The following is a 115,343-nucleotide window of genomic DNA, read 5'->3' as shown; positions in this document are numbered from 1 at the left end:
CCGTCAGCGATCCCAACGGCGACCCGTTGACCCGAACCATCACCGACGGCCCCGACCATGGCGTCGCCGTGATCAACCCCGACGGCACCCTGACCTACACCCCCGCTGATGGGTTCACGGGGACGGACACCATCACGATCCGCTTCGACGACGGCGACGGTGGTGTCTTGGACTGGACGATCACCGTGACGGTTGACAACGTCCCACCTGCCCCGGCCGATGACACGGCCAGCCTCGACGGGTACGGCGTCGGCCAGAGCCCGACGGAGGTCCGCATCCCGGTCCTGGCCAACGATCGGGACCCGGCCGGCAACGGTCTGAGCCTGACCTCGATCGCCACCGACTCGACCAGCGGCACCGCGGTCGTCGACGGGTCCGAGGTCGTGTACAGCCCCGCGGCTGGCTTCAAGGGCACCGACACGCTGACCTACACCGTCACCGACGGCAGTGGCGACACCGCCACGGCCTCGGTGCGCGTGACCGTGTTCAACCTGGCGCCCATCGCCCGGGACGACGCGGCGACGACCACGCCCGGGACCGAGGTCGCCATCGACGTGGTGGCGAACGACACCGACTCCAACAGTGACACCATCGCCGTGTCCTCGGTGGGCACGCCGTCCAATGGCTCCGCCATCGCCGGTCTGGGCGGGATCACCTACACCCCGGCCGCCGGGTTCAAGGGTGTCGACACCTTCACCTACGACGTCAGGGACTTCGACACCGGCACCGACACCGCCACCGTGACGGTCACCGTGTCGAACGCACCACCCGTGGTCGACGGCCCCAACCCCTGGGAACGGACGACGACTGAGAACACGGACCTGCCGATCGACCTCACCGACGGGGTCACCGACCCCAACGGCGACCCGCTGAGCTTCTCGATCGACGCCCAGCCCTCCAACGGAACGCTGTCAATCGTCGGCGGCGTGGCCACCTACTCCCCCGACCCTGGCTACAGCGGACCGGACTCGTTCGTCTACGAGGTGAGCGACGGGGACGGCGGCACGGTCACCCGCCGGGTTGACATCACCGTGGACAACGTCCCGCCAGGTGCGAACCCGGACGCCGCGACCGTGGCCAGCTTCGGCGCCAGCGACATACCGACCTCGGTGCGCATCGCCGTCCTGGACAACGACGACGATCCAGCCGGCAACGGCCTCGCCCTGACCTCGGTCGACACGGCCGACACGGCCGGCACGGTGGTGACCGACGGCGACGAGGTCGTCTACACACCAGCGGCTGGGTTCGCGGGCACCGACACCTTCAGCTACACCACGACCGACGGCAGCGGCGACACCGCAACGGCCACCGTGACCGTCACGGTCACCAATGCGGCGCCGATCGCTCGGGATGACGACGAGGCAACCACACCCGGAGCCTCGGTCGTCATCGACGTCCTTGCCAACGACACCGACTCCAACAGCGACACGCTGGCCATCGTCGGCGTGAGCGACCCCGCCGGCGGCAGCACCGTCATCACCGGGGGCGGCGAGGTGCGATACACACCGGACCCGACCTTCAAGGGCACCGACACCTTCACCTACGAGGTGAGCGACGGAGAGGACACGGCAACCGCGCAGGTCACCGTGACCGTGCCGAACGCGGCGCCGGTGGCCGGGAACGACTCCGCATCGACGGACGAGAACACGGCCGCGGTCGTGGACCTGGCCGCCAACGACACCGACTCCAACACCGACACGCTGACGTTCAGCGTCGTGACCCAGCCCAGCAACGGCACCGTCACGATCGACTCGGGCGGCGTCGCAACCTACAGCCCCGACCCCGGGTTCGACGGTGTCGACACCTTCACCTACCAGGTCGACGACGGTGACGGCGGCACCGACACCGCAACCGTCACCATCAGCGTCGGCGATGTCCCCCTGGTCGCCGTCGACGACAGTGCAGCAGTGGCCGGCTACGCAGCGGGCCAGCCCCCGACGACCGTGTCGATCCCCGTACTCGGCAATGACCTCGACGCCGCCGGCAACGGCCTGGCCGTCACCGCGACGAACACGAGCAGCACGACCGGCTCGGTCCAGATCGTCGGCGACCGGGTCGTCTACACCCCAGCTGCAGGCTTCTCGGGCGAGGACACGTTCACCTACACGGTCACCGACGGCAGCGGCAACACCGACACGGCCACGGTCACCGTCACCGTTGCGAACGTCGCGCCCACGGCGGGCGATGACCAGGTGACGATCGCGGTCGGCGAGTCCGTGACCGTACCGGTGCTCGACAACGACGCCGACCCGAACGGCGATGCGCTATCGGTCACCAGCATCCAGGTGATCGGCGGCGGCGCCGCCACCGTCAACCCCGACGGGAGCATCAGCTACTCCCCCGGACCACTCGAGGGGACCGTCCGCGTGCGCTATCGCATCAGCGACGGCCACGGCGGCACCGACACGGCGAACCTGATCATCACGATCCCGAACGTCGCACCGGTCGGCGATGACGACGCCGCCACCGTCGAGGCCGGCCGGTCGGTGGGGATCGACGTCCTCGCCAACGACCGTGACGACAACGGCGACGTGCTCACCATCGACCCGGCGTCGATCAGCAGTCCGGCTGGCGCAACGGTCCGGGTGGTCAACGGTCGGCTGGTGTACACCGCCGATGCGGACGCAGAGGGCACCGACACCTTCACCTACGACGTCGTGGACGACAACGGTGCTCGTGACACGGTCACCGTGACCGTCACGGTCACTCCGGGCCCGACCGACCCGACCGACCCCACCGACCCGACCGACCCCACCGACCCCACCGACCCCACCGACCCCACCGACCCCACCGACCCCACCGACCCGTCCGACCCAACCGACCCGACTGACCCGACCGACCCCACCGACCCGACCGACCCCACTGACCCGACCGATCCAACGGATCCCCAGAACCCGACGGGCCCGACCAACCCCACCGACCCGACGGGTCCGACCAACCCGGGTGACCCCGGCTTCGACATCGAGCGAATCGCTGGCCCGACCCGGATCACGACGGCCATCCTGATCTCCCAGCGTGGGTACCCGGAGGAAACGCCCTGGGTGGTCCTGGCGCGCGCCGACAACTACGCCGACGCCCTTGCGGGCGCCACCATCGCCCGTCAGCTCGAGGCTCCGATCCTGCTGACGGCCACGGCTGAGCTGACGGCCGACACGGCCGCGGAGATCCAGCGCCTGGGGGCAACCAACGCGCTGATCCTCGGTGGCGAGGCAGCCGTATCCTCGCTGGCCGAGCAGCAGGTTCGTGACCTCGGTCTCGCCACCGAACGAATCGGCGGCGTCAACCGCTTCGACACCGCGCGCCTGGTCCGTGACGCCCTGGCGGCGCCAGACCCCACCACCGTCTACATCACCGAGGGCGAGAACGCCGACCCGCTCCGCGGCTGGCCGGACGCCTTGGGCGTCTCCTCACAGGCTGCCTTCACCCAGCGTCCGATCCTGCTGGTGAACGCCCAACGGCTGCCGCAGGAGACCATCGACGCGCTGGCCGTGTCCGGTGCCTCCGAAGTCGTGATCGTCGGCGGGACCGCGGCGGTCAGCGAAGAGGTCGAGGCCGAGATCCTGGCCCTGGGCTACGACATCCGCCGGATCGCCGGAACGACCCGGTACGAGACGCTGGCGCTGCTGTACGACGAAGGCGTCGAGCTCGGACTCGACCAGTCGGTCCTGTGGGTTGCGACCGGCCTCAACTGGCCTGACGCACTGACGACGGGCCCCGTCATCGGTGCCCTCGGTCAGACCGTGGCCCTGGTTCACGGTGAGAACCCGGCCGGTTCTCCCGAGATCCTCGACCTGGTCGCCGCCAACTCCGGCCCGATCGACACCGTCAGAATCGTCGGTGGCACCAACGCGGTGTCCGAGGAGGTCGCCCAGACGATCGCCTCGGTGGCCAACCAGCCGTCAGTGGCCAACCCGACCGAGGAGTGAGATCTGCCAGGACACCGGCGGGTGGGTTCGCTCACCCGTCGGTGCTCAGCAGCTCCTGACAGAAGGCCCGGGTCGAATCGTCGGCCGGGAACCAGCTCTCGATCTGCAACTCGTCGAGGGTCAGGTTCTGCGGGGCACTGAACGTGGTGATGGCCGTCAGAAATGACAGGCTCTGTGCGCCGAGTCGGAAGGCGATGGGAAGGACCGGTTGATTCGGCTCGGCCAGGGCGGGTGTCAGCCACTGCTCGGGTATCCCGTCGGTGTCGAGCAGGTCGGCCAGCAGCTGGGCCAGGTCAGCGTCCTGTGGCCGGTGCAGGGACTCGCGTTGCAGTCGGCGAAGAACCACCCCTGCGGTGCCCTCCCAGTCCTCGATCAGCGCTTTCACGCCTGGCGCGAAGAGCAGCTCGATCAGGTTGAGGCCGCGAACATCTGCGGCTCCGAGCGCGCCCAACAGCATCCGGGCCGACCGGTTCGCCCGGTACACCCGGTAGAGGCGATCGACGACGATCATGGGGAAGGGGTCGTGTCCCTCGAGCATCATCGTCACGGCCTCCCCCACGGGCCCCGCCAACGCCTCGTCCACGTCGACGTCGGGGTACTGCGCCGGGAAGCCCGCAGCGCGCAGCAGCTCGTTGCGGTCCCGCAGAGGGACGTCCAGCGCCTCGGCGAGCCAGCGAACCATCTGCTCGCTCGGACGGGACCGCCCGGTCTCCAGGAAGCTGATGTGTCGTGAGGAGACATCGGCGATCAGGGCGAGGTCCAACTGGCTGTGGCCGCGATGGCCGCGCCAGTACTTGAGCAGCGCCGGGAAGACCCGGTCCTGACCGGTCGAGGCTCCTGCGTGACCTGCGGCGGCGTCCATCCCGGCGGATCGTATGGCCAGAGGTCCGCGGCCTGCACCTACCTCGTGGGTAGGTGACGAGTCCTGTCCGGCTTCATACCGTCACTGGTGTCCGCAGCAACCGACCACCGGAGAGGTGCCCCGTGAAGGACAACAGCACGATGATCGACATCGGCCACACCGAGGTCGCCTACCGGCGCTCCGGAGCAGGCCCCGACCTGCTGTTCATCCATGGCTGGCCGCTGAACGGCGACACCTGGCGTGGCGTGGTGCCCACGCTGTCGGAGGAGTTCACGTGCCATGTGATCGACCTGCCCGGTGCAGGCGGCTCGGTGGCCACCGCAGCCACTCCGCTGTCCATCCGCGGGCACGTCGAATCCGTCCAGGCCGTCATGGACCAGCTCAGCCTGACCGGCGTGGCGCTGTTCGGACAGAACAGCGGTGGCATGGTCGCCCGCCGGGTGGCGTCCGCGCGGCCCGAACACGTGACGGCTCTGGTCCTGTCCGGCACGGAGATCCCGGGCCACAACTCCTGGCAGCTCGGCATGTTCGTCCATGGGACGAGGCTCCCAGGGGCGCACGCACTGTTTCGGCGTGCCATCGGACTGGGGCCGTTGCGACGCAGCCGGTTGCTGTTCGGTGGGACCGTGGCGGACGTGGGGCATCTCGATGGTGAGTTCCACGACCTCTTCGTCCGACCGCTGCTCGAGGACGACGTCCTGTGGGACAGCCAGTTCACGGTCCTGGAGACCTTCAACCTGGACGACGTCGACGAACTGGCCGCCGTCCAGCGTGACCTCTCGATGCCAACGCTGTTGCTGTGGGGTGCGCAGGATCCGTTCTTCCCGGCGGAGAAGGCTCGCGTGATGGCCTCGCAGTTCGCAGGCTCCACCACGTTCGAGAGCCTCCCCGGGGGCTCGCTGCTGGTGCACGACGAGCACGCGGAGTGGTTCGCGCAACGGGCGGCCGCGTTCCTCCACGAGGTCCTGCTCGAGGAGCCGAGGGTGTAGCTGAACCGGGGAGCCGCAAGACTGGAGCTGGTGGAGCCCATACCGGAAGCGGCGTTCGAGGAGCTGGTCGGAGAGGGACTCGACCGAGTGCCCGACGAGCTGTTCGACCTGCTCGACAACGTCGTGGTGCTGGTCGAGGACGCCAACCCCGACGAGCCAGACATCCTCGGCCTGTACGAGGGCATCCCGCTGACCGAGCGGGAGTTCTACGCCGGCGTCCTACCGGACCGCATCACGATCTACCGACTGGCGCTGTGCGACTTCTGCGACACCCACGAGCAGTTGGTGGAGGAGGTGGCGATCACCGTCGTCCATGAGATCGCCCACCACTTCGGCATCGACGACCATGCGCTGCACGAGTGGGGCTGGGGCTGAGGCGGGCGGCTAGGCGCGCATCCGCGTGCCAGCGGGGTCGAACAGACACGTCTCCACACGCGTCGCCGGACGCCGGTTCCCGACGACCTCGATCTCGAAGGTGCCGGCACCCGCTGACCGAGCCAACTCCGCGGGGATGTAGCCAAGCGCCACCGATGCGGCCGATGCGTGGGCGTACCCGCCGGAGGTCACCCAGCCGACGACCTCACCGTCATGCCAGATCGGCTCGTCGCCGACGCAGTCCGCGTCCACCGCATCCACCACGAACGTGACCAGACGACGGTCGGGCCCGGCCTCAGCGACGGCTGCAGCCGCCTCGGCGCCGATGAACGGACCCTTGTCCAGCTTGATGAAGGACCCCAGACCAGCCTCGAACGGGTCGTAGATGGGGCGGTACTCGGTCGCCCAGGCGCCGAAGGACTTCTCCAGCCGCAGCGAGTCCAGCGCCGAGGCGCCGAAGAGGCGCAGCCCCAGCGGCTCCCCCGCCGCCATCAGGACGTCGAACAGCAGGCCTGCGTAGGCCGGCTCGACCCAGAACTCATAGCCAAGGTCGCCGGTGAAGGTCAGTCGGCCCGCGAGGACCGGGACCATGCCGATCTTCAGCCGCTGCAGGTCCATGAAGCGGAACGCGTCGCCGGAGACATCCTCGCGTGCGACGGCGGCCAACAGCTCCCGCGACCGAGGCCCGGCGATCGACAGGCCGCACAGGTTCGGCCCGTGGGGCCTGTAGGTCACGGAGCCGTCGGCCGGCAGGTGGGCATCGAAGTGCCGCTCGTAGTACCGCTCGGCCGGCCCGGACCCGAAGAGCATGAACCGCTCGGGCCCGCCCTCCTCCGGCAGGCCGGCAACCGTGAAGTCGCCGATCAGCTTGCCTGCGGTGTTGAGCATCGGGCACAACGCGATCCGACCGGGAGCCGGGATGCGGCCGGCCAGCAGCCGGTCCAGGAAGAGCCGGGCGCCGGGCCCGGAGAACGTGAACTTCGCGAACCCCGTGGTCTCGATCATGCCGACGCCGTCACGAACCGCAGCGCTCTCCGCAGCCACGCTGTCCCAGGCATCGGAGCGGCGCAGGGTCGGGGTCTCGATCCGGGCACCACCAGGAGTGCCATCGCTGCCCGAGGTGCCGTCCCTGCCGCCCGGATCCGGCATGAACCAGCGGGCGTACTCCAAGCCGTAGGCAGCCCCCCAGACCGCCCCTGCCCGATCCAATCGGTCGTACAGCGGGGAGGTCAGCAGCGGCCGGGCGGCAGTGAGCTCCTCGTTGGGATAGAGGATCCGGAAGCGCCGACCGTAGTTCTCGCGCACCCGCGCGTCGGTGTAGGCCGGTGTGGCGAAGTCCCCGAAGCGCGCGACGTCCATCCCCCAGACGTCGAAGCCCGGGTCACCTGTGGCGATCCAGTTCGCCAGCGCCAGCCCGACGCCCCCACCCTGCGACAGGCCGGCCATGACCCCACAGGCCACCCAGTGACCACGCTGACCGCGGATCGGCCCGACCAGCGGGTTGCCGTCGGGGGCGAACGTGAAGGGCCCGTTGATGACCTGCTTGATCCCCACCTCCGCGAAGATGGGGAAGTGCGCGAACGCTCGCTCCAGGTTGTCGCCGATGCGCTCGAGGTCGGGGGGGAGCAATTGGTGGCCGAAGTCCCAGGGTGTGGTGTGGGGTGACCATGGCACACCGTTCGGCTCGTAGGTGCCGAGCAGCAGCCCGTCACCCTCGCGCCGCATGTACACCTCACCGGCGAAGTCCATCGCATGCAGCCCGATCGCCCGGCCGTCACGGACATCCAGGTCGGCCAACTGCGGCACCCGCTCGGTCAGCAGGTACATGTGCTCCATGGCGAGCACCGGCAGCTCGATGCCGCACATCCGCCCGACCTCGCGGGCCCACAGACCGCCGGCGTTGACGATGTGCTCGCAGGTGACGCTGCCGGCGTCGCCGCAGTCGAGATCCCACAGCCCGTCCGGCCGCTGGGTGATCGCCTGCACACGCGTGTGCTGGACGACCTCGGCCCCGCCGATCTGGGCCGCCTTGGCGTAGGCGTAGGTCACGCCGGAGGGGTCGACGTGACCCTCCATGGGGTCGTACAGCGCACCGACGAAGTACTGCTCGTCCATGAACGGCAGGATCTCCTTGGCTTCGGCGACGCTGATCAGCTCGGTGTCCATGCCGAGGTACCGGCCACGGGCATGGGCCATGCGCAGCCAGTCCATCCGCTCGGCGGAGTCGGCCAGCATCAAGCCGCCGGAGAGGTGGATGCCGCAGTCCTGGCCGCTGATCCGCTCGATCTCGGCGTACAGCCCCACGGTGTACTGCTGCAACGCCGCCACGTTGGGGTCGCCGTTCAGGGTGTGCATGCCGCCCGCGGCGTGCCACGTCGAGCCGGACGTCAGCTCGCTGCGCTCGATGAGCAGGCAGTCGGTCAGACCGACGGTGGTCAGGTGGTACAGCACACTGGCGCCGACCACGCCACCACCGATCACGACGACCTGTGCTCGCTCTCTCATCCTCTGCGCTCCGGTTCTGTCGCTGCTCGGTGATCCCCCGTCAGTAGTCCGTGGCAACGCCGCCCTCGGCGACTCGGCGGGCGACGAAGGCCTCCAACTCCTCATGCACCTCGGCGGGAAGTGCTGGTTGGACGTAGGCAGCGCCGAACTCCTCCACCAGCCGCGTGGCGTGATCCAGTGCGGTCGGGCTGCCCGCCTCCTCCCACGCCTCGAAGTTCCGCCAATCCGAGACCAGCGGCGCGAAGAAGGCGGTGCGGAAGCGATCCTGGGTGTGTTGAACCCCGAAGAAGTGGCCGCCCGGACCGACCTCATCGATGGCGTCCACCGCCAGCGTGGTGGTGTCGACCTCCAGCGGCTGGAGGAAGGCCGCGACCATCTGCAGCAGGTCGGCGTCCAGCACCATCTTCTCGAACGAGGCGCGCAACCCACCCTCCATCCACCCGGCGCCGTGGAAGATGAGGTTGGCACCACCCATGACCGCTCCCCAGAGGCTGAAGACGCTCTCGTAGGCCGCCTGAGCGTCGACGGCGTTGGCTGCGCACACGTTGGAGGAGCGGTAGGGCACCCCCAGCCGCCGCGCCAGCTGGCCGCCGACGAGCGCCGCCCGCATGAACTCCGGTGTCCCGAACGCGGGTGAGCCGGACTGCATGTCGACGTTGCTCGTGAAGCCGCCGTACATGACCGGGGCCCCGGCTCGGACGAGTTGGGTGAAGGCGATTCCGGCCAGCGCCTCGGCGTGCTGCTGGACCAGCGCTCCCGCGATGGTCACCGGTGCCATCGCGCCGGCCAGCGTGAAGGGGGTGATGATGACGATCTGGTTGCGACCGGAGAACTCGAGGATCCCCTCGATCATGGGGTGGTCGTAGCGCAGCGGTGAGCTGGAGTTGATGACTGTGTGGATCGACGGCTCGGCCTCGATCGTTGCGTCGTCCACCTGACGCGCGATCCGCACCATCTCCAGGCAGTCGATGTTGCGCTGCGCCCCCAGGCTGTAGCCCGCGATGGGCTTGTCGGACAGGGTCAGCAGCGACATCGTCGCGTGCAGATGTCGGACCGACGGGTGCCACGAGATCGGCTCGACCGGGTAGCCCCCGTGCAGGTGGATGGCGTTGAGGGTCTGGCTGAGCCGGACCAGGTTCTCGAAGTCCTCCTGGGTGCCGCTCCTGCGGCCGCCGGCTTCATCGCCGACGTACGGGGCGCTGGACACCGACCCGAAGACCACGGCATCGCCGCCGAGCACCACGTCGTGTGCCGGGTTGCGGGCGTGGAGGGTGAAGGACGCCGGCGCCAGGGAGACCAGGCCCTCCACCAGTGCGGCTTCCAGACGCACCCTCGCACCGTCCACCGACGCCCCCGCCTCCCGCCAACGCCGCTGGGCCTCGGGGTGCAGGAAGTCGATGCCCGTGCGGTCCAGGACCTGCAGTGCGGCTTGGTGGATCGCCTCCAACTGGTCGGCGCTGACCGCGTCGACCGGGGCCAGATGACGGCGGAGCGAGCGGTAGGGCGGCTGGGCCGGGCCGGACACTCGGTCACGACGGCGCGCCCGGCGGCCGGCACGGCCGACGCGCGCCGTCACGACCGGCCTCCCGGGCCGGAGTCCTCGCCGGGTGCGGCAATTGGGTTCGGTTGGTCCGTCGCACGCCGTGACCAACCGCGTCGAGCGGTCCAGGCCGCCGAGACGCGCTGTGCCCGGTCCCGCAGCAACTCTTCCACCCGCACCCTCGTGTCCGGGTCGGGGAACCGATAGGACGGCCCGTACACGTAGAGGGCAGCCACGGCGCGCCGGGTGCCGTCGAGGATCGGTGCGGCCACGCTCGAGAGGTCCGCCACGTAGTCACCGCGACTCCACGCGACGCCGGAGGTTCGTGCGGTGTCGATGCGGGATCGGACACGGGCCGCACCCGCCTCGTCCAAGCCCGCCACCTCGACCAGATGCCGGTGGATGTCCGCGCGATCCCAGGTCGTCATGAGCACGTCGCCGGAGCCCCCCAGGTGCAGCGGCCACCGGCTGCCCGACCAGTCCTCTGCCTGCACCGACCGCGGGGCATCGACCTGGGCGATGGTGACGGTCTCGTGGGCGACCCGAACGGCAAGACCCACCGCTTCGTCGGTCAGCGCGACCAGCTCGACCATATGTGGATGTGCGACCGTGCGAAGGGTCGGTTCGGCGTCGAGGGAGGAGCCGATGGCGGCGATGGTCGGGCCGATCCGGTAGACCCCTCGCTCGTCACGGCGCACCGCCTCCACCGCCTCGAGGGTGGACAGCAGCCGAGCCGCCGTGCTGGTCGGCAGGTCGACCGCTTCGGCCAGCCCAACCAGGCCGAGCGGCTGGTCGGCGTGCTCTGCCACCTTGGTCAGCAAGGACCAGGATCGAAGAACGGACTGGACGGGAGCCATCGCAGCGGTCATCGTTACCGGTATGCAGGAGTCTGTCCAGCTATTCCCGTATGCTGGCAACGCGCTCCCCGTGGAGAAAGGGTGATCGTGCGGCTGAGCAAGCCCCATGACGAGGTCGAGGCCGTCATCATCGGAGCTGGCGTGATCGGGGCCTCCATCGGCTACGAGCTGGCACGTCGTGGCTGGACGACGCTGAACGTGGACGCGGGCCCGGCCGCGGGGTACGGCTCGACCAGCAGCTCGAGCGCCATCGTCCGCTTCACCTACTCGACGCATGACGGGGTCGCGATGTCCTGGGAGGGGCTGCACTACTGGCTCAACTGGGCGGAGCACATCGGCGACGTCGACGAGCGCGGTCTGGCTCAGCTGGTCCAGTGCGGCATGTTGCTGCTGAAGGACGCCAGTGGCCATCACCACACCGTCCTCCCGCTGTTCGACCGGATCGGCGTGCCCTACGAGGACCTGGACACCGCCGGGCTGGCCGCGCGGATGCCAGAGCTGGACCTGGGCGCCTTCGGTGCCGCAACAGCTGTCGACGACGAGGCGTTCGGCGCTGAGGCCATCGACCAGGTGGAAGGCGCGATCTGGTCACCGGACGCCGGGTACGTCGACGATCCCCAGTTGGCGGCGCACAACCTCCAGCGGGCCGCCGAGGCACAGGGCGGGCGATTCCGGTTCGGAACCCGCGTCACCTCGGTGGACAGCCACGAGGGCCAGGTGCGCGGGGTCACCTTCGAGGACGGCTCCGGGGTGGCCGCCCGGGTGGTGGTCAACGCTGCTGGCCCCCACTCCGCCCGGGTCAATGCGATGGCCGGTCTGGAGGGCACCATGCGGATCGTCACCCAGCCGCTACGGCACGAGTCGCACCACGTCCCGGTGCCTGAACAGCTGGACTTCGATCACCGAGGCAGCGTCGTCGCCGACACCGCCTCCGGTGTCTACTTCCGCCCCCAGGCCGGCAATCACATCCTGGTCGGCTCGACCGACCCGGCGTGCGATGAGCGGGAGTGGGTGGAGGATCCGGACGAGTTCAACCGCTCGGTGACCGAGGCCCAGTTCACCACGCAGGTGATGCGGCTGGCACGGCGGATGCCCGATGTCGGGGTGCCCAACCGACGCCAGGGTGTCGCGGACCTCTACGACGTCTCCGACGACTGGATCCCGATCTACGACCGCACCGATCTGGATGGCTTCTACGTGGCCATCGGCACGTCCGGCAACCAGTTCAAGAACGCCGGCGTCGTGGGGCACTGCATGGCTGAGCTGATCACGGCCGTCGAGGCCGGCCACGATCACGACGCCGCGCCGTTGCGGGTCACCGGCCGCTGGACGGGGCTCGAGATGAACCTCGGGACGTTTGCCCGTAATCGAGAGATCAACCCGGACAGCTCCTTCAGCGTCGCCGGCTGAGCCCCCGTCCGGTCTACCCGGTGAGGTCCAGCGGGAAGTGGGTCAGCAGCTCCGGGCCCTGCTCGGTGACCAGAACCTGGTTCTCCAGCTTCACGCCCTCCCCACCCGCCCTGGGCCCGACGAACGCCTCGACCGTGAAGACCATGCCCGGCTCGACGACACCGTCATATCCCCACCGCTCCCACTCCGCCGGGAAGTAGATCTCCGGCTGCTCGTCGCACTGGCCGACGCCGTGGAACAGCACGCTGTAGTGCCGGTAGGTCTCGATCGGCGGTGTCCAGGCCTGGAAGGTCAGCTCCCGGAAGGTTCGGCCCGGCGTCAGCAACGCGATGTTGCGCTCGATCTGCTCCTGTGCCAGGGCGTGAACCGTCCGCTGTGTGCCGGAGGGGCGCCCGCCGCCACACCGCCAGGTCCTCGAGATGTCCACCATCATGCCGTACGCCCCCACCAGGTCGGTGTCGTAGGCCACCAGGTCACCTGGTTCGATGACCCGGCTGCTCGCCTCCTGCATCCATGGGTTGGTCCGCGGCCCTGATGACAGGATCTGGGTCTCGATCCACTCCCCCGCCCGCGCGATGTTGCCGGCGTGCAGACCGGCCCACACCTCCCGCTCGGTCAGACCGGGCTGCAGGCTCTGGTGCATGTCCGTCATGGTGGCCTGGCACGCGTGAACGGCGCACCGCATCGCGTTGATCTCCTCGGCGTCCTTGATCGATCGGGCCAGCTCCATCACCTCCTGGCCCGAGCCGACCTCGACGCCTGCATCAGCGAAGGCCTGGTACCCCAACTGGTGGCACTGGTCGATCGCGATCCGCCGGCGAGCGCCCGGGCGGTGGTCCATGACGTCGAGCAACTCCTGGCTGAAGCGGGCTGCCTGTTCGCGGTGGCGCGGGCCGGCGGCGAAGTAGGTGGCGGCGATGGCCGGGCGGATCTCGTCGACGATGTGGCTATGGCCGGCCAGGAACTCGCAGCCCGCGAACTCCCACAGGATCGTGTGGCCATCGGCACCCACCCAGGCGTATCGGGCGCCGTTGTGCATCACCCAGACCTGCATGTTGGTGGCGTCGGTGGCGTACCGGATGTTCATGGGGTCCATCAGGAGGATCCCGTCGTAGCCCATCAGCTGCAGTTGGCGCACCACGCGGGAGCGGCGGTAGGTGCGCATGGCGGGCAGGTCCGGCAGGGTCAGGCCGGCGGCTTGCCACTCGGCCTCCAAGGCAGCTCCGGGACCGAGGTTCAGGTGGTGGAGGGCACCACCGGCCAGATCGTCCTCCGCGGATGCGACCTGGGCGCTACCTGCCGACGCGGGACCGACTCGAGCGGCCGCGTCGTGAAGGCTGCGTGCGACCCTACGGGCCACCCGGTTGGTCCCTGCCCTCCTGAGCCTCGACGGATGCAGTCTCCTCGACCCCGTCCTCGACCAGGTCGGCGTCCGCCTGCGGCCGGGCCAGCGCCGCATCCGCCTTGTCTCGCAGCGAGTCGAAGGCCTGGTCGTTGGCTGCGATGTCGTCCTGGAGCGCGGCCATCCGGGTTGACGGGTCGTCGGACAATCGACGCTCGGCCTGGTCCAGTTCGTCGTGTCCCCGTTCCACCGATGCGTCGACCCACTCCTTGGCGTCTGCTGCTTCTCGGCCCAGCCACCGCTTGACGTCGTCGATGAACCCCATGTCACTCCTCATGTGGTCGGGTTGGTCGGGTGTGTGACCATAGTGTGTCGCACCCCATTCGTATCCTCTGCCCATGAGCGACGCGAGCATTGACCGACCCGACATGCCCGACGGGTATGGCGTCCCGGACACCGATGACGGCCTTCTCACCTGGAGTTCGGTCGAGGAGAGATTGGTTGCGGCGCAGCACTACTGGCTGTCGTCGACTCGGCCCGACGGCCGACCACACTCCGTCCCGCGGTGGGGGGTGTGGGTCGACGGCGCGTTCTGGTACGACGGCGCACCAACCACCCGGCATGTCCAGAACGTGAACGAGAACCCAGCGGTCACGCTCCACCTCGAGGATGGTGAGAAGGCCGTCATCATTGACGGGCAGTCCGTCATGTCCACACCGGTGACCGGCGCGCTGGGGCAGACACTCTCGGCCGCCTTCATCGCCAAGTACGGCGCTGCCGGCTACGAGCCAGAGCCAGACGCCTGGTCTGATGAGATCGCCGGTGGTCTCCGGATCATCCGGCCGCTCAAGGTCCTCGCGTGGACCAGTTTTCCGACCGACGTCACCCGGTTCACCTTCGCGACCACAGAGGCGATCGACCCGATCTGAGTCGCCCTCCAGTCTTCGACATCCGCGATAGGGGTCGCGGAGGTGGCACGACGGATCAAGACCCCCACGCTTGAGGAGTCGGTCGGCATCGAGACGGCCGCAGAAGCTGCTCGCTGACGACCGGTCGGGTCGGACCGCTAGCCACCGTGGATGTCGAGCACCGTCCCGTTGATCCAGGGGTTTGCGAGTGTGGCGGTCACCAGCGCAGCCACGTCACCCGGTGCACCGGTGTGACCGCCCAGTCCCTCCGTGCCGATCCCGCCTGGTGACACGACGTTGACCCGCAGCGGCGCGTACTCGTGGGCCAGGGCCTTGCCGAGCGACTCGATGGCACCGTTGACCGCGGCCAGCGGCGCTGCCTGCGTCGGTCGACGCGACAGCATTCCGGAGACGAACAGCATGCTGCCCTTGTCGTCGACGTGGGATCGGAGGTGCCGTGCGGTCCACATCGTCCCCAGCAGCTTCGAGGCAACCAGGTCGTCGAGGACGCCCGAGTCGATGTCGGTCAGGCTGTCGAAGGACAGCGCTGCAGCCGTGATGACGACGTGGTCGAACGGACCGCCGTCGGTCAGGTTCGACACGGTGGCGTGATCGGTCGCGTCGTAGGCCACGCCGGAGACGTCGCCCTCGAACTCGCCGGCAGCCGAGGATGCGTCGTCGGCGCTGCGGCTGGTGAGCGTCACGCGGGCGCCGGCCGACGCGGTGTGACCAGCGACTGCCTTTCCGATCACACCGGTGCCGCCGACGACGAGGACATGAGCGTTGGCAAGAACAGCATCGGTCATGTTGTCCTCTTACCCGCCGCCGACGCCGCACCACACCTCAACCGGCGCCGCCAGGCAGCGGCTCGACCCGAACGCCGCCGTACGGACCGATCATCCGCAGGGCGACGAGGTCGCCCTCGGTCAGGCCGTCGATGTTGGCATCGTCGACCACGGGCTGCTCCCACTCACGCGGCCCGCTCGTTCCGGCGGCCAGCGTCCCCACCCACCCGTCGGGCAACGACCCGTCCCAGTCCTGACCATCGAGTGGACCGTCGGCCGTGAGGATGTTCAGGCCTATCACCGAAGCCATCCCGAGGCAGTCCTCGACCCACTGGCTGCAGTCGTTGGGCAGGTCCTCGACGGGCCTGAAGGCCTGCCACACCGCCACGGTCGAGATGGGCGCGTCGCTGGGATCTGGCACCGGCTCCACCGGAAGAGTGCGCCAGAGCTCGCTGACGACCCCGTCCACCATGGCCCCGATGACGACGGGGCCTTCGACCGCCCTGCGACCTCGATCGAAGGACCAGTCCGGGGTGCGGTGCGAGACATCGACCGCGACAACATCCTCGCCGCGGCACGCCCACACACCATCCGAATCGGTGGCGCACAGATAGCCCGTACCGTCCGGCTCCAGGTGCACGTCGGCACGGACGACGGTGCTGGTCCCGATCGAGGGGACGATCGACAGGGGCGCCTCCGGGAAGAGCGAGATGTCGAACGGCACGCTGTCGTCATCGGCCGGATCCCCGTGCGGTCCGTCGGGTGGAGTGCAGGCCAACCACGGTCCGCTCGACAAGCCGCCGTCATCGAAGGTGTAGCCGCCGTGTGCCTCCACGATGCGGAGCGCCTCACGGAGGCTTCCTGCCCGGCCACCATCCAGCGCGAACTCCCCGATGTCGCTGACCGCGCCGGTGTACGTGGCCAGGCCAGGCCCCTCGACTGGGTTCAGGATCTCCCCGGTGGCGTCGTACTGGCTGTACTCCGCCGCGATGAACCCCTCGGTCCCCGGGCACCAGCGGACCAGATCGACGACGCCCGTGGGACTGGAGGGTGAGCGGGCGTCCACAACGGTGATCCCGTGCTCCTCGGTGTTGGCGATCCAGACCGGCCGGCCGTTGCCGATCAGCGCCGGCCTGGCCGAGCCGATGTCGGGAACCGGCAGCACCTCGCCGGCCACGTCCTCGAGTGGCCGGAAGGGCAAGGACGCCAGGTTTGCCGCGCTCGGTGTGATCTCGACGTCCACGACCAACGTCGAGTCGCCGAACGGGACGTCCAGGCGCCAGCTGTCGTCCGGTCCGGTGATCTCGGGATGGCCGAGCCACATGGTCACGACGGTCGGCACCGCAGGGTGGACACGACCTGCCGGAAGCTCCACGTCGACCAGATCGGGATCGTCCGCCGCCATGACCATCCGCGGTTGCGCGGCACCCAGAGCCACGCCGAACCCGGTGGCATCATCGATCGTCCACGCCCCCAACCCGTCCAGGACCGACTCCGGGGGCGGGAGGACACCATCCGGAAGGTCGACAGGACGGTCGGAGCGGGCTCGCAGCAGCAGCGTCTGGGGTCTCAGCAGGGCGTCCCCGACTCGTGCCCGCAACGGCCAACCGTCGAAGCCCGAGCCCTCGACGACGAGGTCGTCAGCCAGCGGACCGTCCAGCCGCGCCGTGACGGTCAACTCCACGGTCTGAGGCGCTCCAGCGGGAGGCTCCGTCGGAACCGGCGGGCCGAAGTCGCCGCCGTTGCTGCCCGCGGCCACCCATCCGACCACGAGCACGAGTGCGGCGACGATCACCCAGGAGGCGGCAGACCAACGACGACGATCCTGGTCCTCCGCCCCTTCCATATCTCGACCGTAGGTGGCGGGTCACCCGTCCGCAGATCGGTAGACCGACAGCACATGCCATTGATGACGCGGGCGACCACGATCCTGCTCGGGCAACGCGCGAAGCCGGGCCGCCACCGGCTCGACCACCGCATCCCACGTCGGCTGGTCCAGATCCCAGAGCATCGACCAGATGCGCTGCTCGATGCCCTCGATGGCCGCAGCCGGAGACAACGAGTCCTCCCACGGCTCCAACCGGTGATCCCCCTCCCACATCAGGCCAGCCGGCCGCAGGACCTCCGCCAACTCCGCGGACCGGTCCCACCCGCGCCCGAGGTCGCGAGCCAACCCGTAGGCGATGTCGGTCACGTCGGTGCCGTCCTGGTCAGGGGTGCTGGAGACGACGAGGAACCGCCCGCCGGTCGACAGGACCCGCGCGACCTCCCCCGCCAGCCGCTGGGTATCACCGATGACGTGCACCGCCCACACCGCCACGACCGTCCCGAATGCGCCTGGGGCGAACGGCAGCCGACTGCCATCCCCACACACCAGGCTGTCCAGGCGACCGGCCGCCACCCGCAGCATCTCCGGGCTCAGATCCAGACCCACCACGTCCAACCCGGCCTCGGCCAGGGGCGACGCCACCGCCCCGGTCCCCACGCCGACCTCCAGCACCGGCCGACTCATATCGATGAACGGGAGCATCGTCGGCACATACCGCACCCCCCGCTCGACCCCACCCCTGGTCTCCTCATACCGATCGGCGATCCGATCGAATGACAGGCCTGCCGCATTGCCCTCGCCGCCGGTCGCACTGTCCACAAGCCGATCATGGCAGGTCGTGACCATCGAGACTCTGGAACGCCAGCTCCGGGGGGCGGTGCGTGGTGGAGCCGATGCTCAAAAGGGGTCGCTGAGGCGGAACCATGCACCGCCCCCCGGAGCGGAGACCCCGCTGCAGAACCGGCGAGCGACGGGTTACCGACGCTTCTTCTTCTTGCGCTTCGGCACCTTCTTGTTCCGGCGCGGGACCGGCTTGTTGCCCGAGCCGCTCGGCGGGCCGCCCATGCCGGCCATCGCCATCGGGTCATCCCCGGACAGGGCCGCGAGCTGCTCCAACATGTCGCCCCCGCCGCCGAGCTCCTTCTGCATCTTGCGCAGCGCCCGGGCCTGACTGATCGTGCCGCCGCCCCCGCCCATGGCGCCCATCATGGGGCCCAGGTTCTTCATCATCTTGCGCATCTCCTTGTAGGAGCGCAGCAGTTCGTTGATCTCCTGGGCCGACCGGCCGCATCCGCGCGCGATCCGCTTCTTCCGCTTCCCGTTCAGGATGTCGGGGTTGCGACGCTCCTCCAGCGTCATGGACTGGATGATCGCCTCGATGCGCTTGAGGTCGTCCTCGTCGATCTCCGCCTGGGCCTCCTTCATGGCCTTGCCCATGCCGGGGATCATCTCCATCAGCTTGCCGATGGGTCCCATCTGCCGGACCGACTGCAGCTGGCTGAGGAAGTCCTCCAGCGTGAACTGCCCTGAGAGCAGTTGCTGGGCCATCTCCTCCTGCTGGCCCTCCTCGTAGACGGCCTCGGCCTTCTCGATCAGCGTCAGGACGTCACCCATGCCGAGGATCCGACCGGCCATGCGGTCGGGGTGGAAGGCTTCGAACTCCTCGAGCTTCTCACCGACGGAGGCGTACTTGATGGGTCGGCCGGTGACCTCAGCCACCGACAGGGCGGCGCCACCACGGGCGTCACCGTCCAGCTTGGAGAGGATCACCCCCGTGAAGTCCACTGCCTCTTGGAAGGCCCTCGCGACGTTGACCGCCTCCTGACCGATCATCGCGTCGATGACGAAGAGGGTCTCTGCCGGGTTCACGGCCGCCTTGATGTCGGCGGCCTGCTGCATCATCTCCTCATCGATGTTGGTCCGGCCGGCGGTGTCCACGATGACGACGCTGGCACCCAGCCGCTTGGCCTCGGCGATGGCATTCTCAGCCACCTCGACCGGGTCGCCCTCCGTCTTCGGAGCGAACACCGGAACGCCGACCCGCTCCCCCAGGACCTGCAACTGACGGACCGCTGCGGGGCGCTGCAGGTCACACGCCACCAGGACCACGGATCGACCCTTGCTCTTCAACAGCTTGGCCAGCTTCCCGGCCGCCGTGGTCTTACCGGCGCCCTGCAGACCCGCCAGCATGATGACGGCCGGAGACGCCGAGCCGAGGTCGAGGGCCGCCGACTGCTCACCCAGGATCGTGACCAGTTCCTCGTTGACGATCTTGATGATCTGCTGGCCGGGATCGAGTGCCTCGGACACCTCGCTGCCGACAGCCCGCTCCTTGATCCGCCCCGTGAAGGTCTTGACGACCTTGAAGTTCACGTCGGCTTCGAGCAGGGCCAGGCGGATTTCGCGCAGCCCCTCGGCGACCTGGTCCTCGGAGAGGGACTTGGAGCTGCGGAAGCGGTCGAAGACGGCGTCGAGACGGTCCTGGAGGGCATCAAACATGAGGCCACCCACCCTACCGGCGCACCTCAGCTCACTCGACCGCTCACTCGGTCGGCAGACGCAGCCACTCCCAGGCCGACGCCACCGCCACGAAGCCCCACCGCTCATACCACTGTCGCGGCCAGTCGTCGGCGTCGGCGATGAGGAAGGTCAATCGCTCGTTTGCTGCGACCTGCAGGGCCTTCGCCAGCAGCCCGGTACCGTGTCCGTGCCCACGGGCCTCACTGAGGACGTGGACCTGCTCGATCTGGGCGGTGCCTGCACCCCGGTACACGTGACAGCCGGCCTGCCCGTTGCTCGACAACACGAAGGTCGTGTCGATCCGCTCCGCGACCCGACGGTCCCGGCCGACCATGTCCGCCTGGACCGGCGCGGACCTGCCCCACTCGTTGTCGGCGGTGAACGCGGCCGAGACCGCAGTCCAGCGCTCGATGTCGACCAGGTCGAAGCCGAGCGGCGAGACCAGCGGCTCGGTCACGCCGTCGTGCACCATGTACACGGTGCGCGACATGGACCACCCCCGGTCGGTCAGGCCGGGTCCGAGGGTCCACGCCACCTCCGGGACGCTGGTGAAGACAAGCCGATGCCGCATCTCGGCCGTCGTCATGACCACCTCGGTCGCTCGCAGCACCTCGCTCAGCGCAGCCGGCTTGGTGACCTCCACGCCGTTGATGGAGTAGACCCGGGGTAGCTCGGGGGTCAGCCTGGCGACGCCGAAGGGGAGGTCCGTGACCTGCTCTGCGATCCGGTCGTAGAAGACCGAGTCGAAGCTCTGAACTCGCCGGACCATCGCCTCGGTGGACAGTCCACTGGGATGCCCCGGAGCCTCGTCCACCCCGCCATCCTGCTCGATGCTCACGTCGCCAGACACCGCTTCACTCGGGCCGGTGCGACACCGCGGTCGCCAGCAGACGGGCACGGCCGATCCGATCGACTGCGAAGGCTCGCTCCGCACTGCGGAGATGGCAGTACCCCCGCAGCAAATCGTCCTCGAACGCCCACGGATCGACCACGCGTTCGGTGGCCTGCCCGCCGCGGGAGGAAGCGAAGTACTCCAGACGCAACTGGCGCTGCTCTTGCAGCGCACGCGACACCAGCTGTCGGATGGCACGTGGCCCGACCGCCTCCTCCTCCGCCCCGGGCAACGTCATCTCCCGCTCGGACACGGTGATGCCGTGTGCCGCGCTGACCTCGGCCCCGGCCGATTCGAGTGCCGACTGCACCACCAGGGGTGGCCGGGAGGAGATCGCCACGGTGTCAGCGACCGTCCGCAGTGCGGCGCCAGGCACAGCCGCTGCCCGGTCGAGCGCCGCCTGCGTGGGCGCGATCACCACTGTCCGGGCCTCCTCGATCAGCAGCGGGGCCGTCGGTTCAGGTGGTGGCTCCTCCAGCGCATCGACGTCCACGTCCTCGGCCGGTGGCAGATCGAACGTCAGCGTGGCGTAGCCGTGTCTGGCCTCATCGGTGGCGTGCACCAGCCCCTCGTCCCCCACGATCACCAGTGCGCGGCGCTGCAGCCAGTCGAGGGGCGCAGGAAGTCGACCCCGCCCGGCCCAGCCGCGGCCGATCAGGTCCTCCACGGAGGCGGCACCATCGATCGCGACGGTTCGGAACACCTCGGCCGTGACATCCTCCGCGCGACTGACCAGGTCGGCGACCATTCCTGGCGCGATCAGTTGCTCGCGGAGCAGGCGCCGGGCCGTGTGCGTCGACCCGGGATCGTCCAGCCCGAGCAACGCCAGTGCGTCTCGGACCTCGTCCGCATCAAGCTGGTCGATCGAGGGCACGTGCGGGTCCGTCTACGACGCGTTGTCCGCGTCTGGGGCGACCTCGGCGAACAGCGCGTCGATGAAGGCGTCGGGGTCGAACTCGGCCAGATCGTCGATGCCCTCGCCCAGTCCCACCAGCTTGACCGGGATGTCCAGTGCTCGCTGGATCGCGATGACGATCCCGCCTTTCGCGGTGCCGTCCAGCTTGGTCAGGACCACGCCGGTGACGTCGACGGCGTCGGTGAAGGCCTGGGCCTGCGAGAGTCCGTTCTGGCCCGTCGTGGCGTCGATCACCAGCAGGACCTCGTCCAACTGCTCGGACTCGCGGGTGACGACGCGCTTGACCTTGGACAGCTCCGCCATCAGCTCCTTCTTGTTCTGCAGCCGACCAGCCGTGTCGATCATCAGCAGGTCGGCGCCCGCGGCCGAGGCTGCCTGCCAGCCGTCGAAGGCTACTGCGGCCGGGTCGGCGCCCTCGTCCTGGCGGACCACGCGGGCGCCCGCGCGCTCGCCCCAGACGCCGAGCTGTTCGCTGGCGGCGGCACGGAAGGTGTCAGCGGCCGCCAGCACCACGGACTCGCCGGCGTCGACGTGCCGCTTCGCCAACTTGCCGATGGAGGTGGTCTTGCCGGTGCCGTTGACGCCGGTGAAGAGCCACACGGTTGGCCCGTCCTCACGCCGGGCCATGGACCGATCGGCGATGCCGAGCTCGAGGCGGAGCACCTCCTTCAGCAGCGCCAGCGCCGCCTCGCCGTCGGTGATGCCCTCGTCCTTGACGCGGTTGCGGAGACCCTCGACCAGCTCGAGCGTGGCCTCGACCCCGACGTCGGCAGCGATGAGGGCTTCCTCCAACTCCTCCCAGGCGTCCTCGTCCAGGCCGGCTGAGAAGATGCCGCGCAGGTTGCTACCAAGCGCTCCTGACGCCTTGGCCAGCCGCAGGCGGAACCGCTGACCAAGCGTCAGCGTGACCTCCTCGATCACCGGCTCGTCCTCGATGAGCAGGTCGGGACCGCCGGGGTACGGATCAACGTCTGTGTCCGGCGGCCCGGGCTCGATGCCGTCGGCAGTCTCTTCGCGGGTCGTGACGTCGTCCCGCGTCAGCGTGTCACCTGCCGGTGGGGTGTCGCCGACCGCCCCGTCGCCGGTACCGGTGCCGCGTCGACGCCCGACGAAGAGCCCGGCGACGACGATCAGGATGATCACCGCGACGATGGGCAGGACGATGATGAGTTCCATAGCCGAGCAGGCTACCCGGCGGCCCTGACAGCGTTAGGCGCTACTGCTCGGTGGTGATCCGGTCAGCCAGCGCACTCAGGAGCTGTCGGGGGCGCACGATGCCCTGGGCCCGGCCGTTGACGTCCACGACGATGACCGGTGTCAGCTCGCCGGCACGACCGACGACGCGCTTGGCCACGTCGGAGATGTACTCCGTCGACTGGACCACGAGCGGACTGATGACCCGCTCGCCGCGGTGGAGGAGCGCGTACGGCCGGCTGTAGGCGTTGACCTCGACGGCGGTGACCTGGTCGGGCGGTTCGGTGGAGGAGGGAACCAGCGGCACCACGTCCATGATGCTGCTGACCTGCTCACGAGCTGACAGCTGGGCGGCCTGTCCTCGGATCAGAGCGGTGGTCTGCAGCGACATGGCCGTGTCGAAGGGTGTCTGCGGTCGGCGCAGATAGAAGCCCTGCGCGAGCGGGACACCGAGCCGCATGATCTCCGTGAGCTCCTCCTCGCGCTCGATCCCCTCCGCCAGCACCCACGCGTCGATCCGTCCGGCCAACTCACCCAACATGCGGACGACGGCCCGCTTCGCAGGGTCCCGGTCGATGCCGGAGACGAGCGAGCCATCGATCTTGACGATCTGTGGCCGCATCTCGAGCAGCATCTGCATGCCGGCGTAGCCGGACCCGACGTCGTCGGCAGCGATCATCGCACCTGCTGCACGCAGCTGCTCGATCGGCTTGCGAAGGCTGGCGAAGCTGCCGATCTTGGAGTGCTCGGTCAGCTCGACGACCAGCCGATCGAGGTTGCCGTGTTCCCGGAAGACGGCCTGGACGGCCTCATCCAGCAGGCTGTGCGGCTCGATGTTGACGGTGAGGAAGGTGTTGCGGGGCAGGTCCGGCAACCAGTGCAGCGCCTTGCGCAGCGCGATCGCATCAAGCTGTGCGGCGAGCCCGTGGGATGTCGCCGCCGCGAACCAGGTATCGGGTGAGCCCTGCAAGAACCGAGCGAGAACCTCGAACCCGACGATGGTGCCCCGGCCGAGATCGATGATCGGCTGAGCCACGTGGGACAGCAGGTTGTTGTCCCGGCACACGGCCAGGATCTCATCCCGCGTCGGCGTGTAGGGCCGGTCGGCCCGGGGGAGGTCCCGGGCGTCCGTCCCGACAGGTGTCTCGAGGTGCACCGTCTCGTCCCCGGGCTGGTCCACTGGTGTCAGTGGATGTTGTCCGTGACCGACTGGATCAGGTCGTCGGTCACCTGGTTGATGCCATGTCCGTCCCGGGCGTGGATGCCCACCTGACTGAGGATGGCCTGGACCGTCTCCCCCTCGAAGGTGGCGTCGCAACCAGGGACAACATCGCCGCAGGCAAACTTCTTCATGACGAAACGGACCTCACAGGTGAGAGAACAGGGGTGTGCAGAGAGGAGTATCGGCCGATTGTGGCGAAACTTGACCGGTTTTCCGCAGACTCAGCCGCGCGGTGGCGCCGCACCAGCACCAACCAGACCCGATCGCTCCAGCTTGCGGCTGATGACCTTGCTGACGCCGCTCGAGTCCATCGACACCCCGTAGATCATGTCGGCGACCTCCATGGTCCGGCGTTGGTGGCTGACGATGATCCACTGGCTCGTCCCACGGAAGTCGTCGAGGACCGCCAGGAAGCGACCGAGGTTCGCATCATCCAACGCGGCTTCGACCTCGTCCAGCACGTAGAAGGGTGAGGGACGAGCGGCGAAGATCGCGAACAGCACCGCGAGCGCGGTCAGCGACCGTTCGCCACCGCTGAGCAGGCTGAGCCGCTTGACCTTCTTGCCAGGGGGTCGAGCTTCCACCTCCACCCCGGTCGTGAGCATGTCGTCTGGCTCGGTCAGGATCAGCTTGCCGGATCCGCCGGGAAAGAGCATCGGGAAGATGCGCTCGAAGTGGTGGGCGACGTCGTCGAAGGCGGCCTCGAACACGTCACGGATGCGAACGTCCACCGCCTCGACCACGCGCAACAGGTCGGCCTTCGATGAGCGCAGGTCCGCCAACTGGTCGGTCATGAAGGCGTGCCGCTCCTTGAGGGCGTGGAACTCCTCGAGCGCGAGGGGATTGACCGTGCCGAGCAGCCCGATCTTGCGAGCCAAGCCATCCTCGGCCTCGGCCAACTCGGCGTTGCGCTCCTCGCCGCCGGCGACGAGATCATCACCCCGTTCGGTGACCTGCGCGTCGGCATCGGTGATCCCCAACTCGCGGAGGCGCCCACGGACCCCTTCGATCTGCAGGCCCAACTCCTGACGGATCAGATCCTCGCGGTGGCGGTTGTCCTTCTCGGTGGCGAGATCGGCGTCGAGCTCAGCAGCCCGTGCCCGGACGACACCCAGCTGGCGTTGCTGCTCGGACCTGGCGTCCTCCAGCCGGTCGCGCTCCGCAGCAGCTGCCACCCGCGAGTCCTGTGCCCGCTGGTGAACGCTGCGGGCCACGCCCTCCAACTCGTCGCACCGGGCGATGGCAGCCAGACGCGCCGCCTGGCGCCGACGGCGCTCGGCCAGTTGGGCCTCGACACGGTCGGCCTCGGTGAGGAGTTCGGCGATCCGCCGCTGCAGCTCGTCGGCGTCCTGCGCCGCGGATGAGGCGGCCAGTCGAGCTTGGACCTCGCCCTCCCGGGCCGCGACGAGCGCATCGTCCAGACGCTCTGCTTCGAGGTCCCCGGTGGGAACGCCCTCGAACCGCGGATCGCGCTCGGGGGTCTGCGGCCCCCGCTCCTCCAGAGCCGCGATGCGGGTCGCGCGATCCTCGGCCTGCCGGCTGATCTGATCGTGCTGTCGCCGGATCTGCTCCCGTTCGGCCTCGCAGCGCTTCAATTCCTTGCGCAGCCGCCCCATGCGCTCGGCTGCGGCCGTGATCTGGGCGTCGGACTCCTGCATCGATGCCTGCGCGGCCTGGAGATCCTCGGCGATGTCCTCTACCGCGCGGTCGGCATCGCCCACCCGACGGTGGGCTACCCCGAGATCGCTGGCCAGGGCGTCGGCCTGGGCCTTGGCCTCTTCCGCGGCCGCCCGAGCCAGGACCGCCGTGTGGGCGGCGGCGCCACCGCCAGCGTGTCCGCGAGCGCCGGCCAACTCGCCGTCCGGGGTGACGAAGATCAGATCGGGTCGGGTGTCGGCCAGGCGACAGGCGGCGGCCAGGTCGTCGCAGATGTAGGCGCCGGCCAGCGCGCGACGCACGGCGGCGACCACGTCGGCGGGCCCGTCGATCAGCTCGCCGAGCGGACGCGCGCCGATGGAGTCCAGCGACGGCTGCTCGGGCTGGATGTGGGGGGAGCCGGCGACCAACAGCAGTGCCCGTCCGACGTCGGCGTCTGCGACGAAGCCCAGTGCACCCTCGGCGGCGGTGCGGCCGTGGACGACGGTCGCGTCAGCCACCGGGCCGAGGGCGGCTGAGACGGCGGCAGCGAACCCCTCCTCGACCGTGACCAGCGAGGCCAGCGGTCCGAGGACTCCCTCGATCCGGCCCTCGTCGGCCGCGGCTGCCAGCTGCGCCGCACCTGTCCCAGGCTCTGCGGAGGCCGCGAAGAGCGCGTCAGCGCGTGCCTCCAGCGACGCGCGGCGCCGTTCCAGCTCTCGCTCGGCCACAGCAGCATCGGATGCGGCCTTCTGCAGCTTGCTGCGCCGTTCGCGCAGCCCACGCAGCGCGTCGGCGAGCTCGGGCTGCAGCGCATCGAGGCGACCGATCTGCTCGTTGACCGCGATGGCATCGGCCTCGAGTTCGGTGGCACGGTCGTCCTGCGCCTGGAGTTGGGAGTCGAGGCGACCCAACTCGGCGTTGGCCTGCCCCAGGGAGGAGCGCAGCGTCGCCAGCTCCCCTTCCCACCGAATCTGCCGCTCACGTGACTCGGCCAGCCGGCGGGCCTCGGCCGCTGCCGCCTGCTCGTGCGCCCGCCGGGCCTGCTCGGCCGCGGCGGTGGCCTGTCGCGCCGCGTCGAGCTCTGCGGCGGTGCGCTGCACGCGGTCCTGCACCTCGGCCAGCTCAGCGCCCGCCCGGTCGGCGTCGGCCCGCAGCTCCTCTGGCGGGCGGCCGGCGATCGGTTCCTCGGCCGCCTCCGTCAGTCCGTTCCGGCGCTCCACGATCCGCTCGACCACACCGGCCGCACGTTCAGCCAAGTTGGCCAGCCCGAACTGGGTCTCGGTGGCCTGCCGGACGGCGGGGCTGAGCTCGGAGAGCTCGCGCGAGATGGCACGCTCCGAACCGCGCAGCGCGGCGAGGGACTCCTCCAGCCCGGCCAGACGGGCCGTCGCCTGCTCGGGATCCTCGAGCTCGTCGTTCCACCGCACCAGCAGCGCAGCCAGATCCCGCAGGCCCCGATCGACCCGGATGGCCGCCAGCTGGTCGGAGAGCTCTTGGTGCTTCTGCGCGGCCTCCGCCTGGCGCTCGAGCGGTCGCAGCTGTCGCTTCATCTCCCCCAGCACATCGACCAGTCGCTCCAGGTGGCCGTCCATCTGCTTCAGCTTCCGCAGCGCCCGTTCCTTGCGGCGGCGGTGCTTCAGGATTCCGGCGGCCTCCTCGATGAACGCGCGGCGCTCCTCCGGTCGGGCGTTCAGGACCGCATCGATCCGACCCTGACCGACGATCGTGTGGGTCTCACGCCCGAGGCCCGTGTCGCTGAGCAGTTCGGCGACGTCCAGTTGGCGACAGTCGACGTCGTTGATCGAGTAGGCGTTCTCGCCACTGGCGAACATCGCCCGGCCGACTGTGACCTCGCTGAACTCGATCGGCAGGCTCTGATCGGCGTTGTCGATCGTGATCTGCACAGCCGCGCGGCCCATCGCCTTCCGGCTCTTCGCACCGGCGAAGATGACGTCGGCCATCTGGCCACCGCGCAGGTCCTTGGCACTGCGTGTGCCCATCGACCACGTCAGCGCGTCGACGATGTTGGACTTGCCCGACCCGTTCGGCCCGACGATGACGGTGATGCCTGGCTCGAAGTCCAGTTGGGTCTTGTCTGCAAAGGACTTGAACCCTCGGATCTGCACGGATTTGAGATACACGGTGGGATCGGAGTCTAGGAGTCCGCACACCGAACTCCGTGGAGGCTCGGCCGCCCAAGCGACCGGGTGCCCCCCGTCAGTCGACTGCTACAGCGCTGCGATGACGCTACGCGGAGGTGCTGGCCAGCGCCTTGTCGTCCAACGGGGTTTCCAGCACGTTCTCGGCGACGCTCAGCGACCCGGCCTGGACCTCACGCAGCATCGCGTTCTCGGCCTGCAGCTCATCGATCTCAGCCTTGAGTTGGGCCACCTTCGTCCGCAGCGCTGTCAGCTCGGCGAGCAACTTGTGGGGGACGGTGTCCCAGGAACCGACGATGGCCTTCATGTGTGGCTGTCTCCTAGCGAGGTGTGGAGTGGGGGCGATTTGGGTGGGTCGTGTGACCAGCTTCAGATGTGGTCGTCGGGGTGACGCGCTCGTACCCTCGAAACGCACGCACCACACGACCGGCGGCGCGTTGCCTGGAACTATACGCCGAATGCTCCCGATGAGACAAGGGTTAGACCTCCGCAATGCCCACCGCGCGACAACGGATCGTCCTCGCTGCGCTCGCGGGAGGGGTGGTCGGCACGACGGCCGGTTCGGCGCTGGTCACCTGGTTGACCGGTCGTTCGCGTCAACCGATCGACGGCCTGGACACACTCAACCCCCCACCGGGGCTGCCCGAGGCCAAGATCATCCCGATCCCTGATCGCGGGGAGATGTTCGTCCGCGACCATCCCGGCCCGGCGCACGGAGCCGATCATCCCCCGATCGTGCTGCTGCACGGGTGGCTGGCATCGGCCGACCTCAACTGGTTCACGAACTACGAGGAGATGGGGAAGCTGGCCCGGGTGATCGCGCCCGATCATCGTGGACACGGTCGTGGGACCCGCCACTCCTCGCCGTTCCGCCTGGCGGACGTTGCTGACGACGTCGCAGCCCTCATCCGCCACCTCGATCTCGGCCCGAGCATCATCGTCGGCTTCTCGATGGGTGGCCCGATCACCCAGCTGCTGTGGCAGCGTCACCCCGACGTCGTCGCGGGCGTGGTTCTGTGCTCGACCGCGTCGGAGTTCCGCTTCGGGCCGCTCAGCGGCGCCCAGTGGCGCTGGATGTCGGTGTACCAGGTCGGGACCAGGCTGCTGCCGAGGTCCTGGCTCGAGTGGGCTCTGGTGGCGCAGCTTCGGGGCAAGCTTCCGGTCAGCATCACCCCGGTCATCAGCCCCGAGATGGAGGACGCGGCACCGCCGATCCCCTGGCTGGTCGGTGAGATCGAGCGGGGTGACGCCGAGGACGTCTCGGAGGCCGGGCGGGAGCTCGGCCGCTTCGACTCGCGAGGCTGGATCGGCGGCATGGACCGGCCGGCCGCTGTGATCGTCACCACTCGGGACCGACTGGTCCCGCTGACCTCCCAGCTCGAGTTGGCGGCCAGGATCCCGCACGCACTGATCACCGAAGTCGAGGGGGACCACGACGCCGCGGCCGCGAACGCCACGGAGTTCAATGCCGCGCTGCAGCAGTCGGTGGCCTACATCACCGATCGCCTGTGACTGACCGGCCAGATCAGGTCGACGCGGACTCCCAACCCCGGGTCCGGCGGGCTGGTCGGATCACCGGCCGCATCTGGAACCGACACGGTCGACCGATGAGCGAGCAGGCCCGCCGGAACTGGGCCACTGCTGCCGCCTACGGCTGGTTCGTCGGCTACGGCTGGATCGGCCTGGTCCTGTCCGTCGCGGCCAACCGATTGATCGCCGAGCCGGGTGAGCGGGCCTCAAGCCCGCTGGTCACGATCGTGGCGGTGGCCGGCGGTGCGGCGCTCGGTTACTGGCAGGCCCGTCACCGCCTGGCCGTCCACGAGAACCCGGAAACCCCACCCCTCCGCTTCTTCCCACTCCTCGTCTGCGCCTGGCTTGGAGCCATCGGCGCCGCCCTCCTCATCTCCGTCTGACGCCTACTGCCCGTAGTCACCCGTGAGGGGTTGTCGGAACGGGCTGCGGGAGGACAGTCCGGGGGCGGCGGCGTGGTGGAGCCGATGCTCAAAAGGGGTTCGCGGAGGCGTAACCATGCTGACGACCCCGGACGGACACCTCAGCGTCGACGAAGACCTGCTACGTCTGCGTCTTCGGCGAGTAGTAGGCGTACAGACCCTTCCCGATCTTGCCGTACTCGATGGTCGCGCGGGATCGGGCGTCGGGCTGACCCTCACGACCGTAGATCTTGAGGTGGTCGACCTCGTCGTAGGGCAGGAACCCCTCGGGGTACTCCTCCGAGAGCTGGTCGGTGCCACCTTGCTTGATGGCCTCGTAGATGACCTCGAGGATCGCCCGGTGCAGGCGACGGACCTCCTGGCTCGACAGGGTGGCGGACTCCCGGCTGGGCGCAAGCCCGGCCTCGAAGAGGATCTCGTCGGAGTAGATGTCCCCGAGCCCGACGACGAAGGAGTCGTCGGCCATGACGGCCTTCATCATGTCCGCGCGGTCGGTCAGGGCCTGAGCGAACACCGGCCACGGGATCGGCTCCGCCAGCGGGTCCATCCCGAGGTTCTGCAGCTCCGGAAGGTCGGCCACCTGATCGGTGTCGATCACGAACAACTCCCCGTCGGGTTCGGCGTCGTGATAGTGCAACGACCCGCCCGTGGTGAAGGTCATCGTCATGCGGGTCAGGGGCAGCCGGTCCTCGTTGGCCGTCTCCTTGCTCATCCGGGCACGCGTGCCCGGGATCACGACGAGGGTCTTGTCCTCATCGAGTCCGAACAGCAGCAGCGTGCCACGGCGCTCCAACTCGAGGATCTTGCGGTCCGAGAGCGTCTGGGAGAAGTCCTTGATGGTGCCGTGCCGCTTGCACAGGTCGGCCGGGGACAGCCAGACGTCCTTGACCTTCTTCCCGACGATTTCCTTCTCCAGGTCACGCTTGAGTACTTCGACCTCGGGCAGTTGGGTCACGGACGATCCTTCGCTGATTCGGTTGGTGCGGATGGTGGAGTGGCGGGCGCCGATGCGCCGGTGCCGTGGCGTTGCCTCAGAAGTCTGAACGCCTCGCGGGCGGCACCCTGCTCAGCTTCCTTCTTGCTGCGGCCGATGCCGGAACCCAGGCTCTCCCCGTTGATGACCACGTGGGCGGTGAACTCCTTGGCGTGGTCCGGTCCGGTGTCGGTCAGGTGGTAGCTGGGCATCTGGTTCAACTCGGCGGCGGTGAGCTCCTGGAGGGAGGTCTTGTAGTCCAGCGACTCGCGACGGGTCACGATGTCCTCGAGCATCGGCCGGAACAGCCGCAGCACGACCTCACGCGCAGTCTCGATGCCGTCGTCCAGGTACACAGCGCCCAGGATGGCCTCCATCGTGTTGGCCAGGATCGAGTCCTTGGTCCGACCGCCGGACTGCTGCTCGCCGACCCCCAAGCGGACGGCGTCGCCGATGCCGATGTCGCGCGCGACCTCGGCCAGGCTGATGGTGTTCACAGCAGCGGCGCGGACCTTCGCCAGACGGCCTTCGGCGCTCTCGGGCAGTGTGGTGTAGATCTCGTCGGTGACGACCAGGCCGAGCACCGCATCACCGAGGAACTCGAGGCGTTCGTTGTCCCCGATGCCGCCGGCCTCGAAGGCGTAGCTGCGGTGGGTCAGAGCCTGCCGGAGCAGTTCGACGTCGTCGAAGACGACGCCGAGCACGTCCTCGAGCGCCGCTTCCTCCGCCGTGCGGGTGGCCGTCGGAGGGCTGGTGTCGCCGGCTGGCTCACGGTCGTCCCGGGCGTCGTCTCCGCGCGAGTACATCACGGACTGAGCGTCGCTCATCCGTGAGTGGTCTGGCATGCCGGTGGTGACAGGGCCTAGGGACGCGGCTCGACGACCTGGCGGCCGCGGTAGGTGCCACAGGTCGCACACACCGTGTGGGGCTTGGTGTCAGCGCCGCACTGCGAGCACCGCGTGATGGTCGGCGGGGATGTCTTCATCCACTGCGCCTTGCGGTGCCGGGTGCGGCTCCGGGACTTCTTTCGCTTCGGTACGGCCATGAGAGGCTCTCCTGGTTGGTGGGGTGGTCAGTGATCTGGGCTGGGCCGCGGTGTGGGCCTAGGTGTCCAGCTCCAAGGTTTCGAGGACTGCCCAGCGATCGTCGATGAGCTCCTCGGAGCAGGCACAGCTTCCGGTGTTGCGGTCGATCCCGCAGGTCGGGCACAGGCCCGCGCAGTCCGGCCGGCATCGCGGGGAGGGGTCGGCGGCGGCCGCGAGCGCATCGCGGATGAGGGCGTCCACGTCGATGGTGCCGTCCACGACCTCATAGCCCTCTTCCACGTCCTCCGGCTCCTCGGCGGTCGAGGGCTCGGTGAACAGCTCGGCCACGTCCGCGCGGATCTCGTCGGTGGTGAGCTCCGTCAGGCAGAGGGCGCACCGGGTGGTGGCGTCCACGCGAACGGCACCACGGAGGAGGACCCCGTCGACCAGGGCGTCGAGCTGCCCGCTGATGGTGACGACGTCACCGAGTGTGGCGAGCGGGATCTCGAATCCCTTGGGTACGCCGACACGCAAATCCACCGGGCGCGTCGCGCCCGGTGAATCAAGTAGTGCGCTGACCTCAACCGTGGTCGAGTCCAGCTCGGGAAGATCAGTGGCCATGGGCCGTCGTCAGTCGTGCCTTCGTGAGCTCGAGGTCGCAGGATCCGGCGTGTGCGGGCGCACCAGTGCGGTCGCGTTCCGCGCAAGGTCCGCAATCATAGCTTGCGCCGTCCCGGTGGACACGGCGTCGGCACCCCGGGGGCGGCTGGACGAGGTGCGGCTAGAGCGCCTCGTTGTGGTCGAAGAACTTGGCGACCTTGCGGGAGCTGTCCTCGGTCAGGCCGTCGGGCTCGGTGGACTCGGCGCGCCCGTCCATGGGGATGCCGCCCGGGATGGTCGGATCCTCACCTCGATCCGTGTCCAGAGGATCCATGCCCGGCTGACGGCCCTGCAGCCGGTCGCGGCCCCGGGCGACGGTGCTCAAGGTCTTCTGGAGCATGGCCTCGAAGTCGGCCAGCTTGGCATCGACGAAGTTCTCGGCCTCGTGGTGCAGCTTCCGGCCCTCCTCGCTGGCTCGGTCGACGATCCGCTGCGCCTCCCGCTGGGCTTCGCGCACGATCTCGGTCTCGGACAACATGCGGTCGCGCTCGAGCTGCCCGTCGGCCACGATCTGTTCGGCGTCTCGGGAGGCTTGGGCCAGGAGTTGGTCCCGCTCCTTCAGGACCCACTTGGCCTGCCGGATCTCCTCGGGGAGAGCGGCCTTGATCGCGGCCGAAATCTGTTCCAGTTCGTCCTTGTTCACCATCACCGATGCCGAGAGCGGCACCGGACGCGCCTCGACCATCTGGCGGTCGAGCGCAGTGAGGGCGGCATCCAGATCCATGACCCTAGGTTGCCTCATCCGTCCGGTATCTGTCAGCCAGCCGTTCGGCCACCAGCGGCGGGACGAAGTCGCTGACATCACCGCCGAAGCGGGCCACTTCCTTGACCAGGGAGGACGACAGGAACGAGTGCTCGGGATTGGCGGAGAGGAACATCGTCTCGATGTGACCGATGGAACGGTTCATCTGCGCCATCTGCAACTCGTACTCGAAGTCACTGACGGCGCGCAGGCCCTTGATGATGACGTCGATGCCGTGCTCGTCTGCGAACTCCACCAGCAGTCCCTTGAAGACGGCCAGCTCGACGTTCGGCAGGTCGCTGGTGACCTCCTTCAGCATGGCCAGGCGGTCATCGAGGTCGAAGAGCCCCCCACGCTTCGAGACGTTGCGCATGCAGGCCACGGTGACCCGGTCGAACGTCAGGCTGGCGCGGCGGATCACGTCCAGGTGCCCGTGGGTGACGGGGTCGAACGAGCCGGGGCAGACGGCGTGGACGGTCATGGAGTGGGTGGTTCCTGTCAGGTTGGTGGTGAGCGGTAGTAGTGCAGTGTCGTGTCGCCGTAGCGGCGCTCGCGGTCGTGGGTCAGCCCTGGCAGCGGATCGCGGCCGGCTGTGCGGTTCCGCTCCAGGACGACCCGCGGGTCGGAACCTAGCGCACCGGCACGCCGGAGATCCCTGACCAGCTGTGCGATGTCGTCGTGGGCGACGGCATAGGGCGGGTCGATCAGGAGGAGGTCGAACCGTGCGGTGATGCCATAGCCGGCGGGGGCGCGACAGAACCGGGCGGCGTCGACCGTCAGCACCGTGCCGAGGTCGGCGAGGCCGGCCGCCGCGAGGTTCGCACCGACCACGTCGCTGATGCGCCTGCTCTGCTCCACGAACACCGCGGATGCCGCCCCTCGCGAGAGCGCTTCGATACCCAGCCCGCCCGAGCCGGCGAAGAGGTCGAGGACGACCGCATCGGTGACGTCACCAAGGCTTGAGAACATGGCCTCCTTGACCCGATCGGCCGTCGGACGAGTGGACGGGCCGGGCGGCGCGGCCAGGCGACGGCCCCCCGCCGTCCCGGCGATGACCCGGGGCATCAGCCTGCTTCCAGCGCGGCGAGGTCCTCGGGGTCGTACCGGCGTCGCAGCTCCGCGGCCATGGCCGGATGGCGGGACAGGCTGGTGTCGTCCTCGAGCAGCTCGCGGGCATCGTCCCGCGTCGTGGCGACGACGTCGACGTCGGCGATCAGCGAGGCGATGCGCAGGTCGGTCTCCCCCGTCTGTGCGGTGTCGAGGATCTTGCCCTCGCGGCGCAGACGCAGGTCCTCCTCCGCCAACTCGAACCCGTCGTCAGAGGTTGCGAGCGCCTCCAAGCGCGGGTTGTCGACCGGGTCGGCGGAGAAGAGCACGCAGTAGTTCGTCGGGTGGCCTCGGAACAGCCGCCCACGCAGCTGGTGGAGCTGGGAGATGCCGAAGCGGTCCGCGTCCTCGATGATCATGACCGAGGCCTCGTCGACGCTGACACCGACCTCGATGACGGTGGTGGCGACCAGGAGCGGGACCGAGCCGTCTCGGAAGGCCGCCATCACGGCGTCCCGGTCCTCGGCGGCCATACGGCCGTGCATCAGCCCGACCTCGTACCCCGCGAAGGGGCCGGAGGCGAGCTCCTCGTACATCACCGTCGCCGCTGTCACGCCCTCCAGGGCCTCCGACTCCTCGATAAGGGGGCAGACGACGTAGGCCTTCCGCCCGGCGTCGAGCTCGGCTCGGACGAAGTCGTAGAGCTTCTCACGCCGCGGCGAGTCAGTGGCCAGGACCGTGGTGGTGACCGTGATGGTGTCGGCTCCCGGGCGGGTCCGTAGGACGGTGACGTCGAGGTCCCCGTACATCGTCAGGGCGAGCGACCGCGGGATCGGTGTGGCAGTCATGACGAGCACGTCCGGGGTCGCGCCGTCATCCCGCTTGCTGGCCAGGGTGGCACGATGGCCGACGCCGAAGCGGTGCTGCTCGTCGATCACGACCACACCCAGGTCGGCGAAGACGACGTTGTCCTCGAGCACCGCGTGCGTGCCGATCAGGAGGTCGCACTCGCCGGTGATGGTCTCCTGCAGGACCGTTGCACGTTGGGCCTTGGTCAGGTTGGCGCTCAGGATCCGCAGCCGTGGCGGTCGGCCGAGCCGGGGGATGACGGTCCGAGCGAGCAGGTCGGAGAACGTGGTGAGGTGCTGCTCGGCGAGGACCTGGGTCGGGGCCATCAGCACCGCCTGTCGTCCGGCGTCGACGGCGCGCAGCATGGCGTGGGCGGCGACGATCGTCTTGCCGGTGCCCACATCGCCCTGGAGCAGCCGGTGCATCGGCGCTTCGGAGGCGAGGTCGGCATCCAGCTGGTCGAACGCCCGTTGCTGATCGCCGGTCGGGTCGAAGGGCAGCGTGGCGCGAAAGGCATCGACGGCGCCGCCCGCGGCCGGGGCGTTGATCAGGCCCTTGGCGTGCTCCTCCAGCTCACGTCGGCGGCGTTGCAGGACCAACTGCAGGCCGAGCAGTTCGTCGTAGACCAGGCGCTGCCGGGCCAAGCGCAGATCGGCGCCGTCGGCTGGCTGGTGGATGGCACGGATGGCCCAATCGAGTCGGGCCAGCTCGTGGCGGTTGCGCAGCTCCTCCGGCAGGTGGTCGACCAGCGGAGGCAGCAGCGCGAGCGCCTCGGCGATCAGACGTGCGATGCGAGGTGAGCCGAGCTTCTCCGTGGCCCGGTAGACCGGCTGGAGGTGTCCGTCCGTGAGCGGCTCCGCGCCGTCGCTGCCGTCGAGCCCGACCAGCTTGGGGCCCTTCAGCTGCAGCTGACCGCGGAAGTTCTCGACGGTGCCGCTGATCGCCACCTGCGACCCCTCGGAGTGGCGGGTGGGCAGCCGCGGCTGGTTGAAGAAGGCCACGGTCAGGCGGCCACCCTGGTCGTCGCGGACGTGGGCGCGTTGGATGGTCAGCTGCTTGCCGCCGCGGCCTCGCTTCTTGGGGAAGACGCGCTCCCAGCGGTGGATCGTGCCGATGACCGTGGCGGGCTCACCGACCACCATGTCGGCGACGGGCTGGGTGGCGCCGAGATCCTTGTAGGCGTCCTGGCGGGGCAGGTACCAGATGAGGTCCCGGACGGTGGTGACGATGAAGGGTGGCTGGGCCAGGACGGACTGCAGCTTGCCCGTCACACCGGGCACCCTGCCGACCGGGTCCTCGAGACTCAGCTCCACAGCCGACACGCTACCGGAGGGGTGCGACGGCGCGGCCCTAGCGGCGCCGCCAGCCGTGGTCGACCGGGCCGATGCCGGCGCCCAGTCGGATGCCCCGCTGGATGGCCCCGGTGATGTAGGTCTTGGCCTCGTTCACCGCGGTGGGCACGTTCATCCCCTTGGCGAGGTTGGCGGCGATGGCGGAGGAGAGGGTGCACCCCGTGCCGTGGGTGTCGGTCGAGTCACACCGGGTGGAGCGGACCTCGATCGTCTGGCCACCGCCGGCCAGCAGGTCGACGGCGTCGTCGTTGTCGGGCAGATGCCCACCCTTGACCAGGACCCACGATGGGCCCAGGGCGAGCACGGCCTCCGCGGCCCGTGGGAGGTCGGCGATGCCCGTGACCGTGACGCCGGTCAGCAGCTCGACCTCCCCCAGGTTGGGCGTGACGACGGTCGCCAGCGGCAGCAGCTCGGAGACCAGGGTCTGGGTGGCCTCGGGGGCCAGGAGGGAGTCACCGTGCTTGGACACCGCGACCGGGTCGACGACCACGTTGTCCAACTCGTGGCGGCGGATCCCCTCGGTGACGACCCTGATCAGCTGGCTGGAGGCCAACATCCCGGTCTTGGTCGCCGCGGGGCGGATGTCGGTGGCGACGGCGTCGAGCTGCGCGGTGACGAAGGTCGGCGGGACGGCGTGGACGCCGTGGACGCCGACGGTGTTCTGAGCGGTCAGGGCGACGATGACCGAGGTGCCGAAGACGTCGAGTTCCTGGAAGGTCTTCAGGTCGGCCTGGATGCCGGCTCCGCCGCCGGAGTCCGACCCGGCGATCGTCAGGGCGACGGGCGGCGACTGCTGGTCGGGCATACCGCCAACGGTATCGGTCCCATCACAGAGGAACGGCGGACCTCTGACACAGGTCAGGCGCGGCGGGTCGTGGCGTCGATCGGGAGCTCCTCGCGAGCCCGGATGCCGAGCTTGCGGATCATCCAGGCATCCACGCCCCCACCCAGCACGCCGCCGACCCCCGGGACGAAGCGGCCGAAGCGGGCCAGCCCCTTCTCGCCGACCTGCACCAGCATCCGGAACGCGATCGCCTTGTTCACCGCGGCCAGCACACCCGGCGGGAGGTCCTTGAGAGCCGCCGTCGTGAGGGAGCTCAGCCTGGGCGTGACCCCGGCGCGCTTCAGCACCTCCGGCGCGTCATCGCCCGAGAGCAGGAAGAGGATGGCGGTCTGGGTGGACTCCTGCGTGACGTCATGCCCGCGGATGTGGGCGATGGCCGCCACCATCCGAGTGGCGAGGACCTGGTAGGCCGCGACGTTCGCGGGCAGCGCCACCGGTAGCGTGATGAAGCCACCGAGGCCGGTCACGAACCCCTCCGCTGCTGCCAACTTGACGTGATCGGCGATCACCCGGGTGATGGCCTGTTCGCTGCTCGCCTCCAGCGCCAAGGCCGCCTCGGCGACCTCGATCGCGGAGTCGAGCGGGCCGATCCCGTCGACGCCGACGTCGACCAGACGGTCGAGCACCTCGACGACGACCGCCTCGGGAATCGAGGCCTCCCGCGTGTCCACATCGCCCTGGCCGCTCCGCCGCCACCGCTTGCCGTCCGCCGTCGCCATCGACCTCGATACTAGGGCTGTTTCGACCGCCGGTCCGTCGGCTACGGTCTCCCCCATGTCGACCCACACCACGATCAACCCGACCACTGGCGAGGCCATCGAGACCTACACGCTGCACGCCGACGAGGAGGCGGCAGCCATGGCGCAGACGGCTCACACGGCCTTCGGGGAGTGGCGGCGTACCGATGTCGGTGAGCGGGCGGCCATCGTCAAGCGGATCGGCGAGGTGCTGGTCGAGCACGTCGACGACCTGAGCGCGTTGATGACCACGGAGATGGGCAAGACGCGACGGCACGCCAAGCAGGAGGTCACGTCCTGCGCCGCGATCTGCGACTACACCGCGGACAACGCCGCCGAGCTGCTGGCCGACGAGGAGCGCACCTTCCATCGTGGCCGCGCCGTGGTCACCAAGCAGCCGACGGGCGTGATCCTGGGCATCCAGCCGTGGAACTTTCCGGTCTACCAGGTGATTCGCTACAGCGTCTCCCAGCTCGCGGCCGGCAACACCGTGCTGCTGAAGCACGCCGCCAACGTCTGGGGAACGGCTCTGGAGCTGCAACGGCTGTACCGCGAGGCCGGTGTCCCCGATGACGCCTTCCAGGTCCTGCTCACCAGCGACGAGCAGACCTCGGCGCTCATCGGACACGACGCCATCCGCGGCGTGACCCTGACCGGCAGCGTCCGTGCCGGCAAGGCTGTGGCGGCGGAGGCCGGCCGACACCTGAAGAAGTCGGTGATGGAGCTCGGGTCCAACGACGCCTACCTCATCCTCTCCGACGCCGACCTCGACCTGGCCGTGAAGACCTGCACCATGGGCCGGCTGTACAACAACGGGGAGACCTGTGTGGCCGCCAAGCGGTTCGTGGTCACCGACGCCGTCTTCGACGACTTCGCCGTGGCCCTCGCCGAGCAGTTCCGCAACCAGCAGTTGGGCGACCCGATGGATCGCGACACCCAGCTGGGCCCGATCGCCCGGGAGGATCTGCGGGACACGCTGCACGAGCAGGTCGCCGCGTCGGTGACCGCAGGTGCCACGGCGGTCGTCGGCGGGGTCGTGCCGGAGGGACCGGGCTTCTTCTACCCGGCGACGGTCCTCGAGGACGTCTCACCCGGCATGCCCGCCTACGACGAGGAGCTGTTCGGCCCCGTGGCCTCGCTCATCCGGGTGACCGACGACACCGAGGCCATGCGAGTGGCCAACGACTCCCGATTCGGTCTGGGCGGCGGGATCTTCTCAGCTGACGTCGAGCGGGCCACGGAGCTGGCCCGTGAGGAGTTCGACACCGGCATGGTCAACATCAACTGCTTCAACATGGCGATTCCGAACATGCCGTTCGGCGGGGTGAAGGACTCGGGCTACGGCCGTGAGCACGGGGGCCACGGGATCCTCGAGTTCGTCAACACCAAGAGTGTGATGATCGCCGAGTAGGGGCGGCCCCGCGGCAGCCACGCCGCGGCGCGCTCAGCCGTGGTCGTAGCCGAGCGTGTCGATCGGTGTGCTGAGATCCCCCGAGCCCTCCAGCAACACCCGTGGTTCGCCTTCGGCGGGCGGCGGACCGACGACGCCGATCCGGTGGGCCACTGCCTCCCCCGTGGCAGCCACCTCCTCCTTCAGCGTCGCCCACTGCCCCGACGGCACGGTGGCCAGGAGGGCGAAGTCCTCGCCACCGCCGACGGCGGTGGTCAACCAGCCCTCGCCGACGACATCGGCCACGCCGGGGGCGACCGCCACCGCCAGGGCCTCGGCGATCAGGTTCATGCTGACGTCGGAGGCATCACAGATGTGCCGGGCATCGATACCGACCCCATCACTGATGTCGATCATCGCGGTGACGCCGAGGCCGGCCAGGACCGGACCGGTGCGGACCAGCGGGCGGGGGCGACGATGACGGGAGAGGTGGTGGGTCCACGGGGTCTGCTCGTGCTCGCGGGCCCAGAGCGCGGCCGCGCCAGCGCCGATCTCCCCGACCAGGATCACGATGTCCCCGGCCGCTGCGCCACCGCGGGTCACCGGTGCGGTGTCGGCCGGCATCTCCCCCAGCATCGTGACCGAGATCGACCACTCCGTGCTGGTGACGGTGTCGCCCCCGACCACCTCGAAGTCGTGTCGGGCGGCGGCCTGCGCCATCCCGCGATAGAGCGCTTCGATGTCGTCCTCATCCAGCGTCGACGGACGGTTGAGGCCCACCACGGCTGCGCGCGGCACGGCCCCCATGGCCGCGATGTCACTCAAGTTGACCGCCATCGACTTCCAGCCGATGTCCTCGGGGCTCGAGACGTCTCGATCGACGTGGACGCCCTCCACGATCGTGTCGACGCAGATCACCACATCGGTCTCGCCGACCCGGACGACCGCCGCGTCGTCGCCCACACCCACGGGGACCCGCGCCGAGGTCTTGGCGAGGTGCGGGGTGAGGGCGGCGAGACGGCTGAACTCTCCGACGGGGGTCATGCTCGCGGATGGTATGGGATAGGCTCCGCCGACCATGCCTGTCTTGAACTCGATCGAACTGGAAGGTGTGTCGGACCACAGTTGGGACGATGCGGCCCGTGAGGCTGTACGCGAGGCCGCCCGGACGATCCGTCGGATCACGCGTCTCGACGTGCTGTCGACCGGCGCTTCGGTCACCGCCGACGACACGATGGAGTTCCGCACGACGATCAGGCTGTACTTCGAGATCGACCGTCCCGCCGTCTAGCGCGGCCGACCCCTGTCGGCCTGAGAGGATCCGCCGTGGTTTCTGCCTACATCCTGATCCTGACCGAGGTCGGCAAGGCCGCCGACGTCGCCGAGGCCGTGGCGAAGATCGATGGTGTCGTCGCCGCGGAGGACGTCACCGGTCCCTACGACGTCGTCGTCCGTGCACAGGCGGAGGACGTCAACGAGCTGGGACGGATGGTCGTCGCGAAGATCCAGGGGGTCCCTGGCATCGACCGGACCCTCACGTGCCCGGTGGTGCACCTCTGACCTCGTAGCGGGGAACCTCACCTCGTAGCGGGGAACCTCACCTCGTCGGGTCAGGGCGCGTAGTGCGCGCTGACCTCTGCAGCCTCCACGGCGAGCGACAGCAGTCGGTCGATCAGGTCCTTGAACTCGAGGCCTGAGGCCGCCCACACGGGCGGGAACATCGACTGCGGGGTCAGACCCGGGATGGTGTTGATCTCGTTCACCAGCAACCGGTCCGTGGTGGTGTCGTAGAAGAAGTCGACCCGGGCCATCCCGCGGGCCCCGATGGCCCGGTAGGCCTGAGCAGCGAAGTCCTGACACGCCTCCGCGACCTCGTCGGACACCCGGGCCGGACACTGCAGCTGGACGGGCTCGAGGTACTTGGCCTCGAAGTCGTAGAACGCCTCCCCGGTGTGGAGGGTCTCCCCCGGCACGGTCACCTCGATGGTGTCGTTGCCGATGACCCCGCACTCGAGCTCGCGCACACCGTCGAGGCCCTCCTCGATGATCACGACCCGGTCGTACTCCAGTGCCTCGACCACGCCGGCGGCCAACGCCTCCCGGTCAGCAACCCGGTTGATCCCGATGGACGAGCCCTGCCGTGCGGGCTTGGTGAACAGCGGGTACTCGAGCGCGGCCTCGATCCGGTCGAGCTCGGCGCCCGTGTCGGCATCCCAGTCCTCGCGCATGACCACGTCGTGGGCGACCTGGGGCAGACCCGCGGCCGCGAAGACGTGCTTCATCTGCCGCTTGTCCACGGCGATGGCACTGGCGGCGACGTCGGCACCGACGTAGGGGACGCCGGCGCTGGCCAGGTACCCCTGGATCGTGCCGTCCTCGCCGTAGGGGCCGTGCAGCACCGGGAAGCAGACGTCGATCGTGCCGAGTGAGGCCGAGCCGTCCTCCGTCAGCTGCAGCAGCTCGGTTCCTGCCTCGGTGGTGGCGACCGTGACCAGGGTCCCGCCGGAGGGCACGGCCGGCAGCGTGCCCTCCCTGGTGGCCGGCACGCCCTGCGGCATCAGCACCCAGCGACCGTCCTTGGTGATCCCCACCGCCACGACGTCGTAGCGCTCCCGGTCGATGGCCCACAGGACGCCGCGCGCAGAGAGGCAGGAGACCTCGTGTTCGCTGGACCGCCCCCCGAAGAGGACCAGGACCCGCTGGCGCGGAACATCCGCGGCGGTCGGCGTGGTGTCCTCGGCGGGCATGCTGACTCACTTCCTGGGGGTCGACGGCGCCAGCAGTGTAGTGGGAAGGGGAATATGATCCGCGGCCGTGAACCCATCCAGCGTCGTGGCCGTGATCCCGCTGAAGGCGATCGCACGCTCGAAGTCCCGGATGGCGCCGACGCTGTCGCAGGCTGACCGGGCCCTGTTGATGCGGCGGACCTTCTCCCGCGTGGCAGCAGCCGTCCGGGGTGCGTCCGGTGTTGCCGGCTGCGTGGTGGTGACCGGCGATGACGTGGGGGCGTCCTGGGCCCGGGATCACGGGTTCACCGTGGTCCCGGAGTCCCCTGCCACGACCGGGCTGAACGACGCCATACGGCAGGCCGACCAGATGCTCGAGGGTGAGGCCTCGATCGTGCTCCCGGCGGACCTGCCACTGGTCGTGCCCGAGGACCTGGACGCGCTGCTCCAGCCGGCTCCGACCGGCGTGGTCGTCGCCCCGACCGCGGACGGCGGCACCGGGGCTCTGGTCCGCCGACCGGGGGATGCCATCGGGCCCCACTTCGGTCCGGACTCGGCTGAGCGCCATCTGGCCGCGGCGGAGCGAGCGGGCGTGCCGGCGCGTGCGGTGTGGATCCCCGGGCTGGCCCTGGACCTGGACCGACCGGCCGACCTCGAGCGGGTCCACGGTTGGACCGCTGCCGGGCGCATCGTATCCTCGACGGACAGTTGAGCCGGGATCGCCAGCCGACTCCTCCATCCGACCTCGCCATCCGACCTCTGCATCCGACGACGACAGGACCAAGCTGATGCCGCAGGGCACCATCAAGAGCTTCGACAGTGAGACGCGCACCGGAACGCTGGTGCTGGACGACCTGACGGAGCTCTCCTATGGCACGCGGACGTTCGATGAGTCGCGGCTCCTCGAGCTGCGGATCGGGCAGCGCGTCCGGTTCGATCTCGAGGGGACAGACGACGACAGGACGGTCGAGAACCTGCAGATCGTCTCGCTCTAGGGGCTGGTTGGGCGGGTCCCCGTCACCGCCTCCCAGTCGTCCCAGTAGCGCTCCAGACGCTTCTCCGCCGTCGCGAGGTCGTGCTTGGAGGAGTTGGTGATGGCGATCAGCCGCCGGTGCCACTCCGGCTTCTCCTCGTCGGGCAGGTCGGAGCCAGCCGCGTCCGAGCCGGAGAGGGCCTGGAAGGCGACCTTGAGTTGGGCGCTCACCCGCTGGAACCTCGCCTGGTCCTCCTCGTCATCGACCGATGAGTCTCCGCCCAGGGCGCCCGTGATGTCGTCAGTCACACGGCGGACTCTACCGACGCCGCACCGACCGCGACGGCGATAGCGTGGCGGTGATGGACACCTCCGGATCGGTCTCGTCTCGTCCTCTCACCGGTCCTGCTCCGGGGTCCACCAGGTCGCTGATTGCCGCAGCGTCGGTGGCTGCGATCGCCGCTGTCGGGTGCCTGATCATGGCAGTGGCTCACGCCGGCGTTGAGATCCCCCTGCTGAGCGCGCTCGGCCCCGGAGGGAACCGGGTCGTCGTCCCTGCGGTGGTGGCGTTCGGCATCGGCACGGTGCTGTTCGCCGTCCTGGCCGCAGGTCTTCGCGCACGGGCACGGTGGGCGTGGCTCGCGGGACTGGTCATCTCCGGACTGGCGATCGCAAGCGGTGTCATGCAGTACCGCGGCGTCGTGAGTGCCCTCGGCATCGGTCTGGCGGTGGTGTTGGGCGGCCTCTTGCTGATGCCGGATGCACGGCGTGCGCTGGCACGCGGGGACCGTGCGGGCGCCGCGTCCGACGTGTCCCCCTGATCCGCCTACTCCGACCGAGCGGACACGCAGTCACGTCGGTGGGTGCGGTGAGCGCAGCGGCCGTACACCACGAGCGACGAACGGTGAGCGCCGCAGCGCGCGGCGGACCAGCACCGCGTAGATCGCGACCGGCACGACCAGCGAGATGAAGGCCACGCCGTTCCAGAGGGCGTGCACGCCCATCGCGATGGCGATCCAGAGCAGTGCCGCCGCGCGCCCCCGGCCATCGATCCGCCGTCGGGAGAGTCCGTACCCGGCGATGCCACCAGCCGTGGCATGGAGCAGCGCCGAGCCGATGCCGCGGAGGAAGGCCACGACCAGGAGGCAGCCCGCCCCTGGATCGCAGAAGCCGATCGGTGTGCCCAGCGGCCCGAATCCCTGATACGCCTGGATGAGGTAGTCGATGGTCTCCGCGGCGGCGAAGCCGAGGCCCACCGTGGTGCCGTAGATGATCCCGTCCATCGGCTCGTCGAACGCCCTGCTCCGCCGTGTTCCGAGGCCGGCACCCAGGTACTTGAGCGTCTCCTCGGTGATCGGGGCCACGACGACGGCCAGCGTGGTGAACTGCGCCACGGCGGCCGGTCCGTCGAGGCGCCCGCCCGAGAGGAACAGCAGCGCGATGGTGTTCAGGATCCCGGCGAGGAACCCGACGGGGAGAGCTCCGATCACGAACAGCTTCGCGATGAGCGCCGGCGGCTCAGGCTCGTACTTGTCGCGCGTGTAGAAGAAGCGCAACCAGGCCAGACAGGGCAACACGGCGCCGAGGAAGGCGATCAGAAACACGCTCACGGCGGACCACCCTGCCAGGGTGGCGTCGGTCACGAGTCACGTTGCAGGACCGGACGGGCCGCTGCTAGTCTCAAGTGTCCGCTACCTCCTCCTCGGACGGTGGCGTTCCCATTCGGGGATGGTGTAATCGGTAACACGACTGGTTCTGGTCCAGTTATTGAGGGTTCAAGTCCTTCTCCCCGAGCGAAGGTGAGCCCATCACCTGACAATCACATACCTGGTCCCGTCGTCTAGCTGGCCAAGGACGCGGCCCTCTCACGGCTGAAACGGGAGTTCGAATCTCCTCGGGACTACCACTGGCCCCCGCCCGCTCCGCACCTGGAACAGGCGGGGGCTCGTTGGTGTCGCCACCTGGTTGGACTGCCACTGTGGAGGCATGCCATCGTTCGCCCTCCATCACGTCCAGGTGACGATCCCGGTCGGCGGTGAGGATCGGGCACGAGCCTTCTACGGCGGCGTGCTGGGCCTGACCGAGGTGGCCAAGCCGCCGGAACTGGCCACCCGTGGCGGATGCTGGTTCCGCTCCGGCTCGCTCGAGCTGCACCTGGGCGCCGAGGATCCGTTCCTCCCGGCCCGCCGAGCCCATCCGGGCATCCTGGTCAGCGACGGGTTCGACGAGGTGCTCGAGGCTATGCAACAGGCGGGGGTGGAGGCGGTGCCCGACAGCAACTTCCCCGGGTTCCGCCGGGTGTACGTGAACGACCCGTTCGGCAACCGGCTCGAGCTGTTGTCTCCGCTGCCGGACCCGTCTTGACGATGGCTCCTTGACTCTCCCCCGGGGGGAGCACCGACGCTGGGGACATGGATGGAGATGACCCACTCATGTCGATCGGGATGTTCTCCCGTGCATCCCTGGTCTCGGTCAAGGCGCTGCGCGCCTACCACGAACGCGGCCTGCTGATCCCGGCGCACATCGACCCCTCCAGCAACTTTCGCAACTACCGCGTCTCCCAACTGCCGGACGCCGTCCTCATCAAACGGCTCCGGGACCTCGACGTGCCCCTGAGGGACATCCGCGTGGTGATCGACGCGCGGGATCCCGCTGTCACCCGGAAGGTCGTCGCCGCACACGAGGAGCGCATGCGTGAGCGCCTGGCCGCCGTCACCGTGATCGTCGAGGAGCTCCAGGAGGCCGTGCGCCGACCCGAGCTGCAGACGTCGGTGCACGTCCGCACCGTGGAGCAGCACACCGTCCTGGGTGTCACGGGACGGGTGGCTGATGCGGACTACGGAGCCTTCCTGGACGGCGCCTACGGGACGCTCTTCGGCGCGCTGGCGATCAGTGGTGCGGTCCCGACCGGTCCGCCGATGGCGCTCTACCCGCCGCGGGTGGAGCTGGAGGAGGAGGAGATCACCGCCGCCATCCCCGTGGCCGTGCCCGTCGACGGCTCCGCACTGCCGCCGGGCGTGGTGGTCCAGACCTGGCCGACCGTGACCGTTGCGGCGGCGACCCATCACGGTGGCTACGAGTCGATCGGACAGACCTATGCGCAACTGGGTGCCTGGGTCGCACGGCACGCCGAGAGCGCCGAGCGGCACGTCCGGGAGCAGTACCTGGTCGGTCCCGCGGCTCCTGGGGAGTCGACGATCCCACCAGCCGACTTCCGAACCCAGATCCTGTGGCCGATCGTCGCCGACCCGGCGGCCACCGCGTGAGCCGGATACCGCGTCCTCTACCCCGCCACGCTGTCGCATCGAAGGAGCAATCATGAGTCTGTCCGTCGCCGCCATCACCGTGGACTGCGCAAACGCCGACGTCGTCGGCACGTTCTGGTCCCAGGCCCTGGATCGGCCACTGATCACCGATCAGGCGCCGAGCCAGTTCTTCACGCGCATCGACGCAGGGCCGTCAGGCCCACCGATGATGTTCATCGCCGTTCCCGAAGGACGGACGGTGAAGAACCGGGTGCACCTCGACCTGGCGGCCGAGGACCGTGACGCCGAGGTGGAGCGCCTGACCTCACTCGGGGCGAGGATCGTCGGGTCGTACGAGGAGTGGGGAACGGCCTGGACGACGATGCAGGACCCCGAGGGCAACGAGTTCTGCGTGTCGAACCGCCACTGAGCGGTCGGCAGCCAACGCTCCGGGGGCTGCGGCCGAGCCAAGGTGTGTCGGGTTTGCCTGCTGTGGCGCTCAGCGGTGACACACCCGCGTGCGCGGACCGGGTCAGGACCGGAGTGGGCGGCCGAAGCGGCCCTCATGCGCGACGTCGGCGACGCCCCGGCGGTCGCGAGTCCGATCACTCCCCAGTCGCGTCTCGTCCTGCGCCGGGTAGCCGAGGCTGACGACGCCGACGAAGGACCGGTTGGCCGGGATGTCGAAGGCGTCGCGAACTGCAGCGTGCTTGTCGACGGGGACGCCGAAGAGGCAGCCGCCCAACCCCTCGTCCACCGCCGTCTGCAGGATCAACAGCGCGGCCATGCCGGTGTCGACGTCCCAGTAGTCGACCGGCCAGTGCTTGTCCTCTCGGCTGAGGCCGCCCTTGTCCGGCTCGGCGTACCGGTCGTAGTAGGCGTCCTCGTTGCCGAGGCAGACGATCAGGACGGGTGCCTTCGTCATGCCGGTCAGCCAGGTGTCGGGCTCACCGTCCTCGGCCGTCACATCCCAGTACCGCTGACGGTCCTCGGCCGTCCGGAGCACCAGGAAGTCCCAGCCCTGGCTGAACCCGGCGGAGGGGGCACGGATCGCAGCCTCCAAGGCCCGCCGGACCACGTCGTCGCTGACCTCGCGGTCGGGGTCGTAGTCCCTGACCATTCGGCGGCGGCGGACGACCTCTGTGAACTCCATGACTCCGAAGCTAGTTGATCCAGGATCAGCCGATGTCCGCGGTGCGGAACATGACACAGATCCGGGGGCCGGCCTTGGCGACCTTCGGCACGGCGTGCTGCCAGGTCCGCTGGCAGGTACCGCCCATCACGGCCAGGTCACCCTGCCCCAGACGCCAGCTGAGGGACTCGCCGCCCCCGCGGGGGCGGAGCTTGAACGGCCTCGGGTAGCCCAGCGAGACCACGGCCACGGTCGCCGTGGGCTGATCACGCAGGTGCGTGTCCCCGTGCCAGGCAACGCTGTCCTGACCGTCGCGGTACAGGTTCGCCGAGATGCGGTCCAGCCTGGCCCCGTAGCGCAAGGAGAGGTCGGTGGCCATCTGGCGAATGACCGCAAGGCCCGGCGGCAACTCCTCCCCCACCCAACTGGTGGACAGCCGCGGTTGGTCGACCATCTGCTCGAACATCTCCCGCCGGTGGACTGCCCAGTCGGCGGCGTCGAGCACCTGCTCGAACAGAGCGTCGTGGCCCAGCGCCCAGCCACGAGCGATGTCGACCCAGGCGCCCCGCGTCAGCTGCTCCCGGCGGAGCGAGGCGAAGGACGGATCATGGGTGGGGGCATGACCGGCGTCGAACAGCGATCCTTGCCGGCTGGGCGCGAGAGTTGGAGCCATACCCCGAACTATAGAACATGTGTTCGATCCACACCACAGCGGGGGCTGACGCCGGATCAGTCGGGCGTGAGCGACGCCTCCACATCCGCGGAGACGGCAGCCGTTCCGCCGAGAATCAGGGTCTCGAACGGTTCCAGCTCGTCGAGGAGCGCCATGACCGGTTCGGGGACGGCATCCGGCTGCACCAGCAAGATGGCACCGTTGGCCTGGAGCGCAACCGGAACGGCAGCCAGCGCATCGGCGAAGGCCGACCCGGTCGCCAGGTACACGCTGCCGACCGGGCCGAGTTCACGGGCTGCCGCCACCGCCGTCTCGAACCGGTTGCCACCCGCGATACGCCGTGCCGTCGTGTCGGAGGCGGTGTCCACGGCCGCGACGGTCTCGTCCGCCACCGCAGCCGGACCGCCCATCACAAGGACCTCAGCGGGTTCCAAGCGGGCCAACTCCTCAGCTGTCGATTGGGGCAGGTCCCCAGGACGGGTCAGCAGCACCGGTCCATCGCCTGCCCCGGCCAACACACCGCCGGCCAGAGCGTCGGGGAAGGCCTCGCCGGTTGCCAGCACGACGCGGACGCCCGGTTCGGCGAAGGCCTGGGAGACCAGCGCTGAGGTGCTGTACCGATCCGGACCGGCGATCCGCGTGACCGGAGCGATCTCATCCAGAAGAGATGCCGCATCCTCCGACACCGCCACGGTTCCGCCGATCACCACGATCTGCGACGGGTCCAGCCGCTGCAGCTCGTCGACGAGCACGTCGGGGACGTCCGCAGTATCCGTCAGCAGCACCGGGGCATCGAGGGACGCGGCGTAGGGACCGGCGCTCAGTGCATCGGGGAAGGTCCCCGCGGCAGCGATGACGGCGACCTCGGAACTGTCGGGGTACGCCCGCCGCGAGAGCTCAACAGCGGTCTCGACGCGGTTGTCACCCGACACCCGCTCCACGATGTCGGGGAGCGGACCGCCGAGGTCCGCGGTCGTCTCCTCACCGATCGTGGTCCAGATGATCCAGTCAGCCAGATCCTTGTACAGGCCCTTGGTGTGGTCGCGGAACGTGACATCGGCGCCGGTCACGACCACGCGCCCACCGATGTCCAACTCACCGGAGAGCGTCAGGGGCTCGCCGACGTAGTCGGCCTGGTCGAGGGTCCCCTCCTCGTTCTGGGCCCAGTGACCGGCCCGGAAGACACCTCCGGCCGATCCGGGCAGGACGGTTTGCTCGGTGTTCCAGCCATCGGGCACGTCGGTGAAGACGGTTGGCGGGTAGGCGAAGGTCACATCCTGTTCCGGCCGGTCGGGCATGACGGGTGAGTCGTCTCGCTGCTCCACCAGGACGGTGCCGTTGCTGAGCCCGGCGACGAAGACCCGACTTGGAACGGTGATGTCGGACTGGTCGAGCAACCCGACACCGCCGTTGCTGGCCACGGCGCCTCCACCGTCGTCGAGGAAGTCGTTGATGTTGTCGGTGCCGGCCGTTGTCATTCCCTCGGGAAAGACGTCCAGCAGCAGCGCATCAGCGTCGTCCAGTGCATCGCCGTCGTTGATGGCGGCCGCGTCGAGCGGGATGGTCGGGAAGCCGAGGATCTCAGACAGCACGTAGGCGTCCGGACCGGTGCTGGTCGTGCCCACGGTGGTGGGTAGGACCTGGCGGCGTCCATCCGGCAATCCTTCCAGCGGCACGAAGGTCACGTCCTCGTCGACGGCGATCTCCTGCATGAGCGGACGGGCGGAGGGCGCCACCAGCATCCGGCCGTCCGGCGCGCGATGGATCGTGACCTCGGCCTCGAGCAGCCGGTTCAGCGTCCGGATGGCAGCCTCGTCCACGAGCTCGAAGGCGTAGGCATCCGCTGGCCCCGGAAGGACCTGCCCCAGGGCCGGTGTCTCGGTGACCGGTGTTCCGACCGGGTCGAGACCGCCCGGCTCGGTACCCGTCCTGAAGACCGTGGCACCCCAGAGGTCGGCATGACTCCATCCCGAGATGTCGTACATGAACTCGATGCCGCGCGGTGTGATGTCCTGGCCCACGTCGAGCATTGTCTGAGCGACGGCGCGCTTGGCCTGTCGCATGTTCACCACGTAGGTGCCGGCCGGGTACTCCGTCCCGCGGATCTCCGTCGGCTCGACCAGCTGGGTCACCTCCACCCGTTGACTGAGCAGCGCGTCGACGAGCACCGCGGCCGCCGCGTCGCTCTCCTGCGCCTCACCGACCGGGATGATGTAGGCGTCGGGGTAGTCGGTGGTCCACACGTCGAGCTCGTCATAGCCCTCGAATTCGCCCACCAGGGCCTCGTTGTTCTGTGACGCACCCGCAACGCCACGCAGGTGCCACTCGAGCTGGCGCTCGAGCAGCGCGTCCCGGCTGCTGACCCCCTCGATGATCGTGCCGTCGATGGCGGCGCGAGCGAACTCGGTGTTGGAGGTCACGCGAAGTTCCCTCTCGGCCGGGCCGATCACGTCCAGGGCGGGCTGGGACGGCATCTCGACCGTGTGACCGCTACCCCCGTGGAAGATGGCGTACATCGCCGTGAAGATCGGGGGCCAGTCGTCCCAGCTCTGCTCGAGGTCGCGATACGGGATGTTCGTCGACGTCTCTCCGGTCACGTCGGGGATGATCTGGCGGCGGAAGGCCTCTGACTCCATCGACAGCGCGGTTGGCAGCGCGCCCTGGATGTACAGGTCGTACTCGTAGGCGAAGTTGTGCGGGGGTGTGGTCGGCTCGATCAGGCCACCGGGCCCGACGTAGCCGTGGATGTCCAGGAACAGCATCGGCTGCTGCTCGGTGATCACCTCCCGTATGATCCGCGTCTCCGGCTGCGAGCCGGTGATGTGGTCGCGGTTCAGGTCGAACCCGTTGGCGTTCCTCCGCTGGCCCGTGACGCGGCCGTCTGGGTTGGTCGTCGGCATCAGCGTGATGACGTAGTCGGACAGGACCTCGGTCACCGTCGGCAGCGCGGAGATCTCCTCCTCCGACAGGCCCTCCGTGTTCTGCACGATCGGTGCGTCCGGCTCCGCATCGACCAGGTACTCGACGAAGTCGAGGGAGGCGTCAAGTCCCTCGTACTCGTCCCCGTGGATGTTGGAGATCGCCATGATGGTTGGCCGATAGCCGTCGTAGCCACCCTCCGCACGGAGGTCTGCAGCCGCCTCCGGGTCTTCCACCAACAGGTCTCGCAGCGCATCGTTGGCCGCACGCAACTCCTCGGACCACGACCGGGTGATCGTCACGACCGGTACCTCGCGGCCTTCGACGCTGGTGCCGCCCACCTCGAGGCTGATACGAGCCGAGGCGCCGGCCGCCTCACACAGGCGAGGCGCCAGCTCGTGGTACGGCGTGATGCCCAGCGCCGCTGCGGCATCGGCCGGATCCTCCGGGTACAGGCTGAGGGGGCACCCCTCGCCGGCGAAGGCCGCCACCGGCTGCGCGAACTCCGACGACGCAGGGGCCGTTGCGTCGCGCTGGGGCACATCCGGAATGTCATCGGCGCGAACACCGGCCTGCAGCTCGGGGTTCAGTCGGTCGGAGTCGGGCCCCTCGTCCGGCTGCTGCGCGACGGCGATCCCTGGAAGGAGGAGGCCCACCAGCAGGACCACCCCCAGCAGGCGTCCCAGGTGTCCAGATGTCAGCTGTTCCATCGGTTCTCCGATCGGTTTCGGCGTGGTTGCACCCGGACCAACTCCCCGTGGCGCACCCCGTGTGCGGCATGATGAACCGTAGAGGCAATCTGTGACACCGAGCAAGCGCCCTGTGGATATCTCGATCGTCCGTTCGGACGGGCGTGGCAGAGTGACATCCAATGGATGAGGAGACCCTCAGGGCACCAGCGACGGGTGACCTGCCGGCGCGCTCGCCCTTCGTCGTGACGAACCGCGCCCTCGATGGTGGGCCGGCCAGGCTGGGCCTCGGGCTGGCCGCACTTGGCCGCCCGGGCTACATCACCACCGGCCATGGCACCGACCTGCCGGACACCGATCGCGCGGCGATGAGGGAGCACGCCCACCACATCCTGAACCTCGCCTACGGCGCCGGGATCACCTACGTCGACGCCGCGCGCTCCTACGGAGCTGCCGAGGAGTTCCTCGGCAGCTGGTTGGAAACCCGCCAACCCACCGACATCACCGTGGCCTCCAAGTGGGGCTACACCTACGTCGCCGACTGGCAGGTCGATGCCGAGGAGCATGAGGTCAAAGATCACGGCGTCGAAACCCTGCGACGCCAGCGGACCGAGACCCTGGCCGCCCTCGGTCGACTGCCCGACCTGTACCAGATCCACTCGGTCACCCCGGACAGCCCGGTCCTGGATGACCAGGCGGTCCTCACCGAGTTGGCCGAACTCCGGGAACAGGGTGTCTCACTCGGCCTCAGCACCAGCGGGCCGTCCCAGCCGACGATCATCGATCGTGCCATCGAGGTCGAGGTCGGCGGAGTGCCGCTGTTCGATGCCGTCCAGACCACGTGGAACCTCCTGGAGCGGTCAACCGGCCCAGCCCTCCGACGAGCCCGGGAGGCGGGCTTGCTGGTCGTCGTCAAGGAGGCGCTGGCCAACGGCCGGCTGACCCCCGCCGGGGATCACGCGACAGACGTGGCCCCCCGCGACCCGTCTCCGGACGCGGCGGCGCTATCCGCGGCGATGCGCGACGGCGTGGCCGACGTCGTCCTGCTCGGCGTGCTCACCGAGGACCACCTGCGCTCGAACCTGCACGCCCGGAACGCAGCACCGGCGACCCGTCCCGAGGCCATGGATCCGGAGGTGTACTGGCACCAGCGCGGTGAGCGGTCGTGGACCTGAGGTGCAGCCGACCGGCCTGACCGTCGGCCGTCGGTCTCAGGCGCTGCGGGAAGGGGTTGCGTTGGGTCGTATGGCTCAATCAGCGGGCGCCGCCACCCGGTCGCGTCCGCTGACCAGGCGATCGACCACCCACTGCTGATCCAGCAGCTCCAAGGTCTCCGGAAGCGGTGGGCTGACGGCCGTGCCGGTCACCAGGACACGGACCGGTTGCATCACCTTGCCCATGCCGAGGTCGAGCGCCTCCTTGGCCTCCTCGAAGACCGGCATGATCGACTCTGCGGTCCAGGCATCCAAACCCGCCAGCGCTGGTGTGATCCTGTCGAGCACCGGCCCGGCCGCCGGCTTCAGCCACTTCTTGACGGCCTTCTCATCCCACTCGATCTCGTCGGCGAAGGCGAAGGAGACGAAGGGCGGCGCGTCGTCCAGGGTGTCGATCCGCTGTTGGACCAACGGGGCGAATCCGCGGATGAGGTCACGGTCTGAGGGGTCGACCGGATCGCCTACCAACTCGGCGCGCTGGAAGGCAGGGACCAGCCGCTCGGCGAGGTCCTCGGGCTCCAGCGCCCGGATCGCGGATCCGTTCATCGAACGCAGCTTGGTGTTGTCGAACACCGCGGGAGCGGGATTGACACGGTCCAGGGAGAACGCCTCGATGAGCTCGTCCACCGGGTACTCCTCCCGGTCGTCGCCCGCTGACCAGCCGCACAGCGCCAGGAAGTTGACCATCGCCTCGGGGATGATCCCCGCTCGGGCGTAGGACTCCAGGGACACGTCGCCGTGTCGCTTGGACAGCTTCTTCTTGTCCTCGCCGATCAGCAGGGGAAGGTGGGCGTAGGTCAGGCGGTCCGGCGCACCGTCCGGGCGGACTGGGTAGCCGACCTGATCCAACGCCTCGGCCAGGATCCCGGTGTCGAGCAGCACCTGGGTCATCAGGACCTGTCGCGGAGTGGCGCTCAGCAGGTCCTCGCCACGAGCGACCAGGGAGATGCCCTGGGCCAGATCGTCCACGATGTTGGCCAGCATGTAGGTCGGCGACCCATCGGCACGGCTGATCACGAAGTCGCCGATCTGGTCCCACTCGAACGAGACCTCACCGCGGACGTGGTCGTCGAAGGACACGGTGCCGGCGTCCGGAGTGCGGACCCGGATGACGGGGGTCCGACCCTCATCGCGGAGGGCCTGCCGCTGCTCCTCGGTCAGGTCGCGATGGCCGGTCTTGTAGACGCCACCGCGGGCACCACCGCCCGCCGCTTCGCGCTGGGCCTGCAGCTCCTCAGCCGTCTCGAACGCCTCGTAGGCGTGGCCGTCCCGCAGCAGCAGACGGACGACCGACTCGTGCAGGTCGCGGCGCTGGCTCTGGAGGTAGGGGCCGAGGGCGCCTCGCTGCTCGAAGCGACCGATCGCGGGCCCCTCGTCCCACTCCAGGCCCAGCCAGGCCAGGCCCTCCATCATGCCGACGGCGGACTCCATGGTGGCCCGCTCGGCGTCGGTGTCCTCGATCCGCAGGACGAACGCGCCACCATCGCGACGGGCGACGAGCCAGTTGAACAGGGCGGCGCGGGCGCTCCCGACGTGCAGCCAGCCTGAGGGTGCGGGGCAGAACCGGAGGCGTGGTGGCGTACTGGATGTCGACTGGGGCATGGGGGCGCATGGTAGGCCCCGCGGTATCGAGCAACATGTCACACCATGGCGCGGCCCAGCCTCCCCAGCAGCCGTTCTTGGCGGCCGGCGCCGGGTGCCACCTCCATCGCCGGCTTGCAGATGCCCTCCAGGTACAGGTTCTCGCCGAACCCCTCGATGGCGGTCTCGAGCAGGTCCAGCTCCGCATCGTCGAAGGTGACCTCGCGACCGGTCGCCCGGCCGACGTCCCAGCGGTGCACGACCATGTCGAAGCCGTAGAAGCGCAGGAGGGTGTCGCCGACGGTGGTCGGGCCGAAGAACCCGTCGAACGTGGTCGCGGGCACTGCCGGATCCGAGAGGGAGTTGACCACGCGCTCGACGTGCACCTCCAGCGTGGCGGCCGGGTCGCGGTTGCCGGAGGCGGCGGGCAGGTCGATCTCATGTCCATCGAAGAAGGCCTGCTGGGTGGTGATGACGTGGTCCACCACGTCAGCGGCGGTCCAGCCGTCGCATGGCGAGTCCTGCTGCCACTCCTCGGGGGTGAGCGTGCGCGCGAGGGCGATGAAGGGGTCGGCGAGGGTGCGGAACTGCTGGTCGATCGGTGTGGTCATGGCTGCACCGTACGGCCGCCCCATCGCTCGGCCTTGTACAAATCGGACAGCATGCAGGACCCGATTCGACGCGCTCACCTCACGGGATCGAGTGCACCGACGCCGCCCGTCACGACCTACCCAGCGCCGCCCGACATCCAGGCGGTCGCGCGGCGGTTCTGGCTACCTGTCTGGCGGCTGGCAGACGGGCAGGTGTGGACGCAGCGTGTCCTGCAGTACCCCGTCTGTCTGATCGTCGTCGCAGACAGCTACGCACGCTTCTACGGTCCCTCCACCAGCGTCTCGACGGTGGAGCTGTCCGGCACCGGCTGGGCGGCCGGGGTGATGCTGCAGCCCGCCGCCGGGCGGCTGATCCTCGACGCACCGGTCGAGCGGATCACCGACCGACATGTCGACCTTGCCGCGCTGACGACCCTTGACGGGACTGCGCTCCGCGAACGGGTGCGACGGACCATGGATCTGGATCCGACGTCGCCGGACACCCACCGAGCGGTGATCGCGACCTACGCTGCGGCGCTGCAGCGCTTCCTGCCAATCGATGCCGAGGGGGCGCTGATGAATCGGCTGGTCGATGCTGTCGAGACCGACTCCTCGATCACCCGCGTGAGCCAGCTGGCCTCGCTGGCGGCCGTCAGTGAGCGCACCCTCGGTCGCGTGTGCCGTAACCGGCTGGGTGTGACGCCGAAGTGGCTGATCCAGCGCCGGCGGCTGCACGATGCGGTGGAGGGGTTGAAGGACGGCGCCACCTCCGCGCTCCGCCTCACCGACCTGGCGGCGGACCTCGGCTACACCGACCAGGCCCACTTCGGGCGGGACTTCAAGCGGGTGACCGGTCTGACACCGGGCGAGTACCTGGCGGACCAACGGGCGGACTAGTGGTCCGTTCACCCCGCAGCGCCGTGCACGTCTCCCGATCGGGGCCGATAGGCATGGCGGGAGCGGGGTCTAGTTGTTCTGCCGCCGCTTCTGGATGCGCGCCCACTCGTCCCGCAAGCCCACGACCTTGTGGAACGTCCGAGGCTCCTGCGCGTCGGCCACGAAGTACCCGACGCGCTCGAACTGGATGACCTCCCCCGGCGGTGTCTCGACGGCCGCAGGCTCGACCTTGGCCGTGAACGTCCGCTTCGAATCCGGGTTCAGACCGTCCATCGGATCATCCAGCGCCCCGGGGTTCGGCTCGGAGAACAGCCGGTCGTACTCGTGGACCGTCACATCAGCCGCGTGGCCGGCCGACACCCAGTGCATCGTGGACTTGACCTTGCGGCCATCCGGAGCCTGCCCACCACGGGTCTCGGGATCGTAGGTGCAGTTGACCTGGACGACCTCGCCGGACTCGTCCAACTCAGCGTCGGTCGCGGTGATCAGGTAGCCGCCCCGCAGGCGCACCTCGGTCCCGGGCGAGAGCCGGTAGAACTTCTTCGGCGGGTCCACCATGAAGTCGTCCCGCTCGATCCACAGCTCACCGGAGAACGGCACCTGCCGGGTCCCAGCCGCCTCGTCCTCGGGGTTGTTGACGGCCTCCAGCGCATCCTCCTGCCCCTCCGGCCAGTTGGTGATGACGACCTTGAGTGGGTCCATCACCCCCATCCGCCGCAAGGCGTGGGCGTTGTGGTGGGTGCGGATGAACGACTCCAGCAGCTCGATGTCGTGCATCGAGTTGGTCTTCGCCACGCCGATGTGGTCGATGAAGGCGCGGATCGCGGCCGGCGGATACCCACGCCGCCGCATGCCCCGCAGCGTCGGCATCCGGGGGTCGTCCCAGCCGTCGACGACGCCGTCCGCCACCAACCTGGCAAGGACCCGCTTGCTCATCACGGTGTGGGTGAGGTTGAGGCGGGCGAACTCCGTCTGCTCGGGCTTGCCATGCGGCAGCTCGAGGTGGTTGAGGCACCAGTCGTACAGCGGTCGGTGATCGGCGAACTCCAGCGTGCACAGCGAGTGCGTGATCCCCTCGATCGCATCGGACTGCCCGTGCGCCCAGTCGTAGGTCGGGTAGATGATCCAGTCAGTTCCGGTGCGGTCGTGCGGCACGCGGCGGATGCGGTACAGCACCGGGTCGCGCAGCTGCATGACGTCGTGCTGCATGTCGATCTTGGCGCGCAGCACCTTCTCGCCGTCGGGGAACTGGCCCGCACGCATGCCGCGGAAGAGGGTCAGGTTCTCCTCCACCGAGCGATCGCGGTACGGCGAGTCGACGCCAGGACGGCCATACCCTCCGCGCTGCTCCGAGATGGTCTCCGCGTCCTGGTCATCGACGTAGGCCAGGCCCGCCTCGATGAGATCCTCCGCCCACGCGTAGAGCTGCTCGAAGTAGTCGCTGGCGTACAGGACCCGGTCCGGTGAGAAGCCGAGCCAGGCCAGGTCTTCGGTGATGGCCTGTGCGAACTCCTGCTCCTCCGCCTCGGGGTTGGTGTCGTCGAACCGCAGGTTGCAGCGGCCACCGAAGTCGTCGGCCACCCCGAAGTTGAGCCCGATGGACTTGGCGTGGCCGATGTGGAGGTAGCCGTTGGGCTCGGGCGGGAAGCGCGTGACGACCTCCTCGAGCCCGTCGGCGACGTCCGCACGAATGGTGTCGCGAATGAAGTCTGAGCGTTCCGGGACTGCGGCGTCGTCGGCGGTCGAGGGTGTGGTGCTGCTCATGGCGGCCAGCCTTGCAGACGCTGCGCTCGCTGACACTCGTTCGCCCTCCCGGCGACGGATTCGCGGCGATGGACCGATGCCCGTGGCCCTATCCCGCCAGGTCCATCAGCGCCTCGTGGCTGCCAGCAGCCGACCACCCTGCGGAGAGTGCGGCGCTCACTGCCTCCGCCGATACGGGAGGAGCCTCGGCCGACCCGAGCAGCCGATCGACCGACGCTGGGACCGGCCGTGGCTCGCCCCGCAGCCGTGCGGCCGCAGCCACCAGCGTCAGCGCTCGAGTCGGCTCGACCTCCGTGCGCCCCCACGCCATGATCTCCAGCGCCCACGCCAGATTCCGGGCGTCGCCCAGCGCCGCCGCGATCCGTGCCGCCGCGGTCGCCTGCGCGACGGCCTCGGCAGGGTCGCCGTCGGCCCGGGCGACGTCGGCCAATCCCGTCAGCGCCCATGCCACGCCGCGCTGATCGCCCAGATCGGAGAACTCCTCCAGGGAGGCCGCAGCGTGGGCTCGCGCTCGACGGATGTCGGCGACAGCGGCGAAGGCGTGCGCCAGGGCATCGTGCGCCCACCCACGGCCCCACGGGCTCCCCACTCGTCGGGCGTGCTCGAGAACGGCCTGCGCGTCCTCGATGGCCCCGTCCAGGTCGCCGATCTGGCGTCGCAGGATGGCCCTGATGACCAAGCCTCCAGGGAGGTTGGTCGAGGTCTCGATCCAGCCGCTGTCCACCGCGCCATCGACCGCGGCGAGTGCCCGTTCGTACTCGCCCTCCTGACTGGCTGCGAACGCCTGCCAGCCGAGCAGTGGCCCGCTGGCCGGCAGGCCGGCCGCCTCGAAGGCCGCCAGAGCACGACCGTTGTAGTGCAGGGCCTCGGCGAATCGACCTCGCCAGTCCCAGTAGCGGTTGGCGACGGTCAGGACCTCGACGATCGTCTGAGGCTCATCGGCAGACCGGATGAGGTGGTCCAGCACGGCGTGCAGGTTCTCGGCCTCCGCATCGAGGGCCTTCATCGCCTCCAGCTGCTTCGCGCCGCGCAGGGCTGCGCCGTGTGTGGCCAGCACGCCCCGAACCCAGCTGACGAGCGCCGTGGTCAGCTCCACCTGGCGCGAGTCCTCCAGCCCCGACCAGACGTGCCGCCGCATGGTCGCCAACATCCGATAGCGGCCGCTGTGGTCACGCCGCACCATCGACCGGTCGATGAGGCGGCGCAGTGGCGAGAGCGACGACACGCCAGCGACGGCCTCGGCGCCGTCGAGGTTGAAGTCAGCGAAGACACTGAGCCCGTCGAGCGCGGCGCGGTCTGCCGGATCCAACGTCGCCAGCGACCACTCGAATGCGGCCTCGAGCGTGCGGTGTCGAGCGGGCCGGTCGCTGCCTCCACGACCCAGGGAGTCGAACGACTCCGCGACCCGGGCGGCCAGCTCGGCCACCCCGACGGTCCGGGCTGAGGCGGCGGCCAACTCGATGGCCAGCGGCAACCCGTCCACGCTGGTGACGATGGAGGAGACGTGTTCCACCGTGGCGTCGTCGACCTCGAAGGTCCCGTCGATGGCTGCCGCGCGATCACAGAAGAGCTGCACCGCCGTCGAGGCCCAGGACTGGTCGGCGGCCGAGGGTGGCTCCAACGGATCGAGGGTCAGCACCTGCTCCCCGCGGATTCCGAGGCGGGCTTGGCTGGTGACCACCGCACGCAGCTCGGGCTGCCGCGCCAGCAGTCCTCCGAGAAGATCGGCAACCCCGGTGAGTACGTGCTCGGCATTGTCCAGGATCAGCACAGCGGCGCCGAGCTGCTCAGCGAGGACGTCGACGGCGGGACGTTGCAGGTTCTCACGCAGCCCGGCGGCGTCGGCGACGGCGGGAAGGACCAACTGCGGGTCCCGGACCGGGTCCAGGGATACCCAGATCACGACGGCTGGATCGGTCGGATCGTGCTCACCTGGTATGGCACCGGCGTGACGCTGCCAGCCGAACTCCTGGGCCAGGCGTGTCTTGCCGACGCCGCTCGGTCCGGTCAGGGTGACCAGGCGCGCTCGGTCGACGGCCTCACTAAGTCCCGCGAGCTCGGTCTCCCGCCCGACGAAGGTGTCGACCGGCGCCGCTGGACGGGCTGACGCTCGGCCCGTTCGTGGCGCCGATGGACGTCCGACGGCTCTGGGCTCGAGCACGGCGACATCGTGCCGCAGGATCGCGTCGCGGATGGTCGCGAGCGCCGGACTGGGATCCAACCCGAGTTCCTCGACGAGCCGCTCCTGGAGGCGGTCGTACACCGCCAGTGCCTCGGTCTGACGGCCCTGCCGGTACAGGGCGATCATCAACGGTCGGTGCAACGCCTCATCCAGGCCGCCAGGGCCGCCGGGGGCCAAGGCCGCCCCCACCTCCTCCGCGACCCGGTCGACCTGCTCATCCTCCAGTGCCAACTCGGCCCAGCGACCCAGGGCTCTGGTGTACAGCTGTGTGAGCCGGGCGGACTCGCTCTGCAGGACTGGGTCGTCCGGGTGGTCGAGGAATGGCCGGCCACGCCAGCTATCGATGGCCTCGCGGTAGGTCGCTGCATCCTGCGTGCCGGAGGCCACGGTCTGGTCGAGCACGGCCGCGTCGATGGCCTGTACCGGCAGTCGCAGCCGGTACCCCTCCCCCACTCGTTGCAGCACCTCGGGGGGGTCTCCTCGCCCGCGGGAGGGCTCCAGCAGCCGTCGGAGCCGTGCGATCACGTACTGCACCGCGTTGTCGGGATCCTTCGGCGGATCGTCTGCCCAGAGCATGTCGACCAACCGATCCTGGCTGACGACCTGGTCACGTCGGATGGCCAGGTGCAGCAGTGTCCGGCTCTGTCGACCTGCCGGCACCCGGACCGCCTGGCCGTCCACGCGAAGCAGGGGCGGGCCGAGGATGGCCAGCGAGATGGTCACGCCACCGAACGATCCACGGTCGGGGACCGGCGTGCAATCCAGTATGGGATGGCACGCCGGCGATCAGGCCGCCACCGGCGCAGCGCCGGTGGAGGACCGGAGGAACCCGTCACGCCCGCTACCGGCCGGCCTTGGCCAACTCCTTGGCCTTGGCCTCACTGACCCGGCCGGTCTCGGCGTACGCGGCCAGATCGCCCTTGATGGTCTTCAGCAGGCGGTTGAACTGCAGCTTCATCATCGGCTTCATGATGACACCGAGGGGCCCGGAGACGTCCGCCGTCAGACGCTGGGTGACCTCGGTCGTCCGCGGTCCACGGCTGCGCAAGGTCCAGACGTTCTCCATGTTGGAGACGAACGAGGGCAGCTTCTCGGCGTCGACGGAGTAGCCGAACCGGTGGTTGTCCGGGTCGAATACGGTGAATCGCTCGTCGGTGGCACCAAGGCCCGGGATGACGCAGGAGCGTCCGGCTGCGGGAGCACCCTCCGGGATGTGCGTGGCCTGCGGGTTCGGGCCGGAGGCGTCCAGCCCTGACACCCACGTGGCGACGTCGGTGAACTCGTCGACCAGGACCTCCCAGATGCGGGAGACCGGTGCGTTGATGATGTACTGGTTGGTGATCTCGAGGCCCATGACAGCTCCTTGCTGTGGTGCGGTGGTCAGATGGACCAGAGGTTGCAGGGGCTGCTGTGCCGTCACTGTGCTGCGGCTGGCGCAGAACCCCCTTGATTCGCGATTCGCCAGCAGGCTAGATTGAGAGCGCTCTCAACACGGAGGTCGAGGTGAAGCCGAAGACACTCGAGGACCTGGCAGCGTTGGCCGGTGTGTCCCGAGCGACCGTGTCGCGGGTGGTCAACGGCGGCTCGGTGTCGGAGCGGACCCGCAGGCGCGTTCAGCAGGTCCTCGACGAGACCGGCTTTCGACCCAACCGGGCCGCCCGAACGCTGGTGACGGGTCGCTCGGGCGTCGTCGGCGTCGTGATGCACGAAGAGCCGACGGTGCTGTTCAAGGACGCCTACTTCGCCGACCTGATGCACGGCATCAGTGACGGTCTGGCCGAGCAGGCCACGGGCATGATGCTGTGGCTGGGCAATCGCTCCAAGGCCGACACGCTGGAGCACATCCGCTCCAGTGGCATCGCCGATGGGATCATCGTCACCGCACACTTCCGCGACGACCCGCTGGTCGACGGGCTTCGGGCCGCTCCGATCCCGACGGTCCTCATCGGTCACCGGCGCGAGGATGCAGACGCCAGCTACGTCGACATCGATAACGTCGAGGCGGCCCGGACCGTCACCCGGCACCTGATCGAGTCGGGTCGGACCCGGGTCGGCCACATCACCGGGCGGCCGGGCACGGTGGCTGCTGACGATCGGCTCGAGGGCTACCGCCTGGCCATGCTCGACGCTGGCCTCGACCCCGACCGCTACGTCGCCGTGGGCAACTATGAGCGCCACGACGGGCAGCGGGTGGCCCCTGAACTGCTGGAGCGTGGGGTCGAGGCGATCTTCTGCGTCAACGACTTCGTGGCGCACGGCGCCTACCTGGCACTGCAGGAGCGCGGCGTCGACATCCCGGGCGACGTCGCGGTCGCGGGCTTCGACGACCTCGAGTTCGCGGCCACCCTGCCGCCACCGCTGACCACGATCCGGCAGGACGTCCGGGCGGTCGGCATGCAGGCTGCGGCCAGTCTGCTGGCTCTGCTGGACGACCCCGACGGGGCGCCCCAACGGGTCCTGCTGCCAACCGAGCTGATCATCCGCGCCTCCACGGACGGAGGCGCCAGCACCTAGCCCAGCTATCCCCGACGAACGAAGCCAGCGTGGAACCACCGGAGGTTCGAGTCCGGTGGTCCCACTACCTCCCCGCCAGAGCGTTACCACCGAAGGAGAAGGCAATGACAACAATAGACCGCCGCGCCCATGTGGCCGTGGCACTGATTCTGGTCCTGATCGCAGCCGCGTGCGGCGGCGGGGACACCGCGGAGGGGGGTGACACCGGCTCGGAGGCCGCCACCAGCGACGACGCCGCAGACGCCGCGGCGGGAGCAGCCGAGGAGGACACCGAGTCCGACGAGGCCAACGACGAGGCCATGTCGGAGGAGATCGACGACGACGAAGCCACGGAGGACGCCACGGGCGGCGAGGACAGCAGCTCCGGCGACCGGGTCGAGATCCGCTGGTTCGTCGGCCTCGGGTCCGGCGGGCAGCCGGAGCAGATCGCGGCGCAGGAGGAGGTCGTGGCCGAGTTCAACGACAGCCAGTCCGAGATCGAGGTCGTGCTCGAGATCGTGGAGAACGACGTCGCCTACGACACCCTCTCGACCCAGATCGCGGGCGGCAACGCGCCCGACATCGTCGGCCCGGTGGGACGGGACGGCTCGAACTCCTACGCCGGCCTGTACCTCGACCTCGAGCCGTTCGTCGAGGAGACGGGCGTCGATCTGACCCGCTTCGACGAGGAGACCGTGGAGAACTTCCGGGAGGAGGACGGGACCCTGCCCGGACTGCCGTTCGCGTCCTTCCCTTCCTTCATCTACTACAACACCGAGCTGTTCGATGAGGCCGGCCTGCCCTACCCGCCGCAGGAGTACGGCGAGGACGGGACCGCGATCTACGGCGAGGGAACGGAGTTCGAGGGCACCTGGGACTGGGACAAGGTCGCGGAGCTGGCGGCGTTCCTGACCGTGGACGCGAACGGGGTCGATGCCACCGACGATGCCTTCGACCGGACCCAGACCGTCCAGTGGGGTTTCGTCCACCAGTGGGTCAGCCTCATGTACGCCCAGGGCACGGCGTTCGGCGCCGGCTACCCGGTGGCCGACGACGGTAGCGCCGACATCCCCGACCAGTGGGTGGACGAGTGGCAGTGGTACCACGACCTGGTGTGGGACGTCGGGGCGGCGCCGAGCCAGGAGCAGTTCGACTCCGACCTGCTGAGCGGCAACCCGTTCAGCTCCGGCAACGTGGCGATGGCCAACTCCCACCTCTGGTACACCTGTTGCGTCCGCGACGAGGACGGCAACGGCCTCGAGTTCTTCGACATCGCCGTCTTCCCCTCCCACCAGGGCACGGTCACCGCGAAGATGCACGGTGACACGTTCCGCATCTTCGAGTCGACCGAGCATCCGGACGAGGCCTTCGAGGTCCTCACCTACCTGCTGGACGACGCCGCCCTTCCGTTGCTGAACGCCTACGGCGCCGCACCGGCCGACCCGGCGTTGACCGAGGCCTTCTACGCCGACCTCGATGAGACCTTTCCCCAGGGCGTCAACTGGCAGGTCGCCCGGGACTCCGCGCAGTTCTCCGACGTCCCGAGTCACGAGCAGGCGACCCCGGCGTGGGACGAGTACAAGCTGGCCATGGCCGACTTCGAGAGTGCTCAACTCTCCGACCCCGACCTCGACATCGCGGCCGCGGCTGGCGAGCTGGAAGCCGAACTGGACGGCATCTTCGCCGCGGCGGAGTAGACACGGCCCCGACGCCGCCCATGTCCGTCGCGTCTGCGCCCACCGGGAGGGTCGGCCCACCGCCGGCCCTTCCGGAGGATGAGCCTGATCCCCCTCCCCCATCGCGCCTGCATCGCCGACAGGGGCGCATCGGACTTGTCTTCGCCTCCCCCTGGGTCATCGGCTTCTTCGTGCTCTACGCGCTGCCGATGGCCGCGTCGCTGTGGTTCTCCTTCACCGACTTCAACCTCACCTCGGCCGAGCCCACGTCCTTCGTCGGGCTGGACAACTGGCGCCGCCTGTTCGGCGACCCCGAGGTCATCAATTCGGCCTGGGTGACCGTGAAGTTCGGTGTTCTCTCCCTCCCCTTCACCATCCTGGTGCCACTGGGGTTCGCCTACCTGTTGACCTCGAAGAACCTGTGGGGCCGCTCGTTCTTCCGGACGCTGTTCTATCTGCCGTCGGTCATCCCGTTCGTCGCCGCGGTGCTCGTGTTCAACGGAATGCTCAACTCCCAGACCGGCTGGGCCAACCGGGCGCTCGGCGCCGTCGGCATCCCCGGCCCGAACTGGCTGAACTCCGAGGTCTGGATCTACCCGACCCTCACGCTGATCGCGCTGTGGGGCGTCGGCAACGCGATGATCATCTTCATCGCCGGCATGAACTCGGTGCCAGAGGATCTCTACGACGCAGCGGCTGTGGACGGTGCCGGCTCGCTGGCGATGTTCCGGCACGTGACGATTCCGCTCATCTCCCCCGTGCTCTTCTACAACATCGTCGTTGCGCTGATCGGGCTGTTCCAGTACTTCCTCGTGCCGTTCGTGCTGAAGAACGGCTCGGGTGATCCGAACGGCTCGACGTTCTTCTACTCGATGTACTTCTACCGAACCCTGTTCCGGCTCCAGAACATGGGCTACGCCGCGACGCTGGCCTGGATGCTGTTCATCGCCGGCGTCGTCGTCACCGGGGTGCTCTTCTGGTCGGCCAAGTACTGGGTGCACTACGAGTTCGGGGAGCGGTCATGAGCTCGTTGACATCAACGGTCGAGCGCCTGCAGTCCAGCGGCGAGCCGACCCGGCGATTCGGCGACACCGACGGGGGGATCCGCAAGATCCTGGCAGCCGGGCTGGTCACGATGGTCGCGACGGGCATCGCCATCGTGTACCTCTCTCCGCTGGCGTACATGGGTGCGACGGCGCTGAAGACCGAGGCGATGATCCAGGACTTCCGCGCACCGCTCTATCCGGCGGCGCCCGGTCAGGTGGCCTACGACGGTGAAGAGCTCGACCTCTACGAGGTCTCCCTGCCCGACGGCAGCACCGCCAATCTGGCGCTGCTGCAGCCGGGCCGGCAGGCGTCGATGTACGTCGATCCCGATGACCTCGAGGCTGCGCCGATCGAGTGGGAAGGCAACTGGCGGCAGTTGGAGCCCGCCTACACCTTCAGTCCGCAGACCGACAACTTCTCGGCCGCATGGGAGCAGATGGACTTCCTGGTCCTGCTGCGCAACACCGTGGCGATCGCCGGACTCGGGATGATCGGGACGCTGATCGCCTCGACGTTGGTCGCCTACGGCCTGTCGCGCTTCCAGATGCCGTTCAAGCGAACGATCTTCATCGTCCTCGTCGCGACGATCATCCTCCCACGTTTCGTCACCCTCGTGCCGACCTACGCGCTGTTCTTCAAGATCGGCTGGGTCGGAACCTGGCTGCCGCTGATCATCCCCCACTTCTTCGGCAACGCCTACAACGTCTTCTTGCTGCGCCAGTACTTCCTGACCCTGCCGAAGGACCTGGACGAGGCCGCCGCGATCGACGGTGCCGGCCCGCTGCGGACCTTGTGGTCGGTCCTGCTTCCCCAGGCCCGGCCGGCGTTGGTCGCGGTCGGGATCTTCCACTTCTTCTACGCCTGGAACGACTTCTTCGAGCCGCTGGTCTACCTCTCGACGCGACGGGACCTGCAACCCATCGCCGTCGGTCTGCAGGTGTTCAACACGCTCTTCGACACCTCCCCGCACCTCATCCAGGCCGGCGCACTGCTGGCTCTGGCCATCCCCCTCGTGATCTTCTTCTTCGCCCAACGGGTCTTCCTGAAGGGCATCGACCTGTCAGGAGTGAGCAAGTGACGACCACACCGGATCCGACCTCGCTGCGCATGCCAGCGGGCTTCAGCTGGGGCGTTGCAACCTCGGCCCACCAGATCGAAGGAGCCGTCGCCGTCGATGGTCGCGCCCCATCCATCTGGGACACCTTCAGCCACACCCCCGGCAAGGTCGATCGCGGCGAGAACGCCGACGTCAGCTGCGACCACTACCACCGGTTCCGTGACGACATCGCCCTGATGGCACAGCTCGGAGTCGACACCTACCGCTTCAGCCTGTCGTGGTCACGGCTGCTGCCCGAGGACGACAAGACGGTCAACCCGCTGGGTGCGACCTTCTACCGCTCGGTCTGCGAGGAGCTGGTCGAGCACGGGATCCGCCCAGTCGTCTGCCTGTTCCACTGGGACCTGCCGCAACGCCTGCAGGACCAGGGCGGGTGGGCCAACCCCGAGTCGTCGCAGTGGTTCGCCGAGTACGCCACCCGCGCCAAGGAGACGTTGGCGGACCTGGCCACGACGTGGATGACCCTGAACGAGCCGTACTGCGCCGCCTTCCTCGGGCACCACAGCGGTGTCCACGCACCCGGCGTCACCGACGCAGGGACCGCCTACCTGGCTGCCCACAACATGCTGCTGGCCCATCACCGCGCCGCGGCGGTGCTGCGGTCGACCGAGCCCAATCCGGATGACGAGGTCACGATCGCGCTGAACCTGATCCCCGCGACCGGGGCGACGGACTCGGCGGCGGACACGGCGGCTGCTGCCAAGGCCGACATGGTCCAGAACCAGCTGTTCCTCGACGGCGTGCTGCAGGGCCGCTATCCCGACCAGATCAGGGAGCACCATCACACCTTCGGCGTGGCTGACCAGATCGACACCGACGAGCTGGCGGCGATCGCCCAGCCGATCGACTGGCTGGCGGTGAACTACTACAACGTCACCCACGTCGCCCACCAGGACGGAGCACCCTCGCTCCTGGGCTTCCCGGGAGCGACCGAGACCATCGGCGTGGAGCCGCCGCCTCCACGGACTGAGATGGGGTGGGGCATCGAGCCCCAGGGTCTGGACCGGGTGCTGCGGCGTGTCGGCGCGGCCTACCGTGACCTACCGATCGTGATCAGTGAGAACGGCGGGGCGTTCCCCGACGTCGTCCAACACGACGGGTCGATCGACGACCAGGACCGGATCGCCTACCTGCACGACCACCTGCAGGTGGTCGCAGCCGCCAGTCGCGATGGCATCGACGTGGTCGGCTATCACGTCTGGTCGTTGCTCGACAACTTCGAGTGGGCACTGGGGTTCAGCAAGCGGTTCGGCATCGTCCGGGTCGACTTCGACACGCTCGAGCGCACCCCGAAGGCCAGCGCCCGGTGGTACGCCCAGGTCATCGCCGCGAACCGCAGCCAGTCCTGATCCGGCGCGCCCTGCGATCGAGTGCTCGCGGGGCCGCCTCAGGGCCAGGCCCTGCTGCGAGTCGTCCTAGGGCCCGGCGTCCTCGACCGGGTTCCGCAGCGTCCCCAGCCCCTCGACCTCGACATCGACGGTCTGGCCGGCCGCGATGGGCCCGACACCGGCGGGTGTGCCGGTCAGGATGACGTCGCCGGGGAGCAGCGTGGCGAAGGCGGAGCACCAGGCGACCAGTTCGCCGACGTCGAAGACCAGGTCGTCCAGAGAGCCCCGCTGCCGCTCCTCTCCGTCCACGCGGCAGATCACGTCGCCGCCGGCTGCGGGGTCGAAGTCCGTGTCGATCCAGGGGCCCAGCGGGCAGAAGGTGTCGAACCCCTTGGAACGGGTCCACTGCTGGTCTCGCCGCTGAAGGTCGCGGGCGGTGACGTCGTTGGCGCAGGTGTACCCCATGATCACGTCAGCCGCCTGCCCGGCGGGGACGTCCTTGCAGATCCTGCCGATGACGACGGCGAGCTCGGCCTCGTGATGGACCTCCTGGCTGAGGGAGGGCAGCTGGATGGCTTCCCCGATGCCGATGACGCTGGTCGAGGGCTTGGAGAAGATGAGCGGCTCGGCCGGCACCTCGCCATCCATCTCAGCCGCGTGGGCGGCATAGTTCTTGCCCACGCAGAGGATCTTGCTCGGCAGGACCGGCGGGAGGACGGTCAGCGCCTCGAGCGGTGCAGCCTGCGTGGTGAGGGCGTACTCGCTGAACGGGTTGCCCTCGACCAGGATGGCGTGGTCGCCATCGGCATGGAGGGCGGCGTAGGCGGGACCGTCAGGGCGAGAGACTCGGAGGAAGCGCATGGTCCTGCATCATCGCAGTTCGACACGATCGTGCAGATCGGGGCCCATGTGTGGGTTGGGCCCCGATCGTGCACCTGTGCCGGACTGGCGAGACAGTCCTCAGCCGGCGGGGACGATCTCGATGCCCGACAGCTTGGCCTGGTTCACCGAGGCCTGCATATCGATCGAGAGCGAGCCGTCAGTGACCGTCACCGTCGCGGACCGGGTCAGCGCCGTTTGGGCACCGACCTCGGCGAAGATGTCGAGGTCGTCCACCACCAGCTGACCCTCGACGGTGCCGTCGAAGATCCGGTTCCCGGCCCCGGCGGGCCCGGCGCCCTCGGCGCCGAAGTAGATCTCCGCCATGTGCAGGGTCACGTCGTAGGTGCCGTTGGTCAGCGGGATCTCGTAGGCGTGCCCACCGGCGCCGCTGCGCTCGGTCAGGTGGATCGCCGGGCTCTGGGCCCCGGTGATCTCGTTCGCCGTCAGATTGCCGTTGCTGTAGGTGGAGCCGCCGATGAAGTCACGGTCGGCCTCCCAGGCGATCCCGCCTGATGTCACGGCACCACCCCCGGCGTTGATCCGGATCGCTGGCGCCGCCACCCCGGTGACCTCGACCGTCGCGACGGCTGAGGGGCCAGAGAGGTTGCCGGAGACGTCCTCTGCCAGGACCCGGTAGGAGTAGGTGCCCGACGCCGGAGGGGCGTCGACGAAGGTCGTCCCGCTGACGGCGATCCCGGTGAGGGAGGTCCAGGGGCCCGTGGGGCTGGTGGCGCGCTCCACCTGGTAGCCGGTGAGGTCGGCGTCGGCCACACCGTCCCAGGTGAGCTCGACCTCACCGTCGACCGCGGTCCCTGCCAGCCCGGCGGGCACGGCCGGAGCGGTCGTCTCCTCCGGCGTCGCCGGACGGATGTTGGTGACCAGGTACTCGTTGTCGTTGAAGTCGTAGTTGATGCCCGAGTAATCCATCACGACTAGGTAGGAGCCGGGGATCGGGACGCCGTCGCGGTCCTCGACGGGCCACACCCGTAGGTGGTGGCCCAGCTGGCAGCCGTCGTTGCCGGGCCCGCAGCTGTCCGGTCCCGTGTTGTTGAGGGTCCAGTCGCCCGACTCAGGATCGATCCGGAGCGTGAACTCATCCGGTGCCGGGTCGAACGTGGTGAACGCGGGTTGGGTGTCGGAGCCCGAGATCCGCGGCAGCAGGCTCTGGGCCCACTGCCCGTCGTGGGTCAGCACCTGGGTCCAGTTGTTCTTCTGGCCCACCGGGTGCCAGCCGAAGGACGCCGTGTTGTTGCAGCAGGTGTGGTAGGCCGCCAACTGCCGGACGGTCGCAGGCTGGCTGGGGTCAGCCAGTTCCCAGCTGCGGGTCAGGATCTCGTCGCCGATGGTCTCCAACCGACCCTGGTTGTTGATGGCCTCGCCCGGGTTGCGGATGGTGGTGCCGAACCCGAAGGCCTGCGCGATCTCCTCGACGTTGGGCTCGTTGCCGCCCTCGGACTGTTCCTGCCAGATGGCGCCCAGCTCGATCGTCGCCGTCGGGCCGTCGGCACCGTCGTGGGAGACGAGGAGGACGCTGTCGAAGTTGGTGTTGTTGCCGGTCCCGGTGCCGACGAACGTCACCTCGACGGTGACCTCGTCGCCGACCGGGATGGTGGCCGGCAGCGTCGGACCGTCGCTGACCTCGAAGTCGTCTCCGTCGATGGCGAGCGCCGACACGGTGATGGTCTCGCTGCCGTCGTTGCCGAGGATCACCTGCGCGGTCTCATTCGTGGCCGGGTCGCTCACCGGCGACTCGATCCGGCTCATGACCAGCCGGTCGTCGAAGGGCGCCGCCTCGGGATTGGTGATGGTCAGCGCCCCGTCGCCCAACTCGACGATGGTGAAGGTGGCGGTCTCGACCGTCTCGTTCCCGGCGCCGTCGGTGGCGGTCACCTCGACGGTGTGCTCGCCGGTGCCCGTCACCTCGAACGGCTCGTCGTAGTTGGTCAGGTCGACTGTTCGGGGGGTGCCGTCGACGACGATGTCGACGAACTCGAGGGTTCGATCCGTGGCGCTCACCGTGACCGTCACCGGACCGGTGAACGTGGTGCCGTCGCCGTCACCGGACAGGTCGATGCCGACCTGTGGCGGGACGACGTCCTGCCCGCCGGTGGAGGAGATGCGCAGCCACTGGAGCTTGGCGTTGAGGCCGGTCGAGACCACGGTCAGGGCGCCATCGGCCACCGACACGGTGGCACTCCCGGTGGTGTACTCCGACGGACTGCCCGGCGTCGTGGCCGGGATCAGCGTCTGTCCCTCCGCGGTGAAGGCGTGCGTGGAGTCGGCGAAGCCGGGGTCGCCGGCTGAGGCCTCGATCACGTAGTCGCCGTTCGGGAGGGTGTACTCCCAGGTGCCGTTCACCACGCTGTCGACGGTGTCGTCGTCGACGATGATCAGGGTGCCGTCCAGCGGGTCGGTGTCCTGGGCACGGTCACGGGTGTCGTCGGTCTTGTCCGCGCCGCCCTCGGTGTCGACCCAGCCGTAGCCTCGGCCGGCGTCGAAGAGCTCGCCGATGTCGGCGACCCAGTCAGGTGGGGTGGGCGAGCCGGCTGGCTGGAAGTTGACCTGCCCGATCGTCTCACCGATCCCGCCGTCGAGCGGGGTGATCTCGATGTAGTTGATCTTGGTGTTCGTCCCGCCGATCTGGTCGACCGTCAGGGCGCCGTCGGTCACCTCCACCTGGACCGTGCTGGTCGTGTGCCGTGCGTCGGAGCCGTTCGGGGCCGTCGACTTTCCGAAGGCGTCGACTGCGGTGATGCCCTCGACGTTGATCGTGTGGGTCTCGTCCGCACCACCCAGGTTGGGATCGCCGACGGAGACGGTGACCTCGTAACTGCCGTCGACGACGGCGATCTGCCATGACCCGTCGGCCAGGACGCCGCCCTGGCCCTCTGGTGGCAGGTCCATGTGCATCAGGGTGTCCAGGCGCTGATCGTCGTTGCTGTCTCGGTCACGGCCGTTGCCGACCAGCGAGAGCGGATCGAAGGTCTCGTCATCGATCCAGCCGTAGGTCAGGCCCGTGCCCTGGTCGGCGTCGGTCCGAGCGCCGTAGGGCTGGCCGAAGTCCCGCAGGTAGCCGTCGGGCACCGTCGCGGTCTCGGACTGGAAGTTGACCTGGATCGGGTCGCCGGTCGGCTCGCCACCTCCACCGTCACCGGCCGCTACGACGTTCTCTAGGACGAAGACGTAGTCCTGGTAGTCACCGTTGGAGGCGTCTTCGAAGCCGACCAGGAACGTGTCGCCGGGGAGCGGGTAGATCCGGGCCCGGTGGGCGACACCGTCGGTGTTGCGGGCGTCCTCGGTGTAGCCGACCCGGTTGAAGAAGTTCGAGTCGTAGTACACCCCGAACGCCTCGGTGCCGGGGTCGAACTCGAGGGTGGCCCCTGTGTAGGTCGGGATCAGCGTCTGCTGCTGGCCGTTGTCGACCACGGCCAGCTCGGTGAGGTTGGCCGGCCCGTCGGTGTCGGCGTACCAGCCGAACGGCAAGGCCTCGAAGGGGGCGAATCCGGCGACCGGGGTCATCGTGACCGGGCCGTCGTCGGCACGCTCGAACAAGTCGATGGCGATCTCATCGCCCACGGGAGCCGGATCGGTCCCGCCGGCAAGGCCACTCCAGCCGGAGTCCAGGCCCCACTCGAAGGTGTCTATGACCTGCTGGAGCGTCGGCTCCTCGCCGCCCTCCTGACCTTGGTGCGCCAGGGCGCGGACGTCGAGGGTCTCGGTGGCCTCGGCGGTGCTGAACTCGAGTGTCGCGGTGCGGACCCCGGGGGTGCCCGAGGGGTCGAACGTCAGCGTCACCTCGACGCTGCTGCCGGCCGGAACCGTCCCGACGGTGTCCAGCGTGAACTGGCCGGCGTCGGCCCCGCTGACCTGGCCCGTCACCGCGACGTCCTCGGCACCGGTGTTGGTGACCGTGATCGTCTCGCTGTCCGTGGGCTGCTCGCCGTTGAGCGTGGCCGACATGATCAGGTCGTCGGTGGTGACGGCGTCCTGATCGTTGGTGACGTCGATGCCGCTGGCCTGCTGGCCGTCCGGCACGCGCAGCAGGTAGAGCTGCTGTGGCTCGCCGGCCCGGTTGTACTGGTTGAGGTAGAGGTTGCCGGGATTGACCGTGGTGTCCTCGATGACCTCCAAGGGGTCGGCGTACCCGCCGGAGAAGCCACCGATGGTGGTTCCGGCCTGCTCACCCAGGATCGTGCCATCTGGCGCGACCTGCATGGTCAGGATGTCGTCGTTGTTGGAGAAGCGCACGATCATCACGCGGCCCTGGAGCGCACCACCGAAGGTCTCGGAGGTGTACTCGATGACGCCGTTCGGGCTCTTGTTGAAGTCGAGGCTGTAGGCCCCATCCAGGTCGTAGTTGGGGTCGGCGTCGGTGCCGGCGGGGTAGAAGTTGCCCGTGCCGTTCAGCGAGTCGGAGCCGTTGTTCATCACCCACTCGCAGCGGGTGGGGTTGGGGTGGCCGTAGTAGCCGCCCTCCTCGACGGTGAAGATGTAGTCGAGTTGGGTCGGCAAGCCCGTGTGGGCGGTCACGTCGCCGCCGGTGTAGCCGCCGTCGGCACGCCGGGTGGCGCACACATCGGTCACGTCGGTGCCCTGGTCGAAGCCCGTCTGGGCGTCGCGGGGGTCATCCGACTGCATGATCAGGCTGCCATCGACCTCCAAGACGCCGGGGCTCGAGCCGCCGGCAGCGGTCCCGTTGGTCGGCACATAGATCTGGCCGTTGGAGTGCCACACGAGGTCGAAGGCGTTGCGGATGCCCGTCGCATAGACCTCCAGCGGGGCGCCGGGCGCGAACGGGTCGTAGCTGCCGCCGACCTCGACGGTCGCGACGTCGATCGGACCGTTGGCGGCCACCTCGGCCAGCACGTCCTGTGGGTCGAAGCGCAGCAGTGCTGCGGTCAGTTGCGTCTCGCCGCGGTTGCCCCAGGCGCCGTCGGTGTCACCGGCGGCCTGGTTGGAGCCCTGCAGGAAGTACAGCCAGTCGCCCCCGCCGTCACCCGATGGTCCGTAGATCATCGAGTTGGACAGGTGGTCCTTCTGCGAGCGCGGCAGGTTGACGAAGATGTCCTGGACGATCGGGCTGGCGGGGTCGGAGAAGTCGATCCGCGAGACCTTCGACCCGATCCGGGCCGACTCGTTGCCCAGGTTGGGCGTCGCGTGGGTGACCCACGCCATGTCCGGGTCGCCCTGGTCGAAGACCAGACCGATTGCCGCCCGGCCGACCAGCACGCCGAGGTCCTGCTGTGCGCCGAGGGTGCCGTCGGGGAGGATCTCGTGGCGGTACATGCCCTGACCGATGGTCGTGTACCAGAGGTGCCCCTGGTGGACCTGCATCGAGGCGATGAACTTGCCGTTGTCGCCAGAGGCGGTGGGCAGCAGTACGCGCTCGAAGTCGACGCCGTCGATCTCGTCGAACTGGCACTCGGGTAGCGTCGGGTTGTCCGCGCAGACGCCGGGATCGGGGTCGTCGGGCTCGGTCTCCGTGGTGAAGGTGGACTGGAAGGTGCCGAAGGTGTTGCCGGCCTCGTCCAGGACGCCGTCGATGACGTACCGGTAGGTCGTGTCGTACTCGAGCGCCGGCTGGGCGCTGAACGCGATCGTGTCGTTGCCGCCGGTGGAGCCGCGGTTGCCCGTGACCTCCTCCTCGCCCGTGGCCGTCACCTCGAACAGCTTGACCGCGTCGTCGGTCAGGGAGGTGTCGCGATCGGGGTCGACACCGAGGCCCGTGCCGGGCACGCTGACCGATGCCGAGACGGCACTGTCGATCGCCACGTCCGTGGCGCGGTTGGGCGGGATCATCTGCGTGGCGAAGGGCTGGGTGCCCAGGCTGCGCACCTGCACGTAGTTCAGCTTGGTGTTGGCGCCGCCGATCGCGTTGATGGTCAGGCGACCGTCCTCAACACCGGCCTGTGCCGTGACCTGCAGGTACTCCTGGCCGGCGTCGGCCTGGAACGCCAGGATCGCCAGGCCCGTCTCGATGTTGATCGCGTGCAGCGAGTCGTAGACCCCGCCGTTGCCGGGCTGGTCGCCGACCCCGAGGGTCACCTCGTACAGGCCGTTCGGCACCTCGAGTTCCCAGGCGCCCGGTTCACACACGTTGCTGGTGCAGTTCGGGTTGCCGCCGTAGACGGTGCCGATGTCCCCGTACTGCATGTGGATAAAGGTGTCATTGAGGTCATCGATGGCGGCGCGGCCGCGCTCACGGGCGTTGCCGACCAGACTCAGGGGCGTGGTCGTGCCCTCGGCGACCCAGCCGTAGCTGAGTCCGCTGCCCTGGTTCGGCCCCGTCCGTGGTCCGAAGGCCTCACCGATGTCGGCCAGGTAGCCGGCCGGGGGCGTGCCGAAGTCCTCGTCCTGGAAGTTGACGTCGATGGCGACCTCGTCGATGACCGCGATCTCGAAGGTCTCGGTATCGGTGGCCTCGCCATCGTCGCCCGTCACCTCGACGGTGAACGGGCTTGCTGCCAGGGCGGTGGCCTCCACGGTTCCGGTGATGTCAGAGCCGTCGAAGGCCAGCCCGTCGGGCAGGCCGGTGACGTCGACGGTGACGGTGTCGCCATCCTCGTCGAACGTCTCGACGGGGATGATGGTGTCCTGGCCGACGAACAGGGTGCGGTCGCCCGTCAGCAGCAGCTCGGGGGCGGTGTTGCCAGCCCCGGTGTCGGTCGAGGTCTGGACGATCTCGACGTAGTTGAGCTTGGTGTTGACGCCGTTGCCACCGAGGTAGTCCAGCGTCAGGGCGCCGTCGGTCACGACGGTCGTGCCGCTGGCTGTCGTGTGACGGGTGTCGCTGCCGTTCGGGCCCGTCGGCGTGAAGTCGTCGATGATGGTGACGCCCTCGGCGTTGACGCGGTGGATCTCCGGGTCGGTGCCGCCGCTGGCATCGCCAGCTGCCACGGTGACCTGATAGGTCCCGTCCGGCACCGCGATCTCCCAGAAGCCGGTCGGCGGCGTGGAGGGGTGCTCCATGTTGATGGTGGTGGCGAGCAGCAGGTTGGTCTGACCCGTGGCGCTGCGGTTGCGGCCCTGTCCGACCAGCGAGAGGGGGCTGCCGTCATCGACGGCGATCCAGCCGTAGGTCAGGTCGCTCCCCTGCTCAGGGCCGGTACGGGGACCATAGGCCTCACCGAAGTCACGGAGGTAGTCCGCAGGCGGGACGGTGCCCGCGTCGGAGAAGTTGACGTTGGTCGCGAAGAGGTCCGCCTCCTCGATGACCGTGAGGGTGAAGGTGGCCGTCGTCGTATCGGTGCCGTCGTCGGCCGTCACGGTGACGGTGTAGGCGCCGGCGCTGTCGGCCACCGGGGTCCCGACGATGGTCCCGTCGGTGTCGTCGTAGGCCACGCCAGTTGGCAGGCCCTCGACGGTCACGGTGATCTCGTCGCCGTCGTCGTCGGCCACGGAGACCGCGATCGGGTCGATGGCCGTCCCCTCGACCGCCTCGACGTCACCGATGGGCGTGATCGTCGGCGGCGTGTTGGCCGCGTCGGGCGTGGTGACGGAGAACTCGGCGAACGTGGCCGACATCGCGTCGGCGGCCGGGGCGCTGCGCTTGGTGGCGAAGAGCCCGGCGTTCACGGTCGGGTCGAAGTCGTCGTCGATGGCCGTGCCCGCGAGCAGCGCCGCGGGGACGATGAGGCTGTCGTCGCCGCCATCCTCCACCTGCTGCTCGGTGCCGCCGTCGACCGTGTAGAACCCGGTCACGGTGCCGCTGGCGGCGTCGATCTCCATCCGGAGCGCAACGTCCTGGCCGTTGGCGAAGGTCGACCCGTTGAGTTCGAAGAAGCCGTCTGCAGCATCGGCGGTCGGATCATCGAGGGACTCGACGGCCAACTGGACCCGGTTGTCGCTGTTGTTCACCCGGACGACGACCAGCTTGATGTAGGTGTCCTCGTCGACGAACCAGGACAGGCCGCCCTGCTGAGATCCACCGCTGCTGGTGTTGAAGTTCGGAGCCACCACGGTGGTGGTGAGCTCGTAGGCCGGCAGGCCGCCGGGGACGGCGACGCCGAGGCCGTTGATCAGCGCGTTGAGGCCCGGAGTGCCCGAGGTCTGCTGGCCTGGCTCGGGGTCGGGTGTGGCGTACTGGATGCCCTTGGTGGCATCAATGGTCAGGCTGCCGCCGTCGACGGTCAGCAGACCGGGCTCGTAGCCGGGGACGTCGGGGAACGTCGGGTCGGCCGGGGCCGGATCCTGGCTGATGTTCGGCTCGTCGCGGTTGGACGGGGGGTCGACCAGGGTGAAGCCGGTGTCGGCCAGGCCACCCTCGCTGCCGTCGAAGTCGAGCTCGTAGGGCAGCTCGACCGGCACGTCGGCACAGGGGAGGGTGGAGAGGGGTGAGCACGGCTCGGCCGGAGCCTCCGCGACCTGGACGCTCCAGTCCGCGAACGTGGCGGTGACGTCGGTGGCAGGGGTGGCCCGCCGCTTGGTGGCGAAGAGTCCGGCGCTGACCGTCGGGTCCAGACCCGTGTCGATCACCGCGCCGTCAGTCAGTGCGGCCGGGAGGAGCAGTTGGGTGAAGGTGGCGTCGGTCAAGGCCTGCTCGGCGCCGCCGTCGACGCTGTAGAAGGCGGTGACGATGCCGGTGTCGGTGTCGACGACCATGCGGAGGGCGACGTCTTGGCCGTCAGGGACGTTGCCGGAGTTGATCTCGGCGATCCCGTCGCTGTCATCGGCGGTCGGGGCGTCCAGTGACTCCACCGCCAACTGGATCCGGTTGGTGGTCGGGCCAGTCCGGGCGACGACCAGCTTGACGAAGGTGTCCTCGTCAGCGAACCAGAGGAGGCCGGCCTGCTGGGAGTTGTTGTTCCCAGCGAACTCGGGTGCCACCAGCGTGGTCTCGAGCTCGACGGTCTCACCGGCGACGGGGACGGCGACGCCGAGCGCGTTGAGCTGACTGTTGACGTTGGTGCTGGTGGCCTCACCGGGATCGGCGTCGGCGGCTAGCTGGGCGAAGTTGATGCCTTGCGTCGCCTCGATCGTCAGTGAGCCGTCGACCGTGAGCAGTCCGGGCTCGTAGCCCGGGACGTCGGGGAAGGTCGGCGTGGCCAACGGGCCGTCAGCAGTGTCGGCGGTGTCGCCGCGGTTGGACGGCGGATCCACCAGCGTGAAGCCGGTGTCTGCCAGGCCACCCTCGGTCCCGTCGAAGTCCAGGTCGTAGGGCAGGGTCACAGGTAGCTCTGCACACGGCAGGGTCGAGAGGGGCGAGCAGGGCTCGACCTCGTCGACGTCAGTGACATCGATCGTGATCGCGGCCGTGCCGGTCAGGTCACCATCAGAGACCTCGACGGTCAGCACGTACTGCGGGGTGGTCTCGAAGTCCAGTGCCGTCGCGGTCGTGATCTCACCGGTCGCGCCGTCGATCGCGAAGGCCTCGCCGGTGTTCCCACCGGCGATCGAGAAGGTCAGGGTGTCGCCGTCCTCATCGTCGGCGATGACCGTCCCCACGACCGTGCCGGTCGGGGTGTCCTCGGCCACCGTGAAGGTCGCGTCGTCTGCGGTCGGGGCGTCATTGACGGCCTCGACGACGGTCAGGGTGAAGGTGGTGGAGTCGCTCGCGCCGACCGTGTCGGTCACGGTGACGGTCACCGCGGCGGTGGTCGGTACGTCGACCACACCGCTGATCGTGCCGGACTCGACGTCGATGGTCAGACCTGCAGGCAGGCCCTCGGCGGAGACGGTCAGCGCCCCACCATCCTCGTCCGAGACGGAGAACGGAATCTCGACAGCCTCGCCCTCATCGACCTCGACGTCATCGATCGGCTCGATGACTGGGGCGTCGTTGGAGCCTGTGACCGTCAGTGTGAACTGGACGGTCGCCGAGCCACCACTGCCGTCGCTGACGGTGATGGTGACCTCGTTGACCCCATCGGTCGTGGGGGTGCCGGAGATCTCGCCCGAGTCGGCGTCGATCGTCACACCCGCGGGCAGACCGGTGGCCTCGAAGGTGAAGGTGTCGTCGTCCTCATCGGTGACCACGATCTGGATGGGCGCCATCGGCTGGTCCTCGACCAGTTCGGTGTCCGACGGGGTGTCCACGACGGGTGCGTCGTTGACCGCCTCGTTCACGGTCAGGGTGAAGGTGTCCTGATCGGTCAGCTCACCATCGGAAACGGTGATCGTGATGGGGTACTCCCCAGGCGTGCCGACCGAACCGGTGATCGCGCCGGTGGCCTCATCGAGGGACAGGCCCGCAGGCAGACCGGTCACCTCGAAGGTCAGCGTGTCGCCTTCGGGGTCCGACACGACCGGCGTGATGGACACCGCGGCGTCCTCATCGACGGTCTGCGCACCCACCGGCGTCAGGACCGGCGCCTCATTTGGCTCCTCCGTCGGCTCGTCGGTCGGCTCCTCCGTGGGCTCCTCGGTCGGCTCGTCCGTGGGCTGCTCGGTCGGCTCGTCCGTGGGCTCCGGGGTCGGCTGCTCGGTCTGCTCACCGCCGACCAGATCGGTGGTCCACTCGAGCGTCGCCGCGAAGGGCTCGCCGAGCGGGTTGGCGGCCAGCAGCGGGATCAGGGTCCGCAGGTCACCTTCGGCTTCGGCGCTGACGACGGCGGTGCCACCGACGACCCAGCCCCGATTCGGAGCCAACCGGTCGACCTCGGTCCGCACGACCTCGGGGAGCGGGCCGGTGGACGGGACCAACAGCAACGGCGCGCCGCGAGCTCCAGCGATCGCCGCAGCCGTCAGGGCGTCGGGGAAGTTGTCGCCGGTGGCGAGGAAGATCTCCTCGACCGGCAGCTCGAACTGCTGGGCGACAGCGACGGCGGTGGCGATGCGCTCAGGACCGGCAATCCGACTGACGTCGGCACCGGTGATCTGGCCCGCCTCGGCCTGCACGTCGGCGCTGACGACGGCCTCCCCGCCCAGGATCACCACGGTGGAGGGAGCCAACGCGACCAGCGCATCTGCTGTCGCGCCGGGCAGGCTCGCGGTCTCGGTCAGCAGGATGGGGCTGCCGGTCGTCCCCGCGAGAGCGGCTCCAGCCAGCGCGTCCGGGAAGTTGCCACCGGTGGCCAGGTACACCGTGTCGGTGGGCGTGTCGAAGGACGACAGCGCGATGGTCGCCGCGGTCTCGAAGCGGGACGCGCCGGCGAGCCGGACCACCGGTTCAACTGCGTCGGAGGCAAACGCGGCGAGCTCGGCCTCCACTCCCGAGGAGATGGCGTTCTCCCCACCGAGCACCACAACCTGTCGTGGGGCCAGGCGGGTCAGCTGGATGGCACTGACGGCCGGGATGCTGTCGGAGTTGACCAGGATGACGGCGGCGTCAGCGACGGCAGCGGCCGGCCCCCCGGTCAGGGCGTCCGGGAACTGGTCAGCGCGTGCGACGAAGACCTGATCTGCCGGCGCCGGAGCCAGCCCCGCCACGGCTGCGCCGGTCTCGAACCGATTGGCACCAGCCAGGCGGGTGACACCCGGGACCTCGGCGATTGCCTGGGCTGACAGGCCGTACTCGCCGGCGGGAAGGCTCAGGGTGACGCTCAGTGCCACACCGTCCTCGGTCAGGGACGGCTGATCGCGCACGGTCAAGGCGGGCTCGTCGACCGGCGGCAGGACCACGGCGCCGCCCGCGTCGAGTGCGGTCGGGATCTCCGGGCCATCCGACAGGCCGATCGTGGCATCCACCCCGCCCAGCGGTGCCCCGGTCTGATCGGTCAGCGTGACGACCGCCCTGATGGGAGCGTCCGGGTCGACCTCGTCGGCATCCTCCAGACGGAGAGACAGGTCGACGGTCCCGGGCTGGTCAGCCGGGAACCGGCGATCGCCGATCTCGAAGACACCGGAGGCCGGTGAGGCTGGGGCTTCCTGCGCGTCAGCGTGGACGCCCATCGGCGCCATGAGCATTGCGAATGCCAGGCCGACAACGGCGGTCAACGACATCCAGGATCGAAAAAGCGACTGCGAGACCATAGGTCATGCCCTCCCCGGGCAACTGCGTCAGACCCGCCCGCACGGTGCAAGCGGTATCACAGACCCTGTCGGTCTCGACCTCCGACTTCCTCCCCAATACTGGGGATGCGTACGAGGAAGTTCGAGACGAACTAGTTACCCGGCGGAGCCCAGATGTCGTTCGAACGCCGGAATCTGCCGGTCAGGAGCACGCCAACCGGCGTGGTAGGCCATCACGACCGCTTCGAGTTGACTGGAGACGTTCAGCTTCTTCAAGACACTTCGTATGTGGCTTCTGACCGTGTGCAGCGTGATTCCGCGAAGTGAGACGATGCGCTCCGCGGTCAAGCCCCGCATCAGATCACCGAGGATCTCGGACTCTCGTGGGGACAAGTCCATGAAGCGCTCCATGTGCTCACTGCGGCGTCGATCCTCAGCGTCCTTGCGGGCGCGGAGCCGTTCGACATCCCGGCCGGCGTTGACCGCGTGCCCTCGAAGTGCCCGCCGCGTGGCCGCTCGCAGGACGGTGGCGGACTCGGACTGGCTCACGAAGCCCACGGCGCCGCAGTCGAGCGCGATGACCGCGGAGCGATGATCATCGGCCCGGGTCAGGACCAGGATCGGAACCTCCGTCCTGACCAACTCCAGCAGGAACTCGAGTTCGCCGTGGTGAGTCGAGACATCGAACGCCACAACGGCGACCGCCGGTTCGTGCTGCCGGAACTCATGCATCACCCGCCGAGGGCGATCGTTCAGCACACCCCGCGTCGGGACGTTGCTCTCGGCGAAGATCGCGACGACGCCCTCGACGAACAGCCGAGTCGGACCCACGACGAGAACACGTGGACCCGCACCAGACTCCGTCTGCGAGATGACCGACCCTTCCAATCGACTGCGGTCCTGGTTGCCGATCGGCACCACGGGACACTACGCAGTGAGTGTAGGTATCACTCAGAGTCAGACTCGTGCATCTCGCATCATCAATTGTGACTAGCCGCCCCCGTGGGGGGTCAGTGTCCTGCCGTCGCCTGCAGTGACGCGTCGTAGGCGTCCTGCATCGCCTTCCAGCTGGCCTCGATGATGTTGGAGTCAACCCCGACCGTCACGTACTCGTTGTCCGCGTCGGAGGAGGTGATGAGCACCCGCGTGGTGGCGCCGGTCCCGGCGCCGGCATCGAGGATCCGGACCTTGTAGTCGGCCAGGTGCAGGGCGTCGAGCGGCAGCCTGCCCTCCACGGCGGCCCGGAAGGCGTGGTCGAGGGCGTCCACCGGCCCGTTGCCCTCGCCGGTGCCGATCAGCCGCTCCTCGCCCACCCAGACCTTGACGGTGGCCTCGGCGATCGCCGTGCCGTCCTCGCGTCGCTCCACGATCGTCCGGAAGGACTCGAGACGGAAGCGCTCGGTTATGTCGCCACTCTCACGCCTGACCAAGAGCTCGAACGACGCGTCAGCGGCCTCGAAGGAGTAGCCCAGGTGTTCGAGGTCCTTGACCTGCTGCAGCACCCGATTGGCCACGTCGCCGTCCAGGTCGAGACCGAGGTCGGCACCCTTCATCACCACCGTCGCGCGGCCGGCGAGCTCGCTCACCAGCATCCGGAGCTCGTTGCCGACGCGGGCGGGCTCGATGTGCTGGTACAGATCGGTGTTCTTGGCCAGGGCGCTGGCGTGCAGGCCGGCCTTGTGGGCGAAGGCGGCGTGGCCGACGTAGGGCGCGGACGGTGGGACGGCGACGTTCATGATCTCGGCGACCCGATGGGCGACGTGGTTCATGCGTGCCACGGCGCCGTCGGCGACCAGCCCCTCCATACCCATCTTCAGCGTCAGGTTCGGGATGATCGAGGAGAGGTTGGCGTTCCCGGCGCGCTCCCCCAGCCCGTTGATGGTCCCTTGGACGTGGGTGACCCCGCACTCCATCGCGACCAGCGAGTTGGCGACGGCGCAGTCGGTGTCGTTGTGGACGTGGATGCCGACCTGCACGTGCGGGCCGACGGTCGCCACCACGTCGGTCACGACCTGTCTGACCTCGTCGGGCAACATCCCGCCGTTGGTGTCGCAGAGGACGACGCACTCGGCCCCGCCGGCCACGGCGGCCTGGAGTGCCTCCAGTGCGTAGGTGCGATCACGCCGGTACCCGTCGAAGAAGTGCTCAGCGTCGTAGAACGCACGACGGCCCTCTGACCGGATGAGCTCGAAGGAGGACCGCAGCATCGCCAGGTTCTCCTCACCCGTCGTGTTGATCGCCTCGGTCACGTGTCGGATGTCGGACTTGCCGACCAGCGTGACGATCGGCGTCCGGGCCTCCAGCAGCGCGGCCAGGTTCTCATCACCCGCCGCCTCTCGACCGGGCTTGCGGGTCATCCCGAAGGCGACGAGCTGGGCGTGATCCAGATCGAGCTCACCCTCGGCGCAGCGCTTGAAGAACTCGGTGTCCTTGGGGTTGGCACCGGGCCAGCCCCCCTCGATGTAGGGCAGGCCCAGGCTGTCGATGGTCCGCGCCACCTTGAGCTTGTCGGCCACGGAGAGGGAGATGCCCTCCTGCTGCGTTCCATCGCGGAGGGTGGTGTCGTACAACTCGACACGGGTGTCGATCGCGGCCGTCGTGCTCATCACCGACAAGGGTAGTTGCCGACGTCAGGGTCTGGCCACCAGGTTGGGCCGCGACCCATCGCCCGGGCCAACCCAGCCGCTCGGCACCGTGGGCGTTGAGCCGACCGCCGTTCTCGACAGCGTCGTCCGGACGTCCTCCGGTCTCCTACCAGCGGTGGTGCACGTGCGGAGCGATCAGCTCGTCGTAGACCGCCTTGACGCGGGGCAGGTGGTCCCCGCGCAGCGGCCCCTCGCCGGATACCGCGGCATTGGCCATCGCCTGCTCGGGCCGCTTCGCACCGGGGATGACGGTGGAGACGGCGTCGAAGGAGAGGATCCAGCGCAGGGCGAAGGAGACCATGGCGTCGGTGTCAGCGCCATCTCCGAGGATCGCACGGATGCGCTCGACGGCCTCGAGCCCGACCTCGAAGGGCACGCCGGCGAACGTCTCCCCCACGTCGAACGCCTCGCCGTCGGCGTTGAAGTTGCGGTGATCGTCCTCCGCAAACGTCGTCTCGGCCGACATCTTGCCGGTCAGCAGGCCCGAGGCCAGCGGGACACGCGCCAGGATGCCGACGTCGCGGGCGGCGGCCTCACGGAAGAGCAGCTCGGCGGGTCGCTGTCGGAAGGCGTTGAAGATGACCTGGACAGTCTCGACGACCGGATGTGTGATCGCCTTCAGGGCCTCCTCGACCTTCTCCACGCTCACACCCCAGTGAGCGACCTTGCCCGCAGCCGTGATGGCCTCCATCGCCTCGTAGGTGGAGCGCTGGTAGTAGGTCTCCCAGGGCGGACAGTGCAGCTGCACCAGGTCCAGCTGGTCCACCCCGAGGTTGGTCAGGCTGCGATCGACGAAGGTCTCCAGGTTGGTGCGGTCGTAGCCGGACGCCTCGTGCGGGTCCAGACGGCGGCCTGCCTTCGTGGCGACCACGAGGTCGACCTCGGGCCGATCGCGCAGGAGTTGCCCCACGAGGCGCTCCGAGCGGCCGTCCCCGTAGACGTCCGCGGTGTCGATGAGGGTGACGCCGGCGTCGACCGCCGCGTGCAGGGTCGCCATCGCATCGGTCTCGCTCACCTCGCCCCAGTCCCCACCGATGGCCCAGGCGCCGAGGCCGACCTCCGACACCTCCAGACCCGTTCGTCCCAGGGTGCGTGTGTGCATGTGGTCAGACTCCTCGACGGCTGATGGCTGTGGTCGTCGGCAAGGCTAGACCGCGCGGGAGCCGACGATCAGGACTGCGCCTGCCCCCACAGTCGGGCGATCTCGACCCGACCCGCCGTTGCTGCTGGACGGCGACGTTCGGGACGGACGACCTTGTCCACCACGAACGGCAGGCGGGGCAGCCCGACGCGCGGCCGCATCGGCCCGACGGCCTTGCCCAGACGGATGGCCCCCGCCATGTAGGCCACTGCCGTGATCACGACGGCGATGCCGGCCACCTGGGACGGGGTGAGCGTCTCACCCAGCGCGAGGACCGCGACCCCACTGGCCACGATCGGTTCGAGTGGCCCCAGTCCAGCGACGTCCTCCGCCCGGAGCCGTGACAGGGCAGCGTAGATGGCCACCAGCGGCAGGGTGGTGGATACGAGGCCGTGGACGACGGACAGCCCGGCGCCAGCAAGGGACGGCAGCGCAGAGGTGGTGATCAGCATCGCGGCCGTGACCAGACCGAGCGCTCCGACCAGCACCCAGAGCGTGGCCACCATCGGCGGGATCGCCAGGTCGCACACGTGGGTGTTGCGCTTGCCGGGGTGGCGGGCCGCCAGCGTCGACGCGGAGACGCGGAGGTACACCGCGTAGCCGACCGAGGAGGCGAGCGCCAGCAGCAGTCCCGGGTCGAGCGTCGCGGCCGGACTCCCGGCCGCAAGCCACAGCCCCCCGAGACAGACGACCAAGGCCGCCAGACGGCCGGGGCTCGGCATCGTCCGGACCGCGACGGCGTCCATCACCAGCAGCGCCACCGGGTAGCTCGCGACGGTCACGACCACCAGCGCCACCGGTGAGATGGCGACCGCGGAGAAGTACGACAGCGACTGGCAGCCGAAGAGCACACCGAGTCCAACCAGTCGCGCCTGCCGGTGCAGCGGAATGGCCCACATGTCCCTGCCGGTCAGCAGGCGAAGTACGGCCACGGCGGCGACGAGTCGCACGAACAGGAAGCTGAGCGGTGTGGCGCCGAGGTCGAACGTGACCTTGGCCAGGACGCTGCCGAGCCCGCCGGTCACGAAGGCGATCAGGACCAGGCCCCGACCGACGGTCTGGACCGGCAGGGTGGCGAGTGAGGTGGTGATGCGGGAGGCGACGGCCGAACCGGACCGGTGCAGAAGAGTGCGCATGGCAGATCACGATGTGAGACGAGCCCCGTCCGGCTGTCGGGGCAAGCGGTGCGCGGAGACTGCCCGCGTGCGGGGCGAGTATCGGCCGCCCTTGAACAATCGCTGACCTGTCCGCACCTGTCCGACAGGACGACCCCCAAAGCCGTGCCGCCGCGCGCTGGTGCTACGGGCCGTCCTCGGGCACGTCGAGGCGATCCAGGGGGTCGACCTGCCCCACGATGACCCGGGCGGCACGGTCCCAGGTCAGGTAGTTCCAGGCCCAGTTCAGCATGACGCTGATGCGGTTCCGGAAGCCCACCAGGAAGTAGATGTGCAGGACCAGCCAGGACAGCCACGCCAGGCTGCCGGTGAAGCGGATGCCACCGGGCAGCTGCGCGATGGCCGAGCGTCGCCCGATCGTGGCCATCGACCCCTTGTCGGTGTAGGTGAATGACCCGGTCTGACGGCCGGCTGCCCGGTCCGCCAGCCGCTTCGCGACGTACTCGCCCTGCTGCAGGGCAACCGGTGCCAGCTGCGGCAGGGGTCGGCCATCAGGGCCCTCGACGCTGGCGATGTCACCGATGGCGAAGACGTCGGGATGGCCAGGCACGGTCAGATCCGGGTTGACCGTGATCCGCCCTGCACGATCGGTCTTGAGTCCGAGGACGTCACCGAGCGGGACGGCTTCCACACCCGCAGCCCAGACGCAGGTGGCCGCTGGCAGCAGGTCGCCGCCCTCGAGGACGACCCCCTCAGCGGTGATCTCGGCCACCGAGGTGTCCAGCCGGACCTGCACACCGCGGAGACGCAACTCCTCCGCCGCGTTGGCCTGCAGCTTCTCGTGGAAGGGCGCGAGCAGGTGCGGGGCCATCTCGACGAGCGTCACCTCAGCCGCCGACACGTCGAGTTCGGGGAAGTCGTGTCGCATGACGCGGGCGTACAGCTCGGCAGTGGCACCGGCCATCTCGACGCCGGTCGGGCCGCCGCCGACCACGACGACGTTGAGCGCCCCCCGGGCCACGAGGCCCGGGTCGACAGCGCAGCTCTCGAACTGCCCGAGCAGGTGTTCCCGGAAGTCCAGGGCGTCGTCGAGCGACTTCAGACCGAACGCGTGCTCCTCCACCCCGGGGACCCCGAAGGTGGCGGTCCTCGCGCCGGCCGCCAGGACCAACGTGTCGTACGGCACGGTCCCACGAGTCCTCGTGTGCAGCACCTTGGCATCGAGGTCCGCGCCGGTCACCTCGGCGAAGGTGAAGTCGACGGACTGCAGCCGCTTGGTGATGCCGCGGACGGCGTAGGCGATGTCGGAAGGTTCCAGGCCTGCCGTTGCGACCTGGTACAGCAGCGGTTGGAAGAGGTGATGGTTGCGTCGGTCGATGATCTGCACGTGGGCCAGGTCCTTGGCCAGCTCCCGCGCCACGGACAGCCCGCCGAAGCCGGCACCGACGACCACCACCCGCCCGAGCGGCGTCACCGGCCCACCAACCTGTCTCCTGTCGTCGGGACCACCGCTCAGCTCCCGCTCACGTAGTCGAGCATGTGGTCGTACTTGGGCTCGTTGCCGCGGACCACGCTGAAGAAGATGTCCTGGAGTTGTCTGGTCACCGGGCCGGGTGGACCGATCAGCCGATCATCGACGGACTTGATCGGGACGATCTCGGCTGCCGTCCCGGTGAAGAAGGCCTCGTCGGCGGTGTAGAGGTCGTGGCGGAGCATGGGCACCTCGTCGATCGGGATGTCGGCGTCACGGGCGAAGTTCAGCACCGCGTCGCGGGTCACGCCCTGCAGCACACCCTCCGACGTGGGTGGGGTGACGAGGACCCCGTCGCGGACGACGAAGACGTTCTCGCCGGACCCCTCGGCGACGCGCCCGTGCTCGTTCAGCAGGATCGCCTCGTCGTAGCCCGCCCGGACGGCGTCGATCTTGGCCAGGGAGGAGTTGATGTAGACGCCGCTGGCCTTGGTGCCCGTGGGGATGACGTTGGCGTTGATCCGCTGCCAGGAGGAGATCTTGGCACGGACGCCGTTGGCGATGCCGTCGGCGCCGAGATAGGCGCCCCAGGGCCACACGGCAACCATGACGTGGACCGCGGAGGGCAGGGGATTGAGGCCCATCTCGCCGTACCCGAGGTAGGCCAGCGGACGGATGTAGTAGCTCTCCTGGCCGTTGATGCGGCACAGCTCGCGGCTGGCCTCCATCAGCTCGTCGGGGCTGAACGGGATCTCCATGGTCAGGACCTGTGCGGACTTGAACATGCGCTCGATGTGGGCGCGGTGCTGGAAGATGGCGGGTCCCCGCTCGGTGGCGTACGCCCGGATGCCCTCGAAGACGGCCCAGCCGTAGTGGAGGCTGGGGTTCAGCACGTGGATCTTGGCGTCCTCCCAGTCGACCAGCTCGCCATCCATCCAGATCTTGGCCATGCGGGGTATGGGCATCGGTGGTCCTTCGTGGTGGCTTGCCGTGGCTGGTCCGGGGATGGTCTGGCCGTGATGGTAGAGCACCGGCCGTCGGCTGACGCGGACGGACAGGGTGCACCGAGGCCGTGGTGGACTGGTGCTGGCAGGATGGGCGGTAGGAGGAACAGTGCCCACAAGCTCACTTGATCCGATCGAGAAGCTCCACGGGACACAGGTGCTGCTGCGCCTGCTGTCCGAGGACGATGTCGAACCACTGACCGCGATCCTGGCCCAGCCGGAGATCGCGCGCTGGTGGGGCGTCTACGACGCTGCCCGGGTGCGCAAGGAGCTGCTGGAGAGCGAGTTGCCCGCGTACGCCGTCGAGGTCGATGGCGAGGTGATCGGCTCGATCCAGTACGACGAGGAGCCCGCTCCCGACTACCGGCACGCCGGCATGGACCTGTTCCTGTCGAGCGACCGCCACGGACGCGGGTACGGCAGTGACGCCGTCCGCACCCTGGCCCGACACCTGATCCACGATCGCGGGCACCACCGGCTGGTGATCGACCCACAGGTCACCAACGAGGCGGCGATCCGCTGCTACGAGTCAGTCGGCTTCCGCAAGGTCGGCCTGATGCGGGCCTACGAGCGGGGCCCCGACGGTCGCTGGCACGACTGCCTGATGCTCGAGGTCCTCAAGGACGAGCTCACCTAGCCGGTCGCGGCAGGCGGCGTCGACGCCGCGGACTCGGCACCGTGTTCGGCGGTGCAGCAGCCGCAGCAGCGAGCGAGATGGCCCCCAGGGGTGGGGGTCGAACGCTGCACCAGCCAGAGGATCGGAGCGAGCATGATGCCGGTGGCCACCAGCGCTGCCCCCACACCGGCCATCACCGCGATCTCCCCCGCTTCGGTGATCGGATCGAAGGGTTGCCGGAAAACCCACGTCACGCCCGTCGTTGCTGCGTCACCTGGCCGACGCAATCGATGCCTGCTGTCCCCCGGACCACCAGTGAGGACACAGCCAGACGGTCACGCCGCGATGTGATCAGGTACCGGCGCCCGCCGCCTCTTCCCGCAGCTCGCTGTCGTCGAACTCCGGCAGCAGTGCGCGGGTGCCCATCACGGCAGCCACGGCCATCGGGAGAACCTGCGCCACGCTCAGGGCGACGACGAGGCGGGTCAACCAGCCGGGGAACAGGCTGGCGGTCTGTGAGGCCCCGAGGACCCCGAAGTACAGCAGGCCCTGTCCGATGAAGGTGGCACCGGAGGCCACGCCGAGCGCGGTGAACGCACCCTCCTTGCCCTCGATCGCCTTGATCGCGCCGAACGCGGCGATGGCGATGAAGAACGCGGTCTGGGCAGCCGACACGACGGACTGACTGAAGGGGATGGGGGTGGCGAACAGGTCGTCCCACAGGTGCAGCAGGTTGCCTGCAGCGATGACCAGCAGCATCATCCCGGCCGGGGCCGACAGTCCCCGCCACTCGAACGCCTCGATGTCCGGCTCGCTGGTCGCCAGGCCATAGATCACCGGCAGCGCGGTCACGAGCAGTGCCGGCAACAGCCACACCCACGGCGAGCCGCCCGGAACCCACTCCAGCTCGCCGGTCACGGCCCGGGTGTTCCCGTCGATCACGAACGGGACCTGCCACCGGTTCACCAGCTGACGACTGCCCGGCTCGGTGGCGACACCCGGCGGTTCAGCCTGCGCCATCCAGTGGATCCGATGGTCGTGCCAGGCGTAGGAGTTGCTGTCGTCCAGCTTCTCCCAGTCGGGCTCGGCGCCGATCTCGATGTCGGTCGGGATCGGGGTCTGTCCGAAGCGGTCCTCGTTGACATAGGTGGCCCGGGAGTTCCGATTCCGGTAGACGCCGTCGGGCTCGATCCGCAGGTAGGGCAGATTCTCGTAGTCGGGGATCATGACCGGCTCGTCGCCGTTGTTGGTCAACTGCAGGTACTCATCGGAGTTGACGATCCGCCACTCCAGCGTGTCCACCCCGCCCGTCGACGTGATGGTGGAGAGGAAGTTGCTGGCATCGGAGCCTCGACCGTGCGCCCAGGCGGGCGCGGCCATGAGGGCCAGCATCGTCCCCGCCAGGAGCAGCGTGGCGAGGATCCGAACGGCGGCGGTGGGGGCGCCACGCCGACCTCGACACGCGGCCACCAGGGATCCGTGGTTCACCATGCCGTCACGCACCTGCCATCGATCAGGATGCCGTTGCTCACGCGGCAACGGTACCGCGGAACACCTCGAGGACCGCACGGTCGGTGTCGTAGCTGAGCAGCTCGTCCACCGCATCCAGCGAATCCCAGCGGAACTCGTCGACCTCTTCGGTGTCGGTCGGCTCACCCACCACTCCGGCCCGCACCGCCCACCAACGAACCACCTTCGACCTGCCCTTGTGATCGGTGTAGAAGACCGCTCCGAGATCGGCACCCAGGGATCCGCTCACCCCGGTCTCCTCGTGGATCTCGCGAATGGCGCCATCCTGGAAGCTCTCCCCCTCGTCCAACTTCCCCTTGGGCAGCGACCAGTCGTCGTATCGCGGCCGATGGATGACCAGCACCTCGACCCCGGTCTCGGCCTCGGCCTCGGACGACGTGGGTCGCCACACGACCCCGCCCGCCGCGTGCACCTCCACAGCGGCCACCCGGTCGGCGCCCAGGACGGCTGCGGGCACGACCAGGCCCTGGGCTCCAGCTTGGCGTTCGGACACGTGTCACCTCTCCGGCATCGGGGAATGGCAACTGTATGGCCAATCCTCAGCAACCTGAACTTCGTCGGAGCGGTGACGCCGCGTCACTCAACCCCGACGCCATCGAAGGTGATCTGGCAGCTAGCGACCGGCCAGGCCGCGATGGGCCTGACGGTCGCCATGTCCCGCCGGAGAACCGCCCGGGCGCGTCACCGTCGGAGGATCAGGACAAGCCGGATCTCGATGCCATGGCCGCGAAGCTGGGGATCGACGAGCCCGACCCCCAGGGTGAGCGGGCGCGAGAGGCTGCGCAGCGGCAGGCGGCAGCCCGGCACCAGGCGGACTCCGCACTGGCGCAGCTCACGTCGCCGGAGACGGCCGAGCGGATCAAGACGGGCGCACGAGCGGTGGGCGTGGCACTGGGTGTCGGCATCCTGGTGATCCGACCGCTGCTCCGACGCATTCGAGGCCGCTAGGTCGGCCGACGCGGGGCAAGGGTGTCCCGCCTCAGGACGAGGCGGCGATCCAGTCGATCACGTGGGCGGTGGCGACCGCGTCCTCCACGTCGATGACGGGACGGACGCCCGTGGTGGCCTGCTCGAACGCCTCCAGGAGCCGCTCCCAGGGGTCGGCACGCCAGGTGCCGATCACCTCATCGGATCGCAAGAGGGCGGCCTGGTCGCCGGGGCCCGCCGTGAACGGACGTGGCATCCGGAGCGTCCCGTCGGTACCGACGATCTCGACCGTCGAGTGACGGGCCGAGTCGAAGGATGCGTGCAGGGTGGCTGTGGCACCGGAGGGGAACGCCATGACCGCAGAGGTGGTCGCGTCCGCCCCTGAGGCCCACCGTCGGTCCACGGCCCGAACCACGTCGGGCTCCTCCCCCACGATCCAGCGGATCAGGCTGACCAGGTCCGCACCGACGTCCAGCAGTGCACCGCCGCCTCGGGAGGGGTCGGCGTGGTAGCTGTCGGCGTCGGTCATGGGGTAGGCACTGGTGGCGCTGAGCAGCCGCACGGCACCGATCCCGCCGGACCGCACCAGCTCGAGCAGCGCGGCAGTCCGGGGGTGGAAGCGGAGGGGCAGCGCCTCCATCAGCACCAGGTTGCCGTTCCCGGCCGCGGCGGCCGCCATCCGGGCCGCGCCATCGGCGTCGGTGGACAACGGCTTGAGGCACAACACGTGCTTGCCAGCGTTCAGGGCCTCGATGACCCAGTGCTCGCGGTCGCTGGTCGGCAACGCCACGAAGACGGCGTCGACGTCCCGGGCGCCGAGCACCTCCTCGTGCTGCCTGCGGGCGCGTCGAACACCCTGTGTGGCGGCGAACTGCTGGGCATCGGTCAACGTCGCAGCCGACACGACCGCCAGGTCGTGCCCCACGATGCGCATCGCGGGCGCAACCGACGACTCGGCGACGCCGCCGGCACCAAGGATTCCCCAACGGAGCATGGCGCTGGAGGCTACACGTCGGCCGAGGCGACCGTCTCGTGCTGACGGGCCCCGTTGGTGCTGCGGCGGCGACGGTGGCAGCGGGCATATTGGGACGGGTGGACACCGCGCCCAGTGAGGAGCAGATGCAATTCCTCGATCCGAAGGTCCGCGTCGTCTGGTGGGTGGGGTCGGCCGTCAGTCTGCTGCCGATCCTCGTCGGCGCCATCGTGCTCGGCGTCGTGGTCGGCGGCTGGGGCTGGATCATCGGAGGCGGGGTGCTCCTGGCAGCGATCACGGCAGCCGTGCTGCTGCCGATCCTGCGCTACGGACGGTGGCGATACGTGGTCCGCGAGGACGACATCTGGGTGCGGCGTGGCCTCGTCTGGATCACCACGACCGTGATCCCGTTCTCCCGGCTGCAGTTCGTGGACACCACGCAGGGGCCGATCGACCGGATGCTCGGTCTGTCGAGTCTGGTCCTGCACACCGCGGCTGTTGGTTCCTCGACGGCGATCCCGGGCCTGCCGACCGCGGAGGCGGAGGGGCTCCGCAGCCGCCTCTCCGACGTGGACCCTGACGTCATCAGCGTCTGAGCATCTCCGTGTCTGACCAGCAGCCTGCACCACCCCCCGCGCCACAGCAGCCGCCGGGTTCCGGGCAGGAACCAACACAGCCGGCCATCCCCGAGGAGCCGCCACTCGGCCAGCAGCCACCGGGCCAGCCACCCACGGGCCAGCCACCGGTGGGCCCACAACCGCCAACGCAGCCGACCGGTCCGGTCACCAATCGGCTGCATCCGTCGGTGATGGTGCTGTGGCCGCTCCGACAGGCGTTCGGCATCGTGCTGTTCGCCATCTTCGGAGGGTTCGCGGCCTTCGGCGGATTCATCGTGATCGGCGGCGTGATCTTCGCGGCCGTGGCCTCCTTCGTCCGGTGGTCGCGCTTCAGCTGGGTGGTCGAGGGCGGCACCCTGGTGATCGAGCAGGGACTCCTCCAACGGAAGCGCCGGGTCATCCCGGCGGACCGCATCCAGTCGGTGGATCTGATCCGCTCCATCGGCCATCGGGTCTTCGGGGTCGTCCAGGTCAGGGTGGAAGCCATCGGCGGTGACGACACCGAGGGGCTGCTGGAGGCGCTGGACCCGCCGACCGCGTACGGGATCCAGCAGGCCCTGCTGGGTGACCGCGCACCGGCAGCGCCGGACGGTGTCGTGGTCCCACGTGGGCCGGATGCCGTGGAGCAGATCGGTCGGTCGCACGACGGTTCGCCAGTCCCGTCCGGTGTGGCGCCCACCGCCGAGACCGGCACGGCGACGGATCGCTCGGCGCCGCGACTCCTGGCCAAGGTTGCGCCGAAGCAGTTGGTCCTGGCCGGGTTGACGGGAGGGCGGGTCGGCGTGGCAGCCGTCATCTTCGGCGGTCTGTCCCAGGTGTTCGGAGATCAGTGGTTCGGCGGGTTCTCGTTCGGGAGCAACCCGGTGGGCGAGGCGCTCGCCGAACGCGCCGAGTCCTTGGCCGCAGGGGCCGGGGTCGTCGTCGGCGCGCTGGCAGTGGTGGCGGGTGCGGCGGTCATCTTCGCCATCTCGGTGGTCGCCACGGCGGTGTCGTACTGGGACTTCACGGTGATGCGTGATGGGGCCGCCCGACCGCGGTCGGGCGAGAGTCCGACCGGCCCAGGGCCCGAGGGCCGCGCGACGTTGTCCGGCGAACTTCGAGTGTCGCGCGGGTTGCTGGAGCAGCGGCTGGAGACCGTGCCCCTCCGCCGGATCCAGGCACTGCGGATCGAGCAGAACCTGGTTCGGCGGTGGCTCGGGCTGGCGTCGGTCCACGCTGACCTGGCCGGACGAGTGGGGGACAGCGCGAGCGCGAGCGGGCTGTTGCTGCCCATCGGCACACTCGAGGAGGCGCGGGTACTGGTTGCCGACCTGCTCGGTGATGACCGACCCGTCGGCGCGGAGTTGCAGCCCGCTCCACCTCGTTCTCGTCGACGCTTCGCCATCCGGGCGCTGTGGTGGGTCCTCATCGCGGCGGCGAGCGTCGTGTGGGTGCTGCTACCGCCCCTCAGCTGGCCGTGGTGGGTGATCCCGATCGCGAGTGTCGCGGTCGGCGTGGTCGCTCTGGTGTTGAACCTGGCCGCGTGGCGGGCGCTGGGACGTGCGGAGGTGCATGGGGTCCTGGTCTCGCGCAGCGGCGTGCTGGTCCGCCGTCGGGTGCACGTGCCGGTGGCGCGCATCCAGACGATGAGCATGACCGCCAGCCCGTTCCAACGGCGCCGTCAGTTGACCGACATCGAGATAGGGATCGCCCGGTCGGGTGGGTTGGCTGGCCCAACGGTGGCCGAGGTGGATGCGGCTGAAGCCCGCGAGCTGGTGGCGACGGCGACCCGGGAGGCCGTCGAGGCGAGCCGGGTCTCGCCGCACTGAGCGAGCCGCCACGCTCCTCGGCCCTGGGCTTGGGGCTGCAGCCAGCCAGTCGGGCCCGCACCGCCAGGCCGCACCGCCACTTTGGCCGCCCCGCCACCTTGCGGGAGGCGACGCGGCGACCCTCTGCCGCCGCGGCCCTACGCGGCGGTGTCGCTGAGTGCGCGGCCGCGGGACGGGTGGCGCAGCTTCGAGAGCGCTCGTGCCTCCAGCTGCCGGATCCGCTCACGGGTCAGGCCGAAGTACCGGCCGACATCATCCAGCGTCCGGGCCTCGCCGTCCAGCAGGCCGAAGCGAAGCTCCAGGATGATCCGCTCGCGCTCGGGCAGGCCCGCCACGACGTCCAGCAGTTCCTGGCGCGCGAGGCCCTTCGCCGCAACCTCCATCGGGTCGTCGGCGTTGCGGTCTTCGATGAAGTCCCCGAGCTCGGCGTCGCCGTCCTCCCCGACGGGCGTCTCGAGCGACGTGGGGGTGCGCGCGTAGGTCAGCAGCTCCTCCACGGTCTCGACGTCCTCGCCGAGCTCCTCCGCCAGCTCTTCGATCTGAGGTTCCCGCCCCAGGGACTCCGCCAGGTCCCGCTGCATCGACAGTGCCCGCCGCACCCGCTCCATCATGTGCACGGGCAGCCGGATGGTCCGCCCCTTGTCCGCCACCCCGCGTCCCACCGCCTGCCGGATCCACCACGTCGCGTAGGTGGAGAACTTGTACCCCCGCCGGTAGTCGAACTTCTCGACGGCCCGCAAGAGCCCCAGATTGCCCTCCTGGATCAGGTCGAGCAGGGGCAGGCCCTGACCCTGGTACCGCTTCGCGACGCTGACCACCAGCCGGAGGTTCGCCTGGACCAGCCGCTCCTTGGCTCGCCGCCCGTCGCCTCGCACTCGGTGGAGCTGCCGGCGCCGCTTCATCGGCGGCTTGGCGTCCAGGAAGGTCGCCAGGACCCGCTCGGCCTCGAGACCGGCTTCGTACCGCTTGGCCAGATCGACTTCTTCCTCGGCTGTCAACAGCGCGGTGCGGGCCATCTCCCGCAGATACAGCTGCACGTGGTCGTGCAACGGCATTTCCTCGATGATCTGGGCCACGTTCTGGTCACCACTCCTTTGACGGACAGCTGGCTGCGGAAGAGCCGACGATCTTGCGCCACCGTAGGCGCATCAGGACTCGTCGGCCACGGATGGAGTGCCTCAGTTGCACCACCGAGAACATGAACGCAATCTGAACGCGGCTCATCACGTGAAGCTCACCATGACGGAGCCAGACCTGCGGATCAAGCCCCAATTTGATTGATTTGTGCAGGTCAGCCGCCTTGGGAAACCCGTCCGCGATCCGTCGACTACCCTGTGGAGCCCATGAGTTCGACCGAGACACCTACCGACCGCCCACCGGGAGTCGTGACCCCCCGCAGCGACGATCCTCCGCTCCGGCGTCTCGTCGGTCGTCGACCGGTCATCGGCGCTGCCCCGGCGGCCAAGACCGTCATCGACGACGTCCGGGCGCTGGTCAAGGCCGAGGTGGCACTGGCCAAGGCCGAGGTGGCCGACGGCGTCAAGTCCAAAGTCCTTGGTGCTGGCTTCTTCATCGGCGTCGCCGTCATCGGGTGGTTGGCCATCCAGGTGTTCCTGGTCTTCCTCGGATTCCTCTTCGCACTGTTCCTGCCGGGCTGGGCCGCCGTCGGCCTGGTGCTGCTGGTCCTGATCCTGATGATGGGGATCCTGGGCTTCCTCGGCTACCGCAAGCTCCAGGCCGAGGCCAACCTGGAGACCACCAAGCAGACGGTCACCGAGAGCCAGGAGGCTGCCACGGTTGCCGTGGCCCAGGCGCAGGAGCACTTCCAGGAGGGTGTCGAGGAGGCCAAGGCCGAGGTGAAGGTCGCCGCCGACGATGTGAAGAACCGGGTCCAGCGGAAGGTCGCCGAGTTGCGGGGTGAGCCACCTGCTCCGCCGCTGGCACCGCCGACCACGCCACCGACCAGCCCGACCGCAACGCCAGACGCGACGCCGGCCACGACCCAGGCGACCACACCCGTCACGACGACACCCGAGCAGTCAGAGAGCAGTCAATGAAGCCCGAGAAGGCGAACGACGAGTTGAGCAACCAGATCGCGGCCGTCGAGGCCGCGCGGAACAAGCTCGTCGCCGACATCGATGTCCTGGACCGTGAGGTCCGGTTGGAGGTGCTGTACCGCATGGAGAGCTTTGCCTGGAAGGCCGTAGCCGGCGTGTCCGCGGCCGTCGCGGGTCTTGCCGCGACGAAGGTGCTCGGCCAGGTGTGGGCCAAGCTGATCCCCGACACCACGCCGCCGGACGACCCGACCGACCCCAGCACCAGCGCCAAGGATGCGATCGTCTGGACCGCGCTCACGGGCCTTGGGGTCGGTGTGGCGACGGTGCTGGCCCAGCGTGCGGCGGCGTCGGGGTGGTCGAAGGCGACCGGCCACGTCCCCCCACCCTTCGAGGGCAAGGCCAAGCGCTGACGCCGTGAACCCGCACGGCTGCCGCTGCGTCCGGGTCGTTGCCCGGGCGGGGTGGGTGGACCTCGCAGGTCCTGGGCGTGTGAAGTCCACCCGCCAGGTCTGACAGGCAGAGGATCGCGCCCACGGCCGGTCCGAGCACCAGCTGTCCGGGCCTACTCCCATCCGGGCCTACTCCTCCCCTTCGGGCCTACTCCCATCCGGGCCTACTCCTCCCCTTCGGGCCTACTCCTCCTCAGCCGGCCGACCCTCGAGCAGGTCGACGGCGGCGTCCGCGCCGTCCGTCACCAGCGGTCCGAACAGGTCAGCGGGCGAGAGCGCCCCGGCCCACCCGTCGGGCTCCCCGAGCACGCGCAGGCCCGGCACGCTGAGCCGCGGCACGGTGACCCGTGGGATGGAGATGCTGTCCAGGGACGCGGAGGGCTGGGTCCACCCCCGCGGCGACACCTGCTCCACCGGCACACCCGCTGCGGCGGTGTCGTCCGAGGACCGGCGACGCCGGGCGATGTCACGCAGGATCCGGTCACGCCCCCTCCCCCGCAGCTGCAGCAGCGGGAAGGGCCCCGAGTCCAAGCGCACCCCGACGGCCTCCCAGACCGCGGCCCCGGCAACGGGGAACGGGTCCTCACCTGAATGACCGGCCGCCACGCTGATCTCGTCCCGGCGGGGGAAGAGCCGGACACCGGCCGCCTCGGCCTCCTCCTCCAGCCCCTCGGGGTGTTGCCCGGCCAGCAGCCGGGCGCTGTACCGGACGGTGGAGGCCAGCAGGTCCAGGACGATCTCCCACTCCTCCCGCGTCAGGGTGGGGATGCCGATCTCGACCAAGAACGGGGTGGCCCGGGAGCCCTGCACCCGCGCGCTGACCCGGCCGATGTCCAGCCGCACGTCGCTGACCCGACCCGACCGGTAGGTGGCCACGCCCTGTCGCACCCGTCGCTCGAGCTCGTGCCCACCGTCACCGAGGACCGCCCGCCAGCGCTCCGGCCAGGTCATGCTCCCACCTCCGCGGGTTCGCCCGAGGCCATGCCCCCGGGCTCATCCTGCTCCTGCCCATCCAGCTCCGGCGCATCGACCTCCTGCAGCGGCACGTCCGCGGACAGCTGGACCAGCTCGGCGAGGGCGGCGTCGTCCAGCTCGGTGATCCAGGTCTCCCCGCTGCCGACCACGGCGTCAGCCAGCGCGCGCTTGCGGTCGAGCATCTCGGCGATCCGCTCCTCGAGCGTCCCGGTCGTCACCAGCTTGTGGACCTCGACGGTGCGGTCCTGCCCGATCCGGTGTGCCCGGTCGGTCGCCTGGTCCTCCACCGCGGGGTTCCACCAGCGGTCGTAGTGGACGACGTGGGTCGCGGCCGTCAGGTTCAGGCCCGTCCCGCCCGCTCGTGTGGAGATCAGCAGGACCGGGGACCCCATCCCCTGCTGGAACTCGCTGACCATGCGGTCCCGCTGGCCCAGCGACAGACCGCCGTGGAGGAAGGGGACGGGGAGGCCGAGGTCGGCCTCCAGCTGCTCGCTGAGCAGATCCCCCATGCGCGTGAACTGGGTGAACACGAGCATCGCATCGCCGGCGTCGACGACGGCCTCGACGATCTCGCGGAGCAGCGCCAGCTTGCCGGATCGCCCGCCGATCGGCCCGTCCTGCTTGAGGTACTGGGCGGGATGGTTGGTGATCTGCTTGAGCGCAGTCAGCAGCGCCAGGATGCTCCCCCGGCGGCCGATCCCGTCGGTGGTGCCGAGCTTGGCCAGCGCCTCGTCGGTGGTCGTGGTGTACAGCTCCGCCTGCTCCGGGGTGAGCTGGCACATCACAGTCCGCTCGATCTTGTCGGGCAGGTCCTTCGCTACTTCGGGATCGTCCTTGGTCCGGCGCATGATGAAGGGGCTGACCAGCCGCCGCAGGCGCGCGGCGGCGTCGGCATCGTGACGAACCTCGACCGGGCCGACGAACCGCCGCGTGAACGTGCTCCGGGTTCCCATCAGTCCGCGGTTGGTCGCGTCCATGATCGCCCACAGCTCCGCCAGACGGTTCTCCAGCGGTGTGCCCGTCAGCGCGAAGACCGACCGGGCAGGCAACCGCCTGACCGCCTGGGCGGCCGCGGTGCTGGGGTTCTTGACCTGCTGCGCCTCGTCGAGCGCGACCACATCCCACGGGACCGTCTCGAGCAGGTCGATGTCCCGTCGCAGGGTGCCGTAGGAGGTGATGAGCACGCCGGAGAAGCCGTCCAGCTCCTCAGGCCGATCCGTCCCGTGGTGGCGGACGACCTCGAGGTCGGGCGCGAACCTGTGGACCTCCCGCTCCCAGTTGCCGACCACGGAGGTCGGGCAGACGACGATGAATGGGCCTGGCCGGCTGACCATCAAGCCGATCAGCTGGATGGTCTTGCCCAGCCCCATGGCGTCGGCCAGGACTGCGCCCATGCCGAGGTCGGCCATGCCGCGCAGCCACGACACACCGCGCCGCTGGTAGGGCCGCAGCTCACCGGTGAAGCCCGCGGGGGTCTCGGCGACCTCCTCCAGCGCCCCCGCCCCGCGGAGCGCGTCCATGAACGCACCCAGGGAGTCGTCCACCACCACGCGACCGGCAGCTGTGCCCTGCCCGAACCAGTCGTCGGAGGTGGTGCCGGCCAGCGCCAGCGCCAGTGCCTCAGCGCGGCCGATGGTCTCGCGATGGCCGCGCGCCTGGAGGGCCGCCCGGGTCTCGTCGTCGATCTTGACCCAGCGCCCGCCGTAGAAGCCGAGTGGGTCGTCGGCCTGCAACAGGACGTCGACCTCGGCGTCGGTCAGGACCCGGTCGTCCAGCGACACCTCCCAGACCGCTTCGACGGTGCCGTCCTCGGCGGAGTCAAGGCGGATCTGCGCGGCGATCCCGTCGTCGGCCAGGGTGCTCGGCAGCGTGACGTCGACGCCGGAGCCGGTGAGCAGCGGCGCGGCTTCGGCGATGAACTGCCAGGCCCGGTCGAGCGTCAAGCTGACGGTGTCCGGTCGCGCCTCGGTCAGGGCGGCGTCCAGTGGCGGGAACACGCGGGCGGCACGAGAGAGGCCGGCCAACAGCGCCTCGGTCAGGCCCGTGTCGTCGGACTCCCACACCTCGTCGGCCGCGTGGACCACATCCTCCTCGTCGCGGATGGAGAAGGCGAGGGTCCACAGGCCCCCGGTCTCCTCCGGCGAGGCGAGCTCGAGCACCAGGGCGGCGTCGGAGTCGGTCCGCGCCTGCCACCCTTCGATGGCTGCGGCGAGGTCGGGGCCCTGCTGCTTGAGCGGCACCACCGGGTTGTCGGGGTCGCTGAGCGCCTCGGACCAGCGTGTCGTCCACGGCAGCAGCCGCTCGCGAGGCCGACCGGACGGCGCCGGGGCATGCCGCCTGATGACGGTGTCGACCACCGCGTCCATGAAGTCGCCCAGCAGGTGCCGCGGGTCAGCGGTGTGATCGGTGTCCACCGCGGTCGCGGAGGCAGCCGGCGGGGCGACCTCCGCCAGCCGGTCGACGGCCCCGGCCAGCGCCGCATCAGCATCCAGGTCCACGCGCCACAACCCGGTGATCGTCTGGCCGGTGTCCCCCTCGCTGTAGATCTCGGCCAGTTCGCGCTCGTCGTCGGTGAGATCGTCGGTGTCGTCTGGACCCTCAGGCCCGTCGGGAACGAGCGAGTGCAGGTGCGGCATGACGCGGTGGGAGGCCAGGGCTGACAGAGCCATCCGCGCTGCCAGGCCGTAGGTGCGCACGGAGGCAACGATCTGGCGGTCGTGGGCTGCCAGCATCAACGCCTCGAGCGCATCGTCGACCGCGACCGACAGGACCTTCAGGGTCTGGGTGGCGACCTGCTCGCCGTGGGGCACGCCCAGCAGCGCGGTGTCCGGCGTGTAGTCGGTGATGCCGAGGTGGTCGAGCAGGAACTCCCCGGTGGCCAGATCGTCCTCCGCGCCGGCGTACACCAGGAGGCGACCACGGTGTGGCCTGGCTGCGTCGGGACGGAACGTGAGTTGTGGTCGCATCAAAAAGGTGACCGACCACCCTATCGCTCCGTTCTAGTTCTCGTCAGCGCCGAGGGAGTCCAGAAGGGCACGAACGGCGTCCGCGGGGACCGTCCGGCCGTCCCCGGCGGAGAGCAGATCGCGCAGAGCCTGCACCATGGCCCGTCGCTCGACGCTGACCAGCGGCTTGCGCCGGGTCGGCTGGACCTCGGGGCGTTCGGATGGCGGCTCGGGCTCTGGACCGAACAGCACCTCCTGGGAGGTCGACGGGCCGGACGAGCGTCGGTCGAACTCCGCCACCCCGACCCCGGCGAGATGGGCCGCCCACCAGGTGAGCCCACGGTCCCACCGGGTTCCTGGCGGACGGCGGGTGGGCACCCGACCGTTGAACGCCACATCGCAGACGACGCGAGCGACCAGGTCCTCCACGAAGGGGTCCGCGGCGTGGTCTGCCTTGAGCCGGTCCATCACGCCGACGTCGGCGTCGCTGCCGTACAACTGCTGGGCGATCTCGGAGAGCACCGGTCGGGACCGCTGCAGCCAGGTCCAGGCGTGCGCAGGCACCTTCGCCCGGGGGGCCTGAGGACGTGGCTGAGGGGAGGCCATGCCGCAATCGTCGCACGGATGCTGGGCGAGGGCGAGCATCACCGGCCCGGCGGGCGTGCGGGACGGCTTGTGGTCGACCTCCGCAGAGACCAGACTGGCCCGCACGATGAGCATCACGGGGAGCCAGACCACTCGGTTCGCGACCGCGTTGGCGGTGACCCTGCTGCTGGTGGTGGCAGCGTTGGTGGCTCCGGCCGCCGGCCAGGCGCCGGACGATGACGGTAGCGGTGGCACGAGCACCGACGCCCCGACCGGGACCACCACCATCGACGCTGCCGCCTATGGCACCGCCGCCGAGTTGAGCGTCGCCATCTCGCGTGAACTGCCCGCGGACGCAGACGTGACGGAGGTGCTGATCGCCCGGGACGACGACTTCGCCGACGCACTGGCCTCCGGGGGCATGCAGGGGACCCGGCCGCTCCTGCTCGTTCCGGGCCAGGAGTCCCTGCCCCGGGTCGTTGCCGACGAGATCTCCCGCCTCGGCGTGGACCGTGCCGTCGTCCTCGGCGGCACCGCCGCCGTCGGCGAGCAGATCGTGGCCGACCTGGGCGCGATGGATGTCCAGGTCGAGCGGGTCTTCGGTCCGGATCGGATCTCGACGGCCGTGGAGATCGCCGGCCACATGGGCGCCTCGGACACCGTCATCCTGGCGCGTGCCTACGGGTCGACAGACAACCCCACGCAGGCCTTCGCCGATGCGCTGGCCGCCGGGGCGATGGGGGCCGAGACGGGTTGGCCGATTCTGCTGACCGACTCGGGGGTGCTGTCCAGTCGGACGCGCGAGCTGATCGCCGACGGTGTGGAGCAGGTCTACATCGTCGGCGGCACCGCGGCGGTCGGCAGCGCGGTTGAGGACCAGGTGGAGGAGTTGTCGGCCGCCACCCGGATCGCCGGCCCCAACCGGTTCGGCACCGCGGTCGAGATCGCCAAGACCACTGCCGAGGTCGTGGCTGACACCACCTCGGACAGCGGCTGGACCTTGATCGAGGGGACTCGCGAGGGAGCCTGGACGGCTGGCTTCGCCGTGGCGTCGGTGGCGGCTGCCCGCAACTCACCGGTCCTGCTGGCGACCCCGGACGCGCTGCCGACCGAGACGGAGGCCCATCTGATCGAGAGCCGCACGCCGGACCGGGACCAGCCGATCATCTGCATCGTGTCGGCCGAGACCTGTGAGCTGGGCCGGCGAGGCGCGGGGTTGCCGCCAGCGCCGATCGTCCAGGTCCGACCTGGCAACGGCGCCACGGTCGACGCTGGCGCGAACGTCCTGATCGCCGTCGATCCGATCGACCTGGCGTCCCGCCGAACTCTCGAGGTCGACGGGTGTCTGGCAGCGGCAACCGACGACGGGACCGGCGCGGTGGAGATCGACGACGGAGGCAACGTCGTCCTGCAGGTGCCGCCATACGGCACGCGGGAGTTCTGCGACTCCACACTGCGGGTCACGTTCGCCAACGGTGAATCCACGACGGTCAGCCGCAGCTGGGTTCGGCCCGACGGACTGGACTCCGGCGACCCGAATCCTGGTACCGACCCCAGCGCCAACCCGCCGGGCGGGACGGTTGCCGTCCACGTCGTCCCCGTCGTCACCGATCTGCGGCCCGTGCCGTACCCGGTCGTCCTGCGCTCGGCGACCTCCTGTGACCGCTATCCGGCCGCGGGCGGCCCGAGCAACCGGGTCGTCCTCGCGGGACAACTGCCGCTGGACGCGGCAACCGGTCAAGCGGTGGCCGTCGCGCCGTGGAGCACGATGCGAGCCTCCGAGGAGGTGGAGGCCACCGCGACGTGCACGATCTCGCTCTCCGCCGACTCCGACGGCGTGACCATCACCACCTGGGCCATGCACCCGGCGGACGACCCGACGACGGTCCTGGCCACGGGTTCCGGCCCGGAGATCACCGCCGACATCGCCGCGCTCGGCACCGACCACGACCCGTTGCAGGTGACCGCAGCCGTGCAGGTGGCGGAGACCGCCGCGATCGACACCAGCTGGCCGGCACCGGCCAGAGACACGATCCGGGTCTGGAAGCGCGACGCGCTGGCGCGGGTCTTCTGCCTCAACGGTGCTGATGAGACGGCGGCCGTCTACCTCGATCTGCCGGCGGGCACGACGTGCACGGTCTCAGGCGTCGCGGGCTCCCCCAACGCACTCGTGATGGCGCTCGGCGTGCCCCTGACCGTGCGGTCACAGACCCGTGTCGACGCCGTCCGTGATCGCGGTCCGATCGCCGTCTGGGGCGACACCGCGGAGGTTCCAGCGGCCGACGAGCCGCCGCCATCGGACGACGATCCGCCACCGCTGCCGCCCGGTGACGACTGCCCCGGCTTCCCCGAGGATCCCACGTACAACCCGGGGATCGACATCATCCCCGACTGCCCCCGGTGAGCGCGGGCGGCGCTCCGCCGCTGACGCAGGTCAGGAGCGGGTCACCGGCATGAACGACGGCCGTGCCGCCTCGAAGGCCGCGATCTCGGCGTCCCGTTCCAGCGTCAGCCCGATCTGGTCGAGCCCGTTGGTGAGCATGTGCTTGGTGTGGGCGTCGAAGTCGAAGTCCTGGTCGATCTCCCCGGCCGTCACGTTCTGGATGGGCAGGTCGACGACGCACTCGGTGTCCGGTTCCTCCGTCGCAAGGTCGGCGAGGGCACGACAGACCTTCTCCGGCAACTCCACGCAGAGCAGCCCGATCTTCGCGCAGTTGGACTTGAAGATGTCGGCGAAGCTGGGGGCGAGGATGGCGTCGAAGCCGTACTGGTGAAGTCCCCACGGTGCGTGCTCCCGGCTGGAGCCCGACCCGAAGTTGGGGCCGGTGACCAGGATCGTGGCTCCCTGGTGCTGGGGCGCGTTCAGGACGAAGTCGGGGTCCTGCCGCCAGTCGAAGAAGACGAACTCGCCGAAGCCGGTCCGTTCGATCCGCTTCAGGAACTGCTTGGGCATGATCTGGTCGGTGTCGACGTCGGCACGGTCCAGGGGCATCATCGTCCCCTGCACGACGGTGACCGGCGTCACGAGGTCTCCTCCCCTGCCGCGCTGCCGTCGGCCGCCACGAGGTCGCGCACGTCGACGAAGTGGCCAGCGACCGCTGCGGCGGCCGCCATCTCGGGGCTGACCAGGTGGGTGCGGCCGTCCTTGCCCTGCCGACCCTCGAAGTTCCGGTTGGAGGTGGAGGCAGCCCGCTCCCCCGGCGCCAGGGTGTCGGGGTTCATCCCGAGGCACATCGAGCAGCCCGGCTCGCGCCACTCGAACCCGGCGTCGGTGAAGACGACGTCCAACCCCTCCGCCTCGGCCTGCATCTTCACCGGGTAAGAGCCCGGGACCACCATGCCGCGAACCCCGTCGGCGATGGTCTTGCCCTGCAGGATGCGGGCGGCGCTGCGCAGGTCGCTGATGCGGCCGTTCGTGCAGGACCCGATGAAGATCCGGTCAGGCCGGATGTCGGTGATCGGAGTCCCGGCCTCCAGTCCCATGTACGCCAAGGCCCGCTGGGTCTGCTCGGCGTCTTCGGTCTGATCCGGGTAGGGCACGGCCCCGGTGACTGGCACGCTCATGTCGGGTGTCGTGCCCCAGGTCACCGTCGGGATCAGCTGCGTCGCGTCGAAGCTGACCACGGTGTCGAACTCGGCGTCGTCATCGGTGACGAGCTCTCGCCAGGACTCCAGTGCGGCGTCCCAGTCGGAGCCCTGTGGCGCGTGCGGTCGCCCCTTCAGGTAGGCGTAGGTCGTCTCGTCCGGCGCGATCAGGCCGGCACGAGCGCCCGCCTCGATGGTCATGTTGCACACGGTCATGCGCTCGTCCATCGAGAGGGCCTCGATCGCGTCGCCGCGGTACTCGATGATGTGGCCGATCCCGCCGTCCACGCCGATCTGTCCGATGATGGCGAGGATGAGGTCCTTGGCCGTCGTGCCCGGCGGCAGGTCGCCCTCGACCTCGATGGCCATCATCTTCGGCTTGGCCTGTGTCAACGTCTGGGTGGCCAGGACGTGCTCGATCTCGCTGGTGCCGATCCCGAAGGCCAGCGCTCCGAAGGCGCCGTGGGTCGCGGTGTGCGAGTCGCCGCAGACGATCGTCGTCCCCGGCTGGGTGACGCCCATCTCGGGGCCGATCATGTGGACGATGCCCTGCTGCCTCGACTGCATGTTGAACAGTCGGATGCCGAAGTCGTCGCAGTTGGCTTGGAGGACGTCCATCTGCTTCTTCGACAGCTCGTCGGTGACGGGCAGCGAGCGGTCCGTGGTGGGCACGTTGTGGTCCATCGTGGCCAACGTGAGATCGGGACGGCGAACATCGCGACCCGCCAGACGCAGCCCTTCGAAGGCCTGCGGTGACGTCACCTCGTGGACCAGGTGAAGATCGATGTAGAGCAGGGATGGTGCACCCGGGTCGGCAGCCGTGTCCTCGCCGACGACGTGGCGGTCCCAGATCTTGGTGGCGAGGGTTCGCCCCATCAGGCGTTCCAGCGGGAGCCCACGGCCATGCGGTCTCCGATGGCTCCGGCGACCTTGACCTCCTCGGTCTTGGTGAGCTGGAATGTGATGTCGGTCTCCCCGGTCGACTCGGCGATGGCGGCCGCGACACGGGCCACCAGCTCCGCCTCTTCGGCGGGAGTCTGGTCAGGGGGAACGGTGAGCTTGATCGTTGTCATCGGGTGACACCTTGCCTGCGGTGATGTGGGAAGGTCGGATGTCCGTGGGGAATCCGGTGTAAAGGGTGACGCATGACGGGTGCAAAAGCCAACGTCGGCATCGAAATGTTCATCGGCTGATCCGGCGCCCGATGTGAGGCGTATCGAACGGTCAGGTACCCGACACCCCATCGCTGGCGAGACCGTGGACGGATGGACCGGACAGCCGACGGGCCGCCCCCGGTGGAAGGGACGGCCCGTCGAAGGTCACAGCCTAGCTGCTGGTGTCACGGCCGGATGTGGGCCTGACCTGGACTCAGCCGCCGCCGAGGGCGGCTTCGATGTCGTCCTCGACCTGGGCCGACAACGCCAACTCACCACCCAACAACAACGTCCGCTCGATCGTGCCGGTGTTGGCCTCCAGATAGCGGCCGACCACACCAGGCAACCCGTCAGGGGTGCTGAACAGCATCGGCCCCGGACCCAGCCGCGGGTTGCCGACCACCGACGAGCCCGACAACGCATCCGCAAAGTCCACCGTGGTGGCAATACCAACCGCCACCGGACCCTCGAAGAACGTCTCGGCCACGATCACCGACAACGTCGGATCATCCGCCGCGTCGGCGCCCACGCTCTCCGCCTGGGGGTAGGCCGCGGCCGCAGCCGCACCAATCGTGGTCACCGACGAGGTGTCGGTCACCATCGCCTCCAGATACGCCGCGGTCTCTGGCGCCACATCACTGCCGGAGGTCAACAGCACCGCCGCATCGACCTGGCCGCCGTCCTGGGCGAAGTCGCTGTCACCAGCAACCACCGCCGCCGCACCAGCCAGGATCGAGGGGTGGAAGTCCCCACCATCAGCCAACAACACGTTGTCCGGACTGGCCAACCCATCGGTAGCAATCGCCACCGCCGTGCCGAACCGGTTCTCACCGCCGTAGCGGACCGTGTCATAACCCAGCTCCTTGAGCCGGTCATCAACCTGCGGCTCGATGGCATCCACACCACCCAGCAGCACCACCGTCCCGGCCCCGCCGGTCACGCGCTCGATCTCAGCCTGCGTCGGCGTCGACAACACGTTGGGCTGGGTCAACAGCAAGGGCGCATCCAGCTCCACCGCCAGCGGTGCACCAGCCTGGGCATCGGGGAACAGATCCGACCGGGCCAACACGACTGTGTCGGTCGAGGAGTCGGGGAAGGCCGACTGGGAGCCCAGCACCGCGGTCTCCAGACGGGTCGGACCACCCACACGATCGGGCATGTCCGGATCACCCGGGCCCGGGTTGGGCGGATCGGTCGGATCGACCGGATCAACCGGCTCAACGGTGAACTCCACCGCACCCCGATCACACGCCTCCAACTGCGGCCGCACCGTCCCGACCTGATCCGGGAAGCCCACCGTGCAGTCCAGCTCGGCCAGCGCCGACTGGGCGTCGGCATCCGGCGCCACCGGAACATCGATCCCCGTGTCGATCGCGGAGTGACCCTCGGGCAGCGGCCGAACCGGTACATCCGCCGCCGGGTTGGGGAGCAGAGCGTCGTCGACCTGGTTCTCAGCATCACCGGTGGTGGTGAACCCACAGGACTCATCACCCGCAGAGTTCCCACCCCAGCTGACTGCCGAGGTGATGAACTCGACGCCGCCCTGCTTGTCCTGCGGGAACTGGACGCCGGAGCAGGCCAACGAGTCGTCCTCGGACTGGATCAGGGTGTTCCACACGCTCACCTCAGGTGTGCCCTCGGTGAAGATGCCGTGAGCCACGCCTTCGCTCTCGTCAACCTCCCCCAGGAGCTCGACTGTGGGCTCCAGGGAGTTGGTCTCGTTGTCGACGATGGTCACGTGGCCGATCGCCAAGCGGACCAGCGACCGGGCAGGGTCGGGGCCCTCGAGCCCGAAGAAGCCGCTGCCGACGCAGTCGAAGCTGAGGTCACACGCGGCGATCGCCGCGCCGAACTCGCCGACGTTGCCGTCGAAGGTCGAGTTGTAGATGCCGACCTCGTAGGGCGCTGGATCAGGCTGCGGGATGGGCTCGCCGTCGAAGTCCGAGTCGAAACCGCCGCTCACGTAGAGTCCCGCCCCCACGCGGGGACCCGGTCCGCCCCCGGCGAACACGCCGGCCGCCCCCGGGATCGGTGAGAAGTCGAAGCCCGTCAGGCTGTTGTCCTGCACCGTGCTGTTCTCGATCACGGCCTGCAGGGGTTCCGGCTCCTCCATCCGTCGTTCCGGGAACTGCAGCAGCGATATCCCGGCGCCGCCCTGCGCCGCCTCGTTGGCGGTCACGTCAGAGTTGGACAGCAACATCGGGGTGTTGATCGCTGCGATCCCGCCGCCGCTGAGGATCGCGTTGCCCGGGAACCCGTCGAAGCGTGGTTCGGGCTCGTCGAACTCAGCTGGCACGTTGCCCGCGACAGTCGAGTCGATGACGCGCAACTCCTCACCGAAGAACACGTCGATGCCGCCGCCGGTGCCGAAGCCGGCCACCGTGTTGTTCGACACCGACGAGCTCTCGACGATCACTAACGCTTCTGGTTCTTCGGGGCCACCGGCGAACTCGTCACCTGGTGTCGGGAAGAAGATCGGACCGGCAGCAATACCGCCGCCGCCGCTGCCGCCGATCCCGTCGAAGTCAGCGGCACCGGTGTTGAAGGGGATCCGTCCGAGGAAGAACTCGGAGGATCCTGCCGTGTTCCCGTCGATCGTGCTGTCCGTGGCAGTCAGGTCGCTGTTGGTGGCGATGCCTCCGCCGGTCCGGAACGCCGTGTTGGTCGACACCGACGCGTCGTCGAGGTCGATGAGGCTTCCACGGTCGCCTCCGACGCCGCCGCCGGTACCGAAGCCGGAGGTGCCAGCGAATTCGCGGCGCTCGCGGATCAGGCCGGCCTGGTTTTCAGTGATCTCCGACCCACCGGTCGCGGTGAGGGTCGCCAGCTCGCGGAGGAACACGCCACCGCCAGCGGTCTCCGCCAGGTTCTGGGTCACCACCGCCCCCTGGTCCAGGACCAGACTGCTGCCCTCGTGGACCAGGTAGCCGCCGCCAAAGTCACGCAAGCCACCGCTGACGGTCAAACCGTTCACGGTCAGCGTCGCGGGCAGAGCCTCGCCGTTGCCGTTGAGTTCGGGGCTGTTGAAGCAGTTGACGAAGCCCTCGCCAACCGTGAACACGCCGCCCTCCTCGTAGAAGCCGATGCCGTTGATGCCGGTGAACACGCCACATGGGCCGCCGAGGCCGGTGAAGTTGTCCGGGATGCCATTGCTGCCGGCCTGGATGGTCACGCCGTCACCGTTGATGACGGTGTCGGTCAGCACGTCCAGGGATGTCCGGCTCGCGTCGGGGAAGCTCTGGGTGTCGAACGGCTCGGCGTCGATCGTGATCAGCGACACGCCGTCGAGGAAGTTGATCTCGTCGGCGCCGTCGGAGCTCGGGGTCCCGTTCGCCAGATGGACCGCGTCACGAATCGAGCAATCCGTACTCGGGTCGGTGTCCGTGCAGTTCGCGGCCTGCGTCGGCCCGTCGTTGAAGCTGTCGTCGTCGAGGCTGACGTAGTACACGCCGGGCACACCAGCCGCAGCAGGTGCTGCCGCGAACGCCAGCAACCCGGCGATCAGAGCGAGGACGGCGACGAGCGCCACCCGTCTGGGGAGGACATACATGGACTGGCTCCTTGTTGTGTTGTCAGGCGTGGGACTGCGTGGAGGCGGTCGCGGAGGCTGCGTGATGGTCCGGGTCGCGGTCGGACATGACCTCATCGGCTGTCCCACACGGCGGCGCGGGCACGCCATCAGGGCATCCCCCTCGGACGTCGCGCGTGTGATCCCTCAAATCCCTCAAGTTCCTTACCGATGCAGCTCCGTGACCGGAGTGCCGATAGCGTACTCACGGATCTCACTCTGCGTCAAACAGCTCCGGACGCTGCTCAGCTCGTGTGACACACGGTGATGGTGCATCCTGCCTGTTGAGGGGTGTCCGTGCCCGGCCGTTGAGGGAGCGGCCGGACACGGACAGGCTTCACATCGTCAGGGGGCGGTCAGTGCCGCCTCGACCTGATCCGCCACATCCTCGGTCAGCGCCGCCGTTCCACCGAGGAGCAGCGAGCGCTCGACGCCGTCGGCAACCGAGGTGATGTAGGCGGTGACGACCGCTGGCAGACCGTCGGGCTGGCTGAACAACATCGGGCCTGGTCCGTAGCGGGGAGAGCCAACGATGGAGGAGCCACTCAGCGCGTCCGCGAATGCCGCCGTGGTGGCCACGCCGAAGGCCCGTGGTGCCGTGAAGAACGACTCGGCCACCTCCACCGACAACGCCGGATCATCGGCGGCGTCGCCACCGACGTTCGGTGCCGTCGGCATCGCCGTCCGGGCCGCCGCCCCGATCGTGGTCACTGACGGCGAGGCGGCCGTCAGATAGGCCGCAGTCTCGGGTGCCATGTCCCCGCCGGAGGTGAGCAGGACCGCCGTGTCGACCTGCCCGCCCGACGCTCCGATCGTGCTGTCTCCGGCCACGACCGCGGCCGCACCGGCCACGATCGAGGGATGAAAGTCTCCGCCATCGGCCAGCAGCACGCCGTCCGGTGAGCCGAGCCCCTGCTCGGCAATCGCCACGGCCGTGCCGAAGCGGTTCAGCCCGCCGTACCGGGTGGTGGTGTACCCGAGCTGGGAGAGCCGGTCGGCCACCACCTGGTTGATCGCGACCTCACCACCGAGCAGCACCACGTTCCCAGCGGCCTGCAGGACCCGGCGGATCTCCGCCTCCGTCGGTGTCGACAGCACGTCCGGCTGGGTCAACAGCAGCGGAGCACCGCGCTCGACGGCCAGGGGCGCACCAGCCTGCGCGTCGGGGAACAGATCCGAGCGGGCCAGGACCACCGTGTCGACCGAGGAATCCAGGAACAGTGCCTGCGAGCCCAGGACGGCCGTCTCGAGGCGGGTCGGACCGCCAACCCGGTCTGGCCGGTTCGGGTCGCCCGGCATCGGCGGCGGATCAGGATCCGGGTCGGGGTCGGGATCCGGGTCGGGGTCGTACTCCACCGCGCCGCGGTCGCAGCCCTCACCGATCGGCCGGAGGGTGCCCACCTGGTCGGCCAGCCCCTCGCAGCTGATCTCTCCGGCGAAGGCAGCGGTGCCCGTGGGGGCGACCGGGCTAGAGATGCCGGCGTCGATCGCGGAGTGTCCCTCCGGCAACGGCCGGACCGGTGGCGGGCCGTCGTCCTGCAGCAGCGGGTCGTCGGTCTGGGATTGGACGTCCCCGGTGTTGGTCAGTTCGCAGGAGTCGTCGTTCGCGCTGTTGCCGCCGAAGCTTCGGATCGCCGGATCGCTGCTCTCGGGATCGTCGCCGGACGGCAGCGCACACGCCAGTCCTTCCCCTTGGATCAGTGTGTTCCAGGGTCGGAACTCCGTGTTTCCGGCGCCATAGAGGGCGTGGCTCGAGGGGGGTGCGTCCGGTGGCGGCGCAGTCAGCTCGAGAATGGTGTTGTCGACGATGGTGGTGTGGAACAGCGCCACTGACACCTCGCTCGGGGGCGGATCCTCACCGCCGAGGGACCGCAGTTCCGGGCGAGGAGACCGCTGTTGCGCGACGGCGGCGATGGCCGCGCCGGTGGGGGCGACGTTGCGGTCCAGCGTGGAGTTGATGATCGTGGCGAAGACCTGTCCTGCGTCGGCCACCAGCGACAGACCACCGCCGGACGTCGGGGGTGCCTCGCCGAGGAACTCAGGACCGGTGTCAGCGGGCGGCTCCACCAGCGTATTGCCCGCGATGGTGGTGTCGCGGACGCTCACGTCCATCCTCGGCACCTCACCCGGCTCGATGGGACCAGTCGGGATCTGGAATCCACCGACGCCACCGGCCAGAAAGGTGGCCTCGTTGTCGGCGATGGTCGACGACTCGATCGTGGTGGGTGAGCTGAACGCCGCCACGCCCCCGCCGAAGAGCGGTGCGGTCTGCGTGGTGGGCGAGGGCCCCGTACCTCCTGCTGGCGCGACACCGTTGCCGCTGATGCTGCTTCCCGTCACCTCCAGAGCGGTCAATGACACGGCGAGCACCCCACCGCCGAACTGGGAGACCGCCGAGTTCCCGCCGATCAGCGAGTCGATGACCTGCAGGCTGCGCGGGCTCGCCGGCTCGCTGGTGAGGGGGGCGACGGTGATGCCACCGCCACCGTCGAGGAAACCACCGCCCAGGAAGCGGGGCTTGTCCTCCCCGGGCCGGGCAACGATGTTGGCTACGACCTGGCTGCGCGCAAGCGTCACCTCCCCGTCGACCAGCATCCCACCCCCGCTGATGAACGCCACGTTCCCGCGGACGTCGGTGTCCTGCACATCGACGACGGCACCGCTGCTGCCCCCGATGGCGCCGCCGCCATCCGCCAGGTTGTCCTCGAACAGCACGTCGCCGCGGGTGCGGAGGGTTGCCATGCCCTCGAGGAACACGCCACCACCGAGGTCGGCCGCGTTGTCCAGCACCCTGGCGCGCTGGTCCAGCACGAGCTCGTTGGGGGACCAGACCAGGTATCCGCCGCCGGCGCCAGCGTTGCCGTCGCGAACCGTCAGCCCGTTGACGGTGAGGGTGATGCCTGCACCTCCGGTGAAGGCCGTCTCGTCGCACGGGTCCGCCCCGACCGTGAAGATGCCACCCTCGGATTCGCTGAAGCCGGAGAACGCAACCGGGCAGGGATCACCGGGACCGCCGGTGAACCGGGCCGGGGACCCGAGGAGTCGAACCGTCACGCCGGCCCCGTTGATGACGAGGTCCTCCAGCACGTCCAGGGAACCGGTCGACGCGTCAGCGGGGTCCCCGGATGGCGGGATGGTGAGGACGACGTCGGTCACGCCGTCGAGGAACTCGATCGTCTGCAGGTCGGGGGCCAGGTTGGCCAGCACCACTGCGTTGCGGAGGGTGCACTCCCCCTCGCTGCCGTCCTCGCTCTCGCAGGCTGCCGGGTCCAGCACACCGGCCGCGCGCGGCATGGCCCCGCCATCGGCCTGGCTGTTGACGTACAGGGTAGGGGCGACCTCGGGCTGGGCCGACGCCGGTGGGGGCACCGCCAGCAGGGTCGCCGCTGCCAGCACCAGTGCCAGTGCGACGGTCGAGAGAACGCGGCCTGGGCACGAGATGCTCATAGGACCCTCAATCCTTCTTCGGAGCGGATGCAGCGGCCCCAACCCTCATGTCGGGCGCCCGTTGAGCTTGACGGTAGGACAGGCCGAGCGTGCCCGTCAATGGTCTCCACGCCGACCGGGTGGGCCTGTTTGCTCTGTGTTGACGGTCACGCTCGGTACACGGCGACTTCGGAGGCCTTGAACGACACCCAGACCGCTCCGCCGCCGGCCAGGTCGAGGTCAGCAACGGCCTGTGCGGTGACCTCCGCAACGATGGGCGGCGTCCCCTCCACCTCCACGCGGACGCGGTCTCCGGCAAACTCGACCTGGCCCAGGTGACCCCGCCAGATGTTGCGCGGCGAGCCGGCCGGCTCGGCGCGATGCAGGGACACCGACCGGGGGTGCACCGCGGCCAGGACGCTCTCCTCCCCCGTCGCATCCCGCGGGGCCTCGCGGTCGGTCCGCCCCGCCAGGCCGGTGTTGGGGCCGGGCACGTGGATGGTGCCGCCGTCGGCGAGGTCGACCTGCGATCCAGTCCGGTGCCCGCGGAACAGGTTGAGCCCGACCAGTTGGGCGATCCACTCCGAGCGCGGCCGTCGGGCCACGTCAGCGGGGCTGCCCGTCTGCGTGACCCGGCCCTCCTCGAGCACGACGATCTGGTCGGCGAGGGCCAGCGCCTCCAGCGGCTCGTGGGTGACCATCAGCACCGGGCCGTCGAACGCGGCGAGGTGTGTCCGCAGCACCCGGCGGGCGTCCGCCCTCGACTCGGCATCCAGGGCGGCCAGGGGCTCGTCCAGCAGCAGACAGGCAGGGTCACTGGCCAGCGCCCGGGCGACCGCCACCCGCTGCTGCTGACCGCCGGAGAGGCTGGTCGGCTTCTTGCCGGCCTGCTCCGCCAGCCCGAAGGTGTCCAGCCACTCGAGCGCCCGTCGCCGCGAATCGGCCCTGGTCTGGCGTCGGCCTGTTCGTGGCCCGAAGACGACGTTGTCGAGCACCGACATGTGGGTGAAGAGCCGGTAGGACTGGAAGACGACGCCGATGTCGCGCGCGGCGGGCGGCAGCTGGACGTCGCGGGCGGTGTCGACGAGGGTTCGGGCACCGATCTGGATGGCGCCGGCATCGGGGGACAGCAGGCCGGCGATGAGGTGGAGGAGGGTGGACTTGCCGGCGCCGTTGGGTCCGACGATGGCGACGACCTCACCGGGCTGGACCTGGAGGCCGATGTCGAGATCGAGGTCGCCGCGTCGGAGTGTGACGGCGAGCTGGAGCTGTCCACTCATCCTGCGAGCCTGAGGGTCGGGTCCCGTCGCGCCGTCCGATTGGTGCACGATCGGGGCCTAACCGATGCATAGGCCGGCTTCTGCACGATCGTGCGAGATGGTCTGGCGGTCATCGCCCGCCTCCGAGATAGCGGCCTCGCATCGCCACGAGGACCACCACGCTCACCAGGAGCAGGACCAGGCTGAGGAGGTAGGCCCCGCCCGGATCGGACTGCAGCAGCTGGAAGACGGCCAGCGGCATCGTCTGGGTCCGTCCCTCGAAGTTGCCGGCGAACGTGATCGTGGCCCCGAACTCACCGAGGGCGCGCGCCCACGCGAGGGCCATGCCGGCGGCGAGGGCCGGTGCGATCTGCGGGAGGGTGATCCGTCGGTAGATGGTCCAACGAGAGGCGCCGAGGGTCTCGGCGGCCTGCTCGACGCGCCGGTCGGCCTGTCGGAGGCCGGCTTCCACGGTGACCACCAGGAAGGGCATCGCGACGAAGGTGGCGGCCAGGACCGCGCCGGCCGTGGTGAACGGGAGGGTGACCCCCGTTGCCCGTTCGAGTGGGCTGCCGAGCAGGCCGTTGCGGCCGAAGGCGAGGAGGAGGGCGACCCCGCCGACGACCGGCGGCAGGACCATGGGGAGGACGGCCACGGCCCGCAGGATCGCCTTGCCGGGGAAGTCACGTCGGGCGAAGAGCCAGGCGAGGGGCACGCCGAGCACGGTGGCGATGACCAGACTCAGCGTCGAGGTGACCAGGGAGAGTCGGGTGGCGGCCAGCAGCTGGGGCTGGCGGAGCAGGTCCGGCAGGCGCTCGAGGGGTGCGGCGACGATGAGGCCGACGAGCGGGATCATGAACAGGGCAAGGCCGAGGATGGCCAAGCCGGAGAGGACCACGCTGGTCTCGGCCGCTCCGTCGCTGGCGCGCCGGCGGGCGACGTCGGGGAGCGTGGCCGACGGGGTGGGGAACCTGACCGACCCGTGGGGAACCTGACCGACCCGTGGGGAACCTGACCGACCCGTGGGGAACCTGACC

Annotated in this window: 92 protein-coding genes and 2 tRNA genes (1 of these 94 running past the window's edge); 32 read left to right on the top strand and 62 right to left on the bottom strand. The window is 69.3% G+C overall.

Features of this window, described 5'->3' with window-relative positions; genetic code table 11:
* Nucleotides 1-3,926 carry the final stretch of an Ig-like domain-containing protein gene (locus C1746_RS16385; RefSeq protein ID WP_116715848.1) on the top strand. 7,042 nt of this gene lie to the left of the window's left edge, so the window shows 3,926 of its 10,968 coding nt (coding positions 7,043-10,968); its start codon lies off the left edge, out of view; it ends in the stop codon at nt 3,924-3,926.
* Nucleotides 3,927-3,957: 31 nt separating this feature from the next.
* On the opposite strand, the gene C1746_RS16380 is transcribed toward C1746_RS16385, so the two are convergent.
* The gene (locus C1746_RS16380) at nt 3,958-4,788 is read right to left on the bottom strand and encodes a helix-turn-helix domain-containing protein (protein ID WP_116715847.1); all 831 of its coding nucleotides are present in this window, start codon (nt 4,786-4,788) and stop codon (nt 3,958-3,960) included.
* Between the two features lie 122 nt (nt 4,789-4,910).
* Here C1746_RS16380 and C1746_RS16375 point away from each other — a divergent pair, with 122 nt between their 5' ends.
* Nucleotides 4,911-5,777 carry an alpha/beta fold hydrolase gene (locus tag C1746_RS16375; protein ID WP_116715846.1) on the top strand — a complete coding sequence of 289 codons (867 nt, stop codon included), beginning with the start codon at nt 4,911-4,913 and terminating at the stop codon, nt 5,775-5,777.
* A gap of 30 nt (nt 5,778-5,807) precedes the next feature.
* Nucleotides 5,808-6,152 (top strand): metallopeptidase family protein, encoded by a 345-nt coding sequence (locus tag C1746_RS16370; protein WP_116715845.1) that lies wholly within the window; start codon nt 5,808-5,810, stop codon nt 6,150-6,152.
* Nucleotides 6,153-6,161: 9 nt separating this feature from the next.
* Here the strand turns inward: C1746_RS16370 and C1746_RS16365 are convergent, their stop codons facing one another.
* From C1746_RS16365 to C1746_RS16355, 3 genes are read right to left on the bottom strand one after another with little or no spacing between them, the layout of a single operon-like run.
* Nucleotides 6,162-8,657 carry a GcvT family protein gene (locus C1746_RS16365; RefSeq protein ID WP_116715844.1) on the bottom strand — a complete coding sequence of 832 codons (2,496 nt, stop codon included), beginning with the start codon at nt 8,655-8,657 and terminating at the stop codon, nt 6,162-6,164.
* 40 nt (nt 8,658-8,697) lie between these two features.
* Nucleotides 8,698-10,233 (bottom strand): trimethylamine methyltransferase family protein, encoded by a 1,536-nt coding sequence (locus C1746_RS16360; RefSeq protein WP_116715843.1) that lies wholly within the window; start codon nt 10,231-10,233, stop codon nt 8,698-8,700.
* Nucleotides 10,230-11,066, bottom strand: coding sequence for an IclR family transcriptional regulator (locus C1746_RS16355; protein WP_205711941.1), 837 nt, complete (start codon nt 11,064-11,066; stop codon nt 10,230-10,232). Before C1746_RS16355 ends, C1746_RS16360 begins: the two co-directional genes overlap by 4 nt.
* A 69-nt stretch (nt 11,067-11,135) precedes the next feature.
* On the opposite strand from C1746_RS16355, the gene C1746_RS16350 reads away from it, so the two are divergent.
* Entirely contained in the window at nt 11,136-12,464 is a 1,329-nt protein-coding gene (locus tag C1746_RS16350; protein ID WP_205711940.1) for an NAD(P)/FAD-dependent oxidoreductase, read from the top strand.
* Between the two features lie 13 nt (nt 12,465-12,477).
* Here the strand turns inward: C1746_RS16350 and C1746_RS16345 are convergent, their stop codons facing one another.
* Together C1746_RS16345 and C1746_RS16340 are read right to left on the bottom strand one after the other, a co-directional pair.
* Nucleotides 12,478-13,824, bottom strand: a complete 1,347-nt coding sequence (locus C1746_RS16345) for a M24 family metallopeptidase (protein ID WP_205711939.1) — start codon at nt 13,822-13,824, stop codon at nt 12,478-12,480.
* Nucleotides 13,814-14,143 (bottom strand): hypothetical protein, encoded by a 330-nt coding sequence (locus tag C1746_RS16340; protein WP_162867860.1) that lies wholly within the window; start codon nt 14,141-14,143, stop codon nt 13,814-13,816. The genes C1746_RS16345 and C1746_RS16340 overlap by 11 nt, the downstream gene beginning before the upstream one ends.
* A 61-nt stretch (nt 14,144-14,204) precedes the next feature.
* On the opposite strand from C1746_RS16340, the gene C1746_RS16335 reads away from it, so the two are divergent.
* Nucleotides 14,205-14,735, top strand: a complete 531-nt coding sequence (locus C1746_RS16335; protein ID WP_116715839.1) for a pyridoxamine 5'-phosphate oxidase family protein — start codon at nt 14,205-14,207, stop codon at nt 14,733-14,735.
* 137 nt (nt 14,736-14,872) lie between these two features.
* Here the strand turns inward: C1746_RS16335 and C1746_RS16330 are convergent, their stop codons facing one another.
* From C1746_RS16330 to C1746_RS16285, 11 genes are all read right to left on the bottom strand, one after another.
* Complete coding sequence (locus C1746_RS16330) at nt 14,873-15,520, bottom strand: SDR family oxidoreductase (protein ID WP_116715838.1); 648 nt, start codon at nt 15,518-15,520, stop codon at nt 14,873-14,875.
* A 37-nt stretch (nt 15,521-15,557) separates the two neighbouring features.
* Complete coding sequence (locus C1746_RS16325) at nt 15,558-17,345, bottom strand: hypothetical protein (RefSeq protein WP_116715837.1); 1,788 nt, start codon at nt 17,343-17,345, stop codon at nt 15,558-15,560.
* Between the two features lie 21 nt (nt 17,346-17,366).
* Nucleotides 17,367-18,146 (bottom strand): class I SAM-dependent methyltransferase, encoded by a 780-nt coding sequence (locus C1746_RS16320; RefSeq protein WP_162867859.1) that lies wholly within the window; start codon nt 18,144-18,146, stop codon nt 17,367-17,369.
* Between the two features lie 156 nt (nt 18,147-18,302).
* The gene (gene ffh, locus C1746_RS16315; protein ID WP_116715835.1) at nt 18,303-19,826 is read right to left on the bottom strand and encodes a signal recognition particle protein; all 1,524 of its coding nucleotides are present in this window, start codon (nt 19,824-19,826) and stop codon (nt 18,303-18,305) included.
* Nucleotides 19,827-19,869: 43 nt separating this feature from the next.
* On the bottom strand, nt 19,870-20,685 hold the full coding sequence (locus C1746_RS16310; RefSeq protein ID WP_162867858.1) for a GNAT family N-acetyltransferase: 816 nt from the start codon (nt 20,683-20,685) through the stop codon (nt 19,870-19,872).
* 16 nt (nt 20,686-20,701) lie between these two features.
* Complete coding sequence (locus tag C1746_RS16305) at nt 20,702-21,613, bottom strand: WYL domain-containing protein (RefSeq protein ID WP_116715833.1); 912 nt, start codon at nt 21,611-21,613, stop codon at nt 20,702-20,704.
* A gap of 12 nt (nt 21,614-21,625) precedes the next feature.
* Nucleotides 21,626-22,831 (bottom strand): signal recognition particle-docking protein FtsY, encoded by a 1,206-nt coding sequence (gene ftsY / locus C1746_RS16300; RefSeq protein WP_116715832.1) that lies wholly within the window; start codon nt 22,829-22,831, stop codon nt 21,626-21,628.
* A 40-nt stretch (nt 22,832-22,871) separates the two neighbouring features.
* Nucleotides 22,872-24,029 carry an EAL domain-containing protein gene (locus tag C1746_RS16295; RefSeq protein ID WP_162867857.1) on the bottom strand — a complete coding sequence of 386 codons (1,158 nt, stop codon included), beginning with the start codon at nt 24,027-24,029 and terminating at the stop codon, nt 22,872-22,874.
* Nucleotides 24,030-24,034: 5 nt separating this feature from the next.
* A complete protein-coding gene (locus C1746_RS22165; protein ID WP_162867856.1) occupies nt 24,035-24,202 on the bottom strand; it encodes a DUF1059 domain-containing protein in 168 nt (55 codons plus the stop codon).
* Between the two features lie 90 nt (nt 24,203-24,292).
* Nucleotides 24,293-27,850, bottom strand: a complete 3,558-nt coding sequence (gene smc / locus C1746_RS16290; protein WP_162867855.1) for a chromosome segregation protein SMC — start codon at nt 27,848-27,850, stop codon at nt 24,293-24,295.
* Nucleotides 27,851-27,956: 106 nt separating this feature from the next.
* Complete coding sequence (locus C1746_RS16285) at nt 27,957-28,175, bottom strand: hypothetical protein (protein ID WP_116715829.1); 219 nt, start codon at nt 28,173-28,175, stop codon at nt 27,957-27,959.
* A gap of 185 nt (nt 28,176-28,360) precedes the next feature.
* Between C1746_RS16285 and C1746_RS16280 the strand changes: the two genes are divergently transcribed.
* Nucleotides 28,361-29,380: an alpha/beta fold hydrolase gene (locus C1746_RS16280; protein WP_116715828.1), complete on the top strand. Its 1,020-nt coding sequence runs from the start codon at nt 28,361-28,363 to the stop codon at nt 29,378-29,380.
* Nucleotides 29,381-29,475: 95 nt separating this feature from the next.
* Nucleotides 29,476-29,781, top strand: coding sequence for a hypothetical protein (locus C1746_RS16275; protein ID WP_162867854.1), 306 nt, complete (start codon nt 29,476-29,478; stop codon nt 29,779-29,781).
* A gap of 160 nt (nt 29,782-29,941) precedes the next feature.
* Here the strand turns inward: C1746_RS16275 and C1746_RS16270 are convergent, their stop codons facing one another.
* From C1746_RS16270 to C1746_RS16225, 10 genes are all read right to left on the bottom strand, one after another.
* Nucleotides 29,942-30,775 carry an Fpg/Nei family DNA glycosylase gene (locus C1746_RS16270; protein ID WP_116715826.1) on the bottom strand — a complete coding sequence of 278 codons (834 nt, stop codon included), beginning with the start codon at nt 30,773-30,775 and terminating at the stop codon, nt 29,942-29,944.
* Nucleotides 30,772-31,620 (bottom strand): ribonuclease III, encoded by an 849-nt coding sequence (gene rnc, locus C1746_RS16265; protein ID WP_205711938.1) that lies wholly within the window; start codon nt 31,618-31,620, stop codon nt 30,772-30,774. The genes C1746_RS16270 and rnc overlap by 4 nt, the downstream gene beginning before the upstream one ends.
* Nucleotides 31,621-31,655: 35 nt before the next feature.
* On the bottom strand, nt 31,656-31,838 hold the full coding sequence (rpmF, locus tag C1746_RS23015) for a 50S ribosomal protein L32 (RefSeq protein ID WP_116715825.1): 183 nt from the start codon (nt 31,836-31,838) through the stop codon (nt 31,656-31,658).
* Between the two features lie 58 nt (nt 31,839-31,896).
* On the bottom strand, nt 31,897-32,439 hold the full coding sequence (locus tag C1746_RS16255; protein ID WP_116715824.1) for a YceD family protein: 543 nt from the start codon (nt 32,437-32,439) through the stop codon (nt 31,897-31,899).
* A 160-nt stretch (nt 32,440-32,599) separates the two neighbouring features.
* Entirely contained in the window at nt 32,600-33,202 is a 603-nt protein-coding gene (locus tag C1746_RS16250; RefSeq protein WP_116715823.1) for an ATP synthase subunit B family protein, read from the bottom strand.
* A gap of 4 nt (nt 33,203-33,206) precedes the next feature.
* Nucleotides 33,207-33,701, bottom strand: coding sequence for a pantetheine-phosphate adenylyltransferase (gene coaD / locus C1746_RS16245; protein WP_116715822.1), 495 nt, complete (start codon nt 33,699-33,701; stop codon nt 33,207-33,209).
* Nucleotides 33,702-33,718: 17 nt separating this feature from the next.
* Nucleotides 33,719-34,285, bottom strand: a complete 567-nt coding sequence (gene rsmD / locus C1746_RS16240) for a 16S rRNA (guanine(966)-N(2))-methyltransferase RsmD (RefSeq protein WP_116715821.1) — start codon at nt 34,283-34,285, stop codon at nt 33,719-33,721.
* Complete coding sequence (locus C1746_RS16235) at nt 34,285-36,429, bottom strand: ATP-dependent DNA helicase RecG (protein WP_162867853.1); 2,145 nt, start codon at nt 36,427-36,429, stop codon at nt 34,285-34,287. The genes rsmD and C1746_RS16235 overlap by 1 nt, the downstream gene beginning before the upstream one ends.
* A 37-nt stretch (nt 36,430-36,466) precedes the next feature.
* Nucleotides 36,467-37,273 carry a bifunctional hydroxymethylpyrimidine kinase/phosphomethylpyrimidine kinase gene (gene thiD / locus C1746_RS16230; protein ID WP_116715819.1) on the bottom strand — a complete coding sequence of 269 codons (807 nt, stop codon included), beginning with the start codon at nt 37,271-37,273 and terminating at the stop codon, nt 36,467-36,469.
* Between the two features lie 53 nt (nt 37,274-37,326).
* Nucleotides 37,327-38,031: an EcsC family protein gene (locus C1746_RS16225; RefSeq protein WP_162867852.1), complete on the bottom strand. Its 705-nt coding sequence runs from the start codon at nt 38,029-38,031 to the stop codon at nt 37,327-37,329.
* A gap of 55 nt (nt 38,032-38,086) precedes the next feature.
* On the opposite strand from C1746_RS16225, the gene C1746_RS16220 reads away from it, so the two are divergent.
* Nucleotides 38,087-39,460 carry an NAD-dependent succinate-semialdehyde dehydrogenase gene (locus C1746_RS16220; RefSeq protein ID WP_116715817.1) on the top strand — a complete coding sequence of 458 codons (1,374 nt, stop codon included), beginning with the start codon at nt 38,087-38,089 and terminating at the stop codon, nt 39,458-39,460.
* A gap of 33 nt (nt 39,461-39,493) precedes the next feature.
* Here the strand turns inward: C1746_RS16220 and thiL are convergent, their stop codons facing one another.
* Nucleotides 39,494-40,483: a thiamine-phosphate kinase gene (gene thiL, locus C1746_RS16215; RefSeq protein ID WP_162867851.1), complete on the bottom strand. Its 990-nt coding sequence runs from the start codon at nt 40,481-40,483 to the stop codon at nt 39,494-39,496.
* A gap of 34 nt (nt 40,484-40,517) precedes the next feature.
* Here thiL and C1746_RS16210 point away from each other — a divergent pair, with 34 nt between their 5' ends.
* Nucleotides 40,518-40,730 (top strand): dodecin domain-containing protein, encoded by a 213-nt coding sequence (locus tag C1746_RS16210; protein WP_116715815.1) that lies wholly within the window; start codon nt 40,518-40,520, stop codon nt 40,728-40,730.
* Between the two features lie 35 nt (nt 40,731-40,765).
* On the top strand, nt 40,766-40,999 hold the full coding sequence (locus C1746_RS16205; protein WP_116715814.1) for an Lrp/AsnC family transcriptional regulator: 234 nt from the start codon (nt 40,766-40,768) through the stop codon (nt 40,997-40,999).
* Between the two features lie 50 nt (nt 41,000-41,049).
* Here C1746_RS16205 and C1746_RS16200 read toward each other — a convergent pair whose 3' ends face one another.
* Complete coding sequence (locus C1746_RS16200) at nt 41,050-42,186, bottom strand: D-alanine--D-alanine ligase family protein (protein WP_116715813.1); 1,137 nt, start codon at nt 42,184-42,186, stop codon at nt 41,050-41,052.
* A 67-nt stretch (nt 42,187-42,253) separates the two neighbouring features.
* On the opposite strand from C1746_RS16200, the gene cofC reads away from it, so the two are divergent.
* Both cofC and C1746_RS16190 read left to right on the top strand, forming a co-directional pair.
* A complete protein-coding gene (gene cofC / locus C1746_RS16195) occupies nt 42,254-42,877 on the top strand; it encodes a 2-phospho-L-lactate guanylyltransferase (RefSeq protein ID WP_116715812.1) in 624 nt (207 codons plus the stop codon).
* Nucleotides 42,878-42,953: 76 nt separating this feature from the next.
* Nucleotides 42,954-43,160 (top strand): cold-shock protein, encoded by a 207-nt coding sequence (locus tag C1746_RS16190; protein ID WP_116715811.1) that lies wholly within the window; start codon nt 42,954-42,956, stop codon nt 43,158-43,160.
* On the opposite strand, the gene C1746_RS16185 is transcribed toward C1746_RS16190, so the two are convergent.
* Nucleotides 43,157-43,447 (bottom strand): SCO5555 family protein, encoded by a 291-nt coding sequence (locus C1746_RS16185; RefSeq protein WP_116715810.1) that lies wholly within the window; start codon nt 43,445-43,447, stop codon nt 43,157-43,159. The two genes, C1746_RS16190 and C1746_RS16185, sit on opposite strands and share 4 nt — an antisense overlap.
* 53 nt (nt 43,448-43,500) lie before the next feature.
* Between C1746_RS16185 and C1746_RS16180 the strand changes: the two genes are divergently transcribed.
* Nucleotides 43,501-43,959, top strand: a complete 459-nt coding sequence (locus C1746_RS16180) for a hypothetical protein (protein ID WP_162867850.1) — start codon at nt 43,501-43,503, stop codon at nt 43,957-43,959.
* 30 nt (nt 43,960-43,989) lie between these two features.
* Here the strand turns inward: C1746_RS16180 and C1746_RS16175 are convergent, their stop codons facing one another.
* Nucleotides 43,990-44,748, bottom strand: coding sequence for a PrsW family intramembrane metalloprotease (locus C1746_RS16175; protein ID WP_162867849.1), 759 nt, complete (start codon nt 44,746-44,748; stop codon nt 43,990-43,992).
* Nucleotides 44,749-44,860: 112 nt separating this feature from the next.
* Here C1746_RS16175 and C1746_RS16170 point away from each other — a divergent pair.
* The 5 genes from C1746_RS16170 (at nt 44,861) to C1746_RS16150 (ending at nt 46,813) form a co-directional block, all read left to right on the top strand.
* Nucleotides 44,861-44,932: transfer RNA gene (locus C1746_RS16170), tRNA-Gln, on the top strand.
* A 35-nt stretch (nt 44,933-44,967) separates the two neighbouring features.
* Nucleotides 44,968-45,044, top strand: a tRNA-Glu gene (locus C1746_RS16165).
* 80 nt (nt 45,045-45,124) lie between these two features.
* The gene (locus tag C1746_RS16160; RefSeq protein WP_116715807.1) at nt 45,125-45,502 is read left to right on the top strand and encodes a VOC family protein; all 378 of its coding nucleotides are present in this window, start codon (nt 45,125-45,127) and stop codon (nt 45,500-45,502) included.
* Nucleotides 45,503-45,549: 47 nt separating this feature from the next.
* Nucleotides 45,550-46,404: a MerR family transcriptional regulator gene (locus C1746_RS16155; protein ID WP_116715806.1), complete on the top strand. Its 855-nt coding sequence runs from the start codon at nt 45,550-45,552 to the stop codon at nt 46,402-46,404.
* Nucleotides 46,405-46,456: 52 nt separating this feature from the next.
* The gene (locus tag C1746_RS16150; RefSeq protein WP_116715805.1) at nt 46,457-46,813 is read left to right on the top strand and encodes a VOC family protein; all 357 of its coding nucleotides are present in this window, start codon (nt 46,457-46,459) and stop codon (nt 46,811-46,813) included.
* Nucleotides 46,814-46,915: 102 nt separating this feature from the next.
* On the opposite strand, the gene C1746_RS16145 is transcribed toward C1746_RS16150, so the two are convergent.
* Genes C1746_RS16145 through C1746_RS16135 form a run of 3 tightly spaced genes read right to left on the bottom strand, consistent with a single transcriptional unit; the run spans nt 46,916 to nt 51,817 of the window.
* Nucleotides 46,916-47,536: a nitroreductase family protein gene (locus tag C1746_RS16145; RefSeq protein WP_116715804.1), complete on the bottom strand. Its 621-nt coding sequence runs from the start codon at nt 47,534-47,536 to the stop codon at nt 46,916-46,918.
* A 25-nt stretch (nt 47,537-47,561) separates the two neighbouring features.
* Nucleotides 47,562-48,188, bottom strand: coding sequence for an alpha-ketoglutarate-dependent dioxygenase AlkB (locus tag C1746_RS16140; RefSeq protein WP_116715803.1), 627 nt, complete (start codon nt 48,186-48,188; stop codon nt 47,562-47,564).
* A gap of 56 nt (nt 48,189-48,244) precedes the next feature.
* A complete protein-coding gene (locus tag C1746_RS16135; RefSeq protein WP_116715802.1) occupies nt 48,245-51,817 on the bottom strand; it encodes a cell wall-binding repeat-containing protein in 3,573 nt (1,190 codons plus the stop codon).
* 161 nt (nt 51,818-51,978) lie between these two features.
* Here C1746_RS16135 and C1746_RS16130 point away from each other — a divergent pair, with 161 nt between their 5' ends.
* On the top strand, nt 51,979-52,971 hold the full coding sequence (locus tag C1746_RS16130) for an aldo/keto reductase (protein ID WP_116715801.1): 993 nt from the start codon (nt 51,979-51,981) through the stop codon (nt 52,969-52,971).
* A 75-nt stretch (nt 52,972-53,046) separates the two neighbouring features.
* Here the strand turns inward: C1746_RS16130 and C1746_RS16125 are convergent, their stop codons facing one another.
* Both C1746_RS16125 and C1746_RS16120 read right to left on the bottom strand, forming a co-directional pair.
* Nucleotides 53,047-54,612: a glutamate--tRNA ligase gene (locus C1746_RS16125; RefSeq protein WP_116715800.1), complete on the bottom strand. Its 1,566-nt coding sequence runs from the start codon at nt 54,610-54,612 to the stop codon at nt 53,047-53,049.
* Nucleotides 54,613-54,650: 38 nt separating this feature from the next.
* On the bottom strand, nt 54,651-55,202 hold the full coding sequence (locus tag C1746_RS16120; protein ID WP_205711937.1) for a maleylpyruvate isomerase family mycothiol-dependent enzyme: 552 nt from the start codon (nt 55,200-55,202) through the stop codon (nt 54,651-54,653).
* Between the two features lie 51 nt (nt 55,203-55,253).
* Between C1746_RS16120 and C1746_RS16115 the strand changes: the two genes are divergently transcribed.
* Nucleotides 55,254-56,078: a helix-turn-helix domain-containing protein gene (locus C1746_RS16115; protein WP_116715798.1), complete on the top strand. Its 825-nt coding sequence runs from the start codon at nt 55,254-55,256 to the stop codon at nt 56,076-56,078.
* Nucleotides 56,079-56,147: 69 nt separating this feature from the next.
* On the opposite strand, the gene C1746_RS16110 is transcribed toward C1746_RS16115, so the two are convergent.
* The 3 genes from C1746_RS16110 to C1746_RS16100 all read right to left on the bottom strand — a co-directional run bounded on the left by C1746_RS16110 (nt 56,148) and on the right by C1746_RS16100 (nt 61,378).
* Nucleotides 56,148-57,842, bottom strand: coding sequence for a glutamine--tRNA ligase/YqeY domain fusion protein (locus C1746_RS16110; protein ID WP_116715797.1), 1,695 nt, complete (start codon nt 57,840-57,842; stop codon nt 56,148-56,150).
* Nucleotides 57,843-57,930: 88 nt separating this feature from the next.
* Complete coding sequence (locus tag C1746_RS16105) at nt 57,931-60,747, bottom strand: ATP-binding protein (RefSeq protein WP_116715796.1); 2,817 nt, start codon at nt 60,745-60,747, stop codon at nt 57,931-57,933.
* Nucleotides 60,748-60,865: 118 nt separating this feature from the next.
* Complete coding sequence (locus C1746_RS16100; protein WP_116715795.1) at nt 60,866-61,378, bottom strand: SRPBCC family protein; 513 nt, start codon at nt 61,376-61,378, stop codon at nt 60,866-60,868.
* A gap of 149 nt (nt 61,379-61,527) precedes the next feature.
* On the opposite strand from C1746_RS16100, the gene C1746_RS16095 reads away from it, so the two are divergent.
* From C1746_RS16095 to C1746_RS16075, 5 genes are all read left to right on the top strand, one after another.
* On the top strand, nt 61,528-62,538 hold the full coding sequence (locus C1746_RS16095; protein ID WP_116715794.1) for a LacI family DNA-binding transcriptional regulator: 1,011 nt from the start codon (nt 61,528-61,530) through the stop codon (nt 62,536-62,538).
* A 104-nt stretch (nt 62,539-62,642) separates the two neighbouring features.
* Nucleotides 62,643-64,214, top strand: coding sequence for an ABC transporter substrate-binding protein (locus C1746_RS16090; RefSeq protein ID WP_162867848.1), 1,572 nt, complete (start codon nt 62,643-62,645; stop codon nt 64,212-64,214).
* Between the two features lie 20 nt (nt 64,215-64,234).
* On the top strand, nt 64,235-65,218 hold the full coding sequence (locus C1746_RS16085) for a carbohydrate ABC transporter permease (RefSeq protein ID WP_116715792.1): 984 nt from the start codon (nt 64,235-64,237) through the stop codon (nt 65,216-65,218).
* Nucleotides 65,215-66,318 carry a carbohydrate ABC transporter permease gene (locus C1746_RS16080; RefSeq protein ID WP_205711936.1) on the top strand — a complete coding sequence of 368 codons (1,104 nt, stop codon included), beginning with the start codon at nt 65,215-65,217 and terminating at the stop codon, nt 66,316-66,318. Before C1746_RS16085 ends, C1746_RS16080 begins: the two co-directional genes overlap by 4 nt.
* Nucleotides 66,315-67,706, top strand: a complete 1,392-nt coding sequence (locus C1746_RS16075) for a GH1 family beta-glucosidase (RefSeq protein WP_205711935.1) — start codon at nt 66,315-66,317, stop codon at nt 67,704-67,706. Before C1746_RS16080 ends, C1746_RS16075 begins: the two co-directional genes overlap by 4 nt.
* Nucleotides 67,707-67,772: 66 nt before the next feature.
* Here the strand turns inward: C1746_RS16075 and C1746_RS16070 are convergent, their stop codons facing one another.
* The 8 genes from C1746_RS16070 to ilvE form a co-directional block, all read right to left on the bottom strand.
* Nucleotides 67,773-68,546 (bottom strand): fumarylacetoacetate hydrolase family protein, encoded by a 774-nt coding sequence (locus tag C1746_RS16070; RefSeq protein WP_116715791.1) that lies wholly within the window; start codon nt 68,544-68,546, stop codon nt 67,773-67,775.
* 99 nt (nt 68,547-68,645) lie between these two features.
* A complete protein-coding gene (locus tag C1746_RS16065; protein ID WP_162867847.1) occupies nt 68,646-80,441 on the bottom strand; it encodes a putative Ig domain-containing protein in 11,796 nt (3,931 codons plus the stop codon).
* A 171-nt stretch (nt 80,442-80,612) separates the two neighbouring features.
* Nucleotides 80,613-81,374, bottom strand: coding sequence for a LuxR C-terminal-related transcriptional regulator (locus C1746_RS16060; RefSeq protein WP_116715789.1), 762 nt, complete (start codon nt 81,372-81,374; stop codon nt 80,613-80,615).
* Nucleotides 81,375-81,466: 92 nt separating this feature from the next.
* Nucleotides 81,467-83,062 carry a citramalate synthase gene (gene cimA / locus C1746_RS16055; protein WP_116715788.1) on the bottom strand — a complete coding sequence of 532 codons (1,596 nt, stop codon included), beginning with the start codon at nt 83,060-83,062 and terminating at the stop codon, nt 81,467-81,469.
* A 145-nt stretch (nt 83,063-83,207) separates the two neighbouring features.
* Entirely contained in the window at nt 83,208-84,203 is a 996-nt protein-coding gene (locus C1746_RS16050; protein WP_116715787.1) for an aldo/keto reductase, read from the bottom strand.
* Nucleotides 84,204-84,271: 68 nt separating this feature from the next.
* Nucleotides 84,272-85,378, bottom strand: a complete 1,107-nt coding sequence (locus C1746_RS16045) for an EamA family transporter (RefSeq protein ID WP_116715786.1) — start codon at nt 85,376-85,378, stop codon at nt 84,272-84,274.
* A 163-nt stretch (nt 85,379-85,541) separates the two neighbouring features.
* A complete protein-coding gene (locus C1746_RS16040; RefSeq protein ID WP_116715785.1) occupies nt 85,542-86,831 on the bottom strand; it encodes an NAD(P)/FAD-dependent oxidoreductase in 1,290 nt (429 codons plus the stop codon).
* 38 nt (nt 86,832-86,869) lie between these two features.
* Nucleotides 86,870-87,793 carry a branched-chain-amino-acid transaminase gene (ilvE, locus tag C1746_RS16035; RefSeq protein ID WP_116715784.1) on the bottom strand — a complete coding sequence of 308 codons (924 nt, stop codon included), beginning with the start codon at nt 87,791-87,793 and terminating at the stop codon, nt 86,870-86,872.
* Nucleotides 87,794-87,965: 172 nt separating this feature from the next.
* Here ilvE and C1746_RS16030 point away from each other — a divergent pair, with 172 nt between their 5' ends.
* Nucleotides 87,966-88,469, top strand: a complete 504-nt coding sequence (locus C1746_RS16030) for a GNAT family N-acetyltransferase (protein ID WP_116716194.1) — start codon at nt 87,966-87,968, stop codon at nt 88,467-88,469.
* Here the strand turns inward: C1746_RS16030 and C1746_RS16025 are convergent.
* From C1746_RS16025 to C1746_RS16015, 3 genes are all read right to left on the bottom strand, one after another.
* A complete protein-coding gene (locus tag C1746_RS16025; RefSeq protein ID WP_116715783.1) occupies nt 88,466-88,702 on the bottom strand; it encodes a hypothetical protein in 237 nt (78 codons plus the stop codon). The two genes, C1746_RS16030 and C1746_RS16025, sit on opposite strands and share 4 nt — an antisense overlap.
* A gap of 97 nt (nt 88,703-88,799) precedes the next feature.
* On the bottom strand, nt 88,800-89,939 hold the full coding sequence (locus tag C1746_RS16020) for a hypothetical protein (RefSeq protein WP_162867846.1): 1,140 nt from the start codon (nt 89,937-89,939) through the stop codon (nt 88,800-88,802).
* Between the two features lie 37 nt (nt 89,940-89,976).
* Nucleotides 89,977-90,471 carry an NUDIX hydrolase gene (locus tag C1746_RS16015; RefSeq protein WP_205711933.1) on the bottom strand — a complete coding sequence of 165 codons (495 nt, stop codon included), beginning with the start codon at nt 90,469-90,471 and terminating at the stop codon, nt 89,977-89,979.
* 35 nt (nt 90,472-90,506) lie between these two features.
* Between C1746_RS16015 and C1746_RS16010 the strand changes: the two genes are divergently transcribed.
* On the top strand, nt 90,507-90,926 hold the full coding sequence (locus C1746_RS16010; RefSeq protein WP_116715781.1) for a hypothetical protein: 420 nt from the start codon (nt 90,507-90,509) through the stop codon (nt 90,924-90,926).
* Between the two features lie 31 nt (nt 90,927-90,957).
* Here C1746_RS16010 and C1746_RS16005 read toward each other — a convergent pair whose 3' ends face one another.
* Entirely contained in the window at nt 90,958-91,899 is a 942-nt protein-coding gene (locus tag C1746_RS16005; protein WP_116715780.1) for a Gfo/Idh/MocA family protein, read from the bottom strand.
* Between the two features lie 38 nt (nt 91,900-91,937).
* On the opposite strand from C1746_RS16005, the gene C1746_RS16000 reads away from it, so the two are divergent.
* Nucleotides 91,938-92,474 carry a PH domain-containing protein gene (locus C1746_RS16000; RefSeq protein ID WP_162867845.1) on the top strand — a complete coding sequence of 179 codons (537 nt, stop codon included), beginning with the start codon at nt 91,938-91,940 and terminating at the stop codon, nt 92,472-92,474.
* An 8-nt stretch (nt 92,475-92,482) separates the two neighbouring features.
* Nucleotides 92,483-94,303, top strand: a complete 1,821-nt coding sequence (locus tag C1746_RS15995; RefSeq protein WP_162867844.1) for a PH domain-containing protein — start codon at nt 92,483-92,485, stop codon at nt 94,301-94,303.
* A 137-nt stretch (nt 94,304-94,440) separates the two neighbouring features.
* Here C1746_RS15995 and C1746_RS15990 read toward each other — a convergent pair whose 3' ends face one another.
* Nucleotides 94,441-95,379, bottom strand: coding sequence for a sigma-70 family RNA polymerase sigma factor (locus C1746_RS15990; protein ID WP_162867843.1), 939 nt, complete (start codon nt 95,377-95,379; stop codon nt 94,441-94,443).
* Between the two features lie 267 nt (nt 95,380-95,646).
* On the opposite strand from C1746_RS15990, the gene C1746_RS15985 reads away from it, so the two are divergent.
* Nucleotides 95,647-96,360: a phage holin family protein gene (locus C1746_RS15985; RefSeq protein ID WP_116715777.1), complete on the top strand. Its 714-nt coding sequence runs from the start codon at nt 95,647-95,649 to the stop codon at nt 96,358-96,360.
* A complete protein-coding gene (locus C1746_RS15980; protein WP_116715776.1) occupies nt 96,357-96,770 on the top strand; it encodes a DUF4235 domain-containing protein in 414 nt (137 codons plus the stop codon). Before C1746_RS15985 ends, C1746_RS15980 begins: the two co-directional genes overlap by 4 nt.
* A gap of 222 nt (nt 96,771-96,992) precedes the next feature.
* Here C1746_RS15980 and C1746_RS15975 read toward each other — a convergent pair whose 3' ends face one another.
* The 3 genes from C1746_RS15975 to C1746_RS15965 are packed head-to-tail and all read right to left on the bottom strand — an operon-like array spanning nt 96,993 to nt 101,335.
* A complete protein-coding gene (locus tag C1746_RS15975; protein ID WP_116715775.1) occupies nt 96,993-97,760 on the bottom strand; it encodes an SWIM zinc finger family protein in 768 nt (255 codons plus the stop codon).
* A complete protein-coding gene (locus tag C1746_RS15970) occupies nt 97,757-100,750 on the bottom strand; it encodes a DEAD/DEAH box helicase (protein WP_116715774.1) in 2,994 nt (997 codons plus the stop codon). Before C1746_RS15970 ends, C1746_RS15975 begins: the two co-directional genes overlap by 4 nt.
* A 33-nt stretch (nt 100,751-100,783) precedes the next feature.
* The gene (locus tag C1746_RS15965) at nt 100,784-101,335 is read right to left on the bottom strand and encodes a hypothetical protein (protein WP_162867842.1); all 552 of its coding nucleotides are present in this window, start codon (nt 101,333-101,335) and stop codon (nt 100,784-100,786) included.
* Nucleotides 101,336-101,441: 106 nt separating this feature from the next.
* Here C1746_RS15965 and C1746_RS15960 point away from each other — a divergent pair, with 106 nt between their 5' ends.
* Nucleotides 101,442-103,718 carry a cell wall-binding repeat-containing protein gene (locus tag C1746_RS15960; protein ID WP_162867841.1) on the top strand — a complete coding sequence of 759 codons (2,277 nt, stop codon included), beginning with the start codon at nt 101,442-101,444 and terminating at the stop codon, nt 103,716-103,718.
* Nucleotides 103,719-103,748: 30 nt separating this feature from the next.
* On the opposite strand, the gene leuD is transcribed toward C1746_RS15960, so the two are convergent.
* The 7 genes from leuD to modB all read right to left on the bottom strand — a co-directional run.
* Complete coding sequence (gene leuD / locus C1746_RS15955) at nt 103,749-104,339, bottom strand: 3-isopropylmalate dehydratase small subunit (protein WP_116715771.1); 591 nt, start codon at nt 104,337-104,339, stop codon at nt 103,749-103,751.
* Complete coding sequence (gene leuC, locus C1746_RS15950) at nt 104,336-105,775, bottom strand: 3-isopropylmalate dehydratase large subunit (protein ID WP_116715770.1); 1,440 nt, start codon at nt 105,773-105,775, stop codon at nt 104,336-104,338. The genes leuD and leuC overlap by 4 nt, the downstream gene beginning before the upstream one ends.
* Nucleotides 105,775-105,972 carry a hypothetical protein gene (locus C1746_RS15945; RefSeq protein WP_116715769.1) on the bottom strand — a complete coding sequence of 66 codons (198 nt, stop codon included), beginning with the start codon at nt 105,970-105,972 and terminating at the stop codon, nt 105,775-105,777. The genes leuC and C1746_RS15945 overlap by 1 nt, the downstream gene beginning before the upstream one ends.
* Nucleotides 105,973-106,267: 295 nt before the next feature.
* Nucleotides 106,268-109,603, bottom strand: a complete 3,336-nt coding sequence (locus tag C1746_RS15940; protein ID WP_162867840.1) for a cell wall-binding repeat-containing protein — start codon at nt 109,601-109,603, stop codon at nt 106,268-106,270.
* Between the two features lie 363 nt (nt 109,604-109,966).
* Entirely contained in the window at nt 109,967-113,068 is a 3,102-nt protein-coding gene (locus C1746_RS22565) for a cell wall-binding repeat-containing protein (protein ID WP_205711932.1), read from the bottom strand.
* Between the two features lie 146 nt (nt 113,069-113,214).
* Nucleotides 113,215-114,327 carry an ABC transporter ATP-binding protein gene (locus C1746_RS15925; protein ID WP_116715767.1) on the bottom strand — a complete coding sequence of 371 codons (1,113 nt, stop codon included), beginning with the start codon at nt 114,325-114,327 and terminating at the stop codon, nt 113,215-113,217.
* Nucleotides 114,328-114,436: 109 nt separating this feature from the next.
* On the bottom strand, nt 114,437-115,343 hold a 907-nt coding region (gene modB / locus C1746_RS15920; RefSeq protein ID WP_205711931.1), incomplete at its 5' end, for a molybdate ABC transporter permease subunit.

The sequence above is a fragment of the Euzebya tangerina genome, assembly GCF_003074135.1.
Taxonomy (GTDB): Bacteria; Actinomycetota; Nitriliruptoria; order Euzebyales; family Euzebyaceae; genus Euzebya; species Euzebya tangerina.
This window is presented reverse-complemented; position numbering and strand designations above follow the sequence as displayed.

Excerpts from the sequence above, each read along its gene's own strand:
- C1746_RS16380 (WP_116715847.1), bottom strand. The coding sequence starts at position 4,788 with ATGGACGCCGCCGCAGGTCACGCAGGAGCCTCGACCGGTCAGGACCGG.
- C1746_RS16365 (WP_116715844.1), bottom strand. The coding sequence starts at position 8,657 with ATGAGAGAGCGAGCACAGGTCGTCGTGATCGGTGGTGGCGTGGTCGGC.
- C1746_RS16355 (WP_205711941.1), bottom strand. The coding sequence starts at position 11,066 with ATGACCGCTGCGATGGCTCCCGTCCAGTCCGTTCTTCGATCCTGGTCC.
- C1746_RS16340 (WP_162867860.1), bottom strand. The coding sequence starts at position 14,143 with ATGAGGAGTGACATGGGGTTCATCGACGACGTCAAGCGGTGGCTGGGC.
- C1746_RS16335 (WP_116715839.1), top strand. The coding sequence starts at position 14,205 with ATGAGCGACGCGAGCATTGACCGACCCGACATGCCCGACGGGTATGGC.
- C1746_RS16330 (WP_116715838.1), bottom strand. The coding sequence starts at position 15,520 with ATGACCGATGCTGTTCTTGCCAACGCTCATGTCCTCGTCGTCGGCGGC.
- C1746_RS16325 (WP_116715837.1), bottom strand. The coding sequence starts at position 17,345 with ATGGAAGGGGCGGAGGACCAGGATCGTCGTCGTTGGTCTGCCGCCTCC.
- ffh (WP_116715835.1), bottom strand. The coding sequence starts at position 19,826 with ATGTTTGATGCCCTCCAGGACCGTCTCGACGCCGTCTTCGACCGCTTC.
- ftsY (WP_116715832.1), bottom strand. The coding sequence starts at position 22,831 with ATGGAACTCATCATCGTCCTGCCCATCGTCGCGGTGATCATCCTGATC.
- C1746_RS22165 (WP_162867856.1), bottom strand. The coding sequence starts at position 24,202 with ATGAAGAAGTTTGCCTGCGGCGATGTTGTCCCTGGTTGCGACGCCACC.
- C1746_RS16285 (WP_116715829.1), bottom strand. The coding sequence starts at position 28,175 with ATGAAGGCCATCGTCGGTTCCTGGGACACCGTCCCCCACAAGTTGCTC.
- C1746_RS16280 (WP_116715828.1), top strand. The coding sequence starts at position 28,361 with ATGCCCACCGCGCGACAACGGATCGTCCTCGCTGCGCTCGCGGGAGGG.
- C1746_RS16275 (WP_162867854.1), top strand. The coding sequence starts at position 29,476 with ATGAGCGAGCAGGCCCGCCGGAACTGGGCCACTGCTGCCGCCTACGGC.
- rnc (WP_205711938.1), bottom strand. The coding sequence starts at position 31,620 with ATGAGCGACGCTCAGTCCGTGATGTACTCGCGCGGAGACGACGCCCGG.
- rpmF (WP_116715825.1), bottom strand. The coding sequence starts at position 31,838 with ATGGCCGTACCGAAGCGAAAGAAGTCCCGGAGCCGCACCCGGCACCGC.
- C1746_RS16255 (WP_116715824.1), bottom strand. The coding sequence starts at position 32,439 with ATGGCCACTGATCTTCCCGAGCTGGACTCGACCACGGTTGAGGTCAGC.
- C1746_RS16250 (WP_116715823.1), bottom strand. The coding sequence starts at position 33,202 with ATGGATCTGGATGCCGCCCTCACTGCGCTCGACCGCCAGATGGTCGAG.
- coaD (WP_116715822.1), bottom strand. The coding sequence starts at position 33,701 with ATGACCGTCCACGCCGTCTGCCCCGGCTCGTTCGACCCCGTCACCCAC.
- rsmD (WP_116715821.1), bottom strand. The coding sequence starts at position 34,285 with ATGCCCCGGGTCATCGCCGGGACGGCGGGGGGCCGTCGCCTGGCCGCG.
- thiD (WP_116715819.1), bottom strand. The coding sequence starts at position 37,273 with ATGCCCGACCAGCAGTCGCCGCCCGTCGCCCTGACGATCGCCGGGTCG.
- C1746_RS16225 (WP_162867852.1), bottom strand. The coding sequence starts at position 38,031 with ATGGCGACGGCGGACGGCAAGCGGTGGCGGCGGAGCGGCCAGGGCGAT.
- C1746_RS16220 (WP_116715817.1), top strand. The coding sequence starts at position 38,087 with ATGTCGACCCACACCACGATCAACCCGACCACTGGCGAGGCCATCGAG.
- thiL (WP_162867851.1), bottom strand. The coding sequence starts at position 40,483 with ATGACCCCCGTCGGAGAGTTCAGCCGTCTCGCCGCCCTCACCCCGCAC.
- C1746_RS16210 (WP_116715815.1), top strand. The coding sequence starts at position 40,518 with ATGCCTGTCTTGAACTCGATCGAACTGGAAGGTGTGTCGGACCACAGT.
- C1746_RS16200 (WP_116715813.1), bottom strand. The coding sequence starts at position 42,186 with ATGCCCGCCGAGGACACCACGCCGACCGCCGCGGATGTTCCGCGCCAG.
- C1746_RS16190 (WP_116715811.1), top strand. The coding sequence starts at position 42,954 with ATGCCGCAGGGCACCATCAAGAGCTTCGACAGTGAGACGCGCACCGGA.
- C1746_RS16180 (WP_162867850.1), top strand. The coding sequence starts at position 43,501 with ATGGACACCTCCGGATCGGTCTCGTCTCGTCCTCTCACCGGTCCTGCT.
- C1746_RS16160 (WP_116715807.1), top strand. The coding sequence starts at position 45,125 with ATGCCATCGTTCGCCCTCCATCACGTCCAGGTGACGATCCCGGTCGGC.
- C1746_RS16155 (WP_116715806.1), top strand. The coding sequence starts at position 45,550 with ATGGATGGAGATGACCCACTCATGTCGATCGGGATGTTCTCCCGTGCA.
- C1746_RS16150 (WP_116715805.1), top strand. The coding sequence starts at position 46,457 with ATGAGTCTGTCCGTCGCCGCCATCACCGTGGACTGCGCAAACGCCGAC.
- C1746_RS16145 (WP_116715804.1), bottom strand. The coding sequence starts at position 47,536 with ATGGAGTTCACAGAGGTCGTCCGCCGCCGCCGAATGGTCAGGGACTAC.
- C1746_RS16140 (WP_116715803.1), bottom strand. The coding sequence starts at position 48,188 with ATGGCTCCAACTCTCGCGCCCAGCCGGCAAGGATCGCTGTTCGACGCC.
- C1746_RS16135 (WP_116715802.1), bottom strand. The coding sequence starts at position 51,817 with ATGGAACAGCTGACATCTGGACACCTGGGACGCCTGCTGGGGGTGGTC.
- C1746_RS16130 (WP_116715801.1), top strand. The coding sequence starts at position 51,979 with ATGGATGAGGAGACCCTCAGGGCACCAGCGACGGGTGACCTGCCGGCG.
- C1746_RS16125 (WP_116715800.1), bottom strand. The coding sequence starts at position 54,612 with ATGCCCCAGTCGACATCCAGTACGCCACCACGCCTCCGGTTCTGCCCC.
- C1746_RS16120 (WP_205711937.1), bottom strand. The coding sequence starts at position 55,202 with ATGACCACACCGATCGACCAGCAGTTCCGCACCCTCGCCGACCCCTTC.
- C1746_RS16115 (WP_116715798.1), top strand. The coding sequence starts at position 55,254 with ATGCAGGACCCGATTCGACGCGCTCACCTCACGGGATCGAGTGCACCG.
- C1746_RS16110 (WP_116715797.1), bottom strand. The coding sequence starts at position 57,842 with ATGAGCAGCACCACACCCTCGACCGCCGACGACGCCGCAGTCCCGGAA.
- C1746_RS16100 (WP_116715795.1), bottom strand. The coding sequence starts at position 61,378 with ATGGGCCTCGAGATCACCAACCAGTACATCATCAACGCACCGGTCTCC.
- C1746_RS16090 (WP_162867848.1), top strand. The coding sequence starts at position 62,643 with ATGACAACAATAGACCGCCGCGCCCATGTGGCCGTGGCACTGATTCTG.
- C1746_RS16085 (WP_116715792.1), top strand. The coding sequence starts at position 64,235 with ATGTCCGTCGCGTCTGCGCCCACCGGGAGGGTCGGCCCACCGCCGGCC.
- C1746_RS16080 (WP_205711936.1), top strand. The coding sequence starts at position 65,215 with ATGAGCTCGTTGACATCAACGGTCGAGCGCCTGCAGTCCAGCGGCGAG.
- C1746_RS16070 (WP_116715791.1), bottom strand. The coding sequence starts at position 68,546 with ATGCGCTTCCTCCGAGTCTCTCGCCCTGACGGTCCCGCCTACGCCGCC.
- cimA (WP_116715788.1), bottom strand. The coding sequence starts at position 83,062 with ATGAGCACGACGGCCGCGATCGACACCCGTGTCGAGTTGTACGACACC.
- C1746_RS16050 (WP_116715787.1), bottom strand. The coding sequence starts at position 84,203 with ATGCACACACGCACCCTGGGACGAACGGGTCTGGAGGTGTCGGAGGTC.
- C1746_RS16045 (WP_116715786.1), bottom strand. The coding sequence starts at position 85,378 with ATGCGCACTCTTCTGCACCGGTCCGGTTCGGCCGTCGCCTCCCGCATC.
- ilvE (WP_116715784.1), bottom strand. The coding sequence starts at position 87,793 with ATGCCCATACCCCGCATGGCCAAGATCTGGATGGATGGCGAGCTGGTC.
- C1746_RS16020 (WP_162867846.1), bottom strand. The coding sequence starts at position 89,939 with ATGGTGAACCACGGATCCCTGGTGGCCGCGTGTCGAGGTCGGCGTGGC.
- C1746_RS16010 (WP_116715781.1), top strand. The coding sequence starts at position 90,507 with ATGGCCAATCCTCAGCAACCTGAACTTCGTCGGAGCGGTGACGCCGCG.
- C1746_RS16005 (WP_116715780.1), bottom strand. The coding sequence starts at position 91,899 with ATGCTCCGTTGGGGAATCCTTGGTGCCGGCGGCGTCGCCGAGTCGTCG.
- C1746_RS15985 (WP_116715777.1), top strand. The coding sequence starts at position 95,647 with ATGAGTTCGACCGAGACACCTACCGACCGCCCACCGGGAGTCGTGACC.
- C1746_RS15980 (WP_116715776.1), top strand. The coding sequence starts at position 96,357 with ATGAAGCCCGAGAAGGCGAACGACGAGTTGAGCAACCAGATCGCGGCC.
- C1746_RS15975 (WP_116715775.1), bottom strand. The coding sequence starts at position 97,760 with ATGACCTGGCCGGAGCGCTGGCGGGCGGTCCTCGGTGACGGTGGGCAC.
- C1746_RS15970 (WP_116715774.1), bottom strand. The coding sequence starts at position 100,750 with ATGCGACCACAACTCACGTTCCGTCCCGACGCAGCCAGGCCACACCGT.
- C1746_RS15965 (WP_162867842.1), bottom strand. The coding sequence starts at position 101,335 with ATGGCCTCCCCTCAGCCACGTCCTCAGGCCCCCCGGGCGAAGGTGCCT.
- C1746_RS15960 (WP_162867841.1), top strand. The coding sequence starts at position 101,442 with ATGAGCATCACGGGGAGCCAGACCACTCGGTTCGCGACCGCGTTGGCG.
- leuC (WP_116715770.1), bottom strand. The coding sequence starts at position 105,775 with ATGGGGCGAACCCTCGCCACCAAGATCTGGGACCGCCACGTCGTCGGC.
- C1746_RS15945 (WP_116715769.1), bottom strand. The coding sequence starts at position 105,972 with ATGACAACGATCAAGCTCACCGTTCCCCCTGACCAGACTCCCGCCGAA.
- C1746_RS15940 (WP_162867840.1), bottom strand. The coding sequence starts at position 109,603 with ATGTATGTCCTCCCCAGACGGGTGGCGCTCGTCGCCGTCCTCGCTCTG.
- C1746_RS22565 (WP_205711932.1), bottom strand. The coding sequence starts at position 113,068 with ATGAGCATCTCGTGCCCAGGCCGCGTTCTCTCGACCGTCGCACTGGCA.
- C1746_RS15925 (WP_116715767.1), bottom strand. The coding sequence starts at position 114,327 with ATGAGTGGACAGCTCCAGCTCGCCGTCACACTCCGACGCGGCGACCTC.